We start from the raw sequence: 115343 nt of genomic DNA, 5'->3' as shown, positions 1-115343 counted from the left end.
TGCTGATTGGTGCGGTGGGCCTGGCCATCGATTCCGGCCTGGGCTTCATCATCCGCTCCAAGCTCAATGCGGCCGTCGACGCGGCCAGTATCGCCGCCGCGCGCGCCGTCACGCAAGGCGTGGGTGAAGCGGCGCAGCGGGCCAGCGCCCAGGCCGCAGCGCAAAAGTTCTTTGCCGCGAATTTTCCTACTGGCTACCTGGGGGCCACACCCACCTTCAACGATCCCACCGTGACCTTTGACGCGGGCAAGGTGACGATCGATGCGGCGGCCACTGCCGTCGTGCCCGTGACCCTGATGCGTGTGCTGGGGTTCAATTTGCTGACGGTCAGCGCCGCGGCGCAAACTATTCGCAAGGACCTGGACCTGGCCTTCGTGATGGATACCTCGGGTTCGCTGTCGCCCGTCGGCTCCACCGTCATCAGCAGCGCGCAGCTGTTTCTCAGCAAATTCAATCCGGCGCTGGATCGCATGGCCCTGATCCATTTTTCCTACGGCGCCGAAGTCGATACGCCGATCAGCAAGGTGGCGCGCGGTTTCGACCAGGCGGGCATGAAAACGACCATAGGCAAGTATTCATTTGACGGCTTGACGAATTCGACCGAAGGCATGTGGAATGGGCGCGATCAGCTCAACAGCATCGCTCTTGCCAACCGCTCCAGCCTGCGCGTCATCGTGTTTTTTTCCGACGGTTCGCCCAATACGATTTCTTCCGTCTTCAAGTTCAAGACGCCGGCCGACTGCACCACGCCAGGCTCGCTGGTGACGGGCGACGGTACCAGCACCGGGACGCCGGCCGGCCTGTGGCTGATCAACAAACAGGGCACGACAGCTGCCGGCAAGTGCAACCAGGGTTCGAACATTGTCAAGAATCTCGATGCGGCCGCCTTGCCGCAATGGTATAACGCGCATAATCCGACCAACCTGCCGGCCCTGCAGGAATTTCCCATCATCACGGCCACGCCACGTGCGGTCACCAACGATACCAGCAGTAATTCGGCCACCTGGATCAATGTCAACAGGGCCTCGCGCAACCTGCTTGAAGCGGTGGCCAGCAAGGCCCGCAGCGAGGGCATGTATGTGTTCACCCTGGGCCTGGGCAGTGAACTGACGAATGCCAATGGCCCCGCTCCCAGCGACAAGGGCGAAGACATCCTCAAGTGCATGGCCAACACGCCGGATGCCCTGTCGCGCTGTGTGAAGGCGGGCGCCGGTCAACCGATTGGAATTTATTGTCACGCCGCCAACTCCGACGAGTTGAAACCCTGCTTCGAGAAACTTGCTTCGGCCATTTTGCGTATCAGCATGTAGATACGGAAAACAGATGGCCAGGGCCGGATATCCCCTCCGGCCCTTTTTTATTGCCCTTGCACTTAGGCTGCGGCCAGCACATCATACGGCTATGCTGCTGAATCTTCCGCTCGCCGAGGAATCGATGGCGTATGAGGCGGGATACTCGTACCGCATGGCGGAGTGCCCCGCGACGATATGCAAACCTTGCTCCTTGAGGTTTTTAGCCAGCCGAGTCCGGCATGATTGCTGCTAGCAGTCGTCCATGATCGGTGCGGTGTTGTCAGCGGACTTGGTGCTTGGCCGCTGATTGCTGATAGGGACTTGGTTCGGGTACATCCCGAAGCCATCCGTAATGTGGTTGCCAAAGGCTGGAATCGGGCATCGTGCCTGTGCGGCCCTGCAGGCCCGTGGCACGCGCAGCGGCTGAGGTGCCAGGCATCGTGGCAGGAGGTCGTGTTTCAGGGGGGAGGGCAATGCAGGAAGGCGTCAGGAGAACAGGCAAGTGGCGGTTGGAGTGGTGGGGGGTATCTTTGGCCCCCGGCAGCGCTGACTGCCGGGAGCAGGCGGGAAGGCTGCGGCCCTAATTGCCACCGGCCATGCCAGGCAGCAATACGCGATAGATTTGCAGGAAGGCTGGTCCCATGAGGACGACCAGCAGCGAAGGGAAGATGAAGAAGATCAGGGGAAACAGTAGCTTCAGGGCAATTTTCGCAGCCTGCTCCTCGGCCAGCTGGCGGCGCTTGGTGCGCAACTGGTCAGATTGCACGCGCAGGGAAGCGGCGATGCTGGTGCCGAAGCGTTCTGCCTGAATCAGCATGGCGACCAAGGCATCGACATCTTCCACGCCCGTGCGCAGGGCGAGGTTGCGCAAGGCTCGTTCCTTCGAGTTGCCGGCGCGCAATTCCAGCGTCAGAAGGTGCAGTTCCTCGGCCAGCACGGCGCTTTTCAGCGTGATTTCGGAAGCCACCCGCGCCAGCGCCGCATCCATGGCCAAGCCCGCTTCCACGCAGACCGTCATCAGATCCAGCGCATCGGGAAAACTTTCAAAGATATCGCGCTGGCGCAGGCGGATGCGGCGGTTCAGCCAGCCGTTCGGCAGGTAGTAGCCGAAACCGGCGGCCAGCAGCAGCCACAGCAGTAATGCCGTGCCGCTGTAATGCACGCCGGCCAAGCTCAGGCCCAGGAACAGCAGCACAGGCAGGCCCACGGCGAGGGCTGTCTTGGCGCCAAAATACAGCAGGGGGGCGGAGGGATGGCGCAGGCCCGCATGCATGAAACGCAGGCGTATTTTCGACGTCTCCCAACCTTCTTCTGGCAGGGACAGGCGCGCCAGCGGTCCGCTCAGCTTGACGAAATGCGTCAGCCAGTGGCGGGCGCCGCCCGTCCCGGCCGCGCCCACGCTGTTGATACGGTGGCGCAGCGGGTCGGGTACGGCCAGCAGCAGCACGAACATGGCACCGGCGAAAACGGCGACGAACAGCAAGCCGAGAAAGCCCATTTGCATGGTAGTCATGATGTCGTTCCCCTCAAAAAAATCATACCCGGATATGGATGATATTACGCATGCAGATGACGCCGAGCAGCATCAGCAACAGGGCGCCACCCAGCATTTTCTGCCCGCCGGGATCGCGGTACAGCAGCTCCAGGAAGGTGGGGTTGGTCAGCTGAATCATGGCTGCCGCACCAAATGGCAACAGCGCCAGGATCCACGCCGACAGGCGCGCCTCGGCTGACAGCACGCGTACCTGTCCCAGTAGCTTCATGCGCTCGCGGATGATGTGGCTGATGCTGTCGAGCAATTCCGATAGGTTGCCGCCCGTCTCGCGCTGGATCAGCACGGCGATGACGAAATAGCGCACGTCCGTGCTGGGCACGCGCGTGGCCAGGTTCATCAGCGCGTCCGGCATGGCGATGCCGAAGTTGACTTCGTCGAAGGCGATGCGAAATTCGTCGGCCAGCGGCGCGTTCATTTCCTCACCGACCATCTTCAGGGCTGTGGGAAAGGCATGCCCGGCGCGAAGGGCGCGGCTCATGAGTTCCAGCGCGTCTGGCAATTGCTGGCCGATGCGCTGCAGGCGGTGTGCCTTGGCGCGCTCGATGTAGTAAAAGGGCAGCAGCGCGCAGGCGGCCGCTACCAGCAGGCGCAGCAGCCAGGGCAGGTTGATCAGGCTGGCGCCAACCAGACCGATGAGGAAGGCCAGCAACACCAGCATGGCCCACTGCGCCACGCTCCACGTCAATCCTGACTGTTCCAGCAGGCGGTCGAGTGCATGCACGCGGGGCACTTCCAATAATAATTTCTGCAGCACCGGCGTTTCACTGAGCAGGCGCTGCTTGATCATCGACGTGTTCTGCTCGCCCGCGTGGGCGCCGGCCGACATCACGCGCAGGCGCCGTGCCACCCGTTCCGATTCCGGACCGCGCACGTTGTTCCAGCTCTGGTACAGGCCCGTGACGAGCAGTACCACGGCGATGAAGATCAGTGCCCCGAAGACGTAATAACTGTAGTCCATGGCGTGGCTCCTCAATGGTATTGGCGGTTGGGATCGAACAGGCTTTCCGGCACGACGACGCCGAAGGCGCGCAGGCGATCGAGGAAACGGGGACGCACGCCGCTGGCCTGGAAGTGGCCGCTGACGGCACCGTCCTGGGCCACGCCCGTCTGGCGGAACGTGAAGATTTCCTGCATGGTGATCATCTCGCCTTCCATGCCCGTGATTTCCTGGATCGACACCACCTTGCGCTTGCCGTCCGTCAGGCGCGCCACCTGCACCACCACACCGATGGCTGCGCTGATCTGCTGGCGCATGGCCTTGCCCGGCAACATGGAGGCCGCCATGCTGATCATGTTTTCCAGCCGCGTCAAGGCATCGCGCGGCGTGTTGGCATGGATGGTGGCCATCGAACCCTCATGGCCCGTATTCATCGCTTGCAGCATGTCGAGCGCCTCGGCACCGCGCACCTCGCCGAGGATGATACGGTCGGGCCGCATGCGCAGGGCATTGCGCACCAGCGCGCGCTGCGTCACTTCGCCCTTGCCTTCGATGTTCGCTGGCCGCGTTTCCAGGCGTACCACGTGCGGCTGCTGCATTTGCAGTTCCGCTGCATCCTCGATGGTGACGATGCGCTCGGTGCCGCTGATGAAGCCCGATATCGCGTTCAGCATGGTGGTCTTGCCGCTGCCCGTGCCGCCCGAGATCAGGATATTGATCTTGGCCTTGCCCAGGCCCTGCAGGATTTGCGCCATTTCGAGCGTCAGGCTGTGATGCTCGACCAGGTCGGAAAGCCGTAGCGGCTGGGCTGAAAAGCGCCGTATCGACATCACGGGGCCGTCGATGGCCAGCGGCGGGATGATGGCGTTGACGCGCGAACCGTCGGGCAGGCGCGCATCGACCATGGGGCTCGATTCATCGATGCGCCGCCCCACGCGCGAGACGATCTTGTCGATGATCTTCATCAGGTGCGCATCGTCGGTGAAGCGGACGTTGCTCAGCTCGAGCTGGCCATGGCGTTCGACATATACCTGGCGGTGCGTGTTGACGAGGATATCCGATATCGACGGGTCGTTCAGCAGCGGTTCGAGCGGCCCGAAGCCCAGTACTTCGTCCTGGATGTCGCGCACCAGGGTACGCCGTTCAAGGTCGTTGATGACGACGCTGTCTTCTTCCAGCAAGCGCCCCACCAGGATCTTCAGGTCGTCGCGTATCTGCTCCTGGGACAGGCGCTGCATGCCTTCCAGGTCGATGCGGTCGAGCAGGGACTGGTGCACGTGCTGCTTGAGTTCCTGGTAGGCGGGGTTGTCGATACTGCCGCCGCGCACGGCACCGAAGGCCGTATTACTGTTCGCGCCCGGGGCGCTGCCGAGGCGTTCGCGCAGGCTGGGGCTGGCGCCATTGATGTCGATGCTCATGCTGTTTCCCCTCGAAGATGAATGGGCCGGCTACGCTGGAACAGGCGTGAAAACAGGCCGGGCGTACTGGCCGCGCGCGTGCCGCCCAGCTTGAGCGCGCACTCCTGCAATGATTTTGCCAGCGCACTGCCGGGCGCCAGCTTCAGCACGGGCACGCCCTGGTTGACCGAGGCTGCCGCCACTGGGTAGTGATTTGGCATGGCATGGAAGATGCGGTGGCCATAGGCCGCTTCCAGGTCGCGCCCGCGGATTTCATCGGTACCCGTATGGCGGTTCAGGATCAGGTGGATCTTGCTGGCCGGGTACTCCAGCGACTGGAATACCTGCAGCAGCCGCTTGCCATCGCGGATGTAGGGCAGGGTTGCCTGCACCACGGGGCAGATCATGTCGGCGTGGTCGAGCGCGCGTACGCTGATGGCATCGAGGCCGCGGCCCGTATCGAGCACGATGAAGTCGTATTCGTGGCGCGCCAGATGCAGCAGCTGGTCGATGTGTTCGGGCTTGATGTCGCTTGCGTGGCCGGGATCTTCGGGAGCTGCGAGGATGCTGAAGTTCGGCGTCACCTGCACCATGCTGGCGTTCAGGAAGGAGGGGTCGAGGCGGTGGATCTGCTGTGCCACGTGCGACAGCGTGGCGGCCGGTTTCTGATCCGAGACAAACAGCGCCGCATCGCCAAACTGCAGGTTCAGGTCGAACAGCGCCACGCGCTGGTTGTCCTGCGCCAGCGCATACGCCAGGTTGGCGGCGAGGAAGGTAGCGCCGCTGCCGCCCTTGCACGAGACGAAGGCGATAATCTTGCCGTCGCGCCGCTCGTGGCGCGCGCTCTTGTCCTCGATGCGCTGCAATGCCGTAGTCAGGGCGGCGCCGTTGTCTGCTTGCGGCAGCACTTCGCGTACCCCCGCGCGCATGGCTTGCAGCAAGAAGTCGCTGCCCTGGTGCTGGCACTGCAAGATGATGGCCATGGCGGGCTGGCGGCTGGCCAGGCGTTCGATGCGCACCAGATCGGCATCGTCGATGAAGGGCTGCGTCAGCAACAGTACGTCTGGCGCGGCCATTTCAGCCGTGCCGGCCAGCCGTTCCAGGCTGCCGACGGCGCTGTCGATATCGTCGCCTGCATGGCGCTCGCGCAACAGCGCCGTCATCGCGGCCAGTTGTTTCTCGTTACTGGAGATAATGAAGATTTTCACGGCAGGCTCCGGCAGTGGCTGGGTGGATGGGGCACGGTTCAGCGTTTGCTCACGCCGATCGTCAGCACATCGGGAATCGGATCGGGTGCGCTATAGGATTTCTGGTACAGCTTGTAGCCGCTGACGGCAGCCTTGCCATCGAGGCCCAGCACGGGATTGCGGTTGGAGACGGCTTCCGGATACAGGATTTGCTGCTGCTTGAGCAAGGTCACCGACTCGCCGAAATGACTGTCGAGTACGGGGGTGGTGGTGGCGGTACAGCCGGCCAGCGCGCCGATCGCCGCAGCGCACAGCAGGCAGCGGGGCAGGGTGGTTGCGAAGGTTTTCATGGGGATGCTCCTATTTGAGATCGTCGATAATGCTGGCCGATGACGTGGCCGCATCGGCTTTCGGCACGGCGCGGTATTGCGGCAGGTCATTGCTGGTCACCGTGGGCGTGGCGACCGGCATGGCGGGTGGCACGGGCGCGGCCATGGCGGCAGGCGGCGGGGCGGATGCGGGCGCGGGCAGCGGTGCCGGCTGCGGCATCGGGGCTGGTGCCGGCGCCGTACCCTCCATTTTGCCTTGGATAAACATGTCGCCGCGCGTAGGCTGTACGTACGGATCGGTGGGCAGCTTGTAGTCGGGTGGCAGCGGTTTGACCAGGTGCGGCGTGATGATGAAGACCAGTTCCGAACGGTCCGTCTGGAAGTCCGTGCTGCGGAACAGGGCGCCCAGCACGGGCACTTCGCCCAGGCCCGGCAAGGCCTTGATATTGCTGGTCACATTATTCTTGATCAAGCCGCCGATGGCGAAGCTCTGGCCGTCGAACAGCTGTACCGTGGTGGTGGCGCGGCGCGTGGTAAATGAGGGCAGGATGGCGGTGGTCGAAATGCCGGTGGCCGTGATGCCGATGCCTTCCTTGTTCAGGTCAGACACTTCCGGCGACACTTTCAGGTTGATGCGCCCCCCTTCGAGCACGGTGGGGGTGAATTTGACGGCCACGCCAAACTCTTTTTCTTCCAGCGTGATGGTGGGCGTGCCGCCATTGTTGGTCTGGCTGACGGGGATGAAGATCTTGCCGCCGGCGAGGAAACTGGCTTCCTGGCCACTGATGGCCATGATATTCGGTTCGGCCAGTACCTTGATCAAGCCATCGCGCTTTTGTGCATCGAGGCCCAGGAAATTGCCATTGCGGCTGTTGCTGGCGCCGATGCTGCTGGGATTGTTGCTGAGCAAGTTCGACAGCAGCGAATAGGTCCAGCCGCCGATGGTCTTGCTCAGGCCCAGGTTCGCACCCAGTTGGTCGACCAGGGTTTTCGACACTTCCGCCACCTTCACTTCCAGCATCACCTGCTGTGGCGCGGCGATCGCCATCAGGTTGATCACGCGCGGCGAGGCCGATGGCCCGCCCGAAGGGTCGGGCGCGGCGCCGGCCGCGGCGGGCGCCGCACCGGCAGCGGCGGCGCCGGCTGCGGGGCGCGAACCGCGCTGCGCATACGCGTTTGCCAGCGACATCACCTGGTCGGCCTTGACGGTGTCGCTGACGACGCCCGACAGTATCAAGGTGTCGCCGGCCACCGTCACGTGCAGGTCTTTTTCATTCGGCAGCAGTTCGGCCAGCCGCGCCTGCAGCAGGCTGGCGTCGATGCTGACGGACAGGTCGATGATGCTCGCTTCATTGTTGCGGTTCCACACGATCAGGTTGGTCGTGCCCACGGATTTTCCCAGCAGGTAGACATCGGTGGTATTGAGCAGGATCACATCGGCGATGCGCGGATCGCCCACCGAGACACGGGCAACGGGAAACGGCAGGTGCATCAGCGTGGACTTGCCTTCGGCCAGGGCCATGTTGCGGCTGAGGTCGGCCCGCCCGCCCGCCGTATCGAGCATGGCTTGCTGCGCCACGGGTTTCATGCGCGGGGCACGGCGCACGACCTTGGGCGGCGGCGTGGTTGCCGCAGCCGCAGCTGATGCCGACGCCGTGGCGCCCGGCGGCGTGGTCGACAGGCCCGGCGACGTGGCAGGCGCGCCTGCTTCGCCATGGGCGGCCGGGATCAGGGCGCCGATGGCGGCGATGGCGAGTGCCATGCGCAGGATGCGGCCTCCGTTTGCTGTGCTCAGTTTGCTCATGGTATTCATGGCATGCTCCTCGTGGTGCTGATCGGATGACGATCAGCGTGGCGTTGTTCAGAATTGTTGGGAGCTGCGTTCCAGCCCTTTGATGACATCGACTTGCGGCCCGGTTGGCCCTTGCGCCATGCGGCGGCGCACGACTGGCCGGGGGGCGGGGGCGGCTACCTGGGCGGCAACCTTGGCGTCCAGCAGGCTGGTCTTGGTGGCGCCTTCCGTGTTGACGGGTTTGTCTTCAATCTGGTTGCGCAGCACCAGCGACAGGGTGCCCACGCTGCGCGCCAGGTCGAGTTTTTCCGTCTGGTCGGGCGTCAGTTCCAGGGTCACTGCATTGACCACCTTGGGCTTGGTGTCGTCACGGTTCGATTCCTGCGCGATGGCCAGCACGAGGATGCGTTCAAGCACGATTTTTGAAATGCTGGGGTCGCGTCCGGAGCCCGTCTTGGCCACGTCATCCTGCGTGTTGACGAGAATGTCGACGTAGTTGCCGGGCAGGGCGAAACCGGCCACGCCGACCACGTCATTGACACGCACCGTCATGGCGCGCTTGCCTTCGCCCACCACGGCCGACAGGCCGCCCTGGGTGCCGGGGGGCGCCAGCTTGCTTTCCATGATCGGTTCGCCGAGCTGGATGCTGGTGCGCGTGACGCGCGCATCGAGCAGTTTCGGGTCGTTGAAGGCGCCCGGCGGCAGTGCGCTGCTGGGCCAGTCGACCATGCGCACCATTTCCGGCGCGATGCGTGCGCCCAGGCTGATGTCGACCAGGGCGACAGCGACCTTGTTGGTATTGCCCGAAGCCTGGGCATTGATCCAGCGAGCGGCCACGATGACCGCCACGAACGCCAGGATGACCGCGAAGGCCATCATCGTCAGAGCGCGTGCGTTTCTCATTTTGATACTCCTTTATGCAGGACCGCAGCCGGTCCGTTCTGTATGCCGGCGGAGCCGTCGGCGGCGCCGAAATAATTGTTCCAGGCCCAGTGCAGCGCGTCGGCTTCGAGCCTTGGCGGGCGGCCCTCATAGCGGGCCATGTCGCACAGCTGGGCCAGGATGTCACGTGGATAGCAGGCCAGCAGGGGCCGCGCGTGCTGGCCGTGCAGCTGCAACAGGTAGTGGTAGGCGGCATGGTTGAAGGTCATGCCGAATTGTTCGCAGACGTGGCGGAACACGGCTTCGTAGTGGTAGCCGCTCAATTCGCCGACATGGATCTTGTAGCCGATACGGCGCAGGAAGGAGTCGTCGGCCAGCTGCTGCGGCGCCAGGTTCGAGGAAAAGACCACGATGACGTCGAAGGGCACCGGGAATTTGTAGCCCGTGTGCAGCGACAGATAATCGATGCGGCGCGCCATCGGCACGATCCAGCGGTTCATCAGTTCCACGGGCGAGCAGCGCTGGCGGCCAAGGTCATCGATGATGAAGATGCCATTGTTCGCCTTCAGGTGCGGCGGCGCCTGGTACAGGCGGGCACCGGGATCGAATTGCAGGTCGAGCATGTCGAGCGTCAGTTCGCCGCCCGTCAGCACCGTGGGGCGCCAGGCGCGTACCCAGCGCGGGTCGGCCGGCGGCGCTACGTCGGTGGCCAGCGTGTGCAGCATGGGATCGAGGAAGGGCAGCACTTCGCCATCGACCATCACCGCGTGCGGCAGGGCGATGGTGCCGCTGAGCAAGCCGTGCAGGCGCTCGGCCAGATACGTCTTGCCGCTGCCGGCGGGACCGTGCAGGAACAGGGCGCGGCCCGAATTCATGGCCGCGCCCAACTGGTCGAGCACCGAGGTGCAGGCCACCACGTCATGAAATTGCTGCATCATGGTTTCCCGCGTGACGTGCATGTGCGCCACGCTTTGCGCCAGTACCTGCGCGCTGTAGTGGGCCAGGGTGACGGGGGCGGGACCGCTGTAGGCATTGCGCCGCAAATAGTCGGCTGCGCGCAGGCGGCCCTGGTCGCCCAGGTGATAGTGCTGGTCGGCGTCCGTGCCGCTATAGCCGTTGCGTTGCACTTCGCACAGTTTTTCGGCGCGCATGAAGGTCAGCAGCGGTTCGAGCACGCCGGCGCCCAGTTTTACATGGGACGACAGGGCCGGCAAACCGATCTGGCCGCGCAAGAACATGACCTTCACCAGCAGTTCCACCAGGAACAGGAAGGGCAGGCCTGTTTCAGCCACGTTGCGCGGTGCGCGCTGCATGGCCGGCATGATGCTGCCGTCTGCGGGCGCTTCTGGGTAGGTATCGGGCATGATGATCGCTCCTTTTGCCGGATGGCGAAGTCAGAAAATGAATGGCAGAAGCCGGTATTTCACTTGCCGCATGTACACGCGGTAGCGCACGTCGGTAGACAGGAAGCGCTCTTCGCGCAGCAAACGCGCCACCAGCATCAGCATGGCCAGCACGTACACGACACCATTCTCGGGCGAGGTATTGGCCAGCAGGTAGCCGCTCAGGGAAATCAGGTAGCTGGCATACAGCGGATGGCGCACCACGCGGTAGGCGCCGCCCGTCTTGATTTCGCGCTGCGCCGCCACCAGGCCGAAGCTGCGGTTCAGCGACAGCAGGCCGGCGATCTGCAGCAGGCTGCCGAGGGCCAGCAGGTAGCGCGCGCCGGGCCAGATGGCCATATCGGCGGGCGAGAGCAGGAAGGGGGCGAAGGTGGCGCCGATGGCCAGCAGCCAGTCGCCCGCATCGGTGGAGACGCTGACGGGGGCCGAGCGCACGACGAAGAACAGGGCGGCGAGGGTTTCTGCGGCGCAGAACAGTAAATAGCTCCAGTCGCCGCCGTGCAGGTAGCCCACCACGTGGGCACTGGCGAAGAAGGTCCACAGGCAAGCCATGGCGATGCTGGTGAACAGGCTGGCGTGGCGCGAGTGGCAGAGGGTGGCGAGGGTGTGCATGGTCGGGTCCTGTGGTGGCTGGTCGTCGGAGCGGCGCGTTTCAGCGCAGGCTCCACAGATGGTGGTATTGCAGGAACACCTGCAGCGCGGTGCCGCTGGCAATGGCGAAGGCGTAGGCCAGCTTGCCGGTGGCTGGCGGCGGTTCGGCGATCGTGGCGGCGCCGCCGGCCATGCTGTGCAGCAGCGCGCCCAGCATCATGTGATAGGTGTTGCGCAGCACCAGGCGCAGGCGGCGGCCTGCCAGCGCGGCGGCCAGGGCCAGCACGCCGCCGCACAGGAAGGTCAGCAGGGCCGCTTCCAGCACCGCATCGGGGCCGAGGAAGGCGCCGCACATGGCCATCAGTTTGACGTCGCCGGCGCCGAGGGCGCGCAGCAGGTACATGGGCAGCAGCAGGGCCAGTCCGGCGCCGGCGCCGGCCAGCGCCTGCAGCAGGCCCAGGCCGCCGAAGGAGGCGTCGAACAGGCCGTTGCCGGATGGTACGAAGCTGTTCAGGATCAGCCCCGCCAGCGTGCCCCACAGCACCAGCTGGTTGGGGATGCGGCGCGTGCGCAGGTCGTGCCACAGCGCGGCAGCGAGCAGGGTGGCCAGCACGGCCAGGCACAGCAGCATGGGCAGGCGGGCGCTCATGATGTCAGTCCTCCCTTGCTCAGGCAGGGCGCCGTGGACAGGTTCATGGCGGGTGCCGCGGCCTGGCTGCCCAGCAGCTGTCCTACCAGGCGCCACACCAGCGCCGCGCCGGCCGCGCCCACATAACCGTCGAGCGCATAGTGCCAGCCCAGGTGGATGGAGCCGAGCAGGATCAGCACGGCGAAGGCGGACAGGGCGAGCCCGGCGGCGCGGCTCACTTTCCAGCCCATGAGCGCCATCAGCACGGCCGTGGCCACATGCATGCTGGGCATGGCGGAGATGCCCAATTCGCCGTTCGTGCCCTTGCTTTGATAGCCTTGCCACAGCATGTCTTGCACTTGCAGGGCCCAGACGGGGACGTGCTGGTTGGCGTCATGCAGGTAGGCCATCAGCGGCGCGTACGGGTCGCTGGCATGCAGGTGGCCGTAGTAGCAGGGGCCGACCGAGGCAAACAGCACTGCCAGGATGCTGCCCAGGGCGATCCAGGTCAGCGCAAAGCTGAGCAGGAACTGCATGCGCAGCAGCGGGCGGCGGGTATCGAGGATGAGCCAGTACAGGATGGCGTAGAACAGGAAGAACCAGAAGTGGTAACTGAAGTTGAGCAGGCCCGTGATGAGCGGGTGGCCCAGCAGCGGCTGCAGCCTTTCCCATGGGGCCTTGCCGCCATGCAGCGCCATGTCCCAGGCGGACAGGCTGGCATCCCAGGTGTACGGATGCAGGCGGGGGATGGCGGCCTTGAAGACGGTGAAGCTGGAGGCGAATATGGGGATCAGCAGCATGGCTGGCAGCGCGTGCAGCAGGCGCTCGTTGCTCAGGTAGCGGCGCAGATCGTGGTACAGATAGTGGCACAGGCGGTGCGGGCGTTTCACCACCATGACGCGGATTGTGTAGCCGCACAGGATGAAGACGGGACCCGTGAGGATGGCCACGAGGAAGCCGGCCAGCACGTTGAGGGTGTCCGAGGCGCTGGGCAGGCCGCCGGCCAGCAGTGCCGCGGCGGCGGCATACAGCAGCACGATCAGCAGCAGGGCGCGGTGGCTGCGCAGCGAGGCGCGCAGGGTATTCATGACAGGGCCAGGACCACTTGGTCCTTGACGTAGACAAACAGCAGTCGGACCTGGTCACCGAGCAGGGTGATCGTGATCACCAGCACTGCCGCGATCAGGCCCGCCAGCAGCGCGTACTCGATCGCCGTGACGGCGGACTCGTCGGATAAACGGCTGAAAAGAGTTTTCACGATGGGCCTCTGATAGGTGAGCAGGGGAAACTTGCCTGTGGCGTTGACCTGGCGGTAACCGGACTGGCGACGTGCCAGCCCGGAGTACCGTGCTCAGGCGGCAGCGGTGTTGGCGGCGGTGAGCTTGGTGCCGATGGTGCTGAATGTCTTTTTCAGCTGCGTGCCGACGATGGTGACGGCAGCGATGATCACCACGGCGATCAGGGCGGCGATCAGGCCATACTCGATTGCGGTGACGCCATCTTCTTCGCGGATAAAGTTTTTGATGAGGTTCATGACAACTCCTGGTGGTGGTTAAGGTACAGCGGTGGGTAAAACGGCATGGCAGCGTTGCTTCCTGGCGCACTCATGGACTTTCGCCCAGTGCCAGCAGTCCGATGATGCAGACCACCGCCATGAGGGCCGCCACAAGTGCATAGCGGTAGAACGCAGCCTTTTCCTTGCCCTGCAAATAGGTGATCAGGGCTGTCGGAAGAAACTTGTCAAAGCGCATGCTGTGCTCCGTGTCGTGGTGGGCCGCGCGGTGATTTGCACTCCGGTAGAGCCACTATAGAAGTCGGCACCTTGATCTACATCAGAAGAACATCCTTTTATCGTGAGGAGGAACTGCTTGTTTTTTTCGTGACAATTGTCATGGTCGAGTTGGGCGCGCGCGGGCGAAGGGAGGCCATGCCGGTGGCTGGCGCAGGGGGCTGCGGGGGAAGGGCGTGCGCGGCCGTGCAGTGGCCGTGCGGGGGGGGGGTAGCGGCGTCAGGCGCCGGGCGGCAATTGGCCCAGCTGGTGCTTGGTGGCGTAGGCGTACAGTTCCAGGCGGTTGTACACGCCCAGCTTGCGGTAGATCGACGTCAGGTGATTGCGCAAGGTGTGTTCGGAGATGAACAGCTGGTCCGCCAGCAGCTTGGCCGGCGTGCCGCTGCCGTGCACCAGCGCGGCGATGATCTTCCTTTCCTTGAGGGTCAGGCTGGCGATGGCGATGGCTTGCGCCGAGCCGCCGCCGGGCTGCGTCAGATGGGTGAGCATACGTCCCAGCATTGCGTGTTCCAGCCACAGTTCGCCCTGGTACACCTTTTCGATGGCTTTCAAGACCATCTCCGCCGGCGCGTCCTTGCTGACGATGCCGCGCGCGCCTTTCAGTACCGTCTGGTCCAGGATGGCCTGGTCGTGGCTGGCCGTCAGCACCAGCACGCGCGTGCTGCCGCATTGCGCCAGCGCGGGCAGGATGGCCAGCGAGCTGATGCCGCCCAGGTCCAGGTCCAGCACGATCACATCCGGTTGCAGCGCCTTCGCCTGCTCCAGCGCCTCGGCGCTGTCGGACGCCGTGGCGACCACGCGCATGCCCGAGTGCTCGCCGCCGATCAGCCGCTCCAGGCCCCACAGCATGGTCTTGTGATCGTCCACCAGCATGACGCTGATGACATGGCCGGCCGGAGGGATGTGGCGTAAGTCATTCATATGGGGATCTCGATCTGCACGGAGGTGTTGCCCAGCATGCCATGCGTGACGCGGGCGGTGCCGCCTAAGGCGGCGGCGCGCTCGGCCAGCGAGTCGGGCAGGAAGTCGGGGACGTGCGCGGCGGCGCATTCGTTGTCGATGCTGATGTGCAGCGCGCCCTGCACGCAGGTCAGCTTGACGGCGCCGTGGCGCGCCGACGTATGCTTGCGGATATTGCTCATGCCCTCGTTGACGATCTGGAACACTTCGGCCGCCAGGCGGTCGTTGATGTGCAGGTCGCCTTCGATATGCAGGGCGATGTCGATGCCATAGAATTCGCGGATCTGCGTGGCCTGGCGGCGCAGCGCGACCAGCAGTTCCGGCTCGCTTTGCACCTGCCCGTTCTTGAACGTGCGCGCGTAGCTGCGCAGGTCGGCGATTACCTGGCCCGACATGATGATCAGCTTTTCCAGCTCCGGCAGCAGCGGGTTGCCCGGTGTGGCTTCGTTGCGCAGGGCGGCCAGGCCATGGCGCAAGCCGATATACGGCTGCACGGCCGTGTCATGCAAGTCGCGCGCGATCTTTTCGCGCTCGCGCGAGGCCGCCTGCGACGCCAGGCGGTCGAGCAGATCGATGTTTTCAATGACGGGAAAGGCCTGCGCGCCGATATGGCTGAGAAACAGGGCGTCCGTCTTGCTCATGCTGGTGGCGGACACGATGAAGATGCGGCCTTTGCCATTGCGCAAGGGCAGCGGTGCGCTGATGAAGGCGTGCGCTTCGAGCAGTTCGGCCAGGCGGCCGCCCGCCGCGTCGTCGTGCCGCAGCCAGCGCCCGCTGTCGGGCTCGAGCATGCGCGCGCCGCCGGACCATGGCAGCCAGCGGCCGGCGGGCTGGTTGTACAGGGCGATCTTGTCGTACGGGAAAGCGAGCAGGGGGCTGGCCGCGTCGTCGCTGAGGAACGAACTCGTATGCACGACGCCCGTGCCCGTATGAATCACGCTGCGCAGCGACCAGACCCGCGTGCCCTTGTCCTGCATGATCAGCAGGCAACTGCGGCCGTTGAAATAACTGCGGGTTTTTTCCAGCACCGAGGTGATGGTCTGGTCGACGCCGAAGCGCGGATTGGACAGCTGGCTGACATCGCGCAGCAGCGCCAGGTGGCTGCGCTGGGTGATGGCCGAGCCGCCCCAGTAGGCGATCATGTAGCCGAGCGCCAGCAGGAAGGTGGTGCGCAATAGCAGGCGCGACAGTTCAGCATCCGTTTCGCCGAACAGGGCGGTGGCGGCAAACAGGCCGGCCGAGGCCAGGGTGATGCGCGCGCCCTCCTCGAAGCCCCGCTGGAACGACGAGGTCAGGATGGCAAAGAAAAAGAACAGGAAGAATAAATTGTTGTGGCTGCTGGTGGCAAACACGATCAGCGCATACCAGGTCACGTCCAGCCAGTACAGCAGGATGTCCTGCGGCAGGCTGAAGCCCAGCAGGGCCAGCACATAGAGCAACAGGCTGTGCATGGTGTAGGCGGAAAAGATCAGCCAGGTGATATTGCTCAGTTTGCCGGCGCTTTCGGGGTCGATGAACAGGGTCAGCAAGGTGGCGCTCGACAGCAGCAGGCGCATGCCGTTCACCATGGTCGTATCCATGCCGGCACCCGGCAAGCCGGATTTGAGGGGAGGATCGAGATTCACAAGCGCTCCTGGCCATGTCCCGCATGGGTGGGCCATGCGCAGGGATAGATACCACAGATAAATTCTTGTTATTGTTGCTGCAATCAGTGACGAGTCTACGCACACGCCGTAAAGATGTCTACTGGAATCATTTGCCCTGCGTTGCTTTTTTTATAGCGGCTGCGCCATCACGCGGTTGCGCCCGGCGCCCTTGGCCTGGTACAGGGCGCGGTCGGCGGCGCCGATCAGGGCGGAGATGGCCAGCGGCTGCTGCGGGTACTGCGTGGCGATGCCGATGCTGACCGTGATGTGCTTGACTTCATTGCCCGTCTTGGCATGCGCAATGCGCAGGTCGGCCGCATGCTGGCGGATTGCCTCGGCCATGCGCAGCGCCTGCGCCGCGTCCGTATCGGGCAGGATGGCGGCAAATTCTTCGCCGCCATAGCGGGCCAGCAAGTCGGTGGGGCGCTGCAGCATGGCGGCCAGCTCGGCCGCCACGCGGATCAGGCAATCATCGCCCTGCTGATGGCCGTAATGGTCGTTGTAATCTTTGAAATGGTCGATGTCGATCATCAGCAGCGACAGCGGGCTGCTGGTGCGCATGGCGCGCCGCACTTCCTTCTCGATCGCCACGTCGAAGTGGCGGCGGTTGGCGATGCCCGTCAAGCCGTCGGAAAAGGTTTGCGAGCGCAAGACCATGGTCTGTTCGCGCAGCAGCTTTTCGCGTCCCACGGCGATGGTGACGTCATTGATCTGGATCAGGCAGTGGCGCGGCGAATCGGGTAAATTGATCGGTGTGACGGCGATGGCTTGCTGCATGCGTTCCTCGGCGTCGTTGCCGCCCGTGGCCGCGCCATGCGTGTACAGCGCAAACGGCGCCTTGTGCAGGGTTTGCGACAGCAGCGACTGGAAATTGTCGCGCAGGGCCTGGGTGATGGCCGAATCGATGCGCTTGTGCCGCATTTCCGGAAAAACGGCGAAGAAATCCTGGCCCAGCACGGCGTCGGCCTGGCGGGCCGAGTGGCGCGCCATCCAGCTGTTCCACAGCACGATGCGGTGCTGTTCATCGAGCACGATGGCGCCCAGGTTCACGGCGCCGAGTATGCTCTCGAGCAGGGCGAGTCGATGCAATGCATCCGGCATGATCGTCACGCCTGTCCCAGGACCTTGGCCAGGTAGCGGCTGACCTGCTGTTTCAGGTCGTGCAGGGCGGACAGGTCGAGCACGAAGGCCACATAGCCATGGATCTGGTGCTTGGACAGCACGAAGTCGATATGCAGCATCAGCACGACGGCTTCGTCATCCTGGCCGCCGAACGAGGACAGGATTTCCGCACTGGTGCCCACGTGGTACAGGGGCAGCGAGCCATGCAGTTCGCTGTCGAACAGGTTGGCCAGGGTTCCGACGCAGGAGTTGAGGATGATGTTGCCGATCTCGCTCATCGCCTCCTGTTCCATCTCCGTCAGTTCCTGCAGCGGCATGGCGTCGCCCACCATCAGGCGCACGATTTCCAGGCTCTTGTCCTCGGGAAACATCAGGATGGCTTCGGTGGCGAAAGCGCCATCGTAATGCTGGCTGACGCCGCAGATGCGTTCGCCATCCTTCTTGCTGCCCAGCAAGGCGGCCGCGTCGGCACGGTTCAGGAAGGTGATCGACGGCACCGACATGGTGACTTCTTCATTCACGATCTCGCTCATGGCCGCCGCCGCATGGCCCACCCCGATGTTGAATATCTCTACCAGGGCATCATTCTCGAGTTCGGAAAGATTGACCATGCTCACAGTCCCAGTGATTCGATCAGCTGGTGGATGCGCGTTTCCGTGATCGGTTTTTCCATGAAGCCGACGCCCAGTTCGCTGGCGCGGTTGCGGGTGGCGTTCTGCACATTGGCCGTGACGAGAATGATATGCGTCTGCGGACACAGCGCGCGCAATTGTTCCGCCGCCGCGATGCCGCCCATGCCGGGCATGTTGACATCCAGTAGTATCAGCACAGGGGTGGCGGTCTTGACTTTCTCCAGGGCTTCCTCACCCGTCGCCGCCTCAATCACTTGCCAGTCGGCATGTTTGCTGAGGATGAACTGATGCGACATCAAACGTGAAACCCGGCTGTCATCGACAACAAGTACCTGTTTACTGTGATTCATGTGCTATTCCTGAAACGTCATATCGGTCAATCGTGCCATTTTCGCATATTTTAAAGGGCATAGAGTGTAAATGGACGCGCAATTGCCTTAGGGCAAGGTTTTCGCGCTTGCCTGTTGTATCGCGGCGCCTTGTCGGTCATGATGGCCGGCTGGCCGGGCTGGCAATCCGTTAAAATAGCGCCATTCCTCACTTTAGCCTGAATGCCATGACCCAAGACGAATTGAAGCAAGCCGTAGCCCGCGCCGCCATCGACTACGTAGTAAAAGGTGAAATCATCGGCGTCGGCACCGGTTCCACCGCCAATTTCTTCATCGATGAACTGGCCAAGATCAAGGACAGCATCAAAGGCACGGTTGCGTCGTCCGAAGCGACGGCCGCGCGCCTGGCCGGCCATGGCATTCCCGTCTTCGACTTGAACGATGTCGAGTCGATCGCCGTCTACATCGACGGCGCCGATGAAATCACGGCCAGCGGCGCCATGATCAAGGGCGGCGGCGCGGCATTGACGCGTGAAAAGATCGTTGCTTCCGTATCCAAACAGTTCGTCTGCATCGCCGACGGCTCCAAGCTGGTGGAAACCCTGGGCGCCTTCCCGCTGCCGGTGGAAGTGGTGCCGATGGCGCGCGCCGCCGTGTCGCGCCAGCTGGCCGCGCTGGGCGGCACGCCCCGCCTGCGCCTGAAGGCAGGCACCACCGAAGCGTTCATTACGGATAACGGCGGCGAGATCATCGACGTGCTGGGCTTGAAAATTGCCGACCCGGTGGCGCTGGAACAGCAGATCAACCAGATCGTCGGCGTCATCGCTGTCGGCCTGTTCGCCGTGCGCGGCGCCAACGTTTGCCTGCTGGGCATGCCAGAAGGCGTGCGTACCCTGGCGTACTAAGATGATAGCCGGCGTTCGCCGGCATAGATGTGTTAAACGGCGGCCCCTTGCGGGCCGCTTGTCATGTGTGCCTGGCGGTACACGGCCACGGTGCGCAGCAAGCCGCCGAGGAAGATGCCGCTGAAGCAGCCATAGGCGAGGCAGACAGGTACGATGAAGCCGGCCGCATGGGCATAGGCCGGGGCGATGGCCAGGGTCACGGCGACCGCATATTTCATGCAGAAAATGCTCATCATCAAGATCATGGGTACCCAGCTGCCGGGACGCTGCACGCTGGCCCGCTGGGGAATGGCCACGATGGTGTCTGTCTCGGTCAGCGACCATGCCAGCGCCGCGCCGGCCAGGGCGCCGGCGACCCAGGCGAACGGCGCCACGCCGGCCAAGCCGAAACTGCCATGCACGCCGCTCAGCGACAGGGCCAGCATGACCAGGGGAATGATGCACAGCTTGCGCAAGCTCACTTCGCGGGCGCGGCTGGCCAGCACGCCGCGGTAGACGAGAAAGCCCAGGATGGCCCAGACGTAGAGGGGAGTATGGCTGAAGATTTGCTGCAACATGGTGTCCGCCTTGGTGTGAGGTTGTCGATGGACGTACTGTGCCAGCCGGCGGCGTGGGCGGCGAGCGGCTTGCGACGAAACGGGGAGGCGGTGCCGTGAAACGGCGGGGAAAGGCGTGAAACGAAGGCGTAACTGCCCGTGACGTGGTCACGGGCAAGCGATACAGCTTATTCCGTAGGTGGAACGTAACCCATGGCCGCATCGGCGCCATCGCCGAAGAAATGCTTTTCCATCTGCGTGGCCAGGTATTTGCGGGCGCGCGCGTCGGCCAGGTTCAGGCGGTTTTCATTGACCAGCATGGTCTGGTGCTTGAGCCAGGCAGCCCACGCTTCCTTCGACACGGATTCGTAAATCTTCTTGCCCAGTTCGCCCGGGTACGGCGGGAAATCCAGTCCTTCGGCTTCCTTGTTGAGTTTGATGCAGTGGATCGTGCGGGCCATCTGTGCTCCTGAATCAGTGTAGAGATAAAGCGTGATTATAAGGCACTTTGCGCCTGCCCTCGCGGGGCCGTCGCGGCCCGGCGACACGCCGTTTGCCGCGCCCTTGCGCTGGATCAAATTTGATCTGCGCCGCCCTAGCTAGTAAGATGCCTTATCGCGCCAGCCGCTGGCGGCGCCTCTTCCAACCAAGTAGTAATAATTAACCAATATGGAATCCCTATGACCTCAGTGAAAGTCCATGGCATCGATGTCAGCAATACAGGCAGCTTTGCGCTGTTTGGCGGCATCAACGTGCTCGAATCGCGCGATCTCACCATGCGCGCTTGCGAAGAATACGTGCGCGTCACGCAAAAACTGGGCATTCCATATGTGTTCAAGGCCAGTTTCGACAAGGCCAACCGTTCATCGATCCATTCCTACCGCGGTCCGGGCCTGGAAGAAGGCATGCGCATCTTCCAGGACGTGAAGGCGGCGTTCGGCGTGCCCGTGATTACCGACGTGCATGAACCATGGCAGGCGCAGCAGGTGGCCGAAGTGGTGGACGTGCTGCAATTGCCCGCCTTCCTCGCGCGCCAGACGGACCTCGTCGTGGCCCTGGCGAAAACCGGTAAAGTGATCAACATCAAGAAGCCGCAATTCCTCAGCCCTGGGCAGATGGCCAATATCGTCGAGAAATTCAAGGAAGCGGGCAACGATCAACTGATCCTTTGCGACCGCGGCACCTGCCTCGGCTACGACAACCTGGTGGTCGACATGCTGGGCTTTGGCGTCATGAAAAAGACGTGCGACGACTTGCCGATCATCTTCGACGTCACGCATGCGCTGCAGCAGCGCGACCCCGGCGGCGCTGCCTCGGGCGGCCGCCGCCAGCAAGTGGCGGATCTGGCCCGCGCCGGCCTGGCCGTCGGCATCGCCGGTCTGTTCCTGGAAGCCCACCCTGATCCCGACAACGCCCGCTGCGATGGCCCCAGCGCCTTGCCGCTGGACCAGCTGGAGCCATTCCTGGCGCAATTGAAGGCGCTCGACGACCTGGTCAAGTCGTTTGCCCCGCTGAACATCAAGTAATGGTGTTTCAGTAAAGGTGTTTCAGTAAAGAAAAAGCCCGGCATGCCGGGCTTTTTCAGTTTTACAGTGTCTTGATGAGAACCTGGGATTTACGTTGCCAGTTATACATATGCTGGCGGTCCTTCGGCAAATCGTCGACCGTGGCCGGTACGAAGCCCCGTTTCTTGAACCAGTGCGAGGTGCGCGTGGTCAGCACGAACAGCTTGTTCAGGCCGGCGGCGCGCGCGCGGTTTTCCATGTGTTTCAGGATGCGTTCGCCGTCGCCCTGGGCTTGCACTTCCGGGTTGACCGTCAAACATGCCATTTCTGCCATCTTTTGCGCGGGGAACGGGTACAGGGCGGCGCAGCCGAAGATCACGCCGTCATGCTCGATGACGGAGAAATAATCGATTTCGCGCTCGATCAGCTCGCGGCCCCGCTTGACCAAAGTGCCGTCCGCTTCCAGCGGTTCGATCAGTTTGATGATGCCGCCCACGTCTTCGATGGTGGCCTGGCGCAAGCTTTCCAGGTTTTCATGGCTGATCATGGTGCCCACGCCATCATGGGTAAACAATTCCAGCAGGGCGGAACCATCCATCGAGAACGGCACGATGTGCGAGCGCTCGACGCCGTTGTGGCATGCCTTGACGCAATGTTTCAGGTAAAACGCCGTGGCGTCGGGCAGGAAGCCGGCCATCAGCACGGCTTCGGCCTGGTGCGACGACAGTTCGCGGATTTCCACGCCCGTCGCGTCTTCCATCATCGGTGTTTCCGTGATGAAAATCAGCTTGTCCGCGTGCAGGGCGATGGCGGCGCTGCACGCCACGTCTTCCATGGTCAGGTTGAACGCTTCGCCGGTGGGCGAAAAGCCCAGCGGCGACAGCAGCACCAGGCCGTCCGAACCGAGGATGGAATGGATGGTTTCGGCGTCGACCTTGCGCGTGATGCCCGTCAGTTCCAGGTCCACGCCATCGATCACGCCCAGCGGGCGCGCCGTGATGAAGTTGCCGGAAATGATACGGATGGCCGCATGCGACATGGGCGTGTTCGGCAAGCCCTGGCTGAACGCGGCCTCGATATCGAGGCGCAGCTCGCCGGCGGCTTCCTTCGCGCATTCCAGCGCGGCGATATCCGTGATGCGCACGCCGTTGTGGAAGCGGCCTTCGACGTTACGCAGGGCCAGTTGTTCCGCCACCTGCGGCCGCGAGCCGTAGACGACGGTGACATTGATGTCCAGCGCATGCAGCAGGGACAAATCATGGGCCAGCACCTGCAGCGCCCCGGCGCTGACGAGTTCACCGGGGAAGGCGACCACGAAGGTCTTGCCGCGAAAGGCGTGGATGTAGGGCGCGACTGAGCGCAGCCATTGGACGAATTGGGTAGGGTTTTCCATTAAGCGCATTATAATTCGCTGCGCGATGTGCGCGCTTAAAATACCTGTAAAAAACAATGTCTTCAGCCAGCAATAAGTCTTCCCCTCCTTCCACCGTTGCAAATGTGCCCGCCAGCGGGGATGTTTCCGCGTCTGCGCAGGGCCGCCAGCGCCCGCCCGTGAGCCAGCAAAGGCAGCAAGCGCCGCGCGCGGAACAGCAGAAACAGCAACAGCAGCAGCGATCGGGAGAGGGCAAGCCCCAGGCCGCGCGCCCGCCGCGCGAGGGGCAGGAAAGCCGCGAAGCCCGCGATGCGGCCCGCGCCGCGCGCGAAGCGGAAAAGGCTTTCCGCAACCCGCTGCCGCCGATCACGTATCCGGAAGACTTGCCCGTCTCGGGCCGGCGCGAAGAAATCGCCAAGGCCTTGACGGAAAACCAGGTGATCATCGTCTCGGGCGAGACGGGTTCCGGCAAGACGACCCAATTGCCGAAGATTTGCCTGGAACTGGGACGCGGACAGAAGGGCTTGATCGGCCACACGCAGCCGCGCCGTATCGCCGCCTCGTCGACTGCCAAGCGCATCGCGCAGGAACTGGGTACGCCGCTGGGTGAAACCGTGGGTTTCAAGGTGCGCTTTGCCGACACCTTGACGAAGGGCGCGTCCGTCAAGCTGATGACGGACGGTATCTTGCTGGCCGAGACGCAGACCGACCCGTTGTTGAAAAATTACGACACCATCATCATCGATGAAGCGCACGAACGCAGCCTGAACATCGATTTCCTGCTCGGCTATCTGAAGCAGTTGCTGCCGCGCCGGCCGGATTTAAAGATCATCATCACGTCGGCGACCATCGATGCGGAACGCTTCGCGCGCCATTTCGGCACGCCGGAAAAACCGGCGCCCGTGATCGAAGTGTCGGGCCGTTTGTACCAGGTGGAAGTGCGCTACCGCCCCGTGGAGCGCGAACAGGTGGCCATGCCGGGTGCCGCCAATCCTGACAAACCTGGCCAGAGGACGGCTGCCGCGCGCGAAAAGCGCGATTTGATGGATGCCGTCGTCGATGGCGTGGAAGAGCTGTGCCGCATCGGTTCGGGCGACGTGCTGGTGTTCTTGCCGGGCGAGCGCGAAATCCGCGACTGCGCCGAAGCGCTGCGCAAGCACCACCCGCCGCATGTGGAAATTTTACCGCTGTTCGCCCGCCTGTCGGCCGAAGAGCAGGAGCGCGTGTTTAAAACCAGCAATGCGCGCCGCATCGTGCTGGCTACCAACGTGGCGGAAACGTCGCTGACGGTGCCCGGCATCCGCTACGTGGTCGACGCGGGCCTGGCGCGGGTGAAGCGCTACAGCTACCGCAACAAGGTCGAGCAGCTGCAGGTTGAGCCGATCGCCCAGTCGGCCGCCAACCAGCGCGCCGGGCGTTGCGGCCGCGTGGCCGACGGCGTCTGCATCCGCCTGTACGAAGAGCAGGATTATTTGCTGCGCCCGAAATTCACGGAGCCGGAAATCCTGCGTTCCTCGCTGGCGGCCGTTATCCTGCGCATGAAGTCATTGCACCTGACGGACGTGGAAACCTTCCCCTTCATCGAGCCGCCGCTGGCGCGCGCGGTGGCCGACGGCTATCAGCTGCTGCAGGAACTGGGCGCCGTCGATGAAGTCAATAAACTCACGCCGCTGGGCAACAAGCTGGCCAAGCTGCCGCTGGACCCGCGCGTGGGCCGCATGATCCTGGCCGCGCTCGACAACGCCTGCCTGACGGAAGTGCTGATCGTCGCCTCGGCCCTGTCCGTGCAAGACCCGCGCGACCGCCCGATGGAGCACCAGCAGGCGGCCGACGAGGCGCACAAGAAATTTGCCGACGAAAAATCGGAATTCCTCAGCTATCTGAAAATCTGGCGTTGGTTCGAGTCCGCCATCGAGCACAAGAAAACCAACCGCCAACTGCAAGACAATTGCCGCACGAATTTCCTGTCGCAGATGCGCTTGCGCGAATGGCGCGACGTGCACTCGCAGTTGTTGACCATCGTCAAGGAACAGGGCTGGCGCCTGAACGAAGCACCGGCCACCTATGATAATCTGCATATGGCCTTGCTGACTGGCTTGCTGGGCAATATCGGCTTCAAGGGAGAGGACGAGCCGGGCGCGGGCTACCTGGGCGCGCGCGGCATCAAGTTCCATATCTGGCCCGGTTCCTCGCTGCTGAAAAAACCGGGCAAGTGGATCATGGCGGCCGAGCTGGTCGACACGACGCGTTTGTACGCGCGCTGCGTGGCGCAGATCCAGCCCGAATGGCTGGAAAAGGTGGGCGAGCACCTGCTGAAGAAATCGTGGGGCGAGCCGCGCTGGGAAAAACGCTCGGCGCAGGTGACGGCGTCCGAACGGGCGACCCTGTATGGCCTGGTGGTGTACAGCCAGCGCCGCATCAATTACGGCAATTTCAACTTGCCGGAAGCGCGCGAAATCTTCATCCGCGACGCCCTCGTGGGCGGCGACTTCGACACGCGCGCGCCGTTCTTTGCGCACAACCATAAACTGATCAAGGACATCGAAAACCTCGAGCACAAATCGCGCCGCCTGGACGTGCTGGTCGACGATGAATTGATCGCCGCCTTCTACGATAAATTGCTGCCGACGGACGTGTGCAATGGCGCCGGTTTCGAGAAATGGCATAAAGAGGCCATACGCGAGAACCCGAAGCTGCTGTACCTGAACCGCGAAGAGCTGATGCGCCACGAAGCGGCCGGCGTGACCACCGACCTGTTCCCGAAAACCATGTCCGTGACGGGTCTGGAAATGGGCCTCACCTACCATTTCGAGCCGGGCAGCGTGCGCGATGGCGTGACGTTGTCGGTACCTCTGTATGCCTTGAACCAGTTGCCGCGCGAACGCTGCGAATGGCTGGTGCCGGGCATGCTGAAGGAAAAAGTGCATCTGCTGTTGAAATCGCTGCCGCAAAAGCTGCGTCGCCACTGCGTGCCGCTGCCCGATTACGCGGCCAAGTTCTGCGAGCGCGTGCATGCAGCGGACGTGTTTGGCCGCGGCGACCTGGTCGACGCCATCATCCTCGACATCCGCACGCAGATCACGATCAATGTGCTGACGACGGATTTCAAGCCGGAAACTTTGCCTGCCCATCACTTCATGAATTTCAAGGTGATCGACGAGCACGGCCGCCAGCTGGACATGGGCCGCAACCTGGCCACCCTGCAAGCGGAATTCGGCGGCCAGGCGCGCCAGAGTTTCCAGAAACTGGCCGAAGTGTCGGGCGTGTCCGGCACGGGCACGCCCGGTGCCAAGGTGGCGGGCGCGCAAGTGGCGTCGCGGCTGCAGGCGCAAGCGCAGGGTGCCGCTGCTGCCGCTGGCAAGGGCGGCGCGCCGGCCAAGGGCGCAGCCGCTGCTGCGGCGCCGGCGTCAGGCAATGCCACCGTCTCGCAGCACATGGGCTTGACGGGCTGGACCTTTGGAGAATTGCCGGAGTTGCTCGAAATCGTGCAAGGCAAGCTGACCCTGATCGGCTTCCCCGCGCTGGTCGACAAGGGCACGCATTGCGACCTGGAAGTGTTCGACGATCCGACCGTAGCCGCCCGCACGCACAAGGTGGGGTTGCGCCGCCTGTTCGCGCTGCAAATGAAGGAGCAGATCAAGTACGTCGAGAAAAGCATCCCCGGTTTGCAGCAGATGGGCATGCAATTCATGGCCCTCGGTTCGCAGGAAGAGTTGCGCGAGCAAATCATCAACAAGGCACTCGATATTGCTTGCCTGCAAGATCCGCTGCCGCTGGACGCCGCCTCGTTCGCCAAGCGCCAGGCGGAAGGCAAGTCGCGCCTGGTCTTGCTGGTCAATGAAATCGCCCGCCTGCTGTCGCAAGTGCTGACGGAATTCCACGGCTTGCCCAAGCGCCTGCAGAATATTCCTGCAGCGGCGGCCACCGATATCCAGTCGCAGCTGCAGGGACTCGTGCATAAGCGTTTCCTGACGGAAAACGAGTACACGCAACTGGCGCATTTCCCCCGTTACTTAAAAGCGATCAACGTGCGCCTGGAAAAGCTGCGCGCCGACCCTGCGCGCGACACCAAGTTGATGGCCGAGTGGCAATCGGCGGCCGCGCCGTATTTGCGCCAGGCCAAGGACCGCCAGGCTGGCAAGAACACGGACCCGAAACTGGTCGACTTCCGCTGGATGCTGGAAGAGCTGCGCGTGTCGCTGTTCGCGCAGGAATTGCGCACGCCGATGCCTGTTTCGGCCAAGCGCCTGCAAAAGGTATGGGAGTCGATGCAGCGGTGATAGTACCTCTATAAACCTACTGCGCAACTCACTATTGCGTCGGCGTTGCTCACCGTACTAGAGTACGGTTGCGCTACTCAACGCAATATTGAGCTTGCTCGCTACGGTTTCTAGAGGCACCGTGACACTAACGATGGGCGGCTATAGTCGCTTGTTCGCTAAATTCTGAAGCGTTTTCTGCCGGATTAGCAGAGCCGCCGAGGCGAAGCGCCGCGTACTCTGCGCTACTTAAGACCTTTCTCGTCAACTACGCTTATCCATCTTGTCATCGCCGAGCGCCGAACGCGAGCCCAGGTCGCCCTGGCTGCTGCCCGTGCCGGCGCGGCTGCCGCTCATGGAGGTGCCGGACATGCTGCTTTCGCTGCCCGATTGCAGGCTGGCGCTGCCGCGCAGGTCGCTGCCGGATGGCATGCGGCTGCCTGCCATGGCGCCGCTGCCGTAGCGCGTGCCGCTGCCATAGAAGGCTTCCATCTGCTGGTTCCACGCTTCGCTGCCCATGTCGGGCCAGTTGTTCTTGTCGAAGCCGGGGGCGTCTTTCAGCAAGTCTTTGTCCACGTTGAGCAGGAAGCGCTTGTTGACGGTGTCCAGGGTCAGGCGTTCCCAGGGTACGGCAAACAGCTTGTCGCCCATGCCCAGGATGCCGCCGAAGGACAGCACGGCATAGGCGATCTGGCCCGTGCGCATGTCGAGCATGATTTCCTTGATGTCGCCCAGTTCCTCGTCGTTGTGATTGTAGACATCGTCGCCGAGCAGGGTATCTGCCCCCATCAGTGCCGGCCCCGGGCCGTCGTGGTTGCGGTACATGCCCAGGATGTCGCGGTCCAGATAGCTCATGGTGTTCTCTCCTCTGGTGAAGTGCGGATCGAACATCCAGATTAAGCATGCGCACGAGGTCGCGCTTGATCTGCCTCAATCGTGCCAGCGGCACTTTTATCCGTGTGCAAACGTACGGTGTTGCCAGACAATTGCGGTACTCTATGCATTCTACGGAGGAGGCCGCACATGCTGACGATGCAACGATGCAGTGGGATGAACTTGCGGTACGCTCCACCACGCCATGCGCGCCGCTTGCCATGGTAAAGCCCGCCACCAAATGGCTGCGCGGGCTGCTGCGCGCCGGTAAGGCGCAGCAGCGCACGGCCAGCAAGCTGGCCAAGGTGCTGTTCGGCCCCGTGCCGGCCAAGCCCAAGGCCAAAGCCCGCAGCAAGGTCGTGGCCAAGACCACGCAGGCGAGCCACAAGCCGCGCGCCAGGCCCGCCAGCGACGCGCTGCCCGCCCTGGCGCCCTTCGGCACGCCCCTGTCGCCCCCGCGCGTGCGCAAGCGAACGGCGCCCCCGCCGGGCAAGTGGCTGGCCGCCCACTATGCGCCGTTGCCGGAACTGGGGCAGTTGCCGGGCCGGCGCCTGCCATATTTCCTGTACCTGCCCGAGAAGGCGCCGAGCGCCGCCATGCGCAGCCGGGGCCGGCCGCTGCTGGTGATGCTGCACGGCTGCGAGCAGAGCGCCACGCAGTTTGCCGAAGGCACGCGCATGAACCGCCTGGCCGAGCGCAAGGGCTATGCCGTGTTGTATCCGCAACAATCGCTGCGTTCGCATGCGCGCCGCTGCTGGAAGTGGTACGACAAGCTGACGCAGGACGGCGGCGGCGATGTGCGCCTGATCGTCGGCGCCATCGAGCAGGTGGCGGCCCGTTATGCGATCGACCGCGCGCGCATCTATATCTGCGGCATTTCCGCCGGCGCCGGCATGGCGCATATCGTGGCTCTGAACCATCCGCAGCTGTTCGCCGCGCTGGGCCTGCATTCCGGGCCCGTGTTTGGCGCCGGGCATAACCTGATCGGCGCGCTGGGCGTGATGCAGCATGGTGCGGCCGCCCGCGCCGACGCGGCCATCGATGAAGTGCTGGCGCGCCAGCCCGCGTTTCCCCGCCTGCCCACCATCCTGCTGCAAGGGCTGGCCGACAAGGTGGTGCGGCCCATTAACCAGACGCAGCTGGTGCGCCAGAGCGTGCGCGTCAACCGCTTGCCGGTCGATACCCTGGTGACGGCGCAGCGCCTGCCTGGCGGCGCGGCGGGCGGGCGCAATCCGGCCCATGCGTATGGGCTGCACGATTACCAGGTGGACAAGCAGGTGCTGCTGCGCGTGGCGCAGGTCGAGCACCTCGAGCACGCGTGGAGCGGCGGCGACGCCAGCCTGCCGTTCAACGACAAGGCCAAGCCCGACGCCAGCAAGATGCTGCTCGATTTCTTCGCCAGCCACCGCCGCCGATAAGCCGCCGTGCCGCGCGCCGCAACGGTGCGCAGGCACTGGTACGCATCGCTTTCCTTTCTCCCGCAGGGCCGCTGCCGCGCGCCGGCACGCTGGCCGCGCCCTTTTCAGTGCCGATTTCCAATGCTGCAGCAGCACGGTTTTTCATTAAGTGGTATTGCTGCGGTATTTAAAAATCACAAAAACAGGCGCTAAAAATACTAACTGGTATACAATTGGTACACGTTTTCAGTGAAGCCGTGTCCGCCGTCCCATGCCCCGACAGCCGGTACGCACTGACGGCAGCCACCCACGTTACGGAACGCGCCATGTCCATCAAGTCCAAGCAGTTGCTGTGGTTTTTTGCGTTTTTCCTCGTCTTTGAACTGAATATCTATCTGTCGAACGACATGATCATGCCGGCCATGCTGGGCATCGTCGGCGAGTTCCAGGCGGAGGCGAAATTCGTCCCCTTGTCCCTGAGCCTGTATCTGCTGGGCGGCAGTTCCCTGCAGATATTCCTGGGGCCCCTGGCCGACGCCATCGGCAAGCGCAAGCTCGTGTTGACCGGCAATACCTTGTTCCTGCTGGCCACGTTGGCCGTGCCATTGACCGCTTCGATCGAGCAATTTCTCGTCGCGCGTTTCATCCAGGGCATGGGCTGCTGCTTCATCTTCGTCGGCTATGCCATGATCCATGAACTGTTCGACGACATGGCGGCCGTCAAGCTGAGCAGCATTCTGTCGAGCACCACCATCCTCGCGCCCCTGGCCGGCCCCATCCTCGGCAGCGCCATCATCAGCCGGCTGGACTGGCGCTACGTGTTTTTCCTCTCCGGCCTGCTGGCGCTGCTGTCCTTGCTGGGCCTGTGCAAGACCATGCCGCGCACGCCGGCGCCGGTCGCTCGGCTGGACCTGGGCGCCATCGCGCGCAGCTATGGCGCCATTTTCAGCAATCGGCGCTTCATGTTCGGCATGTTCACGGCCGGGCTGGCCACCGTGCCCCTGACGGCCTGGATCGGCTTTTCGCCCCTCTTCGTGCTGCAGGAAATGGGCGCCTCCTACGCCACGTATATCGCCCTGCAATGCGTGATCTTGTCCGGTTTCGTTCTCAGCAGCATCGCCATCCAGCGCCTGCGCCAGGATTTCCCCCTCGTGTCCCTGTTGCGCCTGGGCGGGCTGATCGCGGCCGCCGGCATGCTGGGCGCCGGCGCGGGCCGCCACCACGTCGACGTGTTTGCGGCCTGCATGTTTGTCTATTCCATCGGTTTCGGCCTGTTCAACGGCGCCCTGATCCGCAGCGCGCTCACGGCCAGCAAAGAATCGATGACCTTGACGACGGCCGCCATGAGCTTGCTGTACTGCATTTATCTGTCCGCCTGGCTGCAGCTGTACAACGTGCTGTGCCAGCGCTTCGGCTATGCGCTGGAAACGTATGCGCTGCTGAATATCCCCGTCATCGTGGTCATCACGGCCTGCCTGCTGCTGTTTACACGGGGCATGGCGGGACGCCGGGAAAGCGAGGTGCTGCTCGCCCGGCACTGATGGCGCAACGATGCGCATGTTGTCGACCTTGTTTTATCTCCTGCGACGTTTATTGACACTCTCCTGCGGAAAATGGTGCGCCCATGAAAATAGATGACCTGGCCTCGAAACACGATCAAGCAAAGATTTTCAACCTGGAATACGAGTTTCGCATCAACCGGCTGAAACTCGATTACATCACCCTGGCCGATGTCAGGCCGGCTGGCAGCGACCTGGAGCAATTGGCCGCGGAGCACCAGGCGGGCATCGCGGCCCTGCGCAGCTTCGTCGCCCTGAACTTCAACCATTTCAATGCGGCAAGCTGTTCCTCGCTCAGCTGCATCCCCACGCGCGCGCTCGGCGAGGACGAGCGCTACCTGCACCGCATCTGGATGGGCGGACCCCTGCCGGCCATCGCCTGCGAGGCGATCCAGCAGTGGGGCGCGGCGCTCGACGACGTGCGCTGCAACGGCGGCGCGCCGTATGTTTCCATCCTGTGGGTGTGGGATGCGCAGCAGCTGCGCGATGACGAGCGCTTCAGCCCCACGGGCGGCGCCGGGCGCTACACGATAGGCCGCTACGACATCGGCGGCACGACCCTGCATATCAATTCGCTGCGCGCGCTGGCGCTGGACTTCGCGCCGGCCCGCTTCGATATCCTCGATACCCTGCATACGCAGCGCTACTTCGCCACCTTGTCCGATTATTTCCGCATCCTCATCATGTGCGAATACGGCGGCCTGTATATGGATGTCGATACGATCCCGCACAATCCGGCGACGATTTTCCTGATGAAGCCGGAAGTGCCCGATTATTTTCAGCGCAAGGATGATGACAGCGAAGAGCGCCGGCATGTCAGCTGGATGAATCTGTTTCTCGATGAAACGGGCATGCTGATCGCCAAGAAGAACGATGCGGCGCTGCGTGTGATCCAGCGCAATGTGAACCGCGCGTATGCGGATATCGACCAGCAGATTCCCCGTTCCTGCCCGCAATTCGAGGCGCGGCTGTTTGGCCAGTTCTATGCCGAATGGAAGAAAAACCTGGGCGTGACCCTGCTCAGCCATGCCGAGTTCTACCAGCGCTACTGCGTGCTGTATGACGGCGCACGGGAAGCGGTGGCGGGCGGCATCCGCGGCATGCGCTTGCTGGACGATATCATTACCGACATGCACATCCCCTTGAGCGACGAGGAACGGCGCGCGTATGCGCGCTGCGTGGCGCGGCTCGACGAAATCGGCTGGCAACTCGACGATCCTTTGATCCTGCCCAATATCGTCGACGTGTTCGATATCGAGGAAGTGCCGCGCATGGCGTATGCTGCCCAATTGCGGGCGGATATCGAGCATTTCCACTATTACTCGGTGCTGTCGGACGATCCGCAGCTCGACCGCGTGAATGACGTCTTTTGCCGCTACCTGCTGGCCCATCGTTCGCAGCATATTGCCGCCGGCAACTTCTGGCGCCCCACCGTGGGCCGCCACGGCAGCCGCATGCCGGCCGCCGGCGATACCGTCCAGCCAGGTGACGAAGTTCAGGCTCAGGCGGGCCTGCTGTCGCATGCGCCGCTCACGCTGGTGCCGGGCGAACTGCTGGGTGACGAGGCGAAGAACCGCATGGCCAAATTGCTGTTTGCCACCAGTTACCTGGAATACTGTTCGTTCGGCAATAAACTCAATCTGCAGTTCGTTGAATTGCAGCGGCGGCAGAATATCGACCCGTATCTGGCGCACATCCACGGCCTGCATGACGAGGACGGGCGTTTCATCGGCTTCTTTACGGCCGCGACGATGGACGAGTTCCAGGCGTGCGGCGCCGTCTCGTATTACCGCGATGACATGAAGGCGCTCGACGATGCGTATGACGCCTTCGTGCTCGCGCATGCGCGCGCCGACGACTGTTTCGTCAGCAGCTTGGCCATCGACGAAAAATACCGGGGGCAGGGCCTGTTCCGGCAAATGTTCCACGAAATCCGCGACTTGTCCAGCCGCAAGGGCTGCGCGCGCATCACCTTGACGGTGTGGGAAAAGAGCGAAGCGCTGCAAGTGTATCTGCACAAGGGTTTTCGCAGCGTGGGCACCTTCGACTATGCCTACAGCCTGTTCTATGACCGGCTGCATTTCCTCGTGTATGAAGGAACTGAGGAAGGTAACTGAGGGGAAGGTGAGGGGAGTGGGGGCGGCCGGCAGCCGCCCCGTGTAGTGTCTTACAGGGCCAGGAAGGCCAGGCCCGCCACGGCCGTCGGCAGCAGGGCGCCCGCCAGCAGGCCGACGGCGCCGATCGATTCATCCTTGAAGCCGCGGCGCAGCAGGGCCACGCCGGCCGGGTTCGGCGCATTGGCGATGACGGTCAGGCCGCCACCGGCCACGGCGCCGGCCATCAGCATGTACTTCGCTTCGTCCGTCATGCCGACGATCAGCGAACCGAGGTAGGTGAGGGCCGCATTGTCGGTAATCGCCGTCAAGCCCAGGGCGCCGAAGAACAGGGCCAGCGGTTTCAGGCTGGAAACGATGGGCTGCAGCCACCATTGCTGCATGCCGCCCAGCACCACCAGGCCGCCCAGGAAGAAGCCGACCAGCAAGCCTTCCTTGAGGATCAGCGGGCTTTGATAACGCTCATACGCCTGCACGAAGCCGAGGAAGAACAGGAACAGGCCGATGAACAGCACGGGATGGTGCGCCAGGGTGACGACGCCGGCCAGCACGATCATGTGCACCAGGCTGACGGCCAGCGGCACTTTCGGCGCTTCCACTTCACCGGCCTTCGGCTTGATGTCGGAGGTGTTGCTGTGCAGATATTTGCGCAGCAAGATGCTCACGCCCGTGGCGTTGACCAGCACAGCGATGGCGGCCTTCCAGCCGAAATGGGTGGCCATGTAGGCGCTGTCCCAGTTCCACGTGGTGGCCACCATCAGCACGGGCGGCGCCGCGTACGAGGTGAGGGTGCCGCCGATGGAAACGTTGACGAAGAGCACACCCAGCGCGCCGTATTTCAGCCATTCAGGGATGCCCGGGCGGAAGATTTGCGGCGCCAGCATCAGCGCGGCCAGGGTCATGGCGGCCGGTTCCGTGATCAGGGAGCCCGTCAGGGGCACGAGCGCCAGGCCCAGCCAGACGAGGGCCAGTTCCGTGCGCAGCGGCATCACGCGCGCCACGCCCTTCAACAGGCGCTGCACGGCGTCGAGCACGGGGCGCGAAGCGGCCACGACCATGACGACAAAGACGAACAGCGGCTCCGTGTAATGGCGCGACTCGGCATACTCGATGGCGGCATCGCCGCCCGAGACAAAGGCCATGATGATGATCAAGATGAAGGCCCAGAAGCCGAACACGACTTCCACTTCGCCCAGCAAATGCAGCAAGCCCGCATGGCGGGGATGGCGCCGCGATAATGTTTCAAACGACTTGGCGGCGAAGGTGTGGATGAGCGCGAGGCCGAAGACGATGGCGCTGATGAGTTGGATGGTGGTCAAATGCGTTTCCTTATGGACGGAGGAAGCCGCCCGGTGCATTGCCGAGCGGTAAGGAGAGTGCTTATGGTACAGCAATCGATGTGAAAAACGGTGTTTTTCGGACGTCGCGGAACGGCCTCCGGATGGGGATGCGCAGATAGGCCTTGCCAAAAGGGGGACTGGATAGTACTGTATATGCATACAGTATTCATCTTCATATTCAATTATGCAACATTCCCAATTGATGGCCTCGCCGGAAGCCTTGCACCCGTCCCTGTGGCGCGCATCGCAGCTGGGGCAGGGCGCCACGCGCTGCCTGGACACGGGCTTTGCCGCCCTGTCCGCGCAGCTGCCCGGCGGCGGCTGGCCCTGCGGCAGCCTCATCGATCTGCTGGTGCAGCAGCCGGGCAGCGGCGAAGTGCGGCTGCTGGCGCCCGCGCTGGCGCAGCTGCCGGGCTTGCCCATCGTGCTGCTGCAGCCGCCCCACCCGCCGCAGGCGCTGGCCTTGGCTGCGCAGGGGCTGGCGCCGTCGCAACTGCTGTGGCTCAAGAGTGCCGGCAGCAAGGATGCCCTGTGGGCGGCAGAAAACATCTTGCGTAGCGGCACGTGCGGCGCCTTGCTGTTCTGGCAGCCGCACGTGCGCGCCGACAGCCTGCGCCGCCTGCACCTGGCCGCGCAATCCGGCAACACCCTGTTCTGCATGCTGCGCCCCTTGCACGGCGCGCAGGATGCGTCGCCGGCGCCGCTGCGCCTGTCCGTGCGCCCGGCCGCCGGCGGCATCGAGATCGGCTTCATCAAGCGCCGGGGACCGCAGCGCGACGCGCCCCTGTTCCTGCCCCTGCAACCTCCTTCATTACTGCTACGCCATGCGACTCTGGATCGGCCTGTACCTGCCCCGGCTCCCGCTCGAAGTGTTTTGCCCGCGCTGGTCGTCTGACCTTCTCGGCGTCGTGCTGGAGCAGGAGCAAGTGATGGCCGTGTCGCCGCTGGCGCGGGCGGCCGGCATCCGGCCGGGCATGCGCCGCGCGGGCGCGCTGATGCTGGCGCCGCAGGCGCGCCTGCACGAGCGCTCTCCCGCACTGGAGGCGCAGGCGCTGCAAGCGGTGGCGCTGGCGCTGCTGCAATATTCGCCGCTGGTGGCGCAGGGCGAGGAAGCGACCCTGCTCGTCGACGCGGGCGCCAGCCTGCGCCTGTTCGGCGGCGTGCGCGCCCTGTGCCGGCAGATTGCGGCCAGCTTGCGCGCGCTGGGCTACACGGCCCAGCTGTCGTGCGCCCCCACGGCGCGCGGCGCCTGGCTGCTGGCGCGCGCCGGGACGCGCCGGGGCCGCGTGCTGGGCATGGAGAGCCTGGTGCGCCGCCTCGACGGCCTGCCATGCGCCTTGCTGCCGCCCGCGCGCCCCTGGCTGGAATGGCTGGACGGCATCGGCTGCCGCACCCTGGGGCAGTTGCGCCACTTGCCGCGGCCCGGTTTGCAGCGCCGTTGCGGCGGGGCCTTGCTCGACATGCTCGACGATGCGCATGGCCACGGCACGGAACTGTACCTGTGGCTCGAAGCGCCGCCCACGTTTTGCGCCAGCCTGGAACTGTTCGACCGCGTGGAGCACGCGGAAGCGCTGCTGTTCGGCGCGCGCCGCCTGCTGCAGCAAATGACGGGCTGGCTGTGCGCGCGGCAATTCGCCGTCGAACGCATCCAATTGCTGCTGGCGCACGAGCGGGGCAGGGTGGCGCGCCCGCCCACCGTCATCGACCTGGCCCTGGGCGAGGCCGTCTGGCGCGACGAGCATTTATTGCGCTTGCTCAAGGAGCGCCTGGCGCAGCTGGTGCTGGACGCGCCAGTGATCGGCCTCACCCTGGAAGCGCTGCAGGTGCAGCCGATGGCGCCGCCCAGCGACACCCTGTTTCCCGAGCCGGGCGGCACGCCGCAGGAGCGCCAGCGCTTGCTGGAATTGCTGGTGGCGCGCCTGGGCGCCGAGAATGTCTTGCAGGCCGCGCCGCGCGCCGATTACCGCCCCGAGGCGGCCAACCAGTGGCTGCCGCTGCCGGCCAGGCCAGGCGCACAAAACGCGCAGCCGGACTTGCCGCCCGGCTTGTCCGGCATGCCCCGTCCCGGCTGGCTGCTGGCCCAGCCCATCGCCCTCCTGATGCGCGAACACCGGCCGTTTTATGGCTCGCCGTTGAAAATGGTGTCTGTCGCCGAACGCATTGAGGCGGGCTGGTGGGGGCAGTCGCAGGCGCGCGATTATTTCATTGCCGAAGGACTCGATCACGCCCATTACTGGGTCTACCGCGAACGCATCGCCGGCAGCGGAGAAGATGCCGCGCCGCGCTGGTTTTTGCATGGCTTGTTTGGCTGAATGTGTTGTCCTGCTGAAACTGTCATGCTTGGCTATACTTGCCTGCTTGTGCCACGTCATACACCTCAAAAGGATTTCCATGTCCCAACTCTCCGACTTCCCCATCACCCAAAAATGGCCTGCCCGGCATCCCGAGCGCTTGCAGCTGTACTCGCTGCCGACGCCGAACGGCATCAAGGTCTCGATCCTGCTGGAAGAGCTGGGCCTGGCGTACGAGCCGCACCTGGTCAGCTTCGAGCAAAACGACCAGCTGTCGCCTGCCTTCCTGTCCCTCAATCCGAACAACAAGATTCCCGCCATCCTCGACCCGGACGGTCCCGATGGCAAGCCGCTGGCCCTGTTCGAGTCGGGCGCCATCCTGCTGTACCTGGCTGAAAAGACGGGCAAGTTCATCCCGCAGGACGCGGGCCTGCGCTATGAAACGATCCAATGGCTGATGTTCCAGATGGGCGGTATCGGCCCCATGTTTGGCCAGGTGGGCTTCTTCCACAAATTCGCCGGCAAGGATTACGAGGACAAGCGGCCGCTGGAACGCTATATCGGCGAAGCGAAGCGCCTGCTGGGCGTGCTCGAGCAGCGCCTGCAGGGCCGCGACTGGATCATGGGGAGCCAGTACACGATTGCCGACATCGCCATCTTCCCGTGGGTGCGCTGCCTGGTGGGCTTCTATGGCGCGGGCGACCTCGTCGGCTTTGCCAACTTCCCGAACGTGCAGCGCGCGCTCGACGCCTTCCTTGCCAGGCCAGCCGTTGCCAGGGGCGTGGATATTCCCAAGCGTGATTGAAGCTTGCCAGCCGCCAGCGGCGGCGGCCGGGCGGCGCTACAATGCGCCTTCGGCCGCCCTGCGCGGCAGCTTTGATCTGAGACAATGAAATCCACCCGGCAAGATTTTCCCGGCGCGCACGGCCATGTGCTGGCGGCGCGGCTCGATGCGCCTGACGGCGCCATCCGCGCCTATGCGCTGTTCGCCCACTGTTTTACCTGCGGCAAGGACGTGCTGGCTGCGCGGCGCATCGCGCAAGGTCTCACGGAACACGGCATCGCCGTGCTGCGCTTCGATTTTACGGGGCTGGGCGCCAGCGAAGGCGAGTTCGCCGCCACCAATTTCTCGTCGAACGTGGACGACCTGGTTGCCGCTGCCGATTTCCTGCGGGCAAAACATGCCGCACCGCAATTGCTGATCGGCCATAGCCTGGGCGGCGCCGCCGTGCTGGCCGCCGCGTCGCAAGTGCCGGATGCCACCGCCATCGCCACCCTGGCCGCGCCCAGCACGCCCGCGTACGTGACGCGCATGTTCAGCGAGCATCTGGAGCAAATCGCCGCCGAAGGCGAAGCGCTGGTGCAGCTGGAAGGGCGGCCCTTCCGCATCCGCCAGCAATTCGTCGACGACGCGGGCAGCCACAGCCTCAAGTCCCACATCACCGGCCTGCGCCGCGCCCTGCTGGTGATGCACGCGCCGAACGACACGACGGTCAGCCTGTCGAACGCGATGGAGATCTTTACGGCCGCCAAGCACCCGAAAAGCTTCGTTTCACTCGACGATGCCGACCATCTGTTGACGGGGCGCGACGACGCGGCCTATGTCGCCAACGTCATCGCCGCCTGGAGCGCGCGCTATATCAGCTAAGCAAGCAAACGGTCGCCCATGAAAAACGCCGCGGCAGCAGAAGCTGGCGCGGCGCGGATACTATTGGTACTTTACAACACCTGACAAAATCGTAGCGAGCGGCAGTGATTTGTGGCCGAGAAGCGCGGCCGTGCTAAAGCACGGTGAGCATCGCCGGCCGCAAAGCGCGACGCGCAGTAGATTTGGTCAGGTGTTCTCAGTCTTCGTCAAATTCGGCGGATAGATCCTTCCAGCCCTTGCTCACGGCAAAGGCGGAAAATTCCTCGGGCGCTTCCAGGACGATCAGTTTCTTGTCTTGCAATCCCAGGTCGCCATGGCCGAAGTCGGGGCCTACATAGCCAAGGCTGCGCAGGCGGGCCAGGATGTGGCCGACCAGGGTCTTGTCCTTGCAGGCGCCCGCTTCGAGCGGGGCGGCGAAATCGACGTAGACGTCGATGATGCCGTAGCCTTCGTCGAAGATGCGGATGGCCTTGATGTCGTGGGCACGGCCGGAGCCGTCGGTGGCCTTGAAGGGGCCGCTGAGCTGGATGTCGGTGTCATTGTTCATGCCGCCAGCATACACCAAAAGCCGGCCCTGCATGAGGGGTGTCATGCAACCCATCGCTGGCTGGGGCATGTAAAAATTTCTTACAAATTCTTTGCCGTCTGGGGTGTTTTTCACCGATTTCAAGGCCTTGAAAGGGCGTTGGCAGGCCGTATATCGGTAACAGGCGGATGCTCATGGTGAGGTCCGCCCCTCTTATCGCTTTAATGAAAAGGATATTTATCATGCGTACTTTTGACCTTGCTCCCCTGTACCGTTCCGCCATCGGCTTCGACCGCCTGGCGCAATTGCTCAACGAACAGCGCGCCGATGCACAGCCCAGCTACCCGCCCTACAACATCGAACTCGTATCGGAAGACAAGTACCGCATCGTGATGGCTTTGGCCGGCTTCTCGCGCGAAGAGATCGACATCATCACGGAACGCGATTCCCTGCACGTCACTGGCCGCAAGCAGAAAGATGGCGTCGAGCGCACGTTCTTGCACCGCGGCATCGCTGCCCGCGATTTCGAACAGCGTTTCCAGCTGGCCAACCACGTGAAGGTCACGGGCGCCACGTTTGAAAACGGCATGCTGACCATCGACCTGGTGCGCGAAGTGCCGGAAGCGCTGAAGCCGCGCAAGATCGAGATCGGCACCACCACTGGCGCCACCGTCAGCGCGCTGGAACAGCGCCAGGCAGCCTGAGCTGAGCTGAGCTGATCCCGGCGCCACGCGCCGGCATCGGCGGGAGGGAACAGCGCTTCCCCATGCAGTAGAATACTGGCCGGTCGATCCGGCCAGTGTCACGTCCGGAGCCCGTTCGGGCCGCATTCAGGGCTTCCATTGGTTGCCCATGCCACGCAAGATTAAACCCCGCTTAAAGGCGCAAATGCCTGTTTCCAAATGGAAAAATGTTAAGCACCGCCTAAGACTCGTGGCCCACTATTGCATACATCAAAATCTCATTGAATGAGGAGCAATTCATGGAACAGCAAACGAATACCGCATCGCTGAAAATCAAACGCACCGTAGCCGCGCTGGCCGCGATCGGTGTGCTGGGCGCCGGTGGCGCCATGGTGATGCATCAGAACAATGCCGGCGCGAATGCCACCGCAGGCACGCCCGCCGCACCCGTGGCCGCGGCAGTCGCGCCTGCAGCAAGCGCGCCGCTGGTGGCCTTGCCCGACTTTAGCCAGATCGCCGCGCGCAACAGCCCGGCCGTCGTCAATATCAGCGTCACGGGCAGCACCAAGGTGGCGTACGACCCATCGGCCCAGGCCGGCAATGACGACTTCGGCAACGACCCCTTCCTCGAATTCTTCCGCCGCTTCCAGGGGCCGCAAGGCGGGCAGCGCGGCGGCCGCGACGTGCCCACGCACGGCCTCGGCTCCGGCTTCATCGTCAGCCCCGACGGCATCATCATGACGAATGCCCACGTGGTGCGCGATGCGCGCGAAGTGACCGTCAAGCTGAACGACCGCCGCGAATTCCGCGCCAAGGTGCTGGGCACGGATCCGAAGACGGACATCGCCGTGCTGAAGATCGACGCCAACAACCTGCCCATCGTGCCGCTCGGCCACTCGAGCGACCTGAAAGTGGGCGAATGGGTGCTGGCCATCGGTTCTCCTTATGGCTTCGACAGTACGGTGACGGCTGGCGTCGTCAGCGCCAAGGGCCGTTCCTTGCCGGACGACAGCAATGTGCCGTTCATCCAGACGGACGTGGCGGTGAACCCCGGCAACTCGGGCGGCCCCCTGTTCAACACGCGCGGCGAAGTGGTCGGCATCAATTCGCAGATCTACAGCCAGACGGGCGGCTTCCAGGGCTTGTCGTTCGCCATCCCCATCGACCTGGCCGGCCGCATCAAGGACCAGATCGTTGCAACGGGCAAGGCCAGCCACGCCAAGCTGGGCGTGACGGTGCAGGAAGTCAACCAGGGCTTTGCCGACTCGTTCAAGCTTGCCACGCCGGAAGGCGCGCTGGTGGCCAACGTGGAGCGGGGCAGCCCGGCCGACAAGGCTGGCCTGAAGTCGGGCGACGTGGTGCGCAAGGTGAATGGCCAGCGCATCATCGGCTCGGCCGACTTGCCGGCGCTGGTGGGTACGTCCTTGCCAGGCGACAAGATCAGCATGGATGTCTGGCGTGACGGCAAGATCGTCAGCCTGACGGCAACCCTGGGCAATGCGGCCGACAAGGTGGCCGAAGTGGCGAAGAGCGACAGCGCCGCCGGCAAGGTAAAGCTGGGCCTGGCCCTGCGTCCGTTACAATCGGATGAAAAACGCGAGGCGGGCATCAGCGCCGGCCTGCTGGTGGAAGACGCGGGCGGCGCCGCCGCGAATGCCGGAGTGCAGCCGGGCGACGTGCTATTGTCGGTGAATGGCCGTCCCGTCAACACGGTCGAGCAGGTGCGCGACGTGGTGGAAAAATCCGCCAAGTCGGTGGCCTTGCTGATACAGCGCGGCCCCGATAAGATCTTCATTCCCGTGCGCCTCGGTTGATCTGGCGCAGGATGCAAGGTCGATAAAACAGTCAAGATGAAGGAGTAGGGCATGCGCTTATTGCTGGTAGAAGACGATACGATGATCGGCGAGGTGGTGCTCGATTTGCTGCGCGCCGAGCATTACGCGGTGGATTGGGTCAAGGATGGCGACATGGCCGATACGGCCCTGCAGACGCAAACCTACGACCTGGTGCTGCTGGACCTGGGCTTGCCCCGCAAGGATGGCCTCGACGTGCTGCGCTCGATGCGCTTGCGCAAGCTCGACACGCCTGTGCTGGTAGCCACGGCGCGCGACGCCATCGAGCAGCGCATCGCGGGCCTCGACGCGGGCGCCGACGATTACGTCTTGAAGCCGTATGACCTCGACGAATTGCTGGCGCGCATACGCGCCCTGCTGCGGCGCGCCTCGGGGCGGCCGGAACCGATCTTCGAACACCAGGGCGTCTCCATCAATCCGCTGACGCGCGAAGTGATCGCCGAGGGCCACCCGGTCAACCTGTCGGCGCGCGAATGGGCCGTGCTGGAAGCCTTGATCGCCCGCCCCGGCATCGTGCTGTCGCGCGCGCAGCTGGAAGAAAAACTGTACAGCTGGAAGGATGAAGTCAACAGCAATGCCGTGGAAGTGTATATCCATGGCTTGCGCAAGAAACTGGGCAGCGACCTGATCCAGAACGTGCGCGGCCTCGGCTACATGGTGCCCAAGGCATGAGGATGAAGGTCACGGTGACGCATTCGCTGCGCGGCCGCCTGCTGTGGTTTTTGCTGGCGGCCATCATCATGGCGGCCCTGGCGCAAGCCTCGATCGCCTACCGCAGCGCCCTGTACGACGCCGACCAGATTTTCGATTACCACATGCAGCAGATGGCCCTGTCGCTGCGCTCCGGCGCGCCGCTGGCCAACCATGCGCAAGCGTTGCCGGCCGACCCCGTCAACAACGACATGGTGGTGCAGGTGTGGACGCCGGACGGCGTGCAGGTGTTCCGCTCGATCACGCGCGCGGAATTGCCGCAGCGCGCCGTGCTGGGCTTTTCCAACGTGAAAGCCAACGGCACGACTTACCGCATCTTTTCCGTGCAAACCAGTTCCCAGACCGTGCAGATCGCCCAGGACATGGCCGTGCGCAAGCGCATGGCCGGCAGCCTGGCCCTGCGCACGGTGGGGCCCATCGCGCTGATGGCGCCTATTCTGATGCTGGTCGTCTGGTGGGTCGTCAGCGGTTCGCTGGCGCCCGTCTCGCGCGTGCGCAAGCAGGTGGCGGCGCGCCAGGCGGACGATCTGTCTCCCGTCTCGGAAGCGGGCTTGCCCGACGAAGTGCGCCCCCTCGTGCATGAACTGAACCTGCTGTTCGGGCGTGTAAAAACGGCGTTCGACGCGCAGCAGCATTTCGTTGCCGACGCCGCCCATGAATTGCGCACGCCGCTGGCGGCCCTGAAACTGCAGGTATTGAGCCTGGAACGGGCCGAATCGGAAGAAAAACGCAGCCTGGCCATTTCCCGCGTGAGCGCCGGCATCGAGCGGGCCACGCGCCTGGTCGAGCAGCTGCTGGTGCTGGCCCGCCAGGAAGCGAGCGCCGCCAGCGGCGACCAGCTGCAGGCGGTGGATTTGAACGATGTCGTCAAGCGCGCGCTGGGCGACATGGCCGGCATCGCGCAGGCGCGCAAGATCGACCTGGGCCTGCATCACATGGACCCGGCCAAGGTGGCGGGGCAGGCCGATGCGCTCAACATCATGCTGCGCAACCTGGTCGACAACGCCATCAAGTACACGCCGCAGGGCGGCACGGTCGACATCGACCTGCGCGCCAGTCCCGTCGGCGTGACCTTGTCGGTGGAAGACAGCGGCCCCGGCATCCCGCCCGAAGAGCGCGAGCGCGTCTTCAGCCGCTTCTACCGCGTGCCCGGCACGGACGCCAACGGCAGCGGCCTGGGGCTGGCCATCATCAAGGCCATCGCCGAGCGCCACGGCGCGCGCCTGGTGCTGGACAAATCCGAGCGCCTGGGCGGCCTGTGCGTGCGCGTGGAATTCCCGCAAGCCGTGAAATGAGCATTTTGACCATGATCTTTGGCATGTTGCATTGACGCGCGCGCCGTGGCCCTATATTGTCTGCGAAACAAGCAGAACCAGACCACGGAGTGCAGCATGCAGAAGATCGGATTTTCAGGAACCCTCGACCCCATCACCAACGGCCATATGTGGGTGATCGGCGAAGCGCGTTCGCTCGCCGACGAGGTGATCGTGTTCCTGTCGCAAAACCCCGCCAAGAAGCCGCAATTTCCCGCCGAAGACCGCAAGCGCATCATCGAACAGAGCGCGCGCGAGTGCGGCTGGGACAATGTGCAGGTGGTCATCGTCAAGGGCGACTACACGGCGCGCGCGGCGAAAAAGCATGGCTGCGACTACCTGATCCGCGGCATCCGCACGACGGCCGATTTCGACTATGAAAACCTGATCCAGCAAACGAATGTGGACGTGCTGCAGGGCGCCAAGACGATTTTCGTCATGCCGCCGCGCGACCTCGGCTCCGTAAGCTCCAGCTTCGTCAAGGCGCTGGAAGGCCCCGTCGGCTGGAACTGGACCATGAAGAAATTCGTCCCCGGCCCGGCCTACCAGGCGTGGATACTCGACTGCCTGCGCAAGGAGTGGGAAGCGCTGTGGAACTACGCCACCGCGTCCGATGCCGACATCGCGCTGGCGGATCACTGGTTCGCCCACCTGACGGGGCCGCAGGCGTATGGCGGCGCGGACCGCCACTATCACAACCTCGACCACCTGGTGCACGGCCTGTCCGAAATCCGCGTGTGGGCCGACAATACCTATGCGCCCAAGCGCGACAGCGCGCTGGTCAAGAAAGCGTTCTGGTTCCACGACGCCGTCTACAGCCACGACGACGATGCCCTGTATTCGAGCGAAGAGGCGAGCGCCCAGCTGTGGCTGGCCAGCGGCCTCGATGCGGGCGATAACCTTAATGTGGCGCAATTGATACGCGTCACCGACCATTTCCAGGGACCGGGCATCAGCCACCCGCTGAAAGACGCCATGCTCAGCGCCGACCTGGCCATCCTGGGCCAGGATGACGAGGTGTACCAAGCCTACACGCAAGCCATCGGCCGCGAATACGCGCACGTGGACCCCGTGCGCTTCAACGAGCAGCGGGGCCTGGCGCTGCAGCATCTGTGCGCCAAGGCGCAGGCGGGCCAGCTGTTCGGCGATGCATATTTTGCCAACCAATACAACGAACGGGCCATTGAAAACATGCAGAAGGAAATCGCGGCGCTGGCCGGCTGATTGCGCGCATGATGCCGCGCCGCTGGCTTGCCGGTGGCCTTGATCTGGGTATCACAGACAACTGGTTTGCCAGGGAGCGCCACCGTCGCCGCAGATGCCGGCAGGTCCGCAGGCGCGGGGAATGGCGATGCCGGATTGGCAGACGGGCGCGCCGGTCTGTGCTGCTGGACTCACCGACCCCCAACATTGGCAGCTTGTCAGCATCCATCCTGACGGCAGTTTCTGCGGTATGGGCGGGTAAAATGCAGAGACACCCAACGCGCGGTTGCCGGCATGCGACGACAGCAGCAGTCTGGCCTCGTTTTCCCGGGCATAGGCGGGTGCTTCGACAGGACCGCCATTGGACGAGTTATCCACCCATTGCTTGGCAAAGCCCGTTACGCCCCAATTCTTGTATTGTTGGACATGCAGCATTTCATGCGCCCATAGTGCCGGATCGCGCGCATCGTCATCGCTGCGAAAAATGACGGCATTCAAGACCGTAATCGCGCGCGTGTTGCTGTTAAATTGCATTTGCGCCGCCTGCAGCGTGTTTTGCAAAGCGCTCCACTCGCTGGTCCAGCGGACGGAATCGAGCAGGTCGGGGGTATGCCAGCGCAGCAGGAAAGCCTTGATTTCTGGGGCCATGCTGTTGGCATTGCCGCTGGTGACGACGGCGTTGCGTGCCGATACCATCGCCGCTGCCACCGGCGTGTAGGGAATCTGGCCTGGATTCTGTATCAACTGTATTGCCGTGTCGGGATTTTTTACGACAAATTCGATGATGTCGCCTGTCGTCGGGATACCGGTGGGATTGAGCGGGGCAAGCGGATTCAGAATGGTGCCGATGGGATCTGTCTTGCCACGCTCAGTCACCTTGCCGGGATCGATGGTGGGAGGGAGAATGCAGCCACTTTTAGGAAGGCAGACACATCCGACAAGTGGCGCGCATGCTTCGTATTGACAGTCGGGGCAGCCGGTCGTGGCCGCCGTACCATGGAATAATATGCCTGCCAGCACCAGCCAGCCGGCGGTTGCGCGCGATAGCGTAGCCATGAGATCCCCCCCGATGCAGGTTGCCCTCCGTTTTTGGCATGTCGTGGTGGTGGCAACAGCGATGACGATACGCCGGATTCCGGTGCGCGGCAGGCTATTTCGTCTGAAACAAGGAAGGCTTTGCGCTAGCTCAATTCAGACTATTCACTCAGGAACTTTCAGCTTGAAGCGCATGGACAGCGTGCTCATGCGGCAAACATAGGCGATACGTATTTGCGCGGCATGTTGCAGCGCATCCAGCGCGTACCAGGCGGTCATCCGGCAACTGCCGCGCCCGGGCACAGGTATCGCGTCCGGGCGAACCTGTGTCCGGACCCGCAACGCCTGGCCAAACCGATGCGCAGTAGGTTTTGACAGGCGTTCCAGGCGTTACTCCTGCGCATGGGCGCTGGCCCGTCGCCTTAGCTGGCTGTGGCTGCCTTGGCGCGCGCCGCGTGCAATTTCTTGAAGCTGTCGATCAGGCGCTGGTGCCGGTCGAGGCCTTCCAGTTGCATGCTGGTCGGGGTCAGGCCGAAGAAACGCACGCTGCCGTCCACCGAGCCCAGCACCGCATCCATGCGGGCGTCGCCAAACATGCGGCGGAAATTGACGACGTAATCGTCCAATTCCAGCTCGTCATCGAGTTCCACTTCCAGCACCACGTTCAAGGCTTGATAGAACAGTTTGCGCTCGAGCGTGTTGTCGTTGTACTGCAAGAAGGTTTCCACCAGCTCTTTTGCTTCTTCGAATTGCTGCAGGACGAGCTGTATCAGCAGCTTCAATTCCAGGGTCGTCAGCTGGCCCCACACCGTGTTTTCGTCAAACTCGATGCCGATTAGGGTGGCGATGTCGCCGTACTCGTCGAGCTCGCTGTTTTCCAGGCGGTCGAGCAAGTCTTCCAGGCTGGCATCGTCCAGGCGGTGCAGGTTCAGGATGTCGGCGCGGAACAGCAGCGCCTTGTTGGTATTGTCCCAGATCAAATCCTCGACCGGGTACACCTCGGAATAACCGGGCACGAGGATGCGGCAGGCGGTGGCGCCCAGCTGGTCATATACGGCCGTGTAGACTTCCTTGCCCATGCCGGCGAGGATGCCGAACAGGGTTGCCGCTTCCTCGGCATTCGAGTTTTCGCCGTGGCCGGAAAAATCCCACTCGACAAAATCGTAATCGGCCTTGGCGCTGAAGAAGCGCCACGAGACGATGCCGCTGGAATCGATGAAGTGCTCGACGAAATTGTTCGGCTCGGTGACGGCTTCGCTGGCAAACGTCGGCTGCGGCAAGTCGTTGAGGCCTTCGAAACTGCGGCCCTGCAGCAATTCCGTCAGGCTGCGCTCCAGCGCCACTTCCAGGCTCGGGTGCGCGCCGAACGAGGCAAACACGCCGCCCGTGCGCGGGTTCATCAGGGTGACGCACATCACCGGATACACGCCGCCCAGCGACGCATCTTTCACCAGCACGGGGAAACCCTGTTCTTCCAGCCCCTGTATGCCGGCCAGGATGCCCGGATATTTCGCCAGCACTTCCTGCGGCACGTCGGGCAGGGCGATTTCGCCTTCGATGATTTCGCGCTTGACGGCCCGTTCGAAAATTTCCGACAGGCATTGCACCTGCGCTTCGACGAGGGTGTTGCCGGCGCTCATGCCATTGCTGACGTACAAGTTTTCAATCAGGTTCGATGGGAAATACACGGTCTCGCCATCGGACTGGCGCACATACGGCAGCGAGCAGATGCCCCGCTCCGCGTTGCCGGAGTTGGTGTCGATCAGGTGCGAGCCGCGCAGTTCGCCATCGGCATCGTAGATGTCGCGGCAGTAGGCGTCGAGAATCTCTTTCGGCAGCGCATCCTTGCGGCCCGGCTTGAACCAGCGCTCGTCCGGGTAATGGACAAAATCCGCGTTGGCGATGTCGTTACCCCAGAATGAACCGGCGTAGAAATGGTTGTTGCTGAGGCGTTCGATATATTCGCCCAGGGCCGACGCCAGCGCGCTTTCCTTGGTCGCGCCCTTGCCGTTGGTGAAACACATGGGCGAATGCGCATCGCGGATGTGCAGCGACCACACGTTGGGAATGATGTTGCGCCACGAAGCGATTTCAATCTTGATGCCCAAGCCCGCCAGCAGGCTGGACATATTGGCGATGGTCTGTTCCAGCGGCAAGTCCTTGCCGACGATATAGGTGCTTGCGCCAGGGGCGGGATTCAGGGCCAGCAAGGCCTGGGCATCGGCGTCCAGGTTCTCCACTTCTTCAATGACGAACTCCGGCCCCGCCTGCACCACTTTTTTTACCGTGCAACGGTCGATCGAACGCAGGATGCCCTGGCGGTCCTTGTCCGAGATATCGGCCGGCAACTCGACCTGGATCTTGAAAATCTGCTGGTAGCGGTTTTCAGGATCGACAATATTGTTTTGCGACAGGCGGATATTTTCAGTGGAAATATTGCGCGTATCGCAATACAACTTCACGAAGTAGGCCGCGCACAGTGCCGATGATGCCAAAAAGTAATCGAACGGGCCGGGCGCCGAACCATCGCCTTTATAGCGGATGGGCTGGTCGGCGATGACCGTAAAATCGTCGAACTTGGCTTCGAGACGCAGCTTGTCGAGAAAGTTGACTTTAATTTCCATGAGGTAATCCAATACTGTGCTTATGAGTTAGCCGCTATTATCCGTGCTTTCCGCCGCAGGGCAAAGATTGTTCGCGGCGGCCGTGCTGGCGGGGAGCCGCAAGACCAGGCCGGCAGGGCAGGCAAGGGGCAGGTTCCCCCATGAAGCGGACGGATAAATGTGCGAGGCGATCTGACTGAACATGCGAATAACATTAATGAGACACGGCGAGCCCCGACTCGCCAAAGGGCGCTGGATAGCGCCGCTGCAAATGGGACAGTGGATTAATCTCTACAATCAATCGATCATCAAAGAAGGTGGCATCCCTGCGCAGTGCGCTGCGGCAGCGCTTTCCGCGTCGACCATCGTGGCCAGCACGGTACCGAGGGCATGCTCATCGGCCAGGGCATTGGGTGACTTGCCATTCATGCAAGATGCGATGTTCTCTGAAGCAGGGTTGCCCTTTGCGCTCTGGAAGGCCCCTTGGCTGCCGGCTGAAGCCTGGGCAGCGATTTTTCGCCTGCTCTGGTTGTTCGGTTATGCGCGCGGATCGGACTCGTTGCAGATAACCCGGCAGCGCGCCAGGGCCGCCGCCGAGCGGCTGGTTGCGCTTGCCGCCAGGGGGCCCGTGCTGCTGGTCGGGCATGGCATCATGAATCGATTGATCGGCAAGGAGTTGCAGGCCTTGGGTTGGCTTGCCCGCAACAGGCAAGGCAGCCGGTACTGGAGCATGGGAGTGTATGAGCTGTGAAAGTGAACTGTGAAAACCTGTGACGAATGCGGCAGCCGATACCGTGACGACGCCGAAGGCATGGCCAGCCTGTGTCCCGAATGCGCCTCTGTCATCTATGGCTTGCCACGGTGCGAGCACGTGTTCGAGGCAGGCCGATGCCGGAAATGCCTGTGGGATGGCCGGAAAAGTGACTTTGTGCGAAAACTGGGGCAGCAGGGGCGTTGAAGCGATATCCGTGTGTGCGGGGGCAGCGTCCATCGGCGGTCACTGGTGTTTTCGTGACAATGCATGAGTTTTTCGGATGGATAATTGGCTATCCTCCATGGGGGCTGCCTGCAGCCACTGCTGGACGGTTGATCGCATCTGGATATCCTGCCAGCGACCGCTCCGTCACTTTCGCTTTGCCTAACCTGATGCAAGGATGAGCTGATGCAATTATCCAATTATCTTTTCTTTACTACCACTTGCGAACAAGCCTTGGCGTTCTACACGCAATGCGGGCTGGGCAAGATAAGCGATGTCTTGCGCTTTGGCGTGGATGGCATGCCGCTCCGTCATGAAGCCATGCGCGGGAAAATCATGCATGCCCGATTCGAAGGACCAGGCGTGTTGTTCTTTGCTTCTGACAATGACGATGCAGAGCCCATGCGAGGGTCTGCACATATTTTGCAAATGCATGACAGGCAGTTAACGAAAGAGCTTTTTGACAAGCTGGCGTATCAAGGCGTGGTGACGACACCGCTCGCCATCCAGGTATGGGGCGATTATTACGGTAAATTGACGGACCAGTTCGGGGTGCAGTGGATGCTGAACTGTTCGGCTTAACTAAAAAACAGCGGCTGCCCATGCTGGCGCAGCCGCTGTTTTCATGCGGACACGGTGATCAGAACTTCACCCACAGCCGCCCGAAGTAGGAGGCGCCGTTCAGGCCGAACTGCACGCTGTCGTATTTGAAGCCATTGTCCGTCTCGTCCGCGTTTTGCGTGGTGGGCTTGACGTTGAAGATGTTGTTGCCGCCAAAGGTCAGCTTGGTGTTCTTGCTGATGCTGTAGGTGAAGCTCAGGTCGGCGGACGTCTTGGCCGCGTAACGGGCATTCGGCACGCCTTCGGCCGTGCCGCTGAAGGTGCCCAGGGTTTGCGGGCCAAAATAAATGATGCGCAAGTCCGATTCCAGCTTGCCCGTGATGTAGTCGAAGCCCAGGGTGGCTTTCGCGCGCGGGCCGCCCTGTTCGATGAACAGGCGTTCGCGCTCGGACAGCAGCACGTCTTCATAGCCCTTCAGCGATTCCGGCGTCTTGACCTTCGTCACTTCCGTTTTGCTCAAATTCAAGGCCAGGAAGGTGTTCAGGCGGTTGCCAGCCAATTCTCCCTTGTGCGACGCCGTCAGGTCCAGGCCGCGCGTGCGCGTGTCGATGGAATTGACGAAGAATTGCGCCTCGCCCACGCCCAGGAGGGCCAGGCGCGCGGCCAGGTCCGGGTAGTTGTCGGCATTGAAGCGGCCCGACAGCACGATGCGGTCCTTGATCTTGATGTTGTACAAGTCTGCCGTCACGGAAATGGCTTGCGTCGGCGTCCAGGTGGTGCCGAAGGTAAAGCTGGTCGACTTTTCCTCTTTCAACTTCGGAATGCCGGCCGCGTTGGCGACGGCGCCGCCGTTGGGCGCCAGCACCACGTCCGTGGGCACGCCGCCGATGAAGTCCGTGAAGGTGGACGAGAAATACACTTGCTGCAACGATGGCGCGCGGAAACCCGTGCTGGCCGAACCGCGCAGCAGCACGTTGGGCGCCACTTTATAGCTGGCGGCCAGCTTGCCCGTCACGGTGGAGCCGAAATCGCTGAATTTCTCATAACGCAGGGCCGCCTGGGTTTTCAGGCGCTCCGTCCAGTCCAGTTCCACGTCGCCATACGCGGCGATGCTGTGGCGCTTGGCCTTGGTGGCGTCGCCGGGCTGGAAGCCGGGGAAGCCCTGGCTGCCCGCATTGCCGCCCACGCCCACGCCGTCGGCGTCGTTGTAGGAGCCCGGTTCGCCGGCCATGATCTTGTATTCCTCGCTGCGGTATTCGGCGCCGAAGGCCACGTTCATGCCGCGCATCACCGTGTCGTAGTAGCGGCTGAAGTCGGCGTTGCTGGTCAGTTGCTGGAACGAGAAGCCGCCCGCATCAAAACGGCTGGGGCTGACGCCCTTGCCGCCGTTCATCAGGTCAAGGTTGGCGATCGAGGCATTCAGCGTGTTGCTGATGTCGTAGCGCATCTTGTTGTAGCCATAGGTTTGCGAAAAGTCAGCATGCCATTCGCCGATCTGGCTGCGGTGGCCGATGGTGGCGTACTGGTCGTCGATCTTGCCATTGATGAAAGGCACGAAACCGTCCGGGTACATGGCGGCCGAATTGCGCGATGGAATGTCGTCGCTGCCGATGCCGCCCCGGCCGAACGCGGCGCTGGACGCGTCGCGCGTCTGCGCGCCAGCCGTGAAGTACAGCTTGCCCGTGGGGCTGGTGGCGTAGTCGCCATTCACGTACAGGGTCTTGTTCTTGGACTTGGTGTCGCCGATGATGCGCATGCTGTCCGCATCGGCCCGGTTCGAGCGGCCGCGGTCCAGGTATTCTCCCGTGATGGCCAGGGTGCCCTTGTCGCCCAGCGCGATGCCGCAGTAGGCGGAGGTCATGTAATTCTTGCCGTCGCCTGCGGAATACTGGCTGTAGCCGGCCACGGCTTCGCAGCCCAGGCTTTTCTTCAGTTCGATGTCGATCACGCCGGCAATGGCGTCCGAGCCGTACTGGGCGGCGGCGCCGTCGCGCAGCACTTGCACGTTCTTGATCGCCAGCAAGGGAATCGCATTCATGTCCGTGCCCGTGTTGCCGCGGTTGCGCGCGCCGAACAGGTTGACGAGCGCCGTCGTGTGGCGCCGCTTGCCGTTCACCAGCACGAGGGTCTGGTCGGAACCGAGGCCGCGCAGGGCGGCTGAATCGATCAGGTCGGCCCCGTCGGCGCCCGTCTGGCGCGTGGAGTTGAACGAGGGCGAGATGTATTGCAGCGATTGCGCCAGATCAAACTGGCCGCCTTGCTCGGCCACCTTGGAAATGGGAATGATATCGACCGGCACCATGGTATCCGTGGCGGAACTGGCGACCCGGCGCGAGCCGACCACGCTGACCGTTTGCACGGGGCCTTCCGTGGCGGCCGCTTCCGTGTTCTGGGCCATGGCGGCAGGACTGAAAACGGCCAGGGCGGCGCTGCCGTACAGGCTGATGAGGATGGCTTGACGCAAGGTGGTGAGGGTCGGCACGCAGTATCTCCAAGTGGCTGATGAGCAAGATTCGTGACTTGATTCTAGTGCCATCTTTTCAGCATCCACCAGCGATACTTTGTTTTGTTATTACAAATTTGCTGTAACTGTTGTTTCCTGGTTGATTATCTTTTGGCCACTGCCTGGCTTGCCTTGTGCTGGTGCGGCATGCCCCATTCAGGTGCTGCGTTGCACCATGCCGCCCACCCAGATCGCTTGCGTGCTGTATTGCACTTCGATCAGACAGGGTTGCTGCGTCACATGGCCCTGGTGCAGGCGCAACGACTGCCGCAAGTGCGCTGCCAGCGCGCCCGCCGCCACGCCCGTGGCGCTGTCTTCCAGCGCCGGGTCGAGGTGATTGAAGTTGCGTCCTTCGTACTCGTGCTCGCCCGTGTGGCAATACGCATAGCAGCCGTTGACCTTGTGCAAGGCGCTCCAGTCGGCAATCAGTTCCAGGTTAGGCCGCAGCGCGCGCAGGGTGGTGCGGTCGGCCACTTCCAGCAGCAGCTTCGGGCTGCCGACGGACGCGACGACGGGTGGCGACAGCAAGTGCATGTGCTGGCCCATGAGCTCGGACGGCACATATTTTTCCACCTGGACGGCAGGCGCCGGCTGCGGCGCCAGGCCGATGAACAATCCCTCCGCGCGGCGCACCAGCTGCAAGGCCTGTCCGCGCATGGCGGTGGTGATCGTCAGCGCCGCCGGTGCGCCGGGCGCCGCCAGCAGCACATGCGCGGCCGCCAGGGTGGCGTGCAGGCACAGGGGACTGCGCGTGTGCGGATAAAAATAGTCGAGCACGATGCATCCCTCCGCGCCGTCCGCTTGCCGGTCGAGGAAGACGCAGGCGCTGACCTGGCGTTCGCGGGCAAAGGCCTGGCGCTGCGTTTCGCTGGCGTGGTCGTTTTCCACGACCAGCGCCGCATTGCCGCCACCGGGGGCGGCGCCGAAACATTTTAATGAGTGGACGATCATGGCGGGCACTGTGCAAGGTAAAACCTCAGCATAACTGAGATGGCCGTTTTCAGATGAGTATAATATACTGTGTTTATATACAGTATTGAGGTAGATCATGGGGAGCGCAGTCTTACCCGAGTATGCTGAGTTGTACTGCCTGAGTAATTTCAGCTTCCTGCATGGGGCCTCGCATGCGGAAGAGCTGGTGGCGCGCTCTGTCCAGCTTGCTTACCGGGCGCTGGCCATTACCGACGAATGCTCGCTGGCGGGTGTCGTGCGCGCCCATGCGACGGCCAAGCGGGCCGGTTTCCCCCTGATTATCGGCGCGCATTTTCACTTGACGCAGGCCGACGGCAGCCCGGGGCCGTCCCTGCTGGCGCTGGTGCAGGACCGCGACGGTTACGGCAACCTGTCGGAATTGATCACCATGGCGCGCACGCGGGCGGCCAAGGGCCGCTATTTGCTGACGCCCGACGATTTCGCCGCGCCGTCGGCGCAGTTTGCCCATTTGCAAGGGCTGCCCGGCTGTTTGATGATCTTGCTGCCTGGCTATCCGGCCCAGGCCGCGACGCTGCGCGCGCAGGGGGCGTGGATGCTGGCGACCTTTGGCGGCGAGCGCAGCTGGATAGGCTTGAACCTGCTGCAGCGGGTGCAGGATGACGCGCACCGCAGCGCCGTGCAGGACGCCGCGCAGGCGCTGGGCTTGTCCGTGGTGGCCGTTGGCCATGTGTGCATGCACGTGCGTTCGCGCAAGCCGCTGCTCGACACCCTGTGCGCGATCCGCGTGGGCAAACCCGTGGGCGAGTGCGGCTATGCGCTGGCGCAAAACGCGGAGCAGCATCTGCGCGCGCGCTTGCGCCTGGCCAATGTGTATCCGCCGCAGGCGCTGGCGGAAACCCTGCGCATCGCGGACCTGTGCACATTCTCGCTCGACAGCTTGCGCTATGACTATCCCGACGAGCTGGTGCCGCACGGCCACACGCCGGCGACGTATCTGCGCGCAGAAACGTATGCGGGTGCGCGCATCCGTTTTCCGCTGGGCATACCGGCCAACGTGCAGGAGCAGCTCGAACAGGAGCTGGAATTGATCGCGGAGCTGTCGTATGAAGCCTACTTTTTGACCGTGTACGACATCGTGCGCTTTGCCCGCTCGCAAGACATCCTGTGCCAGGGCAGGGGCTCGGCCGCCAATTCGGCCGTCTGCTATTGCCTGCACATTACGGAAGTGGACCCGGCGCGCGGCAATTCGCTGGTCGGGCGCTTCATGTCGCGCGAGCGCAACGAGCCGCCCGACATCGATGTCGACTTCGAGCACCAGCGGCGCGAAGAAGTGATTCAATATATCTACGGCAAATATGGCCGCGAGCGGGCCGCGCTGGCGGCCGTGGTGATCAGCTATCGGCCCAAAAGCGCCTTGCGCGACAGCGGCCGGGCGCTGGGGATCGACCTGGCCATCGTGGAAAAAGTGGCCAAGGCGCACCGCTGGTTCGACGGCAAGCGCGATCTGCTGGAGCGCCTGGCCGAATGCGGGCTGGACCCGGAAGCGGCATTGTCGCAGCAGTGGGCCGGCCTGGCGCAGCAATTGCTGGGCTTTCCCCGCCATCTGTCGCAGCATCCGGGCGGCTTTGTGATTGCGCAAGGAAAGTTGTCGCGCCTGGTGCCCATTGAAAACGCCGCCATGGCTGAGCGCAGCGTCATCGAGTGGGACAAGAACGACCTGGAAGAGCTGGGTTTGATGAAGGTCGACGTGCTGGCGCTGGGCATGCTGTCGGCCCTGCGCCGCGCTCTGGAACTGGTGAGTGCGCGTCGCGGCGAGCCACTCCGCCTGCAGGATATTCCTGCCGAAGACCCGGCCACCTACGACATGATGTGCCAGGCCGACACCATCGGCGTGTTCCAGATCGAGTCGCGCGCGCAGATGAGCATGCTGCCCCGCCTGCGTCCCCGTGCATTCTACGACCTAGTCATCGAGGTGGCGCTCGTGCGCCCCGGCCCCATCCAGGGCGGCATGGTGCATCCGTATCTGCAGCGGCGCCAGAAAAAGGAGCCAATCGATTATCCGAAGGGCCTGGAAAAGGCGCTGGGGCGCACCCTCGGCATTCCCATTTTCCAGGAGCAAGTAATGCAGGTGGCCATCATCGCGGCCGGTTTCACGCCTGGCGAAGCGGACCAGTTGCGGCGCGCCATGGCGGCCTGGAAACGCAAGGGCGGCATGAACAATTACCATGACCGCATCGTCAATGCCATGGTGGAGAATGGTTACGGCAAGGAGTTTGCCGAGGCTATCTTCAGCCAGATCGAAGGCTTTGGCGAATACGGTTTTCCCGAGTCGCACGCGGCCAGTTTCGCGCTGCTGACGTATGCCAGTTCCTGGCTGAAATGCCACGAACCGGCCGCCTTTCTGTGCGCCTTGCTTAACAGCCAGCCCATGGGTTTTTACAGCCCCTCGCAACTGGTGCAGGATGCGCGCCGGCATGGCGTGCCAGTGCTGCCCGTCGACGTGACCGTCAGCGCCTGGGAAGCGGCATTGGAAGCAGGGCAGGACCCCGCGCCCGCCGTGCGCCTGGGCTTGAACAGCCTGTTCGGCATGCGCGCCGAGGCGGCCCGGCGCATCGAGGATGCGCGCGCCATCGCCGCCTTCGTCGACGTGGCCGACCTGGCGCGGCGTGGCGGCCTGGATCGTCATGACTTGCAGGTCTTGGCTGCTGGCAACGCGCTGCACGCGCTGGCCGGGCACCGGCGCGCGGCGCTGTGGCAGGCGGCCGGCGCCGTGCCCGACAGGGATTTGCTGCGCGTCACCACGCCAGAGGAAGACTTGCCCGTGCTGGCCGCGCCGACGGAAGGCGAGAGCATCGTCAGCGACTACCGCGCGCAAGGCCTGACCCTGGGCCGCCACCCGCTGGCGCTGCTGCGCAGGCAATTGCTGGAGCAGCGTTTCCTGCCAGCATCCGCGCTGGCCAGCTACACGGATGGCCAACTGGCGCGCGCCTGCGGCATCGTCACCGTGCGCCAGCGTCCGGGCACGGCCAAGGGCGTCATCTTCATGACCCTGGAAGACGAAACGGGCACCGTCAACGTCATCGTCTGGCCCGACCTGGTGGAAAGCCAGCGCCGCGAAGTGCTGAGCGCGCCGCTGCTGGGCGTGTACGGCGTGTGGCAGCGCGAGGGGCTGGTGCGCAACCTGGTGGCCAAGCGCCTGGTCGACATGTCGCATCTGCTGGGGCGTTTGAGGACCAGCAGCCGCGATTTCTGTTGATGCTTGTCAATGTCGGCCAGGCGGTGGCATGATTATCATATGACTACTTTGCCCGAACCGACACTGCGCCCCGCCCTGGTCGCCGATGCGCCCGCCATCGTCGCCCTGATCGACGACCTGATGCCCTTTTTGACCCTGCATCCCGATGGCGCGGGGGCGGAAAAGTTCATCGAACATTGCCGCCAGCCGGCCATCGAAAGTTACCTGTCGCTACCCAACTATCATTACCAGCTGGCGCACATCGACGGCGAGTTGGCCGGCGTGGTGGCCATGCGTGACAACACGCACCTGTTCCACATGTTCGTGCCGCGCGCGCTGCACCGGCGCGGCATGGCGCGCCGCCTGTGGCGGGCGGCCCGCGATGTCTCGCTGGCCAGGGGGAATGTCACGGCGTTTACCGTCAATTCCTCGGCCTATGCCTTGCCCCTGTACGAAAGCCTGGGCTTTGTCGCCACGGGGCCGAAGGTGGAGACGGGCGGCATCGCCTTCGTGCCGATGCGCATGGAGTGGATAGCCTGATTACCAGCGCACGATCTTGCCCGGGTTCATGATGTTCTTCGGGTCCAGCGCGTGTTTCAGGGCGCGCATGGTGTCGATGGCGCCTTCGCCATGTTCTTCCACGAGAAAGGCCATCTTGTGCATGCCCACGCCGTGTTCTCCCGTGCACGTGCCATCCATGCCGATGGCGCGCGTGACCATGTCGCTGTTGACCTTTTCCGCGCGCGCGATGTCGTTTGGATCGTCCGGGTCGACCAGCATCTGCACGTGGAAGTTGCCGTCGCCCACGTGGCCGATGATGGCGTAGACGAGGCCTTGCGCTTCGCAATCGGCCTGGGTGGCGAGGATGCATTCGGCCAGGCGCGAAATGGGTACGCAGCAATCGGTGGAAATGGCGCGGCTGCCGGGGCGCATCTGCAGCAGGGCAAAGTAGGCGTTGTGGCGCGCGGCCCACAGGCGCGAGCGGTCTTCGGGGCGGCTGGCCCACTCGAAATCGCTGGCGCCGTGTTCCGCCGTGATGGCTTGCACCAGCTGCGCCTGCTCAGCCACGCTGGCCGGCGTGCCGTGGAATTCAAACAGCAGCAAGGGTTTTTCCGGCAAGGCCATCTTGTCGTAGGCGTTGATGGCCTTGACGCTGTTTTCATCGAGAAACTCGACCCGGGCCACGGGAATACCCATCTGGATGGTCTGGATCACGGCGCTGACGGCCTCGCCCGTGCCGGGGAACGAGCACACGGCCGCCGAGATCGCTTCCGGCAGCGGATACAGTTTCACCGTCACTTCCGTGATGATGCCCAGGGTGCCTTCGCTGCCGACGAACAGGCGCGTCAGGTCGTAGCCGGCCGACGATTTCTTTGCCCTGGTTCCCGTCTTGATGATGCGCCCATCGGCCGTCACCACCGTCAGGGCCAGCACGTTTTCGCGCATGGTGCCGTAGCGCACGGCGTTCGTGCCCGAGGCGCGCGTGGCGGCCATGCCGCCCAGCGAGGCATTGGCGCCCGGGTCGATGGGGAAGAACAGACCCGTGTCGCGGAGCTCCTCGTTCAGCTGCTTGCGCGTGACGCCCGCCTGCACGGTGGCCGTCAAGTCTTCACTATGCACTGCTACCATCTGGTTCATTTGCGACAGATCAATTGTCACGCCGCCATGCAGGGCCAGCACGTGGCCTTCCAGCGAAGTGCCGCTGCCGTAGGCGATGACGGGCACGTCGTGCGCGCTGCACAGCTTGACGGCGGCCGCCACTTCCTCGGTGGAATGGGCGAAAATGACGGCGTCCGGCAGCATGGGGGGATAGCTCGACTCGTCGCGGCCATGGTGTGCGCGCATGGCTTGCGTCATGGAAAAACGGTCGGCAAAGATCAGGGAAAGTACGGCAGCAAGGGATACGGGCAGCGGTTTTTTCAGTACCGCCAACTGGTCAGTTTGATTCACGCAAGTCCTCCGTTTTTTTTATTCTACTCCGCACCCGGGGATTTCACCGAAGCACCATATTGATTTTTTGCCAGTTGTAAAAAAACCTGCATGGTTTGCCGCGCTTTGGTTGTAAATGAGAATCATTTCTATTAAAATGCCCGCCTATACCTATTTTGCAACAGTTTGACCCGCAGCTCAGACCCCGAAAGGCCATGCCATGAAATTCCCCCTGTCCTTCTCCGCAGTCCTGCCCGCCTGTGTGCTGGCGCTGAGCGCCTGCAGCAGCGTGGCGCCAGCGACTGACGCTTCTGCCGGCGCCGCCGCGGCATCCGCCGCGCAAGACGTGCGCCAGCTGGGCGAAATCGTCGACTTGCGCAGCGGCCAGCGCGTGACTGCCGAACAATTGCTGGCCCAGCTGGCCGCCGCGCCGCGCGTGATCATCGGCGAGCAGCATGACCAGCTCAGCCATCACCAGATCGAGCAATGGCTGCTGCAGCAATTGCAGGGCCAGCGTCCGCAAGGCAGCGTGTTGCTGGAAATGCTGAACCCGGACCAGCAAGCCAAGGTGGACAAGGTCAAGCCGTGGCTGCAGACGGACCCCGTCGTGCGCCCCGAGCACGTGGCCGAGCTGCTGGCCTGGCAGCCCAGCTGGAAGTGGGCGCAATATGGCGACTTGGTGATGACCGTGATGCGCGCGCCGTATCCCGTCTGGTCGGCCAACCTGGACCGCAGCGAAATCAAGCAATTGTTTATCGACAAGCCAGCCGTGCAGGGCAAGCATTCGAACCTGGCCAACGACGGCAAGGTGCATAACAAATTGAAAGACATCATCCGCGTCATGCATGACAACCAGATCGACGAGCCGCGCCTGGCCGCCATGCTGTCGGTGCAGCAGCAGCGCGACCGCCGCATGGCCGAGCGCCTGCTGGCCGCGCCCGCGCCGGCCGTGCTGATCGCCGGCGCCTACCATGCGCACAAGGACCTGGGCGTGCCGCTGCACGTGCAAGACTTGACGGGCGGCCCGGCGCCGCTGGTGCTGGTCCTGGCACAGCAGGGCGCCACGGTGCTGGTGCCGCAGGCGGATTTCGTCTGGTTCACGCCGGTTGTCGCGCCCGCCGTCGCCAGCGCCAAGTAAGCCGTTTCACCTCCGCCGGGCGGTCAGCCCGGCACTCTCCCCCAGCAAGCTCCCCCATAGCAGCCAGGTAGTTCGTCCGATTTTTTTGCATGCGCGTGCGCGCCGTTGGCGCAGCCATGCCTGTTACCTGTCAAAGTTCTCATGCGTATCCCCTTGTTCCGTATCAAAGCCGCCAGCTGCGGTGTCGTTCTTTCCCTGTTGCATGCCACCGCGCAAGCGTCCGCCTTACCCCATGACATGTCGCCGCTGGGCATGTTTTTCGCCGCCGACCAGGTCGTCAAAAGCGTGCTCATCGGTTTGCTGGTCGCCGCGCTGGCCACCTGGGTGGTCTTGCTGGTGAAGGGCGCCAGTTTGCTGCAAGCCCGGCGCGAGGCGGCGCACGCCGTCGCCATGCTGAAGACGGCCACCTCCTTGCCGGACGCGGCCGTCAAAGTGGAGGGCGCAGGAGCCATTTCGCTGGCGCAACAGTTGCTCGCTGATGTACAGCAAGAACTGAGTCTGTCGCACGCCAGCGCGCCGGCGGCGGCCCTGAAGGAGCGGGCCGGCTTTCGCCAGGAACAGTTCATTGCGCAGCAGGTGCGCGCCATGACGCAAGGCATCGGCTTGCTGGCCAGCATAGGCGCCGTGGCGCCGTTCGTCGGCCTGTTCGGCACCGTGTGGGGCATCATGAACAGTTTTATCGGCATCGCCGTCAGCCAGAGCACGAACCTGGCCACCGTGGCGCCGGGCATCGCGGAAGCCTTGCTGGCCACCGCCCTGGGCCTGGTGGCGGCGATCCCCGCCGTCGTCATCTATAACGTCTTGAGCCGTGGCATCAACCAGTACAAGGCGCAGCTGCGCGCCGCTTCCGCGCAAGTGCTGCTGATGCTGAGCCGCGACCTCGACACGCGCCAGCAGGCCTGAGCCATGGCTTCCCTGTTTCCCTCCCAGGACGATGACACGGCCGACATGCCGGAGTTGAGCGAGATCAATGTCACGCCCTTCATCGACGTGATGCTGGTGCTGTTGATCATCTTCATGGTCGTTTCGCCGCTGGCCACGGTCGACTTGAAAATCGACTTGCCGGCCGCCACGGCCAAGCCCGAACCCCGTCCCGAGAAACCGTTGTTCGTGTCGCTGAAGGCGGACCGCAGCCTGTACCTGGGCGAGTCTCCCGTGGCGCGCGAGCATCTGGGCAGCCTGCTCGACGCGCAAACGGGCGGCGATCGCCAGCGCACCCTGTTTTTCCAGGCCGACAAGCAAGCCGCGTATGAAGACGTGCTGGGCGTGATGGATGCCCTGCGCCAGGCCGGCTACCTGAAAGTGGGCCTGGTCGGCCGGGAGGGCGGGTGAGTCCGCAGTCCGGGCTGGCGCCGCGCCCCCTATTGAGCTGGGGCATCGCTACTGCGCTGGTGGTGGCCGCTGCGCTGGCGCTGCTGCTGTGGGCCGGCTGGCAGCCCGTCGCCGTGGCGCCCGCCAATCCGGCGGCCAGCGTGATGGTGGTCTTTGCCGCGCAAGCGATGTCGCCGGAGACGCAGGTGGCGCACGCCGTGGGCGCGCGCCAGTCGGCCGCGTTCAGCGCCGCCCGGCCGCCAAAGAGTCCAACCAGGCAAGAGGCGCTGCCGGTGCTGGCGCGCGCCGCCGCGCCGGAGATCGTCGCGGCGGAAAAAGAGGAAAAGGCGGCGGCCAGTCCGTCGGCGGAGCCGGGCAAGGATGCCGCGAAGGACGCGTCCGTGCCCGCGCAGGCCAGCAGCAGCGCCACGCCGGCGCCGGCCGCCGTGCGCGGTCCGCAGGCGGCGCCGTTCAACAGCGACACGCCGTCAAGCAGCGCGGCGCCGGCCAGCTGGCAAAGCCAGGTGCTTGGCCACCTGGCGCACTTCAAGCGTTATCCGGGCGATGCGCGCGAGCGCAAGCGGGCTGGCGCCGCCTGGGTGCGCTTCCAGGTGGACCGCGACGGCAAATTGCTGGCCAGCGAGCTGGTCACGTCGTCGGGCACGGTGCTGCTCGACCGCGAAGCCTTGCAAGTGCTGCAGCGCGCGCAGCCGCTGCCGGCGCCGCCCGACAACGTATTGCGCCAGGGCACGGTGACGGTGACCTTGCCCGTGTCGTTCAAGCTCGACGCCAGCTGAATTTCAAATTTTTCAATAACACAACAAATCGAGGGTGTATGCATATCAAGACAATGACGCAGGCCGTGGGCATCTGCATGGCCTTGCTCGCGCAGCAGGCATGGGCGCAACAGGCGCAAGACAGTGGCAAGGTGGAATTTCCGCCGCTGAATGTATCGGGTGAAACGGTGCCTGCGGAACGGCAGGCGCTGGAAAAACCGGGCGCCGTCAGCGCGCGCGGGGCCGATACGCGCTTGCAGCCCGTGGACCAGATCGTGCGCAGCATGCCGGGCACGTTTACCCAGATCGATCCGGCGCAGGGCGCCGTCAGCGTCAACATCCGCGGCTTGTCGGGCCTGGGGCGCGTCAACATGATGGTCGATGGCGTGAGCCAGAATTACTATGGCAGCGCGCCGTCGTCCGTGTCGCACGGCGGCGTGCCCAGCAGCCAGTTCGGCGCGCTGATCGACCCGAATTTCATCATCGGCGTGGATGTGTCGCGTGGCAATGTCGTCGGCGGCGACGGCGTCAATGCGCTGGCCGGCAGCGCCAATTTCCGCACCATCGGCGTCGATGACGTCGTCTTCGCCGGGGAAAAGACGGGGGCGCGCACGAAGATGTGGACCGGTAATAACGGCGTGGGCCGCAGCGCCATGCTGGCCGTGGCCATGAAAAACCCCGCCTTCGATGGCGGCAGCGTGGGCTTCATGGCCGCCACCAGTGCGAGCGTGATCGGCAACAACTACAAGAATGCGAAGGGCGTCAACAGCGAGGAATTCGGTTTCGGCTACAACCGCTATTACAAGCAAAAACCCAAGTCGCAATTGCTCAAGCTGGACCTCAAATTGAGCGACTTCCATGCGCTGGAACTGTCGGCGCGCGATTACCGCAGCACGTTTACGCGCCGCGACATCCACAGCGATGACTACTACGTAAAATATCACTACACGCCGTTTTCCGAGTTGATCGACCTCAATGTGGTGGCCAGCAGCAGCCGCGGCAACCAGAAATACATGCCCGAGGCGCTGACCAATTTCATCAATACGAATGCGGCCAACCGCGCCGACGCGGTCGACATCAACAACACCAGCAGCTTCAGGCTGGCGGGCGGCGATGCGCTGGTGACCATCGGCGGCAAGCTGATGCGCAATAAATACAGCAAGCACGTGGAAAGCCTGGTCGACGATCCGGACAACCCGGATGCGAACCAGCAATCGATTGAAAACAATACGTTCGGCCCAGAGGGCGTGCAAAAGATCAACAGCCTGTATGCGGGCCTGCAATACAACCGCGGTATTGTTCAAGTCAATGCGGGCCTCAACTACACGCACTTCGATTTGACGGGCCACAAGCCCGCCTGCGACTTGCGCGTGCAGTGCTTCCCGCAAGGGGCAAGCAATATTGCGTTGAAGGAGCATGGCATCAATCCCTCGCTGCTCGTTTCCGCGCAGGTGACGCCGTGGTTCCAGCCGTTTGCCAGCGCCGAGCGCACCATGCGCGGGCCGAATCCGCAGGAAGTATTTTTCTCGAATGACGGCGGGGCGTCGATGAACCCCTTCCTGAAGGGCGAGCGGGCCAGCACCTACCAGCTGGGTTTCAATTCCAGCCTGCATGGCTTGCTGAGCAAGAACGATGCGCTGAATTTCAAGGCCTTGTATTTCAAGAGCAAGATCGATGGCTATATCACCAGCCAGTCCTTCCTCGTGTGCGACAGCGGGCGCAAGTGCAATATCGCGGAAGTGATCGCCAAGGACTGGCAGAATGTGGATGAATACGTGACCAATATGTATATCTACATCAACTCAGCCACGCCCGTGTATTCGCGCGGCTGGGAACTGGAAGCGCAATATCACCTGGGGCCGGCGTATGCGCGCCTGTCGTACACGCGCGAAACGACGCGCCAGCCCACGTCGATCGCCAGCGCCTGGTTTGGCGCGGCCGACATCAGCGAACTGCCCAGCGTGTACTACAACCTCGACGTGGGCACGCGCCTGCTGGACAACAAGCTGGAAGTGGGCGCCATCCTCAAGCACACGGGCTCGAACCGCCGCCTGTCGCCGGACAATGACGCCGATGAAGCGACAGGGGAAGTGCTCAAGGCCGACAATCCGAAGATCCCGGCCGTGATCGACTTGTATGCGAGCTACCAGGTCAGCAAGAACCTGTTTCTGCGCCTGTCCGTGCAAAACGCCATGAACAAGGATTTTTCGGAAGCGCTGAACCGCCTGAACTCGATGCCGTCGCAGTCGCAAGAGAATACGCCGCTGAGCACGGCGCGGGGCAGGACGTATGTGGCAGGGCTGGAGTACCGCTTTTAAAGCAGGCCCAAGCCCCGCGCCTTGGCTTAATTAATACTCGCGCGGCGTCGTTCCATAATAGCTATGGATCGACGTCGCCCAAGCGCTGTCCGCCATGTTCGGCCAGTTATCCGTGTCGAAGCCGGGGGCGTTTTCGATGCGTTCCTTGTCGACGTTGAGGGTGAAGCGCTTGTTGACGGTGTCGAGCAGCAGCGCCTCCCACGGCACGGCGAACAGCTTTTCGCCGATGCTGAAGACGCCGCCGTGCGACATGACGGCGTAGGCGATCTTGCCGCTGCGCATGTCGAGCATGATTTCCTTGATTTCGCCCAGGTGTTCATCCTTGGCATTGTGCACATGGTCGCCGATCAGGGTGTCGGCGCCCATCAGTTCAGGGCCGGGGCCTTTGTGGCCGCGGTTGACATACATGCCGTAGGCGTCGCGTTCTTCGTAGCTCATGATGGACCTCCTGTTGAAAAATCCCAGTCTGCCGCCGGGGCGCGGCAGGGTCTGTTCGCTCGCCCACACAACATATGGAATTGGAAATATTTCAATTATTGTTATTGGGTAATTTTGTTGCGCGTAGACAGCAGGAGGGGGAGGGATAGTCGGTATTTGGCGCAAATTTCCGTGCGCGGGGAGCGACGCAGGCGGGCTTTAGTGTATAATTTCAATTTCCCGCACGTGCCGTTCGGCACCATCTGCAATGACCAAATTTGTCTTCGTCACTGGTGGCGTTGTGTCTTCCCTTGGAAAAGGGATTGCCGCCGCCTCCCTCGCCGCGATCCTCGAATCGCGCGGCCTTAAAGTCACCATGCTCAAGCTCGACCCGTATATCAACGTCGATCCTGGCACGATGAGCCCTATGCAACACGGTGAAGTATTCGTCACCGATGACGGGGCCGAAACCGACCTCGACCTCGGTCACTACGAGCGCTTCATTTCCACCCGCATGAAAAAGGTGAATAACTTCACCACTGGCCAGATCTATGAATCGGTGATCCGCAAGGAACGCCGGGGCGAATATCTGGGCAAGACCGTGCAGGTGATTCCGCATATCACCAATGAAATCCAGGATTACATCCGCCGTGGCGCCGAAGGCTACGACGTGGCCCTGTGCGAAATCGGCGGCACCGTCGGCGATATCGAATCCTTGCCATTCCTGGAAGCGGCACGCCAGCTGAGCCTGCGCGCCGGCCGCAAGAACACGGCTTTCGTCCACCTGACCCTGGTGCCTTACATCGCCTCGGCCGGTGAACTGAAAACCAAGCCGACCCAGCACTCGGTGCAAAAGCTGCGCGAAATCGGCATCTTGCCGAATGCGCTGCTGTGCCGCGCCGACCGCGCCATCCCGGAAGACGAGCGCGCGAAAATCTCGCTGTTCTCGAACATCGAGGAAGACGCCGTCATTTCCGTGTGGGACGTCGACACCATCTACAAAGTGCCGCAAATGCTGCACGACCAGGGCCTCGACAAGATCATCTGCGACGCGCTGGACCTCGATCCTGCGCCGGCCGACCTGTCGATCTGGAGCAAGTTGATCTACACGATGGAGCACCCGAAGGCGGAAGTGACCGTCGGCATGGTCGGCAAGTATGTCGAGCTGACCGAGTCGTACAAGTCGCTGATCGAAGCGCTGCGCCACGCCGGCATCCACACGGAAAGCCGCGTCAACATCGAGTACATCGATTCGGAAGAAATCGAAACGACCGGTTGCGACAACCTGGCCAAGTACGATGCCATCCTGGTACCGGGCGGCTTCGGCAAGCGCGGCGTGGAAGGCAAGATCAAGGCGGCCCAGTTTGCCCGTGAAAACAAGATCCCTTACCTGGGCATCTGCCTGGGCATGCAAGTGGCCCTGATCGAATACGCGCGCAACAAGGCTGGCATGCCGAACGCGAATTCGACCGAGTTCGACCTTGATACGGATCAACCTGTCGTTGCACTGATCAATGAGTGGCAAAACCACGATGGTAAAGTCGAGTTGCGCGATGAAAACTCGGACCTGGGCGGTACCATGCGCCTGGGCGCGCAGACCTGCGCCGTCAATCCGGGCACCCTCGCCGCCGAGATCTACGGCAGCGTGGTGACCGAGCGTCACCGTCATCGCTACGAAGCCAATAATCACTACCTGGCCCGTGTCGAATCGGCTGGCCTGATCGTGTCGGCCCGCACGCCGAGCGAAGATTTGTGCGAAATCATGGAATTGCCGCGCACGGGTGAAAATTCCCACCCTTGGTATATGGGCGTGCAATACCATCCCGAGTTCAAGTCGACGCCACGCACCGGCCATCCGTTGTTTACGTCGTTCATCAAGGCAGCGCTGGCGCACAAAGAAGCCAACGCCGCTGCGGAATAACGCGGTCGATCGCGACAGTATTACCCGTAAGACAGCTCCCGGCCAGATCGTTCCCGCCGGGAGTTTCTTTGCCCCCTTTGTGCAATTGCGCATCAGAACGCAGTGTGCAGCCCCCTGTTAAGCTTAACTTTGGAGAATGACATGAGTGCTATTGTTGATATTATCGGCCGCGAAATCCTGGACTCGCGCGGTAACCCGACCGTCGAATGCGATGTGTTGCTGGAATCGGGCGTGATGGGCCGTGCAGCCGTACCGTCGGGTGCCTCGACCGGTTCGCGCGAAGCCGTGGAATTGCGCGATGGCGACGCCAAGCGCTACTTCGGCAAGGGCGTGCTGCAAGCATGCGAGAACATCAACACCGAAATCTCCGAAGCCATCATGGGCCTGGACGCCAATGAACAGGCTTTCCTGGACCGTACCCTGATCGACCTGGACGGCACGGAAAACAAATCGCGCCTGGGCGCCAACGCCATCCTGGCCGTCTCGATGGCTGTCGCCAAGGCTGCCGCCGAAGAAGCCGGCTTGCCGCTGTACCGCTATTTCGGCGGTTCGGGCGCCATGCAGATGCCAGTGCCGATGATGAACGTCATCAACGGCGGCGCACACGCCGACAACAACCTGGATATCCAGGAATTCATGATCATTCCCGTGGGCGCTCCGTCGTTCAAGGAAGCCGTCCGCTACGGCGCGGAAGTGTTCCACACGCTGAAAAAGATCCTGCACAAGAAGGGTCTGAACACCAACGTGGGCGACGAAGGCGGTTTCGCGCCATCGCTGGCCAACCATGAAGAAGCCATCAAGCTGATCATCCAGGCCATCGAAGAAGCGGGCTACGAGCCAGGCACGCAGATCGCCATCGGCCTCGATTGCGCCGCGTCCGAGTTCTACAAGAACGGCAAGTACGAAATGGAAGGCGAAGGCCTGAGCCTGACCGCCACCGAGTTCACCAACTTGCTGGCGACCTGGTGCGACAAGTACCCGATCATCTCGATCGAAGACGCGATGCACGAAGGCGACTGGGACGGCTGGGCGATCCTCACAAAGGAACTGGGCAAGAAAGTGCAACTGGTCGGCGACGACCTGTATGTCACCAACACCAAGATCCTGAAAGAAGGCATCTCGAAAGGCATCGCCAACTCGATCTTGATCAAGATCAACCAGATCGGTACCCTGACGGAAACCTTCGCCGCCATCGAAATGGCCAAGCGCGCCGGTTACACGGCCGTCATTTCACACCGCTCGGGCGAAACGGAAGACTCGACCATCGCCGATATCGCCGTTGCCACGAACGCCCTGCAGATCAAGACGGGCTCGATGTCGCGTTCGGACCGCATGGCCAAGTACAACCAGCTGCTGCGTATCGAGGAAGACCTGGGCGACATCGCCAGCTACCCTGGCCGCGATGCGTTCTATAATCTGAAGTAAGCTGATGTAAAACCCACTGGCCGGCCGGAGATGTTCCGGCCGGTTTTTTAACTGAATGCCCCATGCGCCTCATTACGCTCGCCCTGGCAGCCCTGCTGCTGTTGATACAATTTCCCCTCTGGCTGGGTAAAGGCGGCTGGCTGCGTGTTGCCGACATGGAAGCCCAAGTGGCGGTGGCCAATAAAAAGAACATGGAATTGAAGGCGCGCAACGCCAAGCTCGAATCCGAAGTGCGCGACCTGAAAGATGGTACGGGCGCCGTCGAAGAGCGTGCCCGCTACGAGCTGGGCATGGTCAAACAGAATGAGATTTTCGTGCAGATCGTGCGCAAGGGCCAGACCCCGCCACTGCTGGAAACACCGGTGGACGCCGCGGCGCCACATTAAGACAGTACTACTTCCCGCTTGCCAGCCTGGACCGATTGCCAGGCTGACATATCACTTTACTTCCTTGTACCTATTACCTTGTACTGCTGCACACGCATGGCGCGGCGTGCTGCTGCCTTGCTGCTTGCTGATCAGAAACGGGCCTTGCCGGTCGTGATCAGGTAAAAATGGATGCCGGTGACCACGACGGCGACACTTACCAGTACGGTTTCGAGAAATATCATATAAAAATCCTTGTCAGTATTTAGTTAGCTTAAAAAACGTCCAGGGCCAGGCGCCAAGCCGAAGACAGTACGAAGGTACGGCAAGGCGCAGGCAACGCCGCCCTGGGCGTTTTTTTAGCCGCGCGACGCGAGGAAGCGCAGTTCGGCTGCCAGATTCGGCATCAGTTTTTCGTAGCGGTTCGCTTCCGAGTTCAGCAGGGCGAAATCGCGCTTGCTTGGACGCACATAGCGTTGTTCTTCATCACTGACGCTGCTGGCGATGACTTCCTTCTGCGCCAGTTCGCTGTACGGCTTGGAAGCGAGCAGGGCGCCCAGGAAGGCGCGCGTGGCGCGGCCCAGGTTGCTGAAGTAATTGTCGTTGTCGTTGCTGTAGGTGTTGGTAAAAGTGGACATATGCCCTCCATGAATGGTCTGTTGTTGCATTGCACAATAATGGAGTTTGCGATATGCGTCCAATTTCAAATTCCAATTTCAGAAATTCAAGAAACGCATAATAAGGGCGTAGCCATCGGCCACGCCCTGAAAATGAATTTGTTACGAAATGTTTATCCTGCGGCGATGCGTCCCAAACCCGGATCGTCGCTGAAAAAACCGTCCAGTCCCGTCTCGATATAGCGCCGCATTTCCGCCACGGATCCCGCTTCGTTGCGCGCATTCTCGCCATTGCCGTCGCGGAAGTCGGCCGCCAGGAAGCGGTTTTCCGGACGGAAGGTCCACGTGTGCAGCAGCAAGCCCGCCTGGTGCGCATCGTCGACGATGGAAGAGGGCTTGGCCAGGCGCTGGTCAGCGCCCAGCGGGATGATTCCTCGCGTTGGCGGCGCCACCACGTCCGCGTAGGCGGCGATGTCGCGCAGGCCGGCCGGCGTCGTCATCTGGCCAAACGTCAGCTTGCCGCCCGCCTTGGCCACGTCCATCGGACGGATGTCGCCGCCCACCACCAGCTGCATCAGGCGCACGTTGGCGCGCCGTCCCAGCTTCTCGCGCAAGTATTTCAAATTGGCCACTTCGAAGGACTGGATTTCGATGGGCGCGCGGCGCGTGTACTCGTGCGCCAGCAGGGTCGACAGGAAACGGTCTTCCAGCGCCAGGCCCGCATCGCGGAAATACGTGGAGCTTTTCAGCTCCGGCACGAGGCCGATGACGCGTCCGCTGGCGGCTGATTGCGCTGCAACAAAATCGATGATTTCTTCCCAGGTGGGGATCTGGAATTGTCCATCGTACAAGGTGTTGCCGGTGCGTACTTTCGGCAGCCGTTCGATGGCGCGCAGGGTTTTCAATTCCGCCAGCGTGAAGTCGTCGACGAACCAGCCTTCGTGCCATTCGCCGTCGACCATCTTCTTGCCGCGCCGGCTGGCAAACTCGGGTCGGCGGGCCACGTCGGTGGTGTCGATCAGGTTGCTTTCGTGGCGCGCCACGAGAATGCCGTCGCGCGTGGCGACCAGGTCCGGCTCGACGTAGTCGGCGCCGTCGAGGATGGCCTTGGCGTAGGACGCCAAGGTATGCTCGGGACGCAGGGCGCTGGCGCCCCGGTGGGCGAAGACGAGCGGACGGCTTGGCTTTGTTTCCAGCAGGCCCGCGGCAAAGCCGGGCGCGGCGGCCAGCGCCAAGCCGCCGACGGCCGCCTGGACGAAGCTGCGGCGCGAAAAGTGCCGTTGCGGAAGGATAGGCGTACGCATCAGAAATCCGCCGTCAAGGTGAGGAAGCCCTGGCGCGGGGCGATGGGGAAGGTGTTGTACGTCTTGTCGGCCGCGCCGACCACCACGTTCAGCGAGCCTTCGCGGTTGGCCAGGTTGCTCACATTTACGCGCCAGCGCGGGTTTTTCAGCCAGCCGGCCATGGCTGGCAGCTTGCCCGACACGCCCAGGCCCATCAGGAAATAGCTTGGGACGGACAAATCGTTGGTGTACGTCGCGTAGCGCTTGCCCACATAGTCTCCCGTCAGTTGCACTTCGATGTCGCCAAACGTGGCGGAAGCAACAAACTTGTTCAGCCATTCAGGCGAGCCCGGCACGTTCTTGCCCGCCGTCAAGACCAGCGCGGCGCCATTGTTGTAATTGTCCGCGTACTGCGAGCGGTTGTACGACAGGGCATTGTAGAACGAGAAATTGTTGCCGAAGTGCACGGTGCCCGCGATATCGATGCCGTCCGTGCGCACGCTGCCCACGTTGGCCAGCACGGGGTTGCCGCCAATGATGGAGGAAATCACGGGCGTTGGGCTGATCTGCAGCAAACGGTTGCTGAAATCGACGTGGTAGACGTTGACCTGGCCATCGATGGCCGTGATGGCGCCCAGGCTCAATGGGTGGCTGCCGCGCACGCCCACTTCATAGGTGAGGGCCGTTTCCGGCTTGGCGTCGCGCTTGAACAGGTCGAAGGCTGCCTGGCTCGACAAGCTCCAGGGCGACGCGCCGCCGCCGCCATAGGTGACGAACTGGCGCATGTTTTTCTGGATATTGAAGTACAGCTGGTCTTGCGGCGTGAAATCCCAGCGCGCGCCCACTTGCGGCAAGAACCATTTTTTCGTGTTGATGGTGCCGACCGGCAATGCCGTCGAGCCGCCGGCGATGGCGCCCTTGGCCGGCTGCACGGGGAATTGGCCATCGGCAAATTGCAGGCTGGACTTGAAGCCGGCTTGCAGGGCGACATCGGGGCGGATGCGCCATTCATCCTGCAAGTGCAGCTGCACCACCTTGTTGTCGATTTCGCTGCCGTACTGCGTGATCAAAGGATTGCTGGGGCGGTCGTACGGCGACGTCGGGTTGTTGACGTCCAGCGCATACCAGCGGCGGTAGGCGGACGAGCGGTTCTGTTCCAGCCACAGGCCCGCTTCCAGCTGGTGATTGCCGATTTCCTTGCGCAGGGTGGAAAGGAAGCCGCCCCGCTTGATGTCGTATTCCGTCGTGCGCACGGCGTAGCCCGAGTTGCCGAACACCTGTTTCAGGTTCTGTTTCGGGTAGTACACGCTGAACAGGCCCGGCAAGCCGGCCACGCCGATGGGGCCGGCCACCACGCCCGCGCCGTCATCCTTGTGGTAATACACCTGGTTCGACCACGTCATGCCTTCGGACAAGTTGGCGTCGAACTTGGCGTAAGCCAGGTAATCGGTGCGCTGCGCATCGCTGTAGTAGTTGCGGTAATTGTTGCCGTCCGCGGCAGGCGTGGCGCCCGTCGGCGACAGGTAATTCAGGGCCGCCTTGAAGTCCGGATACAGGAAGGGGCGCGTGTATGGCGCGCTCGTCTCGCCCGCCACGTGCACGGTGCTGTCTTCGTTCGGCTCGATCTTGTCCGAGTAATTGAAGAACAGGGTCAGCTTGCCCGCCTCGCTGCGGTTGACGTACTTGGCGTTGAACTGGTCGCCGCCCTGGCGCGCATCGAAGTCCCAGGCGCGCGCTTCATGGTGCAGGATGGAAAAATAGGCGCTGCTGCCATCGCCGAAGGCGCCCGTGTCATAGCGGGCAAACGTGCGCGACGTGCGGTGGCTGCCCACCGTTTGCTGCACGCTGGCGCCTTGCGTGGCCAGCGGGTCGCTGGAATAGGTTTCGATGGTGCCGCCCAGGTTGCTGGTCGACGCCGTGGCCAGGTCGCCCGCGCCAGACGACAGCACGACGCTGCGCACGTTTTCGCTGATCACGGCGCGCTGCGGCGACAGGCCGTTGTAGTTGCCGTATTGCTGGTCGCCCAGCGGCACGCCGTCCATGGTGTAGCCCAGTTGTTGGCCGGAAAAACCATGCACGAACAGCGACAGGTTTTGCTCGTTGTTGCCCCATGGGTCGGCCGTCTGGAAGCTGACGCCAGGCAAGGTTTGCAGGGCCTTTAACGGATTCGTGCCGGGCAGGATTTTCTGGATTTCATTCTTGCTCAGGGCGACGGAAGAGCGCGTCTTGCGCGAGGAAATCTCCACGGTGGCCATCGGGGCATTGTCGTCGGCAGCGGGGGCGGCGGCCATGTCGGTGGCGGCGGACGCCACGGCGGCGGCGACGGCCGTTTGCGCCAGGGCCGGCAAGGAGAGGCCTGCGGCGCAAGCGCCCAGCAACACATGGAAGGAATGGCGGCGCAGGGCCAGCGTCAAGTGGGTATTCATCATCAGCCTGTGGAAAGTATTGGAAGTAATACAAGCTGCGCAGCGTAACGGCGGCGCGTGACGGGCTGATGACGAACTGATGACGGGAAGATGACAGCAGAAACAATTGCGCCGCCTGAGGGGCGGCGCGGGGATTATTACAATTAGTTAATACTTGCCGCGGGGGGAATCAAGACTTCGGCCGGCGCATCCGTGATGAACAGCTGTGCGCAATCGACCTTGTCGAATTCATAGTGCTGGCCGCAGAAATCGCAGTTCACGCCCACCTGACCCACTTCTTCCAGGGTGCTGTTGACTTCTTCCTCGCCCAGCATCTTGAGCATATTGCCCACTTTTTCGCGCGTGCAAGTGCAATGGAAGCTCGGGTGCAGCGGGTCGAAGACGCGGATCGTTTCTTCCCAGAACAAGCGCTGCATCAGGGTATCGATGTCCGTCGACAGGATTTCCGCCTCTTTCAGGGTCGACGCCAGCATCACGGCGCGGTTCCACGTGTCCAGCGCGTCTTCTTCCGACACGGGCATCGCTTCGGCCTTGCCGCCATGGTGGGGCAGCTTTTGCAGCAGCAGGCCGCGCGAGACGCTGTCGTCCGTGGCCAGCCACAGGCGGGTGTCGAGCTGTTCCGAACGCAACATGTAGTTTTCGATCACGGTGGCCATGTCGTCGCCGTCCAGCGGCACGATGCCCTGGTACGGTTGCTGGCCCGGCACCTTGTCGGCCGGGTCCAGGGTGATGATGAAGCGGCCCTTGCCCGTGGCGTTGAGCAATTGCGGCACGGTGGCCACGTCGGGAATCGTGGCGTCCGGGTCCAGCTTGGCCGTGGCGCGCAGGCGCAGGTCGGAGTCGCACTCGACCACCATCAGGCGCACGGGGCCGTCGCCATGGATTTGCATGATGATGGAACCGTTGAATTTCAGGTTGGCCGACAGCAGGGCGGCGGCAGCCACCATTTCGCCCAGCACTTTTTTCACGGCCGTCGGGTAGGCGTGGCGCGACACCACTTCCTGCCAGGTGGCCGAAACGTCGATGAACTGGCCGCGCACGGCGGCGTTGTCGAAAATAAATTTTTGCAGGGTATCCTGGCCGCTAACGGCTGCGCTGATTGCGCCCGTGGTTTCAGTCGTCATTCTCTTATCCAATCTTCTTGAGTTGCGTATTAAATAGCTGGCCGCGTTGCACATAGTTCACGGCGTTGCCTTGTAGCCTGGTGATATCGTCTGCCGTCAGGGCCCGCACGGCTTTCGCCGGTGAGCCGATGATCAGCATATTGTCGGGAAATTCCTTGCCTTCCGTGACCAGCGCACCCGCGCCGACCAGGCAGTTCTTGCCGATCTTCGCGCCGTTCAGGATCACGGCCTGGATGCCGACCAGGGCGCCATCGCCGATCGTGCAGCCATGCAACATCGCCTGGTGGCCGATGGTCACGTTCCGGCCGATGTCCAGCGGGTAGCCCGGGTCCGTGTGCAGCACGGCGCCTTCCTGCACATTGCTGTTGGCGCCCACCGTGATGCGTTCGTTGTCGCCGCGGATCGTGGCGCCGAACCATACGGACGTATTCGCTTCCAGGGTCACCTTGCCGATCACGTTGGCCGTGTCGGCAACAAAAGCGGAAGCATCAATCAGCGGCGCATCGGCGCCCAATTGGTAGAGTGTCATCGTTAGCCTGTGGCGGTGGTGGAAGCGCCGGGCACGGCCGGACGCGGAAGTTTTGCGCTATTTTACGCTGTTGCAGGGCAAGTCCGAGCGCCGGCCGCTAATCCGGTATAATTATCGAACGGTCGTACTTTTATGTGCGCCCTATCTACAGACACAGCATGTGGCGCCATCTGCGCCACTTTCAAGGCAGGCATCCGATGAAACCCATGAAACTTTCCCGTTCCGAATTCATCAACATCCGCGGCGCCCGTACGCATGTGCGCCATTGGGGCCGCGAAGGCGCGCCCATCCTGTTCATGGTGCATGGCTGGATGGACGTGGCCGCCTCGTTCCAGTTCGTCGTCGACGAGTTGCAAGGCGACTGGCACGTGATCGCGCCCGACTGGCGCGGCTTTGGCCTGAGCGACTACACGCAATCGGACACCTACTGGTTCCCCGACTACCTGGCCGACCTGGACGCCATGCTGCTGCACTATTCGCCGGACGCGCCCGTCAACCTGCTGGGCCACAGCATGGGCGCCAACGTGGCGGGCCTGTACGCGGGCGTGCGCCCCGAACGCATCAGCCGCTTCATCAACCTGGAAGGCTTCGGCATGATGGCAACGCAGCCGGAGCAGGCGCCGGCCCGCTACGCCAAATGGCTGGACGAATTGCGCGAGCCGCCCGCCATGCGCAGCTATCCTTCGCAGCGCGCCGTGGCCGAGCGCCTGCAAAAGACCAATCCGCGCCTGCCGGACGAGCGCGCCGCTTTCCTGGCCGAACACTGGTCGGCGCGCAACGAGGCGGGTGAGTGGGACATCCTGGGCGATCCGCAGCACAAGCGCGTCAATCCCATCCTGTACCAGGTGGAAGAAGTGATGGCGTGCTGGCGCCGCATCACGGCGCCCGTGCTGTGGGTGGAGGCCGATGACACGAATATGTGGCAATGGATGGGGCCAAAGGAACAGGCGCGCATCGAAATCGACCGGCGTTTGGCCTGCATCAAGGATGTGCGCTGCGAGATGATGGCGGATGCGGGCCACATGCTGCATCATGATCAGCCGCAGGCACTGGCGCGGCTGGTGGAAGCGTTTTTGGCCTGATGTGTGTCGGGAACGCTGCAGCGCGATTGGCCAAGCAGCGTACAATGAAAACTTCTTCCATGCTGAGCCCGTGCGGGGTATTGTTTTCACATGCTTAAAGTCGACCTGCATTGTCATTCGAATATCTCCGACGGCGTGCTGTCACCGGCCGCCGTGGCCGCTTACGCGCGCAAGGCGGGCGTGGACGTGTGGGCGCTGACGGACCACGATGAAGTGTCCGGTGTCGCCGCTGCGCGCACGGCCGCGCTGGACCTGGGCATGCGCTTCGTGGCCGGCGTGGAAATTTCCATTACGTGGGCCGGCGAAACCGTGCACATCGTCGGCTTGCAAGTCGATGAAAACAATCCGGGTCTCGTGCAGGGCTTGCACCGCACGCGTTCGGGCCGCGACGCGCGGGGCCGCGAAATCGCCCGCCAGCTGGACCTGGCCGGCATCCCCGACGCCTATGAAGGGGCCTTGAAATTCGTCGGCAACCCGGACCTGATGTCGCGCACGCACTTTGCCCGCTACATCGTGGAAACGGGCAAATGCGCGAACATTCCCGACGTGTTCAAGAAATACCTGTCGGAAGGCAAGCCGGGCTACGTCGAGCACCGCTGGGCCACCCTGGCTGAAGCGGTCGGCTGGATCCGCGGCGCGGGCGGCGTGGCCGTCATCGCCCATCCGGGCCGCTACCGCTTCAGCGACATGGCGCAAGGCGTGCTGTTCGATGAATTCAAGCAACTCGGCGGCGTGGCCATCGAGGTCGTCACGGGCAGCCACAGCCCGGACCAGTATCCGGAATACGCGCAGCTGGCCAACGCCTACGGTTTCCTCGCCTCGCGCGGCACGGATTTCCATGCGCCGGGCGAGTCGCGCGTGGATTTTGCCATGTTGCCGCCATTGCCAGCCAACGTCACCCCGATTTGGCACGACTGGTTCTAGGGCGCGGCTGGCCTGCGCCTGCCGCGCGGGCTTGAAAAGTCGCGACTGCATACTTATCTTTTAGTCATTCTTGTTTTCCGGAGCCATCGCCCATGAAACGTATCGTCCTGTTTATTGCAACCAACCTGGCCGTGATGCTGGTGCTGTCGCTCGTGCTCAGTTTGCTGGGCGTGGGCAATCCGGCGCGCGGCAGCACCTTGAACCTGGGCAGCCTGCTCGTGTTTTCGCTGGTGGTCGGCTTCACGGGTTCGATCTTTTCGCTGTTGATCAGCAAACCGATGGCCAAGTGGAGCACGGGTGCGCGCGTGATCGACAACCCGACGTCGTCGACGGAGTTGTGGCTGGTCAACACCGTGCGCGCGCTGTCCGAGCGGGCCGGCATCGGCATGCCGGAAGTGGCCGTGTACGAAGGCGACGCGAATGCGTTCGCCACGGGCGCCTTCAAGAATTCGGCGCTGGTGGCCGTGTCCACGGGCTTGCTGCAAAGCATGAACCGCGATGAAGTGGAAGCCGTGCTGGGCCACGAGATCGCCCACGTGGCGAATGGCGACATGGTCACCTTGACCCTGATCCAGGGCGTGGTGAATACCTTCGTCGTCTTCATGGCCCGCGTGGTAGGTTTCTTTGTCGACAATGTCCTGTTGAAAAATAACAACCGCGAAGGCGGCGGACGCGGCATCGGTTACTTTGTGACCGTGATGGTGTGCGAAGTGATCTTCGGCTTGCTCGCTTCCATCATCGTGGCCTGGTTCTCGCGCCAGCGCGAATTCCGCGCCGACGCCGGTTCCGCCAAGCTGCTGGGCAGCCCCACGCCGATGATGCATGCGCTGGCCCGCCTGGGCGGCGTGCCGCCGGGCGAGTTGCCGCAATCGATGCAGGCGCTGGGCATCAGCGGCGGCAATGGCGGCTGGGGCGCGCTGTTCGCCACCCATCCACCGCTGGAACAACGCATCGCCGCGCTGCGCAGCGTACAATAATGCCAACTTAACAAGCTGGTTCGCCAGAACGCTTACACATGAGTCAATTTTTTCATATTCACCCCGACAATCCGCAATTGCGCCTGATCAAGCAGGCGGCGCAGATCATCCAGTCCGGCGGCGTGGTGGCCTTGCCCACCGACTCCTGCTACGCGCTGGTGTGCCAGCTCGACGACAAGGGTGCCGTCGAGCGCCTGCGCCGCATCCGTGGTGTGGATGAAAAGCACCATTTAACCTTGCTGTGCCGCGACTTGAGCGAGCTGGGCGTGTATGCCCGCGTGGACAACCGCCAGTTCCGCCTGCTCAAGGCGGCCACGCCCGGCGCCTACACGTTCATCCTGGAAGCGACGAAGGAAGTGCCGCGCCGCCTCAGCCATCCTTCGCGCAAGACCATCGGCCTGCGCGTGCCGCAGCACCGCATCGTGCAATGTCTGCTGGAAGAGCTGGGCCAGCCCCTGCTGGGCGCGACATTGACCTTGCCGGGCGACGAAGACAGCCTGACGGATGCCGACACGATCCGCGAACGGCTGGAAAAACTGGTCGACCTGATCGTCGACGGCGGCGTCTGCGCGCATGGTCCCAGCACCGTGATCGACCTGACGGGGCCGGAGCCGGAAGTGGTGCGCGTGGGACGGGGCGACCCGGCCGTGCTGGGTTTGTAGGCGGCATTGTGCGCCCGTGCTGGCGCCGGTCTTCACCTGTTCTTAATGACAACGTAAGAAAGGGGCTGGGACTGCTCTGGTAGAATCGCGGTCATGAGCGATTTCAATACGATAGTCCAGACCGTTGCGGTCTACCTGGTGCCGGTGCTGTTTGCCATTTCCCTGCATGAGGCGGCGCACGGCTACGCGGCCCGCTATTTCGGCGACCCCACGGCCTCGAACGAGGGCAGGCTGAGCCTCAATCCCATGCGGCATATCGACCCTTTCGGCACGATCTTGCTGCCCTTGATGCTGTATTTCACGATCCAGGTGCCGTTCGGCTATGCCAAGCCGGTGCCCGTCGATTTCAGCCGCCTGCGCAATCCGAAGAAGCAGATGGCCTGGGTGGCGTTTGCCGGGCCTGGCGCCAATTTCGTCATGGGCCTGGGCTGGATGATCGCCTTCGTCGTGCTCAGCGTCTTGCCGCCGACGGAAATGGGCATGTTTTTCCGCAAGATGGCGGGCGCCGGCGTCAGCGTGAATGCGGCCATGTTCGTCTTTAACCTGATTCCCGTGCCGCCCCTCGATGGCGGGCGCATCATGACGGGCTTGCTGCCGATGCAGCTGGCGCGCCCTTACGCCAGCATCGAGCGCTACAGCCTGTATGTCTTCGGCGCCCTGGTGTTGCTGATGTACACGGGCATCTTGAACCGCGCCTTGCTGGCGGCGATCGAATTTGTCATCGGCATTTTTGTCACCCTGGTCACGCCCCTGACGGCGATATTGACTTGATGCCCGCAACTGGATGTACGCACATAATTGATGGAAGTACCGATGCAAGTAACTGAACCAATATTAGAAACCGAAGCGATTTCCGGCTGGCTGCGCCGCTGGGCGCCCCTGATCCCGGGCGGTGAGGTGCTGGACCTGGCCTGCGGCGCAGGCCGCCACGCGCGCCACCTGGTAAGCCTGGGCCACCCCGTGATCGCGCTCGACCATGATCCGGAAATGCTGGAAAAGGCGGCTGGCACGGGCATCACCACCTCGCTGGTGGACCTGGAAGCGCCGGGCGCCGTGTGGCCTTTCGCTCCCGGCCGCTTTGCCGGCATCGTCGTCACCAATTATCTGCACCGGCCGCTGCTGGAAGCCATGGTGGCCAGCCTGGCGCCCGATGGCGTGTTGCTGTATGAAACGTTTGCCGAGGGCAATGAGCAGTTCGGCAAGCCGTCGAATCCGAAATTCCTGCTGAAGGAAGGCGAAATGCTGACTTGGGCGGTGCAGCACGGCTTGCGTGTGGTAGCGTATGAGGATGGGCGCGTGGAACAGCCAAAAGCTGCTCTGGTGCAACGAATTTGCGCCGTCCGGCCGGATTTTCCACGGTTGGCAGCCCTGCTGCCGACGTTTTGAGCGGCCATACTATGTCAGAATGCACCACAGGCGCGGGCTATCCGCTACAATCGTTGTTTTATTTATCGGCGCTATAAACTTACTATGATCAAGGGCAGCATTGTAGCAATCGTCACCCCGATGCACGCAGACGGCAGTCTGGACTTTCCAGGTCTGCGCAAGCTGATCGACTGGCATATCGCCGAGGGTACGGACGGCATCGTCATCGTTGGCACGACGGGCGAATCGGCAACAGTCAGCGTGGAAGAACACTGCGAACTGATCCAGTTGACTGTCGAACATGCCAAGGGACGCATTCCTATCATCGCCGGCGCCGGAGGCAACTCCACGGCCGAGGCCATCAAACTGACGCGCTACGCGAAAGAAGCGGGCGCCGATGCTGTCTTGCAAGTGGTGCCGTACTACAACCGTCCTACCCAGGAAGGCATGTACCAGCACTTCAAGGCCATCGCCGAAGCCGTCGACATTCCCGTCATCCTGTACAACGTGCCTGGCCGTACGGTTGCCGACATGAGCAACGAGACCATCGTGCGCCTGTCCGCTATCCCGAATATCGTCGGCGTGAAAGATGCGACCGGCAATATCGGCCGCGGCATCGACCTGCTGCGCCTGGTTCCAGCGGACTTCGCCGTGTACTCGGGCGACGATCCGACGGCCATGGCGCTGATGTTCTGCGGCGGCCACGGCAACATTTCCGTGACGGCCAACGTTGCGCCGCGCGCCATGCACGAACTGTGCGTGGCAGCGATGGCGGGCGAGCGCGCCACGGCGATTGCCATCAATAACAAAGTGTTCCCTTTGCACCAGAAATTGTTTGTCGAGCCCAACCCGGTGCCCGTCAAATGGGCGCTGGCCGAAATGGGTCTGATGCCAGCCGGCATACGCTTGCCACTGGTGCCGCTGGCTGAAAATTGCCATGCCACTGTGCGCGATGCCTTGCGCGACGCTGGCATCCTGTCTTAAGCCGAACTTCAAGCCCGGGCTTGACCAGCCCGGACCTTTCCTGATTCCAGCTGCTACTTAGCTTCTTATCCAGTTACGACATGACTAATTGCAAGAAAACCAAACCGGCGCCTGCCACCATCGCCGTCCGCGGCATCGTCATCGGCGCCGTCGCAGCCAGCCTCGCGGGCTGCGGCATGATCAGTTCGGTAGTCGGCGGCGACAAGGTCGACTACAAGTCGGTCAAGAAAGCCAGCACCCTGGACGTGCCGCCTGACCTGACGCAATTGCAGCAGGACAACCGTTATTCCTTGCCGGATTCGAAAAACGGCGTGGCCACGGCTTCCGGCTACAACGCGCAGCGCAACGCCACGGCCGGCACGCCCGTCATCGTGGGCGCCGACGGCGTGGTGGGTGTCGTGCCCGTCACGGCCGGTGGCGTGAAGGTCGAGCGCGCGGGCAACCAGCGCTGGCTGGTCGTCAAGCAGTCGCCTGAAGTGCTGTGGCCGCAACTCAAGCAATTCTGGGAAGATTCGGGCTTTACCGTCGCCATCGACCAGCCTACGGCTGGCATCATGGAAACCGAGTGGAACGAAAACCGCGCCAAGCTGCCGCAAGACTTTATCCGCAACACCATCGGCAAGGCTTTCGATTCGATGTACTCGACTGGTGAAAAAGACAAGTTCCGCACCCGCGTGGAGCGTCTGGCCGATGGTTCGACCGAGATCTACATCAGTCACCGTGGCGTGGAAGAGGTCGTCACGGGCCGCGACAAGGAAACCACCACCTGGACCGCGCGTCCCAACGATCCGGGCCTGGAGGCCCAATTCCTGGCCAAGCTGATGACGCGCCTGGGCGCGGCCAGCGATGAAGCACAAGCGAAGACAGCCGTTGATGGTGCCATCGTGCAGCCGCTGCACGCCAAGCTGGTGGGCGATGCCGCCACGCCGGCGCGCGCCATCGAAGTCGATGAAGGTTTCGACCGCGCCTGGCGCCGTGTCGGCCTGGCGCTGGACCGCGTCGGCTTCACCGTGGAAGACCGCGACCGCACGCAAGGCACGTATTTCGTGCGTTACGTCGATCCGGACGCGGTCAAGAAGGATGGTTTCTTCTCGAAACTGTTCAGCTGGGGTTCGTCGTCCGACAAGGACAAGGAAGCGCAGCGCTACCGCGTCCTGGTCAAGGCCGGCAATGGCTCGACCAGCCTGGTCAGCATTCTCAGCAACGAAGGCCAGCCCGATGTCTCGCCAGTGGCCGAGAAGATCCTGGGCTTGCTGAACGAGCAGCTGAAGTAAGCGGTGCATTTGCGGCGGGTATCGCAACCTGCCGCGCAATAAAAAAGGCTGATCCGGGAAACCGGCGCAGCCTTTTTTATTGCCTGCGTCCGGCCTTATATCCTGTGGATAAAACGCCGGACGCAAAAAAGCCGACCCGAAGGTCGGCTTTTCCTAGTGCAGGGTGCTAAATTACTTAGCAGCCGATGCAGCAGCCGAAGCAGCCGAAGCAGCGTCGGTAGCGGCCGAAGCGGCAGCCGAAGCAGCAGCAGCAGCGTCGGTAGCGGCCGAAGCAGCAGCGTCAGCAGCAGCAGCTGGAGCAGCTTCAACTGCTGGTGCTGGTGCTGGGGTTTCAACTACTGGTGCTGGTGCAGGAGCTTCTTCTTTTTTGCTGCAAGCAGCCAGAGCAACAACCATCAGGGAGGCGATCAGCAGGGATTTTTTCATTTGTTTTCCTTAATTATTTCAAAAAATAAATCAATATTGTTGCGATGAATAATTACCGGTAATTATCGCTCGTTAGGTCGTCTTCGAAGGCTTTTCGTACCAGGTGGTGCCTGCCAGACAACGGAAACTTCCTAACCGAATATTATAGCGATTTTTGGTGCGTCGCAATAGGAGCAAGAGGCAAATTCGCAACTATTTTGTGATATCGCAATATTTGCCGAAGCAAATTGCAAGCAAGTGTAAGCGATTTGCGAAAGCGCGACAAAACGATATAAAAATAATATGTTTTATTGCGCTAACGCAGATGCTGTTATTTTACCTACTGTAATACCACTTTGCTACGCCGCCCCCATTCAAGCCAGTTCGAGCCAGCCATCCTGATACCACGTATATAACGCATCCATCACGTCATCGGAAGCCTGGGCCACGGCGGCGCCATCGAGGGCGCGTTCGTTGGCCAGGGTTTCCAGGGCCGCTTTATCGGCCTTGCCAATGGCAAACGATTCGCCATTGATGAAGACATTCTTGCCACGATACAGCATCAGGGTCTTGCGCGACAACACGACACCCTTTTTCTGTGCGGCGTCCGCGAAGCGGCCTACCGTCAGCGGCTTGGACAGCGGCGTGAAAAATACATTGTGTTTCGGTTCCGACAGGTGTTCGCCGAGGAAAATGGTCACGTCTTCTTCCGTGAAGCGCACCTTGTTCATTTCTTCCGCGATGGTGCTGAGCATTTCACGGGGGATTTCCGCCGGTTTGCCCGACGCTTTCAAGTCCGGATCGCTGTAAATGCCCGGCAAGTCGATCGAGTCGGCCATGAATTGCAGGAACGCTTCGCCCAGCTCCTGGAACGTGGGCGAGCGGAAGCCGATCGAATACGTCTGGCAATCGCCGATGGCCACGCCGTCGTGCGCGTAGTGGGGCGGCAGATACAGCATGTCGCCCGGTTCCAGCGTGAATTCTTCATCGGGCGTGAAGTTGCTGAGGATTTTCAGCGGCAAGCCGTCGATCAGGCTCAGGTCTTTCTGCGCGCCGATGCGCCAGTGGCGCTTGCCCTGGCCTTGCAGCAGGAATACGTCATAGGAATCGAAATGCGGGCCCACGCCGCCGCCATCGGTGGCGAAGCTGACCATCAGGTCGTCCAGGCGCGCGTCCGGCAGGAAGCGGAACTGGCGCAGCAGGGCGTCGGCCTTGGCGCTGTGCAGGTTGGCGCCCTGCACCAGCAGGGTCCATTCCTTCTGTTTCAGCGAAGGCAGGCTGGTCAAAGGGCCTTGCTGCATGTTCCAGTGGCCGTCCGCATGGCTGACCAGGCGCGATTCGACGTGATCGAGGGTAGCCAGCTCGGCCAGGGCCTTGAAATCGAACAGCGCCTTGAAGCCAGGCACGGCTTGACGGATCAACAAGGGTTTTTTATGCCAGTAGTCGCGCAGGAATTGCGCCGGCGTGATATCGCCGAGGAGAGTTAATGTTTTCATGCGCCCATTATAACAACCGGAAATGCAGGAATGCGCCTGCCGTTGGCGGCGTGAAGGTATAATTTGCCAGCTTATACAATGAAAGGAAGCATAATGAAGATTGCCAAAAATACGGTCGTGACTGTCAACTACAAACTGTCAGACGCGCAAGACAATCTGATCGAAGACGGCCGTCAGCCGATGGTCTACCTGCACGGTGATTATGAAAACACCCTGCCGAAGATCGAAGAAGAGCTCGACGGCAAGGAAGTTGGCTATTCCAACACGATCCAGATCGAACCGGATGATGCTTTCGGTGAATACGATCCAGCCCTGGTGAAGGTCGAGCCGCGCAATCGCCTGCCTGAGCCGCTGGAAGTGGGCATGCAGTTCGAAGGCATGCCGGAAAGCGATTCGCCGGACGAAGAGGCGATGATCTTCACGGTCACCGATATCGCCGACGACAAAGTCGTGCTGGACGGCAACCATCCACTGGCCGGCATCGCGCTGCGCTTCTCGCTGACCGTCGCCGACGTGCGCGAAGCCACCGAAGAAGAAATCGCCCATGGCCACGTGCATGGCGCACACGGCCATGACCATGGCGATGAAGATGATGAAGGCGAAGACGGCGATCACTTCCGTACCCACCCTATTCACTAACACCTGAGCAAACCTGCTGCGCGCGGCGGGGCGCGGCCGGCGATGCTCACCGTACTTTACGTACGGTTGCGCTTCTCGGCCACGCCGCGCCGCTGCTCGCGACGGTTTTCTCAGGCGTCGTGACGTTTGTTGGTCGTGACGCCTGTTGTTGGATAAATAAAGGCTGGCTGCGTGCCGGCCTTTATTTTATCGGCGCAGCGTCGACGCCTTGGCGCGCGCCTGCGCCGATGGGCGGGTAGCGCGTTGACGCACCTCAAAGAATGGGGTCTTGCCGGGCCGGACGGCGATGGCGGACCAGTCGTTGTCGATGCTGACGTGGCCCAGGTTACCTTTCCAGCTGATTTTCGGCCCGCCTGCCCTGGCTGCGGCCTTTTTACTTTTCCCCTCCTTGCCATCCGCGTCGCCATCGCGCTGCGTATCGACCAATAACACCTTGCCGCTGAACTTCTTGGCCAGGGTGCGGATCTGCTTGCGCGGTCCGGCAAAGCCATCCTGTTTCGAACTGAAGCTGGGCAGCAGCGAATTGTCGTCTTCATCGAGCACGCCCACGTCGCCATCGGAAAACAGCACGATGCCGTCGAGCTGCTTGCGCTGCGCCATGGCGAACAATCGTTGCAGCCAGGAACGGTTGGCGACCAGGCGGTCTTCGAATTCGCTGTTGCGTCCCGCTTCCGGCAAGAAATGGTTGTTATTCGCCGGCAGATTCACGGTGGCAAACAATACGCCGCCGTATTCCCAGTGGGCATTTTCCGCATAGCTGCGGAATTTTGCCGTCGATGACAGCCGCGACAGGGTCAGCTTGTGCTGGCCCAGGCTCTGGTCATCGGCGAAATACACGTCGCGCAAGCGGTTCAGGCGTTCGATGGCGTTGACCCTGCCGCGCGAATTGCGGCAGTTGGCCCAGTCGCTGGCCGACAGCGAGACGATCAGCGGCGGGCCGCTGGCATCCAGCACTTCCTTGCGCTGGCTGTACAGCTTGTCGCTGCACGATTCGCTGGCGGCCTTGATGCCGGTGGCCACGACGAAGGAGGCATTGAAGGCGCTGGTCTCGGCGATGGCTTTTTTCAGGGGGCCGTCGTCCGGCCCCGCATTGAAGGAATGGCCCAGCACGGCAAACTCGAAGCCGGCCTGGTCGGCGGGGGCCGCCACCGCCGCTTGCCATGGCAGGCTGGCAGCGAGCAAGCCGGCGGCCATCAGGCGTATCGAGCTGCGCCGGCAGGTCATGCGGCGGCCAGCCGTTTCAATTGATACAACTGCTCCAGCGCATCGCGCGGGGTGAGCGCGTCGGGATCGAGGTCGGCGATGGCATCGAGCAAGGCTTGCTGCGCCGCGTTCAGCGCGGCCAGCGGCGCCGCCGCTTCCTCTTCTTCCTCTTGCGCATACGGATCGGCGGAAGGCAGGGCGAACAGGTCGCGTTGCGGCGTGGCGTCGAGCGCCTGCGCTTCCAGGCGCGCCAGGTGCTTGCGCGCCGCCTTGATCACGGGCTGCGGCACGCCGGCCAGCTGCGCCACCTGCAAGCCATAGCTTTGCGAGGCGGGACCGGCTTGCACGGCGTGCAGGAAGACGATGCTGTCCTTGTGCTCGACGGCGGACAAATGCACGTTGGCGGCGCTCGGATGACTGTCCGGCAATTGCGTCAGCTCAAAGTAATGTGTAGCAAACAGGGTGAAACTACGGCTGGTGTCGATCAAATGGCGCGCGATGGCCCACGCTAGGGCCAGGCCGTCGAAGGTGGAGGTGCCGCGGCCCACTTCATCCATCAGCACCAAGGAATGCTCGGTGGCGCCGTTCAGGATGGCGGCCGATTCCGTCATTTCCACCATGAAGGTCGAGCGTCCGCCCGCCAGGTCGTCGGTGGCGCCGATGCGCGTGAAGATGCGGTCGATGGGGCCGATGGTGGCGGACGCGGCCGGCACGTAGCTGCCCACGTAGGCCAGCAGGGTGATGAGTGCCACCTGGCGCATGAAGGTCGATTTACCGCCCATGTTCGGGCCGGTGATCAAGAGCAGCCGGCGCTCGTTGACGAAGCGGCAATCGTTGGCGATGAAGCGTTCGATCTGCTTTTCCACCACGGGGTGGCGGCCTTCGACGATGTTGATGCACGGCTCGTCGACCAGTTGCGGCGCGGCCCAGTTGTGCTGTTGCGCATGTTCCGTCAGCGCATTCAGGGTATCGAGCTGGGCCAGGCCTTGCGCAATCGTCTGCAGGGTGCCGATGTGCGGCGCCAGTTCGGCCAGCAGCAGGTCATACAGCATCTTTTCGCGCACCAGCGCCTTGTCTTGCGCCGACAGGGCCTTGTCTTCGAACACTTTCAGTTCGGGCGTGATGTAGCGCTCGGCGTTTTTCAGGGTCTGGCGGCGGCGGTAGTCGTCCGGCACCTTGTCTGTCTGGCCGTGCGTGACTTCGATGTAGAAGCCATGCACCTTGTTGTATTCGACGCGCAGGTTGGCGATGCCCGTGCGTGCGCGTTCGCGCGTTTCCAGGTCGAGCAGGAACTGGCCCGCGTTTTCCGACAGCGCGCGCAATTCATCGAGTTCCGCGTCGAAACCGGTGGCAAAGACGCCGCCGTCGCGCACCATGGCGGCTGGTTCCTGCGCCACGGCGCGCACCAGCAAGTCCAGGCAGGCCGTCGGCGTGGCCAGCGCTCCGTGGATGGCGGCCAGCAAGCCGCTTTCGCCGCCCTGGCCGGGACCATAACAACGGACCACGTCGCCGCGCAGGGCGGGCAGTTGCAGCAAGCCGTCGCGCAGGGCGGCCAGGTCGCGCGGACGGGCCGACAGCAGGGCGATGCGCGTGGTGATGCGTTCGATGTCGGGCACTTGCGCCAGGGTGGCGGCGAGCGGACCGGCCGCTTCGCTTTGCGCCAGCGCGGCGATCGCTTCATGGCGCGCGCGGGCCACGTTCTGGTCGCGCCGCGCATGGTGCAGCCAGTGGCGCAGCATGCGCGAACCCATGGCCGTGCGGCAATGATCCAGCAGGGAAAACAGCGTCGGCGATTCCTGGCCGCGGATGGTTTCCGTCAATTCCAGGTTGCGCCGCGTGGCCGCATCCAGGCCGATGAATTCGCTTTCCGTTTCCGTGATCAAAGAGCGCACGTGCTGCAAGCCGCGGCCCTGCGTCGATTGCGCATAGCGCAGCAGCGCGCCGGCCGCGCCGAACGCGGCGCCGAGGCCATCGGCGCCAAAACCCGTCAGGGTCGCCACGCCCAATTGGTCGAGCAGGGCCTTGTGGCCGCCCACCACGTCGAAATGCCAGTCCGGCACGCGGTTGATGTGCGTGCCCGCGTAATCGTCGAACAGGTTGCCGTTGTCGCCGCTCAAGATTTCGGCCGGCACGATGCGTTCCAGTTCCTGCTGCAGGCGCACGGCCACGGTGGCGCTGTCGCCGGAAAACTCCATCAGCTTCAAGGCACCGCTGGCCAGCGACAGCCAGGCCAGGCCCGTGGTGACCGTCTTGCGCTGCGTGATGCTGCACATGGCCAGCAGCGGGCGCTCGGCCTTTTCAGGCAGCAAGTCCGCATCCGTCAGGGTGCCGGGCGTGACGACGCGCATGACCTTGCGCTCGACGGGGCCCTTGCTGGTGGCCGGGTCGCCGATCTGTTCGCAGATGGCCACCGACTCGCCCAGCTTGACCAGCTTGGCCAGATAGCCGTCGAGCGAATGAAACGGCACGCCGCACATCTTGATGGGGTTGCCGCTGGCCACGCCGCGCGCCGTCAGGGTAATGCCCAGCAGGCGCGAGGCTTTTTCCGCATCCTCGAAAAACAGCTCGTAGAAATCGCCCATGCGGTAGAAGACCAGCATCGTCGGGTGGTTTTCCTTGATGCCTAAATATTGCTGCATCATGGGAGTAAGCTTTTCAGCGGAATTCTTCTTTGCCGCGGCGGCGTTGATTTCTTTGGGGACGGTGGTCATGTGTTCTTTGTCGTTGGTCCGGCGGCAGGAAATGCATGCCTGCCGGGCTGTGGGTGGTGCTGTGTGCATTCAAGGCCGCGCCAGGGGGCGGAGCTTGGGTTCAAGGCCGTCATTTTACCGCTTTCGGCGGGCGGGGCGGCGTATTGCGTGCGGATGTGAAAAAGCCGCGCCGGTGGAGGTGGCGCGGCTTGGATATCCGGTGGCACTTGCTATTGGTCGATAAGTGTCTGTCGGTGGCTGTACGGTTTACGTATCGGTGTGGCCGCCTATCGACGCTTCCGGATCAAAACTGAAGACGCGCAGTTCCGGCAAGTCTTGCTCGCCGCGAATGATGCGTACAGTCAGCACAAACGAGAGTTCCCAGCGGCCCTTGCTCTGACCTACGTCAAGGTTGTGTTTCCATTCCTGGCGGATGCGGCGCAGATCGGGCAAGGCTGGATCAGGCGGCAATACATGGGATTCGAAATCCAGGGGCAGCTGATAGGTGGCGCCGGCGGCTTGCAGGAAGGGCGAAGGCAGCGAATAGCGGGTGGGTACGTCGGGGCCGATCTGGGTCAACTGGGGTATGCTGATCAGGCTGCAATCGACGATCTGGAAGGAGGTGAAACCACTGTCTTTGCTGCCACAGCAATTGACTTCCAGGTAGACGTGTTGGCCCTGCTGGAAGTGTACGCCACCCATGTAGGGGCCGTGGCGCGGGTCGGCGCTGCCGTCGCAGGACGTAAACGCATAGTCGAGTTGGTTGGTGATCTGGTCTGCATCAAAGTGGACCGATAACTTCATCCAGGGTTTTTCGTACGTCATGTTTTCTGGTTTCTTTCCATATTAATAAGTAATTTCTGATAGCGAGCATCTCGCCTTAGTGTCAACAGATCGGGAGCAGATTCGATCAGGTTGAGAGGGTAGCCGCGTTCTATGGCCTGCTGCAGCGCCGCCATCGCTTCATTGCGCTTGCCTATCAGTTCATAGGTCAGTGCGGCCCTGAAATGGATGTCTGGCAATGTGGGAGCAAGCTGGACAGCTTGTGTTACGTGCTTCAGCGCATCGTCTTGCGAGCCCGCATAGGCTGAATATAGTGCTAGCCGCGAATTGATTTTTGGGTCGTCTGGCGAGTGGCGTAACATCACTTGAATCAGCGTAATTGCGCGCCGGTAAGAATCGCGTGACAACTCAATCTGTCCTGGCACCCACCGCTGGGCATCCGCCAAGTTCGCCCATAGCAGGTAGTTACCGGGACTGCCTTTAGTTTCTGAGACGGCATTTTTAAATGCCTGCACTGCTCCCAGATAGTCGCCTCGATTAAACAGGGCATTGCCAAGGTTGGTATACAGTTCCCAGTCGGGATGCACCTGCAATCCTTGCTGCAGAACTTGCAGGGCTTCGTCATTGCGATTCAGACGGTCAAGTGTACCGCTGAGTTGGGCATAGGAATTGGCCACATGCGGGTCCATCTGTATGGCTGTCCGAAAGAGCTTTTCAGCCTCCGTGTAATTACCAAGGTTATAGTGCAGCTTGCCCAGGATGGAAATGAAAGGGCGATCACGGGGATACAGTGTGATGGCCTTGCCAAGCACTTCCTGAGCCAGATCAAATTTTTGTGCATGGATGAGTAGGCGCGCCTTACCATACATGCCCAGCAGATTGTTTGGTTCAAGGTTTAAGGCTGCCGTGATTTCCTGCATCGCTTGCGGGCGTTTGCCTTGATATTCCAGAACCCAGGCCTGTGCCACATGAGCAAGCGCCAGCTGATCGTCGGCTACCAATGCCTGTTTTGCCGCGATGTCCGCGCGTTGCAGCCAGGTTTCATCGCGGCCACCACCAATATAGCGCAACGTGAAAGCCAGTGACAGGCCGGCATTTGCAGCAGCATGCTCTGGATTGTGTTTAAGGATGGCACTGAAATGCTCAATGGCCAGTGTCTTGCTGCTATCTTGATCGAGCATGCGCAACGCTTCCATCCCCGCCGCCATGCTGGCCATTTCCGAATACGGCGCGGGCGCTTTTTCGCCAGTGACGAACGATTTGACGGCAGGAAGGATATTGGGCAGCTGCCATCCCGTCAGTACGGCCAGCAGCGCCACGCCCGCGCCCCATTTAAGCGTGCGCTTGCGGGGCAGGGGCAGGCGGATGGAGACGCTGGCGGGCGGTTCTTCCTTCGCTGGCGTCTCGTCGGCAAGGGGCGTGGCCAGGGTGGGCGGCTCGCCGCGCTGCGCCCCGATCGCCTCGCGCACGTCGCGCATGGTGCGCGGCCGTTCGGCAGGGTCGTGCGCCGTCATCGCGCGCACGAGGGCGTTGATGGCGGGCGGGATGGAATCGGGCAGGTCGGGCCACGGTTCCGTCGCCTGCATGTGGGCGGCGGCCAGGGCCAGGCCGTTCAGGTGGGCGAAGTGGCGCTGGCCGGCCAGCATTTCGTACAGCATGGCGCCCAGCGCGTAGACGTCGCCGCGCGTGTCGGGCAGGCGGCCCATCAGGCGTTCGGGCGCCATGTAGGCGATGGTGCCCTGCAAGTCGCACAGGGTGGTCGTTTGCGTGGCTTGCGGGTCGATGTGGCGCGCCAGGCCGAAGTCGAGGATGCGCACCTTGCCGTCCGCCTCCAGCATCAGGTTCGACGGTTTCAGGTCGCCGTGGACCAGGTCCATGGCGTGCGCCTCGTCCATGGCGTCGGCGATCTGGTAGGCGATGTCGAGTGCCCCCTGCAAGTCGGCCTTGCCGCCGTGCATGAACTGCCCCAGGGTCTGGCCTTCGACCAGCTCCATGACGATGGACTGGCTCGTACCCTGGCCCTCGATGGCAAAGATGCGCACGAAGGCCGCATGCCTGAGCGAAGCGGCCAGGCGCGCTTCATTGATGAGTTTTTCCGGATGCAGCACGTCGGCTTGCGGTTTCAGGCGCTTCAGCGCCACGCTACGGCACAGCTTGGCATCCCAGGCTTCGAATACATGGCCGAAACCGCCTTCGCCCAGCAAGCGGCGCACTTCATAGTGCCCGCTGATCGTGTCGTCTTGCGGCGGGGTCTGACGCAGGGAGTCGAGCAGTTCCATATACCTTGGCTTCAGAGTGCATCAACGTGGGCATCCAGCATCGAGAGGGTCAATGCGATGTTGGAATGCTCAAGATGATTGATTTTGAGTAACTTCCTGATTTAAAACGATTGTTTCGAATAAGTCAATTAATATTGACAAGGAGTGAACAAAAGCTGCTTTACCTGCGCCAGGAAGGCACTCCTTGCTGACGCATGCGCGCAATCTTGTTCAAACTCAATTTTCTTCCCTCCCGCTTCATCAATAATGCAGACGGGGCTATACCGGCATGTGCCGATCAGGCGATGGGGGCGGGCATGGACGAGTTGCTGCAATACTACGAGCGCGAACTGGGCACCTTGCATGCGCACAATCAGGCGTTTGCCCGACGCTATCCGGCCATCGCCGGCGCGCTGGGCATCTTGGGCGGCGACGTGGGCGACCCGCACCTGGCGCGCATGCTGCAGGCGTTTGCCATGTTCAACGCGCGCACGGCCAAGCGCCTGGCCGACGGCTTCGGCGCCTTCAGCGAAACCTTGCTGGAAGTGAACTTCCCCCATTATTTGCGCCCGTTTCCCGCCTGCGCCATTGCGCGCATCGATAACGATGCGGCGACGGTGACGGAGCTGGCCACCATTGCGCGCGGCACGGTCATGCATGCTGCCGAGCATCAGGGCGTCACCTGCAAGTTCACCACCACCTACGATGTCGCCGTGGCGCCGCTGCGCCTGTCCGACGTGCGCTTCCAATCCATCGTGGCGGCGCCGCCCGCGGTGCGCCTGACGCCGGATCTCGGGGCGGCGATCAGCATCACGCTCGAAGCGACGGGCGCCACGTCCACGCTGGACGGGCTGGCGCTGCCGATGCTGCGCCTGTTCCTCGACGGCGAACCTGCGTTCTGCGCCACCCTGCGCGACAGCCTGTTCCTGCGCGCCCGCCGCGCCTATGTGGAAGTCGATGGCGCGTGGCAGCCGCTGGACGCGGTGCCTGTGCATCCGGTCGGCTTTGCCGCCGAGGACGCATTGATACCGGCCAGGGCCGCCTCGCATCCCGCTTACCTTCTGCTGGGCGAATGGTTTGCCTTTCCCGATAAATTCAATTTCGTCGACCTCGACCTGGCCGCGCTGCGCCCATTGTTGCCGCCGGCCTGCCGGCGTTGCACCGTGCACTTGCTGCTGGCCGACGTGCAGGCTGACGCGGATATCGCGCGCATCTTGCGGCCCCTGTCCGCAAGGCATCTGGTGCCGGGGTGCACGCCCGTCGTCAACCTGTTCCGCCAGGCCGCCAATCCCATCCGCCTGACGCACGCGAGCGCCGATTATGTGCTGCTGCCCTCGGTCAGGCAGGCGCATTGCTACGACATCCACAGCGTCGACAGTGTGCAGGTTCTCGGTGAAACGGAGCAAGGCGCCGCGCTGGACACGTTTCACCCGTTTTATTCGATGCGCCATGGCGAGGCGGGCGGGCGCCAGGGGCGTTATTGGGTGACGCGGCGCGACGAGGACATGGCGTTGAGCCATCCCGGCTACGACATGCGCATCTCCTTTGTCGACGGCGCCATGCAGCCGCTGCACGACACGACGCAAACGGTGTCCATCATGCTCACCTGCAGCAACCGCGACTTGCCCAGCCGCCTGGTGTTCGGCCATGCCGCGGGCGACTTGCACCATGACGGCGCGGCCAGCGCCTTGCCGGTGCGTCTGCTGCGCAAGCCCGGCGCGCCCTGTCGCTTCCCTGCGGGTGCGGCGTCGCACTGGCGGCTGATCGCGCAATTGTCCCTGAATCATCAGTCGCTGAGCGAGCAGGGCTTGCCGCTCTTCAAGCAGATACTCGAGTTGTACAACTTGCCCGGTTCGGCCAGCGCCGCGCGCCAGATCGCGGGCATGACCGGACTGCGCCAGCGCGCCGCCAGCACCTGGCTGCACGACGAGGCGGGTGGCAGCCTGGTCTTCGGCATCGACGTCCTGCTGTCCGTCGACGAGGAAGCCTTTGTCGGCAGCGGCTTGCATGCGTTTGCCCAGGTCATCGAACGCTTTCTCGGGCTGTACGTGCACCTGGGTTCGTTTACCCGCCTGATCGTCTTGTCGCAGAAGAATGGAAAGGAGTTGCTGTGCTGCCTGCCACGCAATGGAAACCAGACGCTGGCGTAGTCGCGCGCCTGCTGGCCGATCCGTCCGGCACCGGTTTCTTTCAGGCCGTGCGTTTGTTGTGTGCCTGGATGATGCAGCAAGGCATTTCACAGGAGCAAGTGTTTCGCGATTGCCTGCGCCTGCATGGCAGTGCCTCGCTGTCGTTTGCTCCAGGGGAAATCGAACAACTGTGGCTGGAGCCGCAGGCGGACGGCGAGACGCAGGTGCATGTGCAGGCGGCCATGCTGGGTTTTTTGGGCGTGCATGGCAGCTTGCCGCTGCATTACACGGAAACGCTGGTCCGCCATGAGCGGCAGACGGGCGATGGTGCTCCCCGCGACTGGCTCGATGCGCTGTCGCACCGGGCGCTGACCCTGTTTTACCAGGCCTGGGCCCGATATCGCATCGAATGCCAGCAGGACGCCGACGGCGGCGAATTCCTTCCCCTGCAACTGGCGTTGGCGGGCGCCTGGCCTGCCGAGGTGGCCAGGCAGGAAGATGGCTTGCCTGCGCACGTGCTGGCCCATTACGCGGCCTTGCTGCGCCACCGGCCCGTGTCGGCCGACGCGATGCAGGCGGTGCTGGCCGAGTATTTCGGCGTGCCCGTGCGCTTGCAGCGTTTTGTCGGCGCCTGGTTCCGGCGCGCAGCGCAGGAGCGCACCTTGCTGGCCGCCGCCCATGCCCGGCTGGGGCAGGGGGCCATGCTGGGCGAACGCTGCCGGCGCGCCGACTTGCGCGTGCGCCTGGTGCTGGGGCCGCTAAGCCGCCGCGCCTACGAGGATTTCTTGCCCGGCCGGCCAGGCGCGCTGGCCCTGCGCCAGATGCTGGCGCTGTTCGGCTTGCCTGGCGTGAGCTTCGAGATCCGCCTGGTCTTGCGGCGCGAAGACGTGCGTGGCTGCGTCCTGGGCAGGGGCGCCTGCCTGGCGGAGGATGCCTTTCTGGCCGGCAAGTTGTCGGCCCGTGACCGTGATGACATGCATTACGACCTGCGATTTGATGGCTCCGCCTGAGACCGCCGTGAATGATGGACTCCGCTAACTGTTGGAAGGAAGAAAACCATGGAAGACTTCGCGCAATGGCTGGCCGTGGACAAGGTCTTGACTGCAGGCAATCGCGCCTTGCGGCTGCGCCTCGCCTACCCGCAGGGCGTCAATGACGATGTCTTGCTGCCGCAGCGCATCAGCGGCAGCGAGGCCATCTGCGGCGGTCTGGAATACCGCATCCTGTGCGTGGCCACGGAGGCACAGCTGCCGCTGAAGCAGTTCATCGCCGTGCCGGCCGAGCTACAGATCGTGAACGACCAGGGACAGCTACGCAAGGTGTGCGGCATCGTCGCCGAAGCGTGCGCGGGGCAGAGCGATGGCGGCCTGGCCACCTATCAGCTGGTGCTGCGCGACGGCCTGGCCTTGATGGAGAAACGCATCAATACGCGCGTGTTCCGCAACAAGCATGAATTGCAGATCGTGCAGCTTCTGTTTGATGAGTGGCGACAGGGCAATAGCTTGCTCGCGGCCAGCCTGGATCTCGCCATTGACGGGGCGCTGGCGGCGCGCAGCTTGCCCGCGCGCGAATTCACGATGCAGCACAATGAATCCGATGCCGCCTTTATCCGCCGCCTGCTCCGGCGCCGCGGCATCGCCTGGTGCTTCCAGGCGGGAGCGCCGGCCAGTTCGAACGCCGCCACCACGCCCGTGCATACCCTGTTGCTGTTCGACGACGCCAGCCGTCTGGCGCACAACGTGGCCGGCACGGTGCGCTATCACCGCGATGACGCCACCGAGGAAAGGGATGCCGTGACGGCCTGGAGCGCCGTGCGCCGCTTGCAGCCGGGAAAGTCCGAGCGCTACAGCTGGGACGATGGTCACCCGCACAGCCCGCAGTTTATGGCAACGCGGTCGCAGGGCGGCGTGGATCAGGGCAGCAATGGCAATCGCCTCGCAGCCAGTCTCGACGACTATATCGTGGAGCCGCCGCTGGCCGCCGCCAGCAATGACGACTTGCGGCAACTGGGCCAGCTGGCGATGGCGCGTCACGATTTGGACAGCAAGTGTTTCCAGGGAGAAGGCTGCGTGCGCGACTTTTGCGCGGGCCAGTGGTTCAGCCTGGAAGGGCATGCGGACATCGACAGCCACCCGGTGGCCGAGCGCAGTTTCGTCATCACGGCCTTGAGCGTGGCGGCCAGCAATAACTTGCCGACAGGCCTGGATGCCCGTGTCGAGCGCCTGTTTGCGCAGAGCGGCTGGCAGTGTGACGCTGGCCAGCCGCAAGGGGCGGGTGCCGATGGCCGGGCGGTCTTGCGTTACCGCAACCGTTTTACTTGCGTGCGGCGTGGCATTGCCATCGTCCCTGCCTTTGACCCGCGCAGCGATTTTCCCGTCGTGCGCCTGCAAAGCGCGCTGGTCGTGGGGCCTGCCGGCGAAGAGGTGCATTGCGATGCGCTGGGACGGGTCAAGGTGCGTTTTGGCGCCACGCGCGCGCCGGACCATGCACATGCCAACGGCAGCGGCGCGTCCGATACGGAGCGCGATTCGGCCTGGGTGCGCGTGGCATCGAGCTGGACGGGCAATGGACCGGGCAACGGCAGGCAATGCGGCACGCTGACCTTGCCGCGCATCGGCGCGGAAGTGCTGATCGATTTTCTCGGCGGCGACCCGGACCGGCCCATCATCGTCGGCCAGCTGTACAACGCCGTGGGCGCGCCGCCGGGCTTGAGTGCGCGCGGCGCCTTGCCCGGCAACCGCTACCTGTCCGGCATGCGCAGCCGCGAAGTGCGGGGCGGGCGCGGCAATCAGCTGTGTTTTGACGACACGCCGTCGCAGATCAGCGCACAGCTGGCCAGCGACCAGGCGGCCACGCAACTGAACCTCGGCTACCTGACCGAGCCGCGCAGCGACGGCGCAGGGCGGCAGCGCGGCGACGGCTTTGAATTGCGCAGCGACGCCAGCGGCAGCGTGCGCACGGCCCGCTCGCTGCTGATTTCGGCCTGGAAACAGCTGGGCGCCAGCGGCAAGCAGCTCGACAGCAGCGAGCATGCCGCCGTGATGAAGGAATGCCTGGCATTGTTCACGTCCCTGGGCGAGTTTGCCGTCCAGCACCAGGCGCTGGCGCTGGACGCGGCCGGTAGCAAGGCGCTGGGGGCCGCCATTGCCGCCGACCAGCCCGCCGTCAGCATCGCAGCGCCCGAGGGCGTGGCGCTGAGCACGCCCAGGACCATCGCCGGCAATGCGGGCGCGAATATCGACCTGGTGGCACAGCAGCATCTGCAGCTGAGCGCGGCCCAGCGCTGCAACGTCAACGCGGGCAAGGGTATTTCCCTGTTCGCGCACCAGGATGGCATCGTGCAGGTGGCCCACTTCGGCAAGTTCTTGCTGCAAAGCCAGCACGACTTGCTGCAGGCGGACGCCGCCAAGGACATCCGCCTGACGGCGGGCACGCGCCTGGTCGGCGTGGCGCAGGACGAAATCACCTTCATGACGGCGGGCGGCGCCTACCTGAAACTGTCCGGTGGCGCCGTGGAGCTGGGCGGGCCGGGCGCGTTGATGGTGAAGACCGACGGCCACCACTGGAGCGGTCCGGCCAGCATGAAAGGCGAACTGCCCACCTTCGGCGAAGGCGACTTGGGCCGCGTGCCGCGCTTGCTGCGTCCCACCGACGGCTTGCCCGTCGAAGGCGTGGAAGTGCACATCGAGCGCGAAGGCGACAGCCCGTTGACGGGCGTCAGCGATGCCGATGGGCGCGGGCCGAAGGTGGCGACCGACCACCTGCAGCGGCTGAAGGGATTCTTCTTCCGCCGCCGTTCCTGAACCCCGACATCGGAGACACGCCATGCAGTTCGATCCCCACCCGCCGTTGTGCGACGATCCCAAAATCGATATCCTCGGCCAGTTTTCCTGCAACGCCAATTTCCAGAGCAGCGACCGGGACACGCTGCAACAGTTGCCGCTGCCCGGCATCATCATCTTCGTGCACGGCGTCAATTCCGACGGCGAGTGGTACGCGGCCGCGGAAGAAGGCCTGTGCAACGGCCTCAACGAGCGCCTCAAGCGTTCCTGTCATCACCTGCAGCACCGTGGCGTGGAAGGCGGCGAACTGAAGGCGGTCAATTATGGCGCCGAGATCACGGCGGAAGGCTTTCTCCATCCGGAGATGTCGGCCGATACCCTGATCCGCGATGCCGGCACGTTTTCTCCCGTGCTCCGCTTTCGCTGGGGCTACAAGGCTTCCGGCGAAGAACTGCAGAAATACGGCAAGGGCATCTACCTGAACGAACAGGATTACTGGGGCGGCGGCCCATTTGCCAATGGCTGCAGCGCGCTGGCCGACCTGTGGAAGGAGGGGCTGAGCGAGGATTTGTTTTTGTGGAACAAGATCCAGCACATGAATCCCTTTTCGGAGCGGCAAGTGTACAGTTGCCCGCCGCGCCCGTATTTCGTGCTGGCCGCCTATCGCCTGGCCAGGCTGGTCGAAGCCATCCGCCAGCAGCAGGCCGACGTGCCGGTCACCATCGTATGCCACAGCCAGGGCACGATGGTGGCGATGGCAGCCGCCTTTCTCGGCGTCCGCCTGCCCAAGGTGGATGGCGTTCCTTGCGTGGCCGATAACTATGTCATCTGCAATTCGCCGTACAGTTTGGCGAAACGCAATAGCGCCGAGAACTGGGTAGCCGGCAATCTGCGCGCGGCGGATGGCAGCACGGGCCGGGTGACGGTGCAGGCGCGCCTGGATACCTTGAAAAACTTCTTTGCCATCATCCGCCAGCGCGCCACCCTGGGCGAACTGCAGACAGACGAGGAAATCGACCGCTGCATGGCCAACCTGCAGCACGGTTTTTCCGCCGCCAAAGACCGTGAACGATACGGGATTGCCGGCGCCGCGCGCGGCGGCAAGAAGTCATCGTATGGCCGGGTGACCATCTATTGCAATCCGCACGACGTGGTGGTGTCGTCCGTGGCCATCGAGGGCATCGGCTGGCGCGGCCTGTCGGGCTCGCTGGCCAGGGACAGCAAGGACGGCGGCGAGCTGGCCGCCACCGACGCGGCAGGCGTGTACGTGCAGCGCGTGTTTGCCCAGGGTTTCGAGGTGGGCAAGCAAGGCAGCTATCACTACTGGACCGATCACTGGCGCAAGCCTGCGCCGGGCGGCAACGATTTCTGGTTTCCGGCACAGAAATATGCGTCTTATTCCGTCAAGCAGGGCGTCGAGGCCAGCCAGGAGAGCCGCTTGTCCACCATCCTGACTGTCGGGTTTGCGCCCCTGTTCATCGTGGTCACGGGCCTGGCCCGCAGCCCCTGCAATGCCTCGCCCCACAAGGATTGGAAAATCGAACTGAACGCGCCCGACTTATTGCAGCCCTTCACGCCGCAGTCCTTGCGCTTTGGCCAGACCAGCGAGGAATTCGACGAAGGCTATGATCCGCCCGGCGAATCGCGCCAGGCGGGCAAGCAGCGCGCTGCCGGCGACGATTGTCTTGCCGATCATGCCATCCCGCCCGGCGGCCTGCAGGGGCAGGCGGGAAAAGACGAGGCCAAACGCGTGGACAGCGCGAAGGGCACGGCCGACGACGAGGCGCGCCTGCGATTCGAGCAGCGCGCGGTGATACGCGCCCAGGCTGTACGGGAAGGGAAAAGTCCTGCGGGCAAAAAAGTGCAGCAGGAAATGCCCAACGCCACGCCAGACGCCGACTACCAGCAATGGCGCAGCACGCGCATCGGCGAAATGATGTCCAGCCAGGCGGGCGCCTACGCCACCGACCATTCCTCCATCCTGACCAACCCCATGCACGCGGAGTGGGCGCTTGCGTATGACGTGGCGGTGGGCGTGTGCCGCATCAAGGCTGAGCAGTTGCGCAAGTTGCGGGTGGCGGCGGATTGGAGGTTGTTGGAGGGGTTGGACAAGGATAATCCTGCAAAAGTTTTTAAAGAGTACTTTGCCAAAGCGACACGTAACAAGGTGACTGCCTCGGTGTGGGTAAAAGAAATGCAGGAAGCCAGTCTCCCTGAAAAAATAATCGACAAGCGTGAAAACCCTGCGCGGGATTCCCGGCCTACGTCTGGAGAACTGGCTCACGATTGATGTCATGCGATTTAACGGTTTGTATAGAGCAGATCCTTCTGCAACAGCCTTTTTATAGATGGAGTATTGAGCATGTTCAAAACTATTTTTCTTTATGTGTCCCTGGGATTCCTGGTCGTATTCCTGCTGGCCGCTTGTTCACATTTGCGTTCGTCGCCAGCTACCTTGAGCAGTACTGTTAGCGCTGTACCTGAGGTTAGTCAGCAGCCATACATGGCTCAAGTAGTTGGCTTGCAATGGCTGAATCCCTTGCAGCGGAAGGACTATCCGACGCAATGGCAGTTGCTGTGGATTTTAGGGCTAGTGCAACCAAATCCGAACGACGATATGGTCAGGGAAAAACCCGAGAAATATACCCGGCTGCAAAGTATTGCTTCTATTGCTGTTGGAAATAATGGATCAGAGACATTTGATGGTTATTATGAGAAGTATGTCGAGAAGATGTTTGACTTAATGCACAGTGTTTATTACTCCGACCCAGAGTACTTCTACAACGTTCACTCTGCTGAAAATAAATCGCGCTGGCGCGAGCTTGCAGGCATTCACATTGAGTATGCGCTACCTAAAGGCAAGCTCGACCCAGTGGAAGCAGCCAACTTCGTCCGGGAATATGTTGCTGATACTTTCAGCATCGGCAACGTCCACTCTCCCACCCTTTGGACCCGCTCCACCCCACCCGACGTCCGCGTCACCATGGGCGGCCCCAACGCCGGCTTTACTTCACTTTCCGCCGCGCTCGACTACTTGCAAAGCCACCCGAAAGAAACCGTCTGGGCCATGAACTGGGATGCGCCCAGCCGGCCCCTGGACCGGCAGATCAACGAAAACCTGGTGCTGCTGGTGCTGGCGGGTCCCGATTTTAAAACGGAGCGGGCGCCGCTGGCGTGGCTCGGCTATCCGAGTACGAAACAGGCGGCGGATTTTGACGTCAAAAAGGGCGAACCGCCGCGCCTGGTGCAGGCGTGGACGGCTGCCATCGAAGAGGCCGCCGCGAAGGCCAACCGGCAAGATACGGAGATTGGCTATCTGATCCATGATGCGGGCAATACACACCAGGACTCTTCAGCACGGCTCGGTGCGCTGGCGCAGACGCTCACTCTGCAATTGCCGGAATTCGACCTTCTCAAGCAAAGCTTCAATCTGACTGCCGTGCTGGGCGAAACGGGCGCGGGCACGGCCTTGACGAACGTGGCGCTGGGCATTGCCTATGCGCATCACTTTGGCAAGCCAGTGCTGGTGGCCGGCACCAGCGACCTGTCGGCGCCCGTGGCGCTGGTGGTGGCGCCGCCCGCCGTCGCGCGGCCGATCCGGCCCGACAAGCCGTGGTTCCGCGCGCGTGGCGGCAACCATGCGTATTTGCCGTGGTGGGGCTTGCGCCACGATGCACCCGAGTATTACCAGGGGTTTTCGCAATGAGACGCTTGATACATCCGGGGAGAAGAGCATGCGTGGCGTGATCCGCTTGAACGACCCCACCAGCCATGGCGGCAAGGTGGTGGGCGCGGCGCCGAAGAGTACCGTGCTGGGCGTGGCCGTGGCGCGCAAGGGCGATCCTTGCGTCTGCCCGGTCAAGGGCCACGTGCGCTGCGTGATCGCCGAGGGCGATCCGCAGGTGCTGATCGACGGCGTGCCCGTGGCGTTTGACGGTCACAAGACCAGCTGCGGCGCCAGCCTGATGTCCACCGTGGGCAACAGCGGGCGCGCTTAGGCCAGGCTCGTGTCGATGGCCGTGCCCAGCTTGTCGACGATCTCGTCGACATGGCTGGCGTCGATGATGTAGGGCGGCGCCAGCAGGATGTGGTCGCCGTGCAGGCCGTCGATGGTGCCGCCCATGGGATAGCACATCAGTCCGTTCTGCATGGCGTGCGCCTTGATGCGCGCGTGCAGGCGGCGGGCCGGGTCGAACGGCTGCTTGCTGGCGCGGTCCTGCACCAGTTCCAGGCCCAGGAACAGGCCGCGGCCGCGGATGTCGCCCACGTGCGCATGGCCGTCGAAACGCGCATGCAGCCGCTCTTGCAGCAAGGCGCCCATGGCGCGCACGTTGGCCAGCAAACCGCGTTCCTCGATCTGCCGCTGCACGGCCAGCGCGGCGGCGCAGGCCGTGGCGTGGCCGATGTAGGTGTGGCCGTGCTGGAAGAAACCCGTGCCGGCGCGGATGGTGTCGCGGATGTCTTGCGACACCATCACGGCGCCGATGGGCTGGTAGCCGGCGCCCAGGCCCTTGGCGATGCAGATGAGGTCAGCCGTGACGCCTTCCTGCTCGCAGGCGAACAGGCTGCCCGTGCGCCCCATGCCGCACATGACTTCGTCGAGGATCAGGAGGATGCCGTGGCGCTGGCAAATGGCGCGCATGCGCTGGAAGTAGCCGGCGACGGCGGGCAGGGCGCCAGCCGTGGCGCCGACGACGGGTTCGGCGATGAAGGCCATGACGTTGTCCGCGCCCAGCGCGGCGATATGGTCTTCCAGCTCCTGGCCCAGGCGCGCCACGTAGTCGCCGTCCGTTTCATGGGCTGCCTGGTCGCGCCAGGCGTAGCACGGAGAAACGTGGGTGACGTCGATCAGCAGCGGCTCGAACTGCTGGCGGCGCCAGGCGTTGCCGCCCGTGGCCAGCGCGCCCAGGGTGTTGCCGTGATAGCTCTGGCGGCGCGCGATGACGTGGCGGCGCTGCGGCTGGCCCCGTTCGACGAAATACTGGCGCGCCATTTTCAGCGCGCTTTCCACCGCTTCCGAACCGCCCGAGACGAAATACACGCTGTCGATGCCGGCAGGGGCGCGGGCGACGAGGAAATCGGCCAGCTGCTCCATCGGCTCGGTGGTAAAGAAAGAGCTGTGCGCGTAGGCCATCGTGGCAACCTGCCGTTGCACGGCGGCGATCACGGCCGCATCCGAATGGCCGAGGCAGGAGACGGCCGCGCCGCCGCAGGCGTCCAGGTAGCGCTTGCCATCCGCATCGATCAGGTAAGGGCCGTCGCCGCCCGTGGCGACGGGATAGCTGGCGGTCAGGCTGCGGTGGAAGACATGGCTCATGGCGTCGCTTTCTTATCGGCAAGGGGGGAGATGGCCGATTATAGGATGCGCCACGTCATATTGCAACGTTTGATGTATTTGTCTTTAATTTACATCATTTGATGTTTTTGCGTAGGCGCCCAGCGCCCGCAATTGCTGTTCCGCCGCGCCGATGGCCGTGACGGCATCCGGCCCCGCGCGCGCCACCAGCAGTTCCACCAGGCTTTCGACGGCCGCGACGCCGGCCACGATGGAGGGGAAGAACGAGGGGCTGTCGACGGCGATGACGATGCTGGCGTCGGCCTGCAGGGCCAGCGGCGACATGGCGCTGTCGCTGATGGCGACCACCCGGCAGCCGGCCTGGCGCGCCGCCTGCGCCACCAGCAGCGCTTCGCTCGAATACGGCGCGAAGCTGACGACGACGACGGCTTCGCCCGCCTGCAGGGCGCGCAAGTCCATTTCCAGGGTGCCGCCCTGGCCGCTCAGCAGCTGCACGCTGGGGCGCAGCAGCCGGTACAGGTAGTGCAGGGTATAGGCGATCGGGTGGGCGGCGCGAAAGCCGGCCACGTGTACGCGGGGTGCCGCCTGCAGCAGATTGGCGGCCGCATCCAGGGCCGCGTGGTTGGTGCTTTCCGTGGCGGCCAGGTTGCGCTGCTGCACCGTGAACACTTCGGTGACCAGGTCGCGCTCTTTTCCCTCTTTGCCGGCCAGCGCGCCGGCTTTTGCCGCGTAGCCGCTTGGTCCCGCGCGCAGGCGTTCGACGAAGATGGCCTTGAGTTCCGGCCAGCCGGCAAAGCCCAGCTGCTGCGCCAGGCGCACGAGGGCGGCCGATTGCACCTGCGCGCGCGCGGCGATGCTGCGCATCGACGAGACGGCCACTTCGTCCGGGTGGTCGGCCAGGTAGCGGGCGCCGGCCTGGAATTGCGGGCTCAGCTGCGCATGGCGCGCCTTGATCAGGTCCATCAGTGCCGCATAGGAATCGTGGGGTGTCGCTGCCTGCATCGCCGTGCCTCAGTTGATAGGTTGCGGCGATGGTACAGGATTCGTCAGCGCGCCGGTAGCGGCGCGCCTTGCACCCGGGCGGCCGTGCGTGGACGCAGGCGGGCAAACAGGTGCGGCCCGGCCGGTTTGCGGCGCGGTCCCGTCGTCAGTACGCGCAGGGCGGTGGGTAGCGGCACGTCGTGGCAGTGCAGGAACAGGGCGGCGGCGCCCGTGCCGGCCATTTCCTGCAAGGCCAGTGCATGCTCGACCAGCGCCGCCGTGCGCATGTCGAGCCGTACCGGGATGTCGGGTTGGAATAACTGTGTGTCGATGGGCCGTGCGTTGCGCATGCTGTCCCCCGCCGGGTTCGCTAGTCAAGCTGCCAGCATAAAAGCGCCCCGGTGCCACCACTTTGCGCCAAATCAATTCCACTGTCGGATAGATTCCACAAGGCAAAAAAAACGCCAACCGTTGCCGGCTGGCGCTGAAAACCCTCGAAGGAAGAAAGGGTGGGGACGGGCTAGTAGCTCCAGCGGACTGAGATACCTACAACCTTGTCATAGCGCCGCACATCGCGCACATAGTCCGGCGTGTCGTGATAGTCGCGGTAGGTCGAGTCGAGCAGGTTGTTTGCGTCCAGCGTCACCGTGGTATTCGGGTTGAGCTTGTACGAGACCGACGCGTCCAGGGTCTTGGTGGGCGCCACGGTCAGGTGGATGCCCTTGCCTCGGTAGTTGTAGTCGTCGACGTACTTGTCGCGCCAGCTGTAGGCCAGGCGCGCCGACCACGGTCCCTGTTCGTACAGGCCGACGATATTGGCCGACCATTTCGACATGCCCGTGAACGGATGCGCGCTGCCATTCAATTCTTCCAGCTCGCCCGTCATATAGGTGGCGTTCGCCTGCAGGCCCAGGCCGCTCATCCAGCCTGGCAACTTGTCGTAGAACTGCTGGTAAGCCATTTCCACGCCTTGCAGATGGCCCTTCGAGGTGTTGCGCGGACGCGTGATGTCGTACTCGATGCCGTCATACGTTTCCTTGGCCGAACCGGACAGGATGTAATTCTTGAAATTGTGGCGGAATACGGTGGCCGTGACGGAACCCGTCTGCGCGAAATACCATTCCAGCGCCGCATCGAGGTTCTTGCCTTCCACGGGTTTCAGGTCGGGATTGCCGCCGCTGCCCGTCGGACGCACCATTTCCAGGCTCTTGCCCAGGGTCACGCCGGGGTTGAAGTCGGCGAAGTTCGGGCGCTGCACCGCCTTGCCGGCCGTCAGGCGGGCGACCAGGTCCTGGCGCAGCATGGCTTTCAGGGTCAGGCTGGGCAGCACGTCCGTATCGGACGTTTTCACGCGCACGGGCGTGACGATGCCGTCTTGCGAGGAATTGCCTTGCAAGTCCTGCTTGGTCTGCACCACGCGCACGCCCACGGTGCCGTCGACCGGCACTTGCGCCAGATCAAAGCCGATGCGCGCCTTGCCGTAGACGGCATTGGTTTTTTCCACATCCTTGAAGTGGGTCATCGGATCGTCCGGGCTGCGTTCGCTGCTGCCCGTAAACAACTGGCGCAAGGTGTCCGTGTTGTTGAGCATGTAGTCACGGCACGGCGTGAGCCAGCTTTGCAGGCCGAAGTTGCCCGTATTCTTGTGCGAGGTGCATGCGAGGCCGGGCAGGGCGTCCGCGGTCATGATCGACGTCAGTCCGCCTTGCACGTTCTTTTCGCGGATCGATTCGGCCTTGCGCTTGGCCAGGCGCACGCCGCCCGAGAATTCACGGAAGAAGCCCGTGCTGTCCATGTCGTAGGTGACGTCGCCGCGCCAGTCGGTCGAGCTGCCTTCGTCGTGGCTGTGGTTATCGTAGAAGCCGAGCAGCGTGTAGTTCTTCGGGGCCAGCATGTTGTAGCCGGGGTAGCTGATTTGCGCGCCGCCGTTGACGTTCGTGCTGCCGATCACGCTGGTCGGATGGGCGAGGAAGTCGAGGATGGGAAATTCGCGTTCGAAGTTGCTGACCGTGCGCGCCAGTTCCGTCGTGGCGCGCAGCTGCGGCGTGATGTCCCAGCGCGCGCCGATGGCGCCTTGCGAGCCGATCGAGCGGTCGCGCCGCGCCTGGGTCGAGCCGAGCGTGAACGGCGACCAGGGGCCGTCGATCTTGCCCACCGTGGCCGCCTGATTGGTGCCGGGGATCAGGGTGATGTCCGGATTCTGGCCCCAGGGCAGCGAACCGACGAAGAACTGGCTGTCGAACGCGTGCTTGATCAGGGTCGACATGCCTTCCGCATACACTTCCACTTGCGAGTTCGGGCGCCACTGGAAGGCGGCATTCGCCGCGTAGCGCTTGCGGTCGCCCACGGTGGGGATCATGCCGACGGAATCGGGACCCGTGATGTTGCCCGCGTCGGGGCGCTTGACGGGTTCGGCGTTCCAGATCGTCTCGTCATAGTATTTGCTGCGCTGGTAGGACAGGCCAAGCAGGGCGCCGAATTCGCCGTATGCGGTCTTCCAGCGGTTCGAGACCATGCCGCTGACGTTCGGGTCCGTCGAGCCGGACTTGTCGCGGTGCTCGGCGCGCACGTTGCCCGACGCCGTGAAGCCCTTGAAGTCGAACGGGCGGTTGGTGCGCACGTCGATCACGCCGGCCGTGCCGCCTTCGACCATGTCCGCGCCCTGCGATTTGTACACGTCCACGCGCTGCAGCATGGCCGTCGGGATGTCGGCCAGGTACAGGCTGCGGCCCACGGAGGTGAACATTTCACGGCCGTTGAGCAGGGTCACCACGCCGGGCAGGCCGCGGATGATGACGGAACCCGCTTCGCCGCCTTCGCGGCGGATTTGCACGCCCGTCACGCGGCCGAGGATTTCGGCCACGTTCTTGTCGGGGAATTTGCCGATTTCATCGGCGACGATGGAGTCGACCACCTGGTCGTTGTTCTTCTTGATCGTTTGCGCGCTTTGTGCCGCCCTGCGCACGCCCGTGACGGCGACGACGGCGATGCCGGCATTGTCGGCTGGCGCCGGTGCCGCCGTTTCCACCGTTGCTACCGCTTCCACGGCGGGCGCCTGTTGCGCCCAGACGGACGCGCTGCTCAGGAGGCCGGCGCCGGCCAGGGCGGCCACCGTGGCCTTCAAGGTCAGCCGTGTGTTTTGCTTGGGCGTGCGGGTGCCCGTTGCCATCGATTGCTTCATCTTGTCTCCACCTGTATTTTAGTTATGTTGAGAACGCCGCGGCAGTCGCCGCCAGAGCTGGAACTTGCTCAGAAACATGGTAGGTGGGAATGACTTTGCCCCACAAATGACTTCTTTTGCGATGTCAATACCAATTCCGGTATCCCTGCTGCATTCATGCGCCCTGGCGGTGCGCCGCGCGTTGTCGAACCTCACGCGGGCGCGTTGCGGACGCTCCACAGCAAGTGTCAGGCGGCGCAGGGCGCGGCGCTGTGCGCCAGCCAGGCCATGAAGTGCGCCTGCGGCATGGGGCGGGCAAAATAGTAGCCCTGTAATTCATCGCAGCCGGCGTGGCGCAGCACGTCGGCATCGGCCGCGCTTTCCACGCCCTCGGCGGTCACCGTCAAGCCGAGGGTATGGCCCAGGCCGATGATGGTTTTCGTCACCGCCAGGTTTTGCGGCGAGCCGTGGATGTCCTGCACGAAGCTCATGTCGATTTTCAGCTTGTCGAGCGGGAAGCGGCACAGGTAGTTCAGGCTCGAATAGCCGGTGCCGAAATCGTCGATCGACAGCGCGAAACCCAGCGCCTTGATGGCGTGCAGGGTGGCGATGGTGTCGTCCACGTTGTCCATCAGGATCGATTCCGTCAGTTCGAATTCGATCTGTCCCGGCGTGACGGGAAACTCGCGCAGCACCTCGCGCAAGGTGGCCACCAGGCCGCCGCTTTTCAGTTGGATGGCCGACAGGTTGATCGACACGGCGATGTCGCCCGCGCCCGCCTCGCGCCAGGCCAGCTGCTGGCGGCACGCCTCGCGGATGACCCACGCGCCGATGGCGACGATCAGGCCCGATTCCTCGGCGGCGGGAATGAAGCTGTCGGGCGCGATCAGGCCGTGCTGCGGGTGCAGCCAGCGGATCAGGCTTTCCACGCCATTCAGGCGGCTGCTTTTCGCATCGATGCGCGGCTGGTAGTACAGCACCAGTTCCTGCCGCTCGATGGCGTGGCGCAGATCGCTTTCCAGGTGCAGCTGCTGCAGCTGCTGTTCCTGCATCTGCGGCGTGAACATGCGCGCGTGATCGCGCCCGCCGCTCTTGGCCTGGTACATGGCCGCATCGGCGTGGCGCATCAGGGTATCCATGTCGCCGCCGTGGTCCGGGTAGATGGCCACGCCCACGCTGCACGAGACATACAGCTCGTTGCCTTCCACCTGGTGCGGCTCGCGCATGGCGGGGATCAGCCGCGTGTCGAGCAGCGCGGCGATGGATGCGGCATCGCCGACGCCGTTGAGGATGACGACGAATTCATCGCCGCCCAGGCGGCTGACGGTATCGCCTTCGCGCACCAGCTGCAGCAGGCGCTTTGAGACCGATTGCAGCAGCGCGTCGCCCACGTGGTGGCCCAGCGCGTCGTTGACGTGCTTGAAGCGGTCCAGGTCGACGAACAGCACGCCCACCTTTTCGCCGCTGCGGCGCGCCTGCGCGATGGCGGCCGCCAGGCGCACTTTCGACACGTGGCGGTTCGCCAGTCCCGTCAGCGCATCGTGGTGGGCCATGTGCTCGATCTGCCGCTCGCTGGCCTTGCGTTCGCTGATGTCGAGCGAGCTGGCGATGAAATGCGTGGTGACGCCGTCGAGGTCGCGCACGGCGTTCATCACCAGCCAGGCGGGATAGCTTTCCAGCGACTTGCGCTGCACCCGGATTTCGCCCTGCCAGTAACCGCGCCGCGCCAGGGTCTGGCGCAGGCTGTCGAGCTGCTCGGGCGGGTTCTCCGGCGCGAGCAGGAAGGCCGGGCGCTTGCCGATCAGCTCCACCATGTCGTACAGCGAATGGCGGCGGAAGGCCTGGTTGACGGTGATGATGCGCATGCCGGCGTCCATCACGATCAGGCTTTCGGCCGATGCCTCGAATACCTTGGCCCACAGTTCCAGGCGCGACTCCATCAGCTTCATCTTGTTGATCGGCGTGAAGGTCGACAGCACGGCGCGCTGGCCCTGGTAGTCGATCAGGCGCGCGGAAATCAAGGCCCACGTGGGCGTGCCGCCGCCGCTCCAGCACACCTCGAATTCATCGACGGCGCCCAGGTCGCTCAAGCGCTGGAAGAAGCGCGAACGGGCTTGCGGATGCATGCCGCCCACCCACGGGTCCAGTTCCAGGCCGCCCTGCCACGCGTGCGCGGCCTGGTTCGCGTGCAGCACCTGGTGATGCGGAATCGAAGTGACCATCAGCGGGATGGGAATGGCGTCGACCAGCTGGCGCTGCGCATCGGCCGCGCTGGCGCGCGCCACCAGCTCCTGCTGCGCCATGCGCTGGAAGTCGAGCTGCTGCAGCATGGTATTGAAGGCGCTGACCAGGCGGCCCGTTTCATCCTCGCTGTCCCAGATGGCGCGCAGGCTATGGTCGCCCGTTTCGCGCACTTCCTGCGCCACGCGCGCCAGGCGGCGGATGGGCAGGGCGATCTGGCGCGCGACGAAAAACACCAGGCCCAGTATCATCACCAGCAGCAGCACGGCCGTGCCCAGGTGCAGCCACATGCGCGTGAAGAAACCGTCCACGCGCAGCTGGATCAGACGGTGCAATTGTCCTTCCGCCGCGCGCCAGGCACGCTGCAGGGCCGCGGCGGCCACGGCATCGCGGCGCAGCAGTTCCTGCGTGCCTGCGGGGTTGGCTTGCGCGCCGGCCAGCGCCTGGGTACTGGCGCGTAACTGCGCCACGGCTTGCCGCAGGGCCGCGCGCGAGCCGTCCAGGTGCTGGCGCAGCAGCGGCGTGCTGGCCGCGAACGCCTCCGTGTAGTCGCTGCCGATGCCGGCCATGGTGGCGTCCATGCGCCCCTCCAGTATCAGGAACTGGGTCTGCACGCGCTGGCGCTGCGCGCCTTCGGCCGTCGCCAGTTGCAGGGCCAGGGCGCGCGTGCTGTTGATCACTTCCAGCAGTTCGGGGAAGCGCAGGATCACCAGCGACATCGTGTAGTAGCTGTCCAGGTCCGGGTCGAGGATCAGGTTCGATTGGTTGCCCACGCGCGTGAGCAGTGCGCGCCCGGCCACGAAGGCGGGCGAGGGCGCGATGCCGTCGTCCGGCGCGGCGGGAGTTTCGCCGGCCTGGCGCAGCAGGGCGGCAAATTGCGCATTCAGTTCGGCGCTGCGCATGCCGGCGCCGAAGCGGCTTTCGGCCTGCTCCACGGCCGCTGCCTGCGCGTCCGGCTGCGCCGTGCTGCGCGCCAGGGGCAGCAGCGCATCGCGGATCGCGGCGATATAGTCATTGCCCGCCATCTCCTTGCGCGAGAAATCGATGGCGATGTATTTTTCGTTGATGAGGATGCCGGAAATGAAGATCACGGCGGACAGGTCGAGCAAATAGATCAGCGCCAGTTTGCGCCCCACCGTCAATTTCCCGATCATGCGCGAGATTCTGCCCACCATGCGTGCCCCACCTTCTCGTCAGCCCATTTATGTTTTCTTATGAGCAATTTTCATGCCTGAATTTACAAGCTTGCAAGGGGGCTTTTGCACCATGCAGGTGCGCGGCGGGAGACGGCGGACGATAAAAAAAGGGCGGCCCGCAGGCCGCCCTTGTGTGCACTGCTACAGCGCTCAGGCTTCGGCGACGCGCTTGGCGATGTGCGCCAGCGCTTCTTCCACCTGGTCGATCAGGATCAGGCACAAATCGCCTTCACCGAGGCGCGCCAGGGCCTTGTCGATGGCGACGAATTCGCCGTTGATTTCATCGATATGGCTGGTGCGCTTGGCACCGTCCAGGCCCTGGCGCAGCAATGCCACCACTTCGCCGTCGGCGCGGCCGCGCTGGCACTGGTCCTGGTACAGCAGCACGTCGTCAAACGCGGCGCCGAGGATTTCCGTCTGCTGGCGGATGTCTTCGTCGCGGCGGTCGCCGGCGCCGCTGATGACCACCGAGCGGCGCTTGGCCGGCATGCTTTCCACGGCCTGCACCAGCGCCAGGATGGCGTCCGGATTGTGGCCGTAGTCGGCGATCAGGGTGGCTCCACGATAATCGAAGACGTTGAAGCGGCCCGGCGCATTGTCGGCTTCATTGGCGAAGGTTTTCAGGCCCAGCGCGATGGTTTTCCAGTCCAGGCCCACGGCCCAGGCGGCGGCCAGCGACGCCATGACGTTGTCGACCTGGAAGCCGATGGCGCCGTTGCGCGTGATCGGCACTTGCGAGAGGGCGATTTCGTGGCGCTCGTTGCCCTGCGCCGCGACCAGCTTGCCGTCTTCCACGTACACCACGCGGTTGCCTTGCGCGCGGTGCGTGGCCATCACGGGATGCGTCTTGTCGGCGGCGAAGAAGGTCACCGTGCCGCTGCAATTCTTGGCCATGCGCGCCACGGCAGGGTCGGTGGCGTTCAGCACGGCCACGCCGCTGTCGGACACGTTTTGCACGATCACGCGTTTCAGGACCGCGAGGTCTTCCACGGTGGTGATGTAGTTCAGGCCCAGGTGGTCGCCCGCGCCGATATTCGTCACCACGGCGACCTGGCAGCGGTCGAAGGCCAGGCCTTCGCGCAGCATGCCGCCGCGCGCCGTCTCGAACACGGCCGCATCCACGTCCGGATGCAGCAGCACGTTGCGCGCGCTGCGCGGGCCGCTGCAGTCGCCGCTGTCGATCTGGCGTCCTTCGATGTACACGCCATCCGTGTTCGTCATGCCCGTGCGCAGGCCGGAAGCCGTCAGCAGGTGGGCGATCAGGCGCACGGTGGTGGTCTTGCCGTTGGTGCCGGTGACGGCAACGACGGGGATGCGGCCATCGTCGCCTTCGGCGAACATGGCGGCGATGATGGCTTCGCCCACTGGGCGCGGCTTGCCGAACGACGGCGCCAGGTGCATGCGCAAGCCCGGCGCGGCGTTCACTTCCACGATGCCGGCGTTCTGCTCTTCCAGCGGTTTCAAAATGCTTTCGGAGACGACGTCGACGCCGCAGATGTCCAGGCCCACCATGTGCGCGGCCGCGACGGCGCGCGCCGCCACTTCCGGGTGCACGTCGACAGTGACGTCGGTGGCCGAGCCGCCCGTCGACAGGTTGGCGTTATTGCGCAAGATCACGCGCTGGCCCACGGGCGGCACGGATTCGGCCACGTAGCCCTGCTTGGCAAGGCTGGCCAGGGCGATGTCGTCGAAGCGGATTTTCGTCAGCGAGGTGGCGTGGCCGCTGCCGCGGCGCGGGTCCAGGTTGACCTGGTCGACCAGTTCGCGCACCGTGTGCTGACCGTCGCCCACCACTTGCGGCGGGTCGCGGCGGGCCGCCGCCACCATCTTGTTGCCGATGACGAGCAAGCGGAAATCGTGGCCCGGCAGGTAGCGCTCGACGAGGATATCGTCGCGGAATTCCTGCGCCGCGAGGAAGCCGGCCGTCAGCTGTTCGCGCGTGGTGACGTTGACGGTCACGCCTTTGCCCTGGTTGCCATCCTTCGGCTTGACGACGACGGGCAGGCCGATCTCGCAGGCGGCGGCCCAGGCGTCGTCCGCATCGATGGCGACACGGCCGTGCGGCACCGGCACGCCGGCAGAATCGAGCAGTTTTTTCGTCAGTTCCTTGTCTTGCGCGATGGCTTCCGCGATGGCGCTGGTGCCGTCCATTTCGGCGGCCTGGATCTTGCGCTGCTTGCTGCCCCAGCCGAACGTCACCAGGCTGCCTTCGGTCAGGCGGCGGAACGGGATGTTGCGGGCCACGGCGGCGTTGACGATGGCGCCCGTCGAGGGGCCCAGGCGCACGTCTTCATCGAGTTCCTGCAGTTGGTGCAGGGCGCCGGCCAGGTCGAACGGCGCATCGGCCAGGGCGGCCTGGCACAGCTGCTGCGCCAGTTCCAGGGCCAGGCGGCCGACGGCTTCTTCCGAATATTCGACGACGACCTGGAAGATGCCCGTTTCCAGGGTCGGCGTGGTGCGGCTGAAGGTGACGGGGCAGCCGGCTTGCGCCTGCAGGCCCAGCGCCGCCAGTTCCAGCACCTGCGCCATCGGCGCGGCGTTGTAGTTGCCCAGCGGTTGCAGCGGGCTCAGTTGCGGGAAGAGCGCGCGCAGGCGGGCTTCGAAGCCGGGCAGCTGGGCGATGTCGAGTTCCTGCGTGGTGCAGGAAACAATGGCTTCCACGGCGGTGTCGTGGCTCCAGAGGTTAGGGCCCCGCAAGGCCCGTACGCGAGATACTTCCATAATTAAACCGTAATCCTGTTGTGTTCTTGTGGGCCCGGCCGTAGCCGGGCTTTTACGTCAAATTAAACCGTAGCGAGCGGATGGGATTTGTGGCCGAGAAGCGGAGCTGTGCGGATGCACAGTGAGCATCGGAGGCCGCAAATCGCGCCGCGCAGTAGGTTTGGTTTGAGGTCTCTGGTTTTCAGTTCCCGATGCAGCCGGGGGCCGCGTCGAAGGTGCGCAGGCCCGCGCAAATGAGGTCGACGGGCAGGTTCAGGGCCCAGGCGGCGGCCGCGACGGCCAGCACGCTGTCGACATTGCCGGCCGTAGCCGGTTTCAGCAGGTCCAGGCAAAGCAAGACCGTTTCGATGCCGCCTTCGGCCAGCACGATGTGGTTGCCGCGCACGAACACGGCGCGCTGGCCGGCGGCCAGTTGCGCCGCGATGGCTGCCAGGCTGCCGTCCTGCGCATACAGGATCACGCTGCCGTCGCACAGCTCGGCCAGTTCCAGCACGTGCGCGTTGGCGGCGTTGAGCACGGCCACGCCCGTCGGCACCACCACGTCGACCTGGCTGCGCACGGCCTTGTACAGGCCCGCTTCGTCCAGCACGTCGAAATCCTTGACGCTATCGAGGCTGCCCATGTCCGTGACGACGCCGATCTGGCATTTGTCGTAGGCCAGGCCTTCGGCCAGGATCATGCGCGGATTGCTTTCGAACAGGGCCGTCTGCACGGTGCGGTTGAGCAGCAGGCGCTGGCCCGCGTCCCAGTTCACGCAATCGCTGCTGACGACGCGGCGCTGGTCCAGGTACATGCCTTCGCTGCAGACGGCGCCCGTGTGCAGGCCCGACAGGTTGAGCAGCTTGCACAGCATGCGCACAATCAGGCTGGCGCCGCGCGTGCCCGTCACACCGATCAGCGGAATGCGGCCCGTTTCCTCTGGCGCGAACAGGTGGTCGACGATGGCCGCGCCGACAGGGCGGGGCTGGCCCACACCCGGCTTGATGTGCGCCAGCAGGCCGGGGCTGGCATTGACTTCGATGATGGCGCCGCGCTGCTCTTCCAGCGGACGCGTGATGTCCTTCGTCACCAAGTCGATGCCGGCGATATCCAGGCCCACGACGCGGGCGGCCAGCAGGGCCGCATGCACGACGGAGGGATGCACGTCGTCCGTGACGTCGATGGCCACGTTGCCGTTCGGCTGGATCAGCACTTTCTGGCCCGCCTGCGGCACGGACAGGGCGGTCATGCCCTGGCGCTGCAGTTCCAGCACGATTTCGCCCGATTCGTGCGGCTTGACGGTACCCAATGGGAAATCTTCGCCTTCGCCGCGGCGCGGGTCGGTATTGATCTGCGTGTTCACCAGTTCCAGCACGGTGGAAACGCCGTCGCCGTCGACCCACAGCGATTCGCCCTTGGCGGCCGCGATCAGCTTGTTGCCGACGACGAGCAGGCGGTGTTCGTCGCCCGTGATGAAGCTTTCCACCAGCACGGCCGAGCTGTCGCCCTTGCGCGCGGCCAGGTCGTAGGCTGCCTTCACGTCCGCTTCCGTCATCAGGTTGAGCGACACGCCGCGGCCATGGTTGCCGTCATACGGCTTGACGACGACGGGCACGCCGATGTCCTGCGCTTCTTCCCAGGCCGCTTCGGCGCTGCGCACCAGGCTGCCCTCGGGGACGCGCACGCCGCACGATTTGAGCAGGAATTTGGTCAGATCCTTGTCGCTGGCGATGCCTTCGGCAATCGCGCTGGTGCGGTCCGTTTCGGCCGTCCAGATGCGGCGCTGCGCGGCGCCGTGGCCCAGCTGCACCAGGTTGCCGTCGTTCAGGCGCAAGGAAGGGATGCGGCGCTCTGTGGCGGCATCGACGATGCTGGCCGTGCTCGGGCCCAGGCAGCGCGAATCGACCATGTCTCGCAGGGGCGCCAGGGCCGCTTCCAGGTCGTAGGCTTCATCGTTGATGGCGGCCATCAGCAGTTCGCGCGCGGCGGCCAGGGCGGCGCGGCCCACGTGCTCTTCGCGCGTGCGGAAGGCCATCTTGTAGACGCCGCGCTGGCTGGTCGAGCGCGTCTGGCCAAAGCCCGTGCGCATGCCTGCCAGGTTTTGCAGCTCCAGTACCACGTGTTCGAGGATGTGGGCCGACCACGTGCCTTCGCGCAGGCGCTCGAAAAAGCCGCCCCGTTCGCCCACGCCGCAGCGGTGCTCGATCATGCCGGGCAGCCACGCCACCAGGCGTTCGTACAGGCCGGGCAGGGTATTGGATGGATAGTCTTCCAGTTCGCCGATGTCGACCCAGGCTTCAATCACCGGGCGGTAAGTCCAGATGTTGGGGCCGCGCAAGTGGGTGACGCGGGCAAATTCGATGTTCTTCTTCTTGATCATGTAAGTGGTTTCTTGATAACAAGCCAGGCGTCTGGGCGCCAGATACTTTATGTTGGCTCTACAGAGTCTTTTCAGGCTCGTGCTTGGTTCTTTATCCCGGGTATGCGCAGTGTGCCACTTTTAGAGGCCTCTTGTCGCGTTTGCTTCTCGTATTCTGCTGGTGTTGTCATTCTAATTGTTACTAATTGTTGCCGTACTTGTTATAAAGATACCGACTCTGGGCTAAGCTGGAGCATTTGCGCAACAGCGGGCTGTTGTATACTTGCTCCGTATCGCGGCCGCGTTGCAAAAGCGCCGCGCCTGCCTGGCGCTTCCTGCGACAGCCGCGCATTTTTTTTGCGCCGTTTTGCCATCATTCCTTACCGGCAGGCATCCATTCGATACAATACAGGAAATTGCCACTGGTGCATCCACCTCGCCATCGCGCAGTACACAAACATTGATCGGGCGTCTGCCCCATCCCCCAAATCCCGCCCTGAAGGGCTTGGCCTCGAGCCGGAGTATGCTTTACGATGACAACTGAACTGAGTGTTCCTGCAACAACTATTCCCCTCACCTCGCTGCCTGAACACTGGCTGGCGGAAGTCGAGAGCAACCTTTCTCCAGGGGAGAACGTTTTAAGTAGCGTTGAGGTTGACCTCGATGCGCGATTACGTTTCACAAAAGGCATAATTGTTGTCACCGAGAAGCGTTTACTGGCCCGTTCGCCGGGCGATACCGCCTGGAAAAGCTGGTCTTTCCGCCCTGGATTG

93 protein-coding genes (2 of these 93 running past the window's edge) are annotated in these 115343 nt (G+C 63.3%); 44 read left to right on the top strand and 49 right to left on the bottom strand.

Translation table 11 applies throughout. The features are described from left to right. Positions 1–1310: the 3' portion of a vWA domain-containing protein gene (locus O3299_RS14120; RefSeq protein ID WP_305062533.1), read on the top strand. 73 nt of this gene lie to the left of the window's left edge; 1310 of the gene's 1383 nt are visible here — the last part of the coding sequence; its start codon lies beyond the left edge, outside the window; its stop codon occupies positions 1308–1310. Positions 1311–1872: 562 nt separating this feature from the next. Here O3299_RS14120 and O3299_RS14115 read toward each other — a convergent pair. From O3299_RS14115 to O3299_RS14025, 19 genes are all read right to left on the bottom strand, one after another. Next, a complete protein-coding gene (locus O3299_RS14115; RefSeq protein WP_305052899.1) occupies positions 1873–2805 on the bottom strand; it encodes a type II secretion system F family protein in 933 nt (310 codons plus the stop codon). Between the two features lie 22 nt (positions 2806–2827). Next, the gene (locus tag O3299_RS14110; RefSeq protein ID WP_305056046.1) at positions 2828–3805 is read right to left on the bottom strand and encodes a type II secretion system F family protein; all 978 of its coding nucleotides are present in this window, start codon (positions 3803–3805) and stop codon (positions 2828–2830) included. A gap of 11 nt (positions 3806–3816) precedes the next feature. Then, positions 3817–5202 carry a CpaF family protein gene (locus O3299_RS14105; protein ID WP_369812179.1) on the bottom strand — a complete coding sequence of 462 codons (1386 nt, stop codon included), beginning with the start codon at positions 5200–5202 and terminating at the stop codon, positions 3817–3819. Continuing rightward, positions 5199–6389: an AAA family ATPase gene (locus tag O3299_RS14100; RefSeq protein WP_305052897.1), complete on the bottom strand. Its 1191-nt coding sequence runs from the start codon at positions 6387–6389 to the stop codon at positions 5199–5201. Before O3299_RS14100 ends, O3299_RS14105 begins: the two co-directional genes overlap by 4 nt. 38 nt (positions 6390–6427) lie before the next feature. After that, positions 6428–6718, bottom strand: a complete 291-nt coding sequence (locus O3299_RS14095) for a pilus assembly protein (protein WP_305052896.1) — start codon at positions 6716–6718, stop codon at positions 6428–6430. A 10-nt stretch (positions 6719–6728) separates the two neighbouring features. After that, complete coding sequence (locus tag O3299_RS14090) at positions 6729–8510, bottom strand: type II and III secretion system protein family protein (protein WP_305052895.1); 1782 nt, start codon at positions 8508–8510, stop codon at positions 6729–6731. Positions 8511–8558: 48 nt separating this feature from the next. Continuing rightward, the gene (cpaB, locus tag O3299_RS14085; protein WP_305052894.1) at positions 8559–9392 is read right to left on the bottom strand and encodes a Flp pilus assembly protein CpaB; all 834 of its coding nucleotides are present in this window, start codon (positions 9390–9392) and stop codon (positions 8559–8561) included. Next, positions 9389–10735 (bottom strand): ATP-binding protein, encoded by a 1347-nt coding sequence (locus tag O3299_RS14080; protein ID WP_305052893.1) that lies wholly within the window; start codon positions 10733–10735, stop codon positions 9389–9391. Before O3299_RS14080 ends, cpaB begins: the two co-directional genes overlap by 4 nt. Before the next feature lie 30 nt (positions 10736–10765). After that, positions 10766–11386, bottom strand: a complete 621-nt coding sequence (locus tag O3299_RS14075; protein WP_305052892.1) for an isoprenylcysteine carboxylmethyltransferase family protein — start codon at positions 11384–11386, stop codon at positions 10766–10768. 40 nt (positions 11387–11426) lie between these two features. Continuing rightward, positions 11427–12014 (bottom strand): prepilin peptidase, encoded by a 588-nt coding sequence (locus tag O3299_RS14070; RefSeq protein WP_305052891.1) that lies wholly within the window; start codon positions 12012–12014, stop codon positions 11427–11429. Then, the gene (locus O3299_RS14065) at positions 12011–13081 is read right to left on the bottom strand and encodes a phosphatase PAP2 family protein (protein WP_305052890.1); all 1071 of its coding nucleotides are present in this window, start codon (positions 13079–13081) and stop codon (positions 12011–12013) included. The genes O3299_RS14070 and O3299_RS14065 overlap by 4 nt, the downstream gene beginning before the upstream one ends. Continuing rightward, positions 13078–13251, bottom strand: coding sequence for a Flp family type IVb pilin (locus O3299_RS14060; protein ID WP_305052889.1), 174 nt, complete (start codon positions 13249–13251; stop codon positions 13078–13080). The genes O3299_RS14065 and O3299_RS14060 overlap by 4 nt, the downstream gene beginning before the upstream one ends. Before the next feature lie 93 nt (positions 13252–13344). Next, complete coding sequence (locus O3299_RS14055; RefSeq protein WP_305052888.1) at positions 13345–13527, bottom strand: Flp family type IVb pilin; 183 nt, start codon at positions 13525–13527, stop codon at positions 13345–13347. A 70-nt stretch (positions 13528–13597) separates the two neighbouring features. Beyond that, positions 13598–13744 (bottom strand): hypothetical protein, encoded by a 147-nt coding sequence (locus tag O3299_RS14050; RefSeq protein WP_158300249.1) that lies wholly within the window; start codon positions 13742–13744, stop codon positions 13598–13600. Positions 13745–14001: 257 nt separating this feature from the next. Further along, complete coding sequence (locus tag O3299_RS14045) at positions 14002–14703, bottom strand: response regulator transcription factor (RefSeq protein WP_305052887.1); 702 nt, start codon at positions 14701–14703, stop codon at positions 14002–14004. Beyond that, on the bottom strand, positions 14700–16367 hold the full coding sequence (locus O3299_RS14040; protein ID WP_305052886.1) for a sensor histidine kinase: 1668 nt from the start codon (positions 16365–16367) through the stop codon (positions 14700–14702). The genes O3299_RS14045 and O3299_RS14040 overlap by 4 nt, the downstream gene beginning before the upstream one ends. Positions 16368–16517: 150 nt before the next feature. Continuing rightward, on the bottom strand, positions 16518–17489 hold the full coding sequence (locus tag O3299_RS14035) for a sensor domain-containing diguanylate cyclase (protein WP_305052885.1): 972 nt from the start codon (positions 17487–17489) through the stop codon (positions 16518–16520). Between the two features lie 5 nt (positions 17490–17494). Then, a complete protein-coding gene (locus tag O3299_RS14030) occupies positions 17495–18121 on the bottom strand; it encodes a chemotaxis protein CheC (RefSeq protein WP_034786994.1) in 627 nt (208 codons plus the stop codon). A gap of 2 nt (positions 18122–18123) precedes the next feature. Beyond that, positions 18124–18492, bottom strand: coding sequence for a response regulator (locus O3299_RS14025; protein ID WP_077407710.1), 369 nt, complete (start codon positions 18490–18492; stop codon positions 18124–18126). Between the two features lie 206 nt (positions 18493–18698). On the opposite strand from O3299_RS14025, the gene rpiA reads away from it, so the two are divergent. Then, positions 18699–19376 carry a ribose-5-phosphate isomerase RpiA gene (rpiA, locus tag O3299_RS14020; RefSeq protein ID WP_077407708.1) on the top strand — a complete coding sequence of 226 codons (678 nt, stop codon included), beginning with the start codon at positions 18699–18701 and terminating at the stop codon, positions 19374–19376. A gap of 32 nt (positions 19377–19408) precedes the next feature. Here the strand turns inward: rpiA and O3299_RS14015 are convergent, their stop codons facing one another. Both O3299_RS14015 and O3299_RS14010 read right to left on the bottom strand, forming a co-directional pair. Then, positions 19409–19978: a DUF6622 family protein gene (locus O3299_RS14015; protein ID WP_370385302.1), complete on the bottom strand. Its 570-nt coding sequence runs from the start codon at positions 19976–19978 to the stop codon at positions 19409–19411. A gap of 122 nt (positions 19979–20100) precedes the next feature. After that, positions 20101–20373, bottom strand: a complete 273-nt coding sequence (locus O3299_RS14010) for an oxidative damage protection protein (RefSeq protein WP_034750797.1) — start codon at positions 20371–20373, stop codon at positions 20101–20103. A 219-nt stretch (positions 20374–20592) separates the two neighbouring features. Here O3299_RS14010 and kdsA point away from each other — a divergent pair, with 219 nt between their 5' ends. Further along, on the top strand, positions 20593–21438 hold the full coding sequence (kdsA, locus tag O3299_RS14005) for a 3-deoxy-8-phosphooctulonate synthase (protein WP_305062531.1): 846 nt from the start codon (positions 20593–20595) through the stop codon (positions 21436–21438). Positions 21439–21499: 61 nt separating this feature from the next. Here kdsA and argA read toward each other — a convergent pair whose 3' ends face one another. After that, positions 21500–22810 carry an amino-acid N-acetyltransferase gene (gene argA, locus O3299_RS14000; RefSeq protein ID WP_046685875.1) on the bottom strand — a complete coding sequence of 437 codons (1311 nt, stop codon included), beginning with the start codon at positions 22808–22810 and terminating at the stop codon, positions 21500–21502. 56 nt (positions 22811–22866) lie between these two features. On the opposite strand from argA, the gene hrpA reads away from it, so the two are divergent. Then, complete coding sequence (gene hrpA / locus O3299_RS13995) at positions 22867–27069, top strand: ATP-dependent RNA helicase HrpA (RefSeq protein ID WP_305062530.1); 4203 nt, start codon at positions 22867–22869, stop codon at positions 27067–27069. Between the two features lie 243 nt (positions 27070–27312). Here the strand turns inward: hrpA and O3299_RS13990 are convergent, their stop codons facing one another. Then, entirely contained in the window at positions 27313–27903 is a 591-nt protein-coding gene (locus O3299_RS13990; protein ID WP_305062529.1) for a PRC-barrel domain-containing protein, read from the bottom strand. 239 nt (positions 27904–28142) lie between these two features. Here O3299_RS13990 and O3299_RS13985 point away from each other — a divergent pair, with 239 nt between their 5' ends. The 3 genes from O3299_RS13985 to O3299_RS13975 all read left to right on the top strand — a co-directional run bounded on the left by O3299_RS13985 (position 28143) and on the right by O3299_RS13975 (position 32994). Then, entirely contained in the window at positions 28143–29339 is a 1197-nt protein-coding gene (locus O3299_RS13985) for a PHB depolymerase family esterase (RefSeq protein ID WP_305062528.1), read from the top strand. Positions 29340–29644: 305 nt separating this feature from the next. After that, on the top strand, positions 29645–30859 hold the full coding sequence (locus O3299_RS13980; protein ID WP_305062527.1) for an MFS transporter: 1215 nt from the start codon (positions 29645–29647) through the stop codon (positions 30857–30859). A gap of 83 nt (positions 30860–30942) precedes the next feature. After that, a complete protein-coding gene (locus O3299_RS13975; RefSeq protein WP_305062526.1) occupies positions 30943–32994 on the top strand; it encodes a GNAT family N-acetyltransferase in 2052 nt (683 codons plus the stop codon). A 50-nt stretch (positions 32995–33044) separates the two neighbouring features. Here the strand turns inward: O3299_RS13975 and O3299_RS13970 are convergent, their stop codons facing one another. Next, a complete protein-coding gene (locus tag O3299_RS13970) occupies positions 33045–34310 on the bottom strand; it encodes a putative Na+/H+ antiporter (RefSeq protein WP_099666919.1) in 1266 nt (421 codons plus the stop codon). Positions 34311–34515: 205 nt separating this feature from the next. Between O3299_RS13970 and imuA the strand changes: the two genes are divergently transcribed. The 4 genes from imuA to O3299_RS13950 all read left to right on the top strand — a co-directional run bounded on the left by imuA (position 34516) and on the right by O3299_RS13950 (position 38270). Then, positions 34516–35226: a translesion DNA synthesis-associated protein ImuA gene (imuA, locus tag O3299_RS13965; RefSeq protein WP_305062525.1), complete on the top strand. Its 711-nt coding sequence runs from the start codon at positions 34516–34518 to the stop codon at positions 35224–35226. Beyond that, positions 35156–36643 (top strand): DNA polymerase Y family protein, encoded by a 1488-nt coding sequence (locus O3299_RS13960; protein WP_305062524.1) that lies wholly within the window; start codon positions 35156–35158, stop codon positions 36641–36643. The genes imuA and O3299_RS13960 overlap by 71 nt, the downstream gene beginning before the upstream one ends. Before the next feature lie 79 nt (positions 36644–36722). Beyond that, positions 36723–37427, top strand: a complete 705-nt coding sequence (locus O3299_RS13955) for a glutathione S-transferase N-terminal domain-containing protein (RefSeq protein WP_251350362.1) — start codon at positions 36723–36725, stop codon at positions 37425–37427. An 84-nt stretch (positions 37428–37511) separates the two neighbouring features. Beyond that, positions 37512–38270, top strand: coding sequence for a S9 family peptidase (locus O3299_RS13950; protein ID WP_305062523.1), 759 nt, complete (start codon positions 37512–37514; stop codon positions 38268–38270). 196 nt (positions 38271–38466) lie between these two features. On the opposite strand, the gene O3299_RS13945 is transcribed toward O3299_RS13950, so the two are convergent. Then, positions 38467–38817 (bottom strand): hypothetical protein, encoded by a 351-nt coding sequence (locus O3299_RS13945; RefSeq protein WP_099668403.1) that lies wholly within the window; start codon positions 38815–38817, stop codon positions 38467–38469. A gap of 221 nt (positions 38818–39038) precedes the next feature. Here O3299_RS13945 and O3299_RS13940 point away from each other — a divergent pair, with 221 nt between their 5' ends. The 5 genes from O3299_RS13940 to coaD all read left to right on the top strand — a co-directional run bounded on the left by O3299_RS13940 (position 39039) and on the right by coaD (position 44580). After that, on the top strand, positions 39039–39500 hold the full coding sequence (locus O3299_RS13940; RefSeq protein ID WP_099666924.1) for an Hsp20 family protein: 462 nt from the start codon (positions 39039–39041) through the stop codon (positions 39498–39500). A gap of 278 nt (positions 39501–39778) precedes the next feature. Further along, complete coding sequence (locus tag O3299_RS13935) at positions 39779–41293, top strand: Do family serine endopeptidase (protein WP_099668404.1); 1515 nt, start codon at positions 39779–39781, stop codon at positions 41291–41293. A gap of 51 nt (positions 41294–41344) precedes the next feature. Further along, positions 41345–42004 carry a response regulator transcription factor gene (locus O3299_RS13930; RefSeq protein WP_034783312.1) on the top strand — a complete coding sequence of 220 codons (660 nt, stop codon included), beginning with the start codon at positions 41345–41347 and terminating at the stop codon, positions 42002–42004. A 2-nt stretch (positions 42005–42006) separates the two neighbouring features. Continuing rightward, the gene (locus O3299_RS13925) at positions 42007–43338 is read left to right on the top strand and encodes an ATP-binding protein (protein ID WP_070291769.1); all 1332 of its coding nucleotides are present in this window, start codon (positions 42007–42009) and stop codon (positions 43336–43338) included. Positions 43339–43434: 96 nt separating this feature from the next. Then, entirely contained in the window at positions 43435–44580 is a 1146-nt protein-coding gene (gene coaD, locus O3299_RS13920; protein WP_305062522.1) for a pantetheine-phosphate adenylyltransferase, read from the top strand. Between the two features lie 51 nt (positions 44581–44631). On the opposite strand, the gene O3299_RS13915 is transcribed toward coaD, so the two are convergent. Then, positions 44632–45615: a DUF4157 domain-containing protein gene (locus tag O3299_RS13915; protein ID WP_305052873.1), complete on the bottom strand. Its 984-nt coding sequence runs from the start codon at positions 45613–45615 to the stop codon at positions 44632–44634. A 401-nt stretch (positions 45616–46016) separates the two neighbouring features. Further along, the gene (locus O3299_RS13910; protein WP_305062521.1) at positions 46017–48218 is read right to left on the bottom strand and encodes an OsmC domain/YcaO domain-containing protein; all 2202 of its coding nucleotides are present in this window, start codon (positions 48216–48218) and stop codon (positions 46017–46019) included. Positions 48219–48414: 196 nt separating this feature from the next. Here O3299_RS13910 and O3299_RS13905 point away from each other — a divergent pair, with 196 nt between their 5' ends. Both O3299_RS13905 and O3299_RS13900 read left to right on the top strand, forming a co-directional pair. Beyond that, complete coding sequence (locus O3299_RS13905) at positions 48415–48948, top strand: histidine phosphatase family protein (protein ID WP_305062520.1); 534 nt, start codon at positions 48415–48417, stop codon at positions 48946–48948. 411 nt (positions 48949–49359) lie between these two features. Next, positions 49360–49755 (top strand): glyoxalase/bleomycin resistance/extradiol dioxygenase family protein, encoded by a 396-nt coding sequence (locus tag O3299_RS13900; protein WP_305058484.1) that lies wholly within the window; start codon positions 49360–49362, stop codon positions 49753–49755. A gap of 58 nt (positions 49756–49813) precedes the next feature. Here O3299_RS13900 and O3299_RS13895 read toward each other — a convergent pair whose 3' ends face one another. Then, the gene (locus O3299_RS13895; RefSeq protein WP_099666931.1) at positions 49814–52216 is read right to left on the bottom strand and encodes a TonB-dependent siderophore receptor; all 2403 of its coding nucleotides are present in this window, start codon (positions 52214–52216) and stop codon (positions 49814–49816) included. Positions 52217–52393: 177 nt separating this feature from the next. Then, positions 52394–53188 (bottom strand): PhzF family phenazine biosynthesis protein, encoded by a 795-nt coding sequence (locus O3299_RS13890; RefSeq protein ID WP_305062519.1) that lies wholly within the window; start codon positions 53186–53188, stop codon positions 52394–52396. 97 nt (positions 53189–53285) lie between these two features. Between O3299_RS13890 and O3299_RS13885 the strand changes: the two genes are divergently transcribed. Next, on the top strand, positions 53286–56426 hold the full coding sequence (locus O3299_RS13885; protein ID WP_305062518.1) for an error-prone DNA polymerase: 3141 nt from the start codon (positions 53286–53288) through the stop codon (positions 56424–56426). A gap of 39 nt (positions 56427–56465) precedes the next feature. Then, a complete protein-coding gene (locus O3299_RS13880) occupies positions 56466–56945 on the top strand; it encodes a GNAT family N-acetyltransferase (RefSeq protein WP_305062517.1) in 480 nt (159 codons plus the stop codon). Here O3299_RS13880 and O3299_RS13875 read toward each other — a convergent pair whose 3' ends face one another. Continuing rightward, positions 56946–58355 carry an FAD-binding oxidoreductase gene (locus O3299_RS13875; protein WP_370385280.1) on the bottom strand — a complete coding sequence of 470 codons (1410 nt, stop codon included), beginning with the start codon at positions 58353–58355 and terminating at the stop codon, positions 56946–56948. Between the two features lie 199 nt (positions 58356–58554). Between O3299_RS13875 and O3299_RS13870 the strand changes: the two genes are divergently transcribed. From O3299_RS13870 to O3299_RS13850, 5 genes are all read left to right on the top strand, one after another. Beyond that, positions 58555–59472, top strand: a complete 918-nt coding sequence (locus O3299_RS13870; protein ID WP_305062516.1) for a ChaN family lipoprotein — start codon at positions 58555–58557, stop codon at positions 59470–59472. A gap of 153 nt (positions 59473–59625) precedes the next feature. Beyond that, positions 59626–60375 (top strand): tonB-system energizer ExbB, encoded by a 750-nt coding sequence (exbB, locus tag O3299_RS13865; RefSeq protein ID WP_289916742.1) that lies wholly within the window; start codon positions 59626–59628, stop codon positions 60373–60375. Between the two features lie 3 nt (positions 60376–60378). Next, positions 60379–60804: a TonB system transport protein ExbD gene (gene exbD, locus O3299_RS13860; protein ID WP_305062515.1), complete on the top strand. Its 426-nt coding sequence runs from the start codon at positions 60379–60381 to the stop codon at positions 60802–60804. After that, positions 60801–61580, top strand: coding sequence for an energy transducer TonB (locus tag O3299_RS13855; protein ID WP_305062514.1), 780 nt, complete (start codon positions 60801–60803; stop codon positions 61578–61580). Before exbD ends, O3299_RS13855 begins: the two co-directional genes overlap by 4 nt. A gap of 38 nt (positions 61581–61618) precedes the next feature. Beyond that, positions 61619–63877 (top strand): TonB-dependent receptor domain-containing protein, encoded by a 2259-nt coding sequence (locus O3299_RS13850; protein WP_305062513.1) that lies wholly within the window; start codon positions 61619–61621, stop codon positions 63875–63877. A 30-nt stretch (positions 63878–63907) separates the two neighbouring features. Here the strand turns inward: O3299_RS13850 and O3299_RS13845 are convergent, their stop codons facing one another. After that, a complete protein-coding gene (locus O3299_RS13845) occupies positions 63908–64315 on the bottom strand; it encodes a PRC-barrel domain-containing protein (protein WP_305062512.1) in 408 nt (135 codons plus the stop codon). Positions 64316–64562: 247 nt separating this feature from the next. Between O3299_RS13845 and O3299_RS13840 the strand changes: the two genes are divergently transcribed. From O3299_RS13840 to ftsB, 3 genes are all read left to right on the top strand, one after another. Continuing rightward, on the top strand, positions 64563–66215 hold the full coding sequence (locus tag O3299_RS13840) for a CTP synthase (RefSeq protein WP_099666940.1): 1653 nt from the start codon (positions 64563–64565) through the stop codon (positions 66213–66215). Between the two features lie 141 nt (positions 66216–66356). After that, positions 66357–67640: a phosphopyruvate hydratase gene (eno, locus tag O3299_RS13835; protein ID WP_070260371.1), complete on the top strand. Its 1284-nt coding sequence runs from the start codon at positions 66357–66359 to the stop codon at positions 67638–67640. A gap of 62 nt (positions 67641–67702) precedes the next feature. After that, a complete protein-coding gene (gene ftsB / locus O3299_RS13830; RefSeq protein WP_035821182.1) occupies positions 67703–68026 on the top strand; it encodes a cell division protein FtsB in 324 nt (107 codons plus the stop codon). A gap of 338 nt (positions 68027–68364) precedes the next feature. On the opposite strand, the gene O3299_RS13825 is transcribed toward ftsB, so the two are convergent. From O3299_RS13825 to O3299_RS13805, 5 genes are all read right to left on the bottom strand, one after another. Continuing rightward, entirely contained in the window at positions 68365–68643 is a 279-nt protein-coding gene (locus O3299_RS13825; protein ID WP_099666941.1) for a hypothetical protein, read from the bottom strand. 152 nt (positions 68644–68795) lie between these two features. Next, the gene (locus O3299_RS13820) at positions 68796–69926 is read right to left on the bottom strand and encodes a glycerophosphodiester phosphodiesterase (protein WP_099666942.1); all 1131 of its coding nucleotides are present in this window, start codon (positions 69924–69926) and stop codon (positions 68796–68798) included. Further along, positions 69926–72334 carry a TonB-dependent receptor gene (locus tag O3299_RS13815; protein ID WP_305062511.1) on the bottom strand — a complete coding sequence of 803 codons (2409 nt, stop codon included), beginning with the start codon at positions 72332–72334 and terminating at the stop codon, positions 69926–69928. Before O3299_RS13815 ends, O3299_RS13820 begins: the two co-directional genes overlap by 1 nt. Positions 72335–72474: 140 nt before the next feature. Further along, positions 72475–73455, bottom strand: a complete 981-nt coding sequence (hslO, locus tag O3299_RS13810; RefSeq protein WP_305062510.1) for an Hsp33 family molecular chaperone HslO — start codon at positions 73453–73455, stop codon at positions 72475–72477. 4 nt (positions 73456–73459) lie between these two features. After that, the gene (locus O3299_RS13805; RefSeq protein ID WP_070260363.1) at positions 73460–73984 is read right to left on the bottom strand and encodes a gamma carbonic anhydrase family protein; all 525 of its coding nucleotides are present in this window, start codon (positions 73982–73984) and stop codon (positions 73460–73462) included. Between the two features lie 206 nt (positions 73985–74190). On the opposite strand from O3299_RS13805, the gene O3299_RS13800 reads away from it, so the two are divergent. The 8 genes from O3299_RS13800 (at position 74191) to bamC (ending at position 81252) form a co-directional block, all read left to right on the top strand. Next, on the top strand, positions 74191–75066 hold the full coding sequence (locus O3299_RS13800; RefSeq protein WP_305052863.1) for an alpha/beta fold hydrolase: 876 nt from the start codon (positions 74191–74193) through the stop codon (positions 75064–75066). A gap of 90 nt (positions 75067–75156) precedes the next feature. Continuing rightward, on the top strand, positions 75157–75990 hold the full coding sequence (locus O3299_RS13795) for a 3',5'-nucleoside bisphosphate phosphatase (protein ID WP_077407646.1): 834 nt from the start codon (positions 75157–75159) through the stop codon (positions 75988–75990). 92 nt (positions 75991–76082) lie between these two features. Then, on the top strand, positions 76083–76967 hold the full coding sequence (gene htpX, locus O3299_RS13790; protein WP_099666947.1) for a protease HtpX: 885 nt from the start codon (positions 76083–76085) through the stop codon (positions 76965–76967). 38 nt (positions 76968–77005) lie between these two features. Then, complete coding sequence (locus tag O3299_RS13785; protein ID WP_077407642.1) at positions 77006–77629, top strand: L-threonylcarbamoyladenylate synthase; 624 nt, start codon at positions 77006–77008, stop codon at positions 77627–77629. A 93-nt stretch (positions 77630–77722) separates the two neighbouring features. After that, positions 77723–78400 carry a site-2 protease family protein gene (locus O3299_RS13780; RefSeq protein ID WP_289911080.1) on the top strand — a complete coding sequence of 226 codons (678 nt, stop codon included), beginning with the start codon at positions 77723–77725 and terminating at the stop codon, positions 78398–78400. Positions 78401–78442: 42 nt separating this feature from the next. Then, entirely contained in the window at positions 78443–79015 is a 573-nt protein-coding gene (locus O3299_RS13775; protein WP_099666949.1) for a bifunctional 2-polyprenyl-6-hydroxyphenol methylase/3-demethylubiquinol 3-O-methyltransferase UbiG, read from the top strand. An 84-nt stretch (positions 79016–79099) separates the two neighbouring features. Beyond that, positions 79100–79978 carry a 4-hydroxy-tetrahydrodipicolinate synthase gene (dapA, locus tag O3299_RS13770; RefSeq protein ID WP_099666950.1) on the top strand — a complete coding sequence of 293 codons (879 nt, stop codon included), beginning with the start codon at positions 79100–79102 and terminating at the stop codon, positions 79976–79978. Between the two features lie 80 nt (positions 79979–80058). Further along, entirely contained in the window at positions 80059–81252 is a 1194-nt protein-coding gene (bamC, locus tag O3299_RS13765) for an outer membrane protein assembly factor BamC (protein WP_251350384.1), read from the top strand. Between the two features lie 171 nt (positions 81253–81423). Here the strand turns inward: bamC and O3299_RS13760 are convergent, their stop codons facing one another. Together O3299_RS13760 and O3299_RS13755 are read right to left on the bottom strand one after the other, a co-directional pair. Continuing rightward, positions 81424–81678, bottom strand: coding sequence for a hypothetical protein (locus O3299_RS13760; RefSeq protein WP_034783358.1), 255 nt, complete (start codon positions 81676–81678; stop codon positions 81424–81426). A 353-nt stretch (positions 81679–82031) separates the two neighbouring features. Continuing rightward, positions 82032–83153: a cupin domain-containing protein gene (locus O3299_RS13755; protein ID WP_251350385.1), complete on the bottom strand. Its 1122-nt coding sequence runs from the start codon at positions 83151–83153 to the stop codon at positions 82032–82034. A 93-nt stretch (positions 83154–83246) separates the two neighbouring features. Here O3299_RS13755 and O3299_RS13750 point away from each other — a divergent pair, with 93 nt between their 5' ends. Continuing rightward, positions 83247–83792, top strand: coding sequence for a peptidylprolyl isomerase (locus O3299_RS13750; protein WP_152250192.1), 546 nt, complete (start codon positions 83247–83249; stop codon positions 83790–83792). Positions 83793–83978: 186 nt separating this feature from the next. On the opposite strand, the gene O3299_RS13745 is transcribed toward O3299_RS13750, so the two are convergent. The 4 genes from O3299_RS13745 to O3299_RS13730 all read right to left on the bottom strand — a co-directional run bounded on the left by O3299_RS13745 (position 83979) and on the right by O3299_RS13730 (position 90747). Then, positions 83979–85016, bottom strand: a complete 1038-nt coding sequence (locus O3299_RS13745; RefSeq protein ID WP_305062509.1) for a hypothetical protein — start codon at positions 85014–85016, stop codon at positions 83979–83981. Beyond that, positions 85013–87706: a DNA mismatch repair protein MutS gene (mutS, locus tag O3299_RS13740; RefSeq protein WP_305062508.1), complete on the bottom strand. Its 2694-nt coding sequence runs from the start codon at positions 87704–87706 to the stop codon at positions 85013–85015. The genes O3299_RS13745 and mutS overlap by 4 nt, the downstream gene beginning before the upstream one ends. Positions 87707–87952: 246 nt before the next feature. Then, positions 87953–88510, bottom strand: a complete 558-nt coding sequence (locus O3299_RS13735) for a hypothetical protein (protein ID WP_099666956.1) — start codon at positions 88508–88510, stop codon at positions 87953–87955. Beyond that, the gene (locus tag O3299_RS13730; RefSeq protein WP_305062507.1) at positions 88507–90747 is read right to left on the bottom strand and encodes a serine/threonine-protein kinase; all 2241 of its coding nucleotides are present in this window, start codon (positions 90745–90747) and stop codon (positions 88507–88509) included. The genes O3299_RS13735 and O3299_RS13730 overlap by 4 nt, the downstream gene beginning before the upstream one ends. Positions 90748–91043: 296 nt before the next feature. Between O3299_RS13730 and tssF the strand changes: the two genes are divergently transcribed. The 6 genes from tssF to O3299_RS13700 all read left to right on the top strand — a co-directional run bounded on the left by tssF (position 91044) and on the right by O3299_RS13700 (position 100635). Further along, a complete protein-coding gene (tssF, locus tag O3299_RS13725) occupies positions 91044–92876 on the top strand; it encodes a type VI secretion system baseplate subunit TssF (RefSeq protein ID WP_305062506.1) in 1833 nt (610 codons plus the stop codon). Then, positions 92837–93865, top strand: a complete 1029-nt coding sequence (gene tssG / locus O3299_RS13720) for a type VI secretion system baseplate subunit TssG (protein ID WP_251350391.1) — start codon at positions 92837–92839, stop codon at positions 93863–93865. The genes tssF and tssG overlap by 40 nt, the downstream gene beginning before the upstream one ends. 48 nt (positions 93866–93913) lie before the next feature. Further along, positions 93914–96658 carry a type VI secretion system Vgr family protein gene (locus O3299_RS13715; RefSeq protein WP_251350392.1) on the top strand — a complete coding sequence of 915 codons (2745 nt, stop codon included), beginning with the start codon at positions 93914–93916 and terminating at the stop codon, positions 96656–96658. Between the two features lie 22 nt (positions 96659–96680). Beyond that, positions 96681–98927: a DUF3274 domain-containing protein gene (locus O3299_RS13710; RefSeq protein ID WP_305052856.1), complete on the top strand. Its 2247-nt coding sequence runs from the start codon at positions 96681–96683 to the stop codon at positions 98925–98927. Between the two features lie 72 nt (positions 98928–98999). Continuing rightward, complete coding sequence (locus O3299_RS13705) at positions 99000–100343, top strand: hypothetical protein (protein ID WP_251350394.1); 1344 nt, start codon at positions 99000–99002, stop codon at positions 100341–100343. A 28-nt stretch (positions 100344–100371) separates the two neighbouring features. Then, positions 100372–100635 (top strand): PAAR domain-containing protein, encoded by a 264-nt coding sequence (locus tag O3299_RS13700; RefSeq protein ID WP_305052855.1) that lies wholly within the window; start codon positions 100372–100374, stop codon positions 100633–100635. Here O3299_RS13700 and O3299_RS13695 read toward each other — a convergent pair. From O3299_RS13695 to cphA (O3299_RS13665), 7 genes are all read right to left on the bottom strand, one after another. After that, positions 100632–101954, bottom strand: coding sequence for an aspartate aminotransferase family protein (locus tag O3299_RS13695; RefSeq protein ID WP_305062505.1), 1323 nt, complete (start codon positions 101952–101954; stop codon positions 100632–100634). The two genes, O3299_RS13700 and O3299_RS13695, sit on opposite strands and share 4 nt — an antisense overlap. A gap of 84 nt (positions 101955–102038) precedes the next feature. Continuing rightward, positions 102039–102935 carry a MurR/RpiR family transcriptional regulator gene (locus O3299_RS13690; RefSeq protein ID WP_305062504.1) on the bottom strand — a complete coding sequence of 299 codons (897 nt, stop codon included), beginning with the start codon at positions 102933–102935 and terminating at the stop codon, positions 102039–102041. A 44-nt stretch (positions 102936–102979) separates the two neighbouring features. Next, the gene (locus O3299_RS13685) at positions 102980–103264 is read right to left on the bottom strand and encodes a hypothetical protein (RefSeq protein ID WP_077407612.1); all 285 of its coding nucleotides are present in this window, start codon (positions 103262–103264) and stop codon (positions 102980–102982) included. 170 nt (positions 103265–103434) lie between these two features. Continuing rightward, positions 103435–106095 (bottom strand): TonB-dependent receptor, encoded by a 2661-nt coding sequence (locus O3299_RS13680; protein WP_305062503.1) that lies wholly within the window; start codon positions 106093–106095, stop codon positions 103435–103437. A gap of 227 nt (positions 106096–106322) precedes the next feature. Beyond that, positions 106323–109469, bottom strand: coding sequence for an EAL domain-containing protein (locus tag O3299_RS13675; RefSeq protein ID WP_305062502.1), 3147 nt, complete (start codon positions 109467–109469; stop codon positions 106323–106325). Positions 109470–109661: 192 nt separating this feature from the next. Then, positions 109662–112232 (bottom strand): cyanophycin synthetase, encoded by a 2571-nt coding sequence (gene cphA / locus O3299_RS13670; protein WP_251350400.1) that lies wholly within the window; start codon positions 112230–112232, stop codon positions 109662–109664. Positions 112233–112413: 181 nt separating this feature from the next. Then, positions 112414–114591: a cyanophycin synthetase gene (gene cphA / locus O3299_RS13665; RefSeq protein WP_305062501.1), complete on the bottom strand. Its 2178-nt coding sequence runs from the start codon at positions 114589–114591 to the stop codon at positions 112414–112416. A gap of 512 nt (positions 114592–115103) precedes the next feature. Here cphA (O3299_RS13665) and O3299_RS13660 point away from each other — a divergent pair. After that, positions 115104–115343: the start of an ABC transporter ATP-binding protein gene (locus O3299_RS13660; protein WP_251350402.1), read on the top strand. It continues 2031 nt past the right edge of the window; only the first 240 of its 2271 coding nucleotides appear in the window; the start codon lies at positions 115104–115106; its stop codon lies beyond the right edge, outside the window.

This window comes from Janthinobacterium sp. SUN176 (assembly GCF_030587335.1).
Classification (GTDB): Bacteria; Pseudomonadota; Gammaproteobacteria; order Burkholderiales; family Burkholderiaceae_D; genus Janthinobacterium; species Janthinobacterium kumbetense.
This window is presented reverse-complemented; position numbering and strand designations above follow the sequence as displayed.

Excerpts from the sequence above, each read along its gene's own strand:
- O3299_RS14115 (WP_305052899.1), bottom strand. The coding sequence starts at position 2,805 with ATGACTACCATGCAAATGGGCTTTCTCGGCTTGCTGTTCGTCGCCGTT.
- O3299_RS14110 (WP_305056046.1), bottom strand. The coding sequence starts at position 3,805 with ATGGACTACAGTTATTACGTCTTCGGGGCACTGATCTTCATCGCCGTG.
- O3299_RS14105 (WP_369812179.1), bottom strand. The coding sequence starts at position 5,202 with ATGAGCATCGACATCAATGGCGCCAGCCCCAGCCTGCGCGAACGCCTC.
- O3299_RS14095 (WP_305052896.1), bottom strand. The coding sequence starts at position 6,718 with ATGAAAACCTTCGCAACCACCCTGCCCCGCTGCCTGCTGTGCGCTGCG.
- O3299_RS14090 (WP_305052895.1), bottom strand. The coding sequence starts at position 8,510 with ATGAATACCATGAGCAAACTGAGCACAGCAAACGGAGGCCGCATCCTG.
- cpaB (WP_305052894.1), bottom strand. The coding sequence starts at position 9,392 with ATGAGAAACGCACGCGCTCTGACGATGATGGCCTTCGCGGTCATCCTG.
- O3299_RS14080 (WP_305052893.1), bottom strand. The coding sequence starts at position 10,735 with ATGCCCGATACCTACCCAGAAGCGCCCGCAGACGGCAGCATCATGCCG.
- O3299_RS14075 (WP_305052892.1), bottom strand. The coding sequence starts at position 11,386 with ATGCACACCCTCGCCACCCTCTGCCACTCGCGCCACGCCAGCCTGTTC.
- O3299_RS14070 (WP_305052891.1), bottom strand. The coding sequence starts at position 12,014 with ATGAGCGCCCGCCTGCCCATGCTGCTGTGCCTGGCCGTGCTGGCCACC.
- O3299_RS14065 (WP_305052890.1), bottom strand. The coding sequence starts at position 13,081 with ATGAATACCCTGCGCGCCTCGCTGCGCAGCCACCGCGCCCTGCTGCTG.
- O3299_RS14055 (WP_305052888.1), bottom strand. The coding sequence starts at position 13,527 with ATGAACCTCATCAAAAACTTTATCCGCGAAGAAGATGGCGTCACCGCA.
- O3299_RS14050 (WP_158300249.1), bottom strand. The coding sequence starts at position 13,744 with ATGCGCTTTGACAAGTTTCTTCCGACAGCCCTGATCACCTATTTGCAG.
- O3299_RS14045 (WP_305052887.1), bottom strand. The coding sequence starts at position 14,703 with ATGAATGACTTACGCCACATCCCTCCGGCCGGCCATGTCATCAGCGTC.
- O3299_RS14035 (WP_305052885.1), bottom strand. The coding sequence starts at position 17,489 with ATGCCGGATGCATTGCATCGACTCGCCCTGCTCGAGAGCATACTCGGC.
- O3299_RS14030 (WP_034786994.1), bottom strand. The coding sequence starts at position 18,121 with ATGGTCAATCTTTCCGAACTCGAGAATGATGCCCTGGTAGAGATATTC.
- O3299_RS14025 (WP_077407710.1), bottom strand. The coding sequence starts at position 18,492 with ATGAATCACAGTAAACAGGTACTTGTTGTCGATGACAGCCGGGTTTCA.
- rpiA (WP_077407708.1), top strand. The coding sequence starts at position 18,699 with ATGACCCAAGACGAATTGAAGCAAGCCGTAGCCCGCGCCGCCATCGAC.
- O3299_RS14010 (WP_034750797.1), bottom strand. The coding sequence starts at position 20,373 with ATGGCCCGCACGATCCACTGCATCAAACTCAACAAGGAAGCCGAAGGA.
- kdsA (WP_305062531.1), top strand. The coding sequence starts at position 20,593 with ATGACCTCAGTGAAAGTCCATGGCATCGATGTCAGCAATACAGGCAGC.
- argA (WP_046685875.1), bottom strand. The coding sequence starts at position 22,810 with ATGGAAAACCCTACCCAATTCGTCCAATGGCTGCGCTCAGTCGCGCCC.
- hrpA (WP_305062530.1), top strand. The coding sequence starts at position 22,867 with ATGTCTTCAGCCAGCAATAAGTCTTCCCCTCCTTCCACCGTTGCAAAT.
- O3299_RS13990 (WP_305062529.1), bottom strand. The coding sequence starts at position 27,903 with ATGAGCTATCTGGACCGCGACATCCTGGGCATGTACCGCAACCACGAC.
- O3299_RS13985 (WP_305062528.1), top strand. The coding sequence starts at position 28,143 with ATGGTAAAGCCCGCCACCAAATGGCTGCGCGGGCTGCTGCGCGCCGGT.
- O3299_RS13980 (WP_305062527.1), top strand. The coding sequence starts at position 29,645 with ATGTCCATCAAGTCCAAGCAGTTGCTGTGGTTTTTTGCGTTTTTCCTC.
- O3299_RS13975 (WP_305062526.1), top strand. The coding sequence starts at position 30,943 with ATGAAAATAGATGACCTGGCCTCGAAACACGATCAAGCAAAGATTTTC.
- imuA (WP_305062525.1), top strand. The coding sequence starts at position 34,516 with ATGCAACATTCCCAATTGATGGCCTCGCCGGAAGCCTTGCACCCGTCC.
- O3299_RS13960 (WP_305062524.1), top strand. The coding sequence starts at position 35,156 with ATGCGACTCTGGATCGGCCTGTACCTGCCCCGGCTCCCGCTCGAAGTG.
- O3299_RS13955 (WP_251350362.1), top strand. The coding sequence starts at position 36,723 with ATGTCCCAACTCTCCGACTTCCCCATCACCCAAAAATGGCCTGCCCGG.
- O3299_RS13950 (WP_305062523.1), top strand. The coding sequence starts at position 37,512 with ATGAAATCCACCCGGCAAGATTTTCCCGGCGCGCACGGCCATGTGCTG.
- O3299_RS13945 (WP_099668403.1), bottom strand. The coding sequence starts at position 38,817 with ATGAACAATGACACCGACATCCAGCTCAGCGGCCCCTTCAAGGCCACC.
- O3299_RS13940 (WP_099666924.1), top strand. The coding sequence starts at position 39,039 with ATGCGTACTTTTGACCTTGCTCCCCTGTACCGTTCCGCCATCGGCTTC.
- O3299_RS13935 (WP_099668404.1), top strand. The coding sequence starts at position 39,779 with ATGGAACAGCAAACGAATACCGCATCGCTGAAAATCAAACGCACCGTA.
- O3299_RS13930 (WP_034783312.1), top strand. The coding sequence starts at position 41,345 with ATGCGCTTATTGCTGGTAGAAGACGATACGATGATCGGCGAGGTGGTG.
- O3299_RS13925 (WP_070291769.1), top strand. The coding sequence starts at position 42,007 with ATGAAGGTCACGGTGACGCATTCGCTGCGCGGCCGCCTGCTGTGGTTT.
- coaD (WP_305062522.1), top strand. The coding sequence starts at position 43,435 with ATGCAGAAGATCGGATTTTCAGGAACCCTCGACCCCATCACCAACGGC.
- O3299_RS13915 (WP_305052873.1), bottom strand. The coding sequence starts at position 45,615 with ATGGCTACGCTATCGCGCGCAACCGCCGGCTGGCTGGTGCTGGCAGGC.
- O3299_RS13910 (WP_305062521.1), bottom strand. The coding sequence starts at position 48,218 with ATGGAAATTAAAGTCAACTTTCTCGACAAGCTGCGTCTCGAAGCCAAG.
- O3299_RS13905 (WP_305062520.1), top strand. The coding sequence starts at position 48,415 with ATGAGACACGGCGAGCCCCGACTCGCCAAAGGGCGCTGGATAGCGCCG.
- O3299_RS13900 (WP_305058484.1), top strand. The coding sequence starts at position 49,360 with ATGCAATTATCCAATTATCTTTTCTTTACTACCACTTGCGAACAAGCC.
- O3299_RS13890 (WP_305062519.1), bottom strand. The coding sequence starts at position 53,188 with ATGATCGTCCACTCATTAAAATGTTTCGGCGCCGCCCCCGGTGGCGGC.
- O3299_RS13885 (WP_305062518.1), top strand. The coding sequence starts at position 53,286 with ATGGGGAGCGCAGTCTTACCCGAGTATGCTGAGTTGTACTGCCTGAGT.
- O3299_RS13880 (WP_305062517.1), top strand. The coding sequence starts at position 56,466 with ATGACTACTTTGCCCGAACCGACACTGCGCCCCGCCCTGGTCGCCGAT.
- O3299_RS13870 (WP_305062516.1), top strand. The coding sequence starts at position 58,555 with ATGAAATTCCCCCTGTCCTTCTCCGCAGTCCTGCCCGCCTGTGTGCTG.
- exbD (WP_305062515.1), top strand. The coding sequence starts at position 60,379 with ATGGCTTCCCTGTTTCCCTCCCAGGACGATGACACGGCCGACATGCCG.
- O3299_RS13850 (WP_305062513.1), top strand. The coding sequence starts at position 61,619 with ATGCATATCAAGACAATGACGCAGGCCGTGGGCATCTGCATGGCCTTG.
- O3299_RS13845 (WP_305062512.1), bottom strand. The coding sequence starts at position 64,315 with ATGAGCTACGAAGAACGCGACGCCTACGGCATGTATGTCAACCGCGGC.
- O3299_RS13840 (WP_099666940.1), top strand. The coding sequence starts at position 64,563 with ATGACCAAATTTGTCTTCGTCACTGGTGGCGTTGTGTCTTCCCTTGGA.
- eno (WP_070260371.1), top strand. The coding sequence starts at position 66,357 with ATGAGTGCTATTGTTGATATTATCGGCCGCGAAATCCTGGACTCGCGC.
- ftsB (WP_035821182.1), top strand. The coding sequence starts at position 67,703 with ATGCGCCTCATTACGCTCGCCCTGGCAGCCCTGCTGCTGTTGATACAA.
- O3299_RS13825 (WP_099666941.1), bottom strand. The coding sequence starts at position 68,643 with ATGTCCACTTTTACCAACACCTACAGCAACGACAACGACAATTACTTC.
- O3299_RS13820 (WP_099666942.1), bottom strand. The coding sequence starts at position 69,926 with ATGCGTACGCCTATCCTTCCGCAACGGCACTTTTCGCGCCGCAGCTTC.
- O3299_RS13815 (WP_305062511.1), bottom strand. The coding sequence starts at position 72,334 with ATGATGAATACCCACTTGACGCTGGCCCTGCGCCGCCATTCCTTCCAT.
- hslO (WP_305062510.1), bottom strand. The coding sequence starts at position 73,455 with ATGACGACTGAAACCACGGGCGCAATCAGCGCAGCCGTTAGCGGCCAG.
- O3299_RS13805 (WP_070260363.1), bottom strand. The coding sequence starts at position 73,984 with ATGACACTCTACCAATTGGGCGCCGATGCGCCGCTGATTGATGCTTCC.
- O3299_RS13800 (WP_305052863.1), top strand. The coding sequence starts at position 74,191 with ATGAAACTTTCCCGTTCCGAATTCATCAACATCCGCGGCGCCCGTACG.
- O3299_RS13795 (WP_077407646.1), top strand. The coding sequence starts at position 75,157 with ATGCTTAAAGTCGACCTGCATTGTCATTCGAATATCTCCGACGGCGTG.
- htpX (WP_099666947.1), top strand. The coding sequence starts at position 76,083 with ATGAAACGTATCGTCCTGTTTATTGCAACCAACCTGGCCGTGATGCTG.
- O3299_RS13785 (WP_077407642.1), top strand. The coding sequence starts at position 77,006 with ATGAGTCAATTTTTTCATATTCACCCCGACAATCCGCAATTGCGCCTG.
- O3299_RS13780 (WP_289911080.1), top strand. The coding sequence starts at position 77,723 with ATGAGCGATTTCAATACGATAGTCCAGACCGTTGCGGTCTACCTGGTG.
- O3299_RS13775 (WP_099666949.1), top strand. The coding sequence starts at position 78,443 with ATGCAAGTAACTGAACCAATATTAGAAACCGAAGCGATTTCCGGCTGG.
- dapA (WP_099666950.1), top strand. The coding sequence starts at position 79,100 with ATGATCAAGGGCAGCATTGTAGCAATCGTCACCCCGATGCACGCAGAC.
- bamC (WP_251350384.1), top strand. The coding sequence starts at position 80,059 with ATGACTAATTGCAAGAAAACCAAACCGGCGCCTGCCACCATCGCCGTC.
- O3299_RS13760 (WP_034783358.1), bottom strand. The coding sequence starts at position 81,678 with ATGAAAAAATCCCTGCTGATCGCCTCCCTGATGGTTGTTGCTCTGGCT.
- O3299_RS13755 (WP_251350385.1), bottom strand. The coding sequence starts at position 83,153 with ATGAAAACATTAACTCTCCTCGGCGATATCACGCCGGCGCAATTCCTG.
- O3299_RS13750 (WP_152250192.1), top strand. The coding sequence starts at position 83,247 with ATGAAGATTGCCAAAAATACGGTCGTGACTGTCAACTACAAACTGTCA.
- O3299_RS13745 (WP_305062509.1), bottom strand. The coding sequence starts at position 85,016 with ATGACCTGCCGGCGCAGCTCGATACGCCTGATGGCCGCCGGCTTGCTC.
- mutS (WP_305062508.1), bottom strand. The coding sequence starts at position 87,706 with ATGACCACCGTCCCCAAAGAAATCAACGCCGCCGCGGCAAAGAAGAAT.
- O3299_RS13735 (WP_099666956.1), bottom strand. The coding sequence starts at position 88,510 with ATGACGTACGAAAAACCCTGGATGAAGTTATCGGTCCACTTTGATGCA.
- O3299_RS13730 (WP_305062507.1), bottom strand. The coding sequence starts at position 90,747 with ATGGAACTGCTCGACTCCCTGCGTCAGACCCCGCCGCAAGACGACACG.
- tssF (WP_305062506.1), top strand. The coding sequence starts at position 91,044 with ATGGACGAGTTGCTGCAATACTACGAGCGCGAACTGGGCACCTTGCAT.
- O3299_RS13715 (WP_251350392.1), top strand. The coding sequence starts at position 93,914 with ATGGAAGACTTCGCGCAATGGCTGGCCGTGGACAAGGTCTTGACTGCA.
- O3299_RS13710 (WP_305052856.1), top strand. The coding sequence starts at position 96,681 with ATGCAGTTCGATCCCCACCCGCCGTTGTGCGACGATCCCAAAATCGAT.
- O3299_RS13705 (WP_251350394.1), top strand. The coding sequence starts at position 99,000 with ATGTTCAAAACTATTTTTCTTTATGTGTCCCTGGGATTCCTGGTCGTA.
- O3299_RS13700 (WP_305052855.1), top strand. The coding sequence starts at position 100,372 with ATGCGTGGCGTGATCCGCTTGAACGACCCCACCAGCCATGGCGGCAAG.
- O3299_RS13695 (WP_305062505.1), bottom strand. The coding sequence starts at position 101,954 with ATGAGCCATGTCTTCCACCGCAGCCTGACCGCCAGCTATCCCGTCGCC.
- O3299_RS13690 (WP_305062504.1), bottom strand. The coding sequence starts at position 102,935 with ATGCAGGCAGCGACACCCCACGATTCCTATGCGGCACTGATGGACCTG.
- O3299_RS13685 (WP_077407612.1), bottom strand. The coding sequence starts at position 103,264 with ATGCGCAACGCACGGCCCATCGACACACAGTTATTCCAACCCGACATC.
- O3299_RS13680 (WP_305062503.1), bottom strand. The coding sequence starts at position 106,095 with ATGAAGCAATCGATGGCAACGGGCACCCGCACGCCCAAGCAAAACACA.
- O3299_RS13675 (WP_305062502.1), bottom strand. The coding sequence starts at position 109,469 with ATGATCGGGAAATTGACGGTGGGGCGCAAACTGGCGCTGATCTATTTG.
- cphA (WP_251350400.1), bottom strand. The coding sequence starts at position 112,232 with ATGGAAGTATCTCGCGTACGGGCCTTGCGGGGCCCTAACCTCTGGAGC.
- cphA (WP_305062501.1), bottom strand. The coding sequence starts at position 114,591 with ATGATCAAGAAGAAGAACATCGAATTTGCCCGCGTCACCCACTTGCGC.